Origin of the sequence: Acinetobacter sp. YZS-X1-1, assembly GCF_000804305.1 — a bacterium.
GTDB lineage: Bacteria > Pseudomonadota > Gammaproteobacteria > Pseudomonadales > Moraxellaceae > Acinetobacter > Acinetobacter variabilis.
Map to the genome: position 1 here is coordinate 173,015 of NZ_JWHB01000002.1, position 81,740 is coordinate 254,754.

The 81,740-nt window shown below is 42.8% G+C and carries 72 protein-coding genes, 6 tRNA genes, 2 pseudogenes and 1 riboswitch (1 of these 81 cut by a window edge); of the genes and pseudogenes, 57 read left to right on the forward strand and 23 right to left on the reverse strand.

Going from position 1 to position 81,740, the window contains the following annotated elements; all coding sequences use genetic code 11:
- From RJ01_RS02095 to der, 14 genes are all read left to right on the forward strand, one after another.
- On the forward strand, positions 1 to 1,122 hold the 3' portion of the coding sequence (locus RJ01_RS02095; RefSeq protein WP_034169906.1) for an acetolactate synthase 3 large subunit. Its footprint begins 606 nt before the window's first position; the window shows 1,122 of its 1,728 coding nt (coding positions 607–1,728); the start codon falls outside the window, past its left edge; it ends in the stop codon at positions 1,120 to 1,122.
- Positions 1,119 to 1,610 carry an acetolactate synthase small subunit gene (gene ilvN / locus RJ01_RS02100; protein WP_004782091.1) on the forward strand — a complete coding sequence of 164 codons (492 nt, stop codon included), beginning with the start codon at positions 1,119 to 1,121 and terminating at the stop codon, positions 1,608 to 1,610. The genes RJ01_RS02095 and ilvN overlap by 4 nt, the downstream gene beginning before the upstream one ends.
- 107 nt (positions 1,611 to 1,717) lie before the next feature.
- Positions 1,718 to 2,734: a ketol-acid reductoisomerase gene (ilvC, locus tag RJ01_RS02105; RefSeq protein ID WP_005232140.1), complete on the forward strand. Its 1,017-nt coding sequence runs from the start codon at positions 1,718 to 1,720 to the stop codon at positions 2,732 to 2,734.
- Between the two features lie 1,418 nt (positions 2,735 to 4,152).
- Positions 4,153 to 4,704, forward strand: coding sequence for a phosphatase PAP2 family protein (locus RJ01_RS02110; RefSeq protein WP_004782094.1), 552 nt, complete (start codon positions 4,153 to 4,155; stop codon positions 4,702 to 4,704).
- An 88-nt stretch (positions 4,705 to 4,792) separates the two neighbouring features.
- Positions 4,793 to 4,993: a Fe-S cluster assembly protein IscX gene (gene iscX / locus RJ01_RS02115; protein WP_005232138.1), complete on the forward strand. Its 201-nt coding sequence runs from the start codon at positions 4,793 to 4,795 to the stop codon at positions 4,991 to 4,993.
- A 109-nt stretch (positions 4,994 to 5,102) separates the two neighbouring features.
- The gene (gene ndk / locus RJ01_RS02120; protein WP_004782097.1) at positions 5,103 to 5,534 is read left to right on the forward strand and encodes a nucleoside-diphosphate kinase; all 432 of its coding nucleotides are present in this window, start codon (positions 5,103 to 5,105) and stop codon (positions 5,532 to 5,534) included.
- Positions 5,535 to 5,655: 121 nt separating this feature from the next.
- Complete coding sequence (gene rlmN / locus RJ01_RS02125; protein WP_034169907.1) at positions 5,656 to 6,891, forward strand: 23S rRNA (adenine(2503)-C(2))-methyltransferase RlmN; 1,236 nt, start codon at positions 5,656 to 5,658, stop codon at positions 6,889 to 6,891.
- A gap of 14 nt (positions 6,892 to 6,905) precedes the next feature.
- Positions 6,906 to 7,706 carry a type IV pilus biogenesis/stability protein PilW gene (pilW, locus tag RJ01_RS02130; RefSeq protein WP_005232134.1) on the forward strand — a complete coding sequence of 267 codons (801 nt, stop codon included), beginning with the start codon at positions 6,906 to 6,908 and terminating at the stop codon, positions 7,704 to 7,706.
- Positions 7,697 to 8,482 carry a helix-turn-helix domain-containing protein gene (locus RJ01_RS02135; protein WP_034169908.1) on the forward strand — a complete coding sequence of 262 codons (786 nt, stop codon included), beginning with the start codon at positions 7,697 to 7,699 and terminating at the stop codon, positions 8,480 to 8,482. Before pilW ends, RJ01_RS02135 begins: the two co-directional genes overlap by 10 nt.
- 23 nt (positions 8,483 to 8,505) lie before the next feature.
- Positions 8,506 to 9,627, forward strand: a complete 1,122-nt coding sequence (ispG, locus tag RJ01_RS02140; RefSeq protein ID WP_005232130.1) for a flavodoxin-dependent (E)-4-hydroxy-3-methylbut-2-enyl-diphosphate synthase — start codon at positions 8,506 to 8,508, stop codon at positions 9,625 to 9,627.
- A gap of 3 nt (positions 9,628 to 9,630) precedes the next feature.
- Entirely contained in the window at positions 9,631 to 10,926 is a 1,296-nt protein-coding gene (gene hisS, locus RJ01_RS02145) for a histidine--tRNA ligase (protein ID WP_034169909.1), read from the forward strand.
- A 30-nt stretch (positions 10,927 to 10,956) separates the two neighbouring features.
- The gene (locus tag RJ01_RS02150; RefSeq protein ID WP_005232125.1) at positions 10,957 to 11,655 is read left to right on the forward strand and encodes a tetratricopeptide repeat protein; all 699 of its coding nucleotides are present in this window, start codon (positions 10,957 to 10,959) and stop codon (positions 11,653 to 11,655) included.
- Positions 11,652 to 12,800, forward strand: coding sequence for an outer membrane protein assembly factor BamB (bamB, locus tag RJ01_RS02155; RefSeq protein WP_005232124.1), 1,149 nt, complete (start codon positions 11,652 to 11,654; stop codon positions 12,798 to 12,800). Before RJ01_RS02150 ends, bamB begins: the two co-directional genes overlap by 4 nt.
- A gap of 176 nt (positions 12,801 to 12,976) precedes the next feature.
- Positions 12,977 to 14,389, forward strand: coding sequence for a ribosome biogenesis GTPase Der (gene der, locus RJ01_RS02160; protein ID WP_004782108.1), 1,413 nt, complete (start codon positions 12,977 to 12,979; stop codon positions 14,387 to 14,389).
- 56 nt (positions 14,390 to 14,445) lie between these two features.
- Here the strand turns inward: der and RJ01_RS02165 are convergent, their stop codons facing one another.
- Entirely contained in the window at positions 14,446 to 14,901 is a 456-nt protein-coding gene (locus RJ01_RS02165) for a hypothetical protein (protein ID WP_227504395.1), read from the reverse strand.
- 377 nt (positions 14,902 to 15,278) lie between these two features.
- On the opposite strand from RJ01_RS02165, the gene RJ01_RS02170 reads away from it, so the two are divergent.
- Positions 15,279 to 15,899, forward strand: coding sequence for a 4'-phosphopantetheinyl transferase superfamily protein (locus tag RJ01_RS02170; protein WP_051069686.1), 621 nt, complete (start codon positions 15,279 to 15,281; stop codon positions 15,897 to 15,899).
- A 25-nt stretch (positions 15,900 to 15,924) separates the two neighbouring features.
- Here the strand turns inward: RJ01_RS02170 and RJ01_RS02175 are convergent.
- Positions 15,925 to 16,700 (reverse strand): annotated as a pseudogene (locus tag RJ01_RS02175) (SDR family oxidoreductase).
- Positions 16,701 to 16,789: 89 nt separating this feature from the next.
- Here RJ01_RS02175 and mazG point away from each other — a divergent pair.
- The 16 genes from mazG to RJ01_RS02255 all read left to right on the forward strand — a co-directional run bounded on the left by mazG (position 16,790) and on the right by RJ01_RS02255 (position 33,098).
- Entirely contained in the window at positions 16,790 to 17,602 is an 813-nt protein-coding gene (gene mazG / locus RJ01_RS02180) for a nucleoside triphosphate pyrophosphohydrolase (protein WP_034169911.1), read from the forward strand.
- Entirely contained in the window at positions 17,562 to 17,990 is a 429-nt protein-coding gene (locus RJ01_RS02185; protein WP_005232111.1) for a ComEA family DNA-binding protein, read from the forward strand. The genes mazG and RJ01_RS02185 overlap by 41 nt, the downstream gene beginning before the upstream one ends.
- 136 nt (positions 17,991 to 18,126) lie before the next feature.
- Entirely contained in the window at positions 18,127 to 19,602 is a 1,476-nt protein-coding gene (gene pcnB, locus RJ01_RS02190; RefSeq protein WP_005232109.1) for a polynucleotide adenylyltransferase PcnB, read from the forward strand.
- Positions 19,599 to 20,084 (forward strand): 2-amino-4-hydroxy-6-hydroxymethyldihydropteridine diphosphokinase, encoded by a 486-nt coding sequence (gene folK / locus RJ01_RS02195; RefSeq protein WP_005232107.1) that lies wholly within the window; start codon positions 19,599 to 19,601, stop codon positions 20,082 to 20,084. Before pcnB ends, folK begins: the two co-directional genes overlap by 4 nt.
- A 52-nt stretch (positions 20,085 to 20,136) precedes the next feature.
- On the forward strand, positions 20,137 to 20,946 hold the full coding sequence (panB, locus tag RJ01_RS02200; protein WP_034169912.1) for a 3-methyl-2-oxobutanoate hydroxymethyltransferase: 810 nt from the start codon (positions 20,137 to 20,139) through the stop codon (positions 20,944 to 20,946).
- Between the two features lies 1 nt (position 20,947).
- Entirely contained in the window at positions 20,948 to 21,796 is an 849-nt protein-coding gene (panC, locus tag RJ01_RS02205; protein WP_005232104.1) for a pantoate--beta-alanine ligase, read from the forward strand.
- Between the two features lie 18 nt (positions 21,797 to 21,814).
- On the forward strand, positions 21,815 to 22,666 hold the full coding sequence (rapZ, locus tag RJ01_RS02210; protein ID WP_034169913.1) for an RNase adapter RapZ: 852 nt from the start codon (positions 21,815 to 21,817) through the stop codon (positions 22,664 to 22,666).
- A complete protein-coding gene (locus tag RJ01_RS02215; RefSeq protein WP_034169914.1) occupies positions 22,663 to 22,932 on the forward strand; it encodes an HPr family phosphocarrier protein in 270 nt (89 codons plus the stop codon). The genes rapZ and RJ01_RS02215 overlap by 4 nt, the downstream gene beginning before the upstream one ends.
- Positions 22,933 to 22,934: 2 nt before the next feature.
- Positions 22,935 to 23,468: a ribosome biogenesis factor YjgA gene (gene yjgA / locus RJ01_RS02220; RefSeq protein ID WP_034169915.1), complete on the forward strand. Its 534-nt coding sequence runs from the start codon at positions 22,935 to 22,937 to the stop codon at positions 23,466 to 23,468.
- Positions 23,469 to 24,130: 662 nt separating this feature from the next.
- Positions 24,131 to 25,399 (forward strand): sensor histidine kinase KdpD, encoded by a 1,269-nt coding sequence (locus tag RJ01_RS02225; RefSeq protein ID WP_034169916.1) that lies wholly within the window; start codon positions 24,131 to 24,133, stop codon positions 25,397 to 25,399.
- A gap of 86 nt (positions 25,400 to 25,485) precedes the next feature.
- Positions 25,486 to 28,236 carry a bifunctional [glutamate--ammonia ligase]-adenylyl-L-tyrosine phosphorylase/[glutamate--ammonia-ligase] adenylyltransferase gene (gene glnE / locus RJ01_RS02230; protein ID WP_034169917.1) on the forward strand — a complete coding sequence of 917 codons (2,751 nt, stop codon included), beginning with the start codon at positions 25,486 to 25,488 and terminating at the stop codon, positions 28,234 to 28,236.
- Positions 28,237 to 28,260: 24 nt separating this feature from the next.
- Positions 28,261 to 29,187, forward strand: coding sequence for a branched-chain amino acid transaminase (locus RJ01_RS02235; protein WP_005232095.1), 927 nt, complete (start codon positions 28,261 to 28,263; stop codon positions 29,185 to 29,187).
- A 501-nt stretch (positions 29,188 to 29,688) separates the two neighbouring features.
- Positions 29,689 to 30,459: a hypothetical protein gene (locus RJ01_RS02240; RefSeq protein WP_005232093.1), complete on the forward strand. Its 771-nt coding sequence runs from the start codon at positions 29,689 to 29,691 to the stop codon at positions 30,457 to 30,459.
- 21 nt (positions 30,460 to 30,480) lie between these two features.
- The gene (locus RJ01_RS02245; protein ID WP_034169918.1) at positions 30,481 to 31,224 is read left to right on the forward strand and encodes a hypothetical protein; all 744 of its coding nucleotides are present in this window, start codon (positions 30,481 to 30,483) and stop codon (positions 31,222 to 31,224) included.
- 2 nt (positions 31,225 to 31,226) lie between these two features.
- Positions 31,227 to 32,039, forward strand: coding sequence for a glycosyltransferase family 25 protein (locus tag RJ01_RS02250; RefSeq protein ID WP_227504396.1), 813 nt, complete (start codon positions 31,227 to 31,229; stop codon positions 32,037 to 32,039).
- A gap of 6 nt (positions 32,040 to 32,045) precedes the next feature.
- A complete protein-coding gene (locus RJ01_RS02255) occupies positions 32,046 to 33,098 on the forward strand; it encodes a glycosyltransferase (RefSeq protein WP_034169920.1) in 1,053 nt (350 codons plus the stop codon).
- Here the strand turns inward: RJ01_RS02255 and RJ01_RS02260 are convergent.
- From RJ01_RS02260 to RJ01_RS02280, 5 genes are all read right to left on the reverse strand, one after another.
- Entirely contained in the window at positions 33,087 to 34,187 is a 1,101-nt protein-coding gene (locus tag RJ01_RS02260) for a glycosyltransferase (protein WP_034169921.1), read from the reverse strand. The two genes, RJ01_RS02255 and RJ01_RS02260, sit on opposite strands and share 12 nt — an antisense overlap.
- 44 nt (positions 34,188 to 34,231) lie before the next feature.
- A complete protein-coding gene (locus tag RJ01_RS02265; protein WP_005232084.1) occupies positions 34,232 to 35,098 on the reverse strand; it encodes a lysophospholipid acyltransferase family protein in 867 nt (288 codons plus the stop codon).
- An 18-nt stretch (positions 35,099 to 35,116) separates the two neighbouring features.
- Complete coding sequence (locus RJ01_RS02270; RefSeq protein WP_005232078.1) at positions 35,117 to 35,338, reverse strand: hypothetical protein; 222 nt, start codon at positions 35,336 to 35,338, stop codon at positions 35,117 to 35,119.
- A 115-nt stretch (positions 35,339 to 35,453) separates the two neighbouring features.
- The gene (gene aspS, locus RJ01_RS02275) at positions 35,454 to 37,238 is read right to left on the reverse strand and encodes an aspartate--tRNA ligase (RefSeq protein WP_005232075.1); all 1,785 of its coding nucleotides are present in this window, start codon (positions 37,236 to 37,238) and stop codon (positions 35,454 to 35,456) included.
- A 161-nt stretch (positions 37,239 to 37,399) separates the two neighbouring features.
- Positions 37,400 to 38,164 carry a DUF4184 family protein gene (locus RJ01_RS02280; protein WP_005232074.1) on the reverse strand — a complete coding sequence of 255 codons (765 nt, stop codon included), beginning with the start codon at positions 38,162 to 38,164 and terminating at the stop codon, positions 37,400 to 37,402.
- Between the two features lie 140 nt (positions 38,165 to 38,304).
- Between RJ01_RS02280 and znuD the strand changes: the two genes are divergently transcribed.
- Complete coding sequence (znuD, locus tag RJ01_RS02285) at positions 38,305 to 40,431, forward strand: zinc piracy TonB-dependent receptor ZnuD (RefSeq protein WP_034169922.1); 2,127 nt, start codon at positions 38,305 to 38,307, stop codon at positions 40,429 to 40,431.
- A gap of 105 nt (positions 40,432 to 40,536) precedes the next feature.
- Complete coding sequence (locus RJ01_RS02290; RefSeq protein ID WP_034169923.1) at positions 40,537 to 42,000, forward strand: phospholipase D family protein; 1,464 nt, start codon at positions 40,537 to 40,539, stop codon at positions 41,998 to 42,000.
- An 82-nt stretch (positions 42,001 to 42,082) separates the two neighbouring features.
- Here the strand turns inward: RJ01_RS02290 and RJ01_RS02295 are convergent, their stop codons facing one another.
- Positions 42,083 to 42,541 (reverse strand): hypothetical protein, encoded by a 459-nt coding sequence (locus tag RJ01_RS02295; RefSeq protein WP_034169924.1) that lies wholly within the window; start codon positions 42,539 to 42,541, stop codon positions 42,083 to 42,085.
- A gap of 178 nt (positions 42,542 to 42,719) precedes the next feature.
- Here RJ01_RS02295 and RJ01_RS02300 point away from each other — a divergent pair, with 178 nt between their 5' ends.
- On the forward strand, positions 42,720 to 43,160 hold the full coding sequence (locus tag RJ01_RS02300; protein WP_005232066.1) for an RcnB family protein: 441 nt from the start codon (positions 42,720 to 42,722) through the stop codon (positions 43,158 to 43,160).
- 91 nt (positions 43,161 to 43,251) lie between these two features.
- Here RJ01_RS02300 and RJ01_RS02305 read toward each other — a convergent pair whose 3' ends face one another.
- Positions 43,252 to 43,749, reverse strand: coding sequence for a phosphate-starvation-inducible protein PsiE (locus RJ01_RS02305; RefSeq protein ID WP_005232065.1), 498 nt, complete (start codon positions 43,747 to 43,749; stop codon positions 43,252 to 43,254).
- Positions 43,750 to 43,921: 172 nt separating this feature from the next.
- On the opposite strand from RJ01_RS02305, the gene RJ01_RS02310 reads away from it, so the two are divergent.
- Positions 43,922 to 44,128 carry a hypothetical protein gene (locus RJ01_RS02310; protein ID WP_004782155.1) on the forward strand — a complete coding sequence of 69 codons (207 nt, stop codon included), beginning with the start codon at positions 43,922 to 43,924 and terminating at the stop codon, positions 44,126 to 44,128.
- Between the two features lie 52 nt (positions 44,129 to 44,180).
- On the opposite strand, the gene RJ01_RS02315 is transcribed toward RJ01_RS02310, so the two are convergent.
- The 3 genes from RJ01_RS02315 to RJ01_RS02325 form a co-directional block, all read right to left on the reverse strand.
- Positions 44,181 to 45,962 (reverse strand): acyl-CoA dehydrogenase C-terminal domain-containing protein, encoded by a 1,782-nt coding sequence (locus tag RJ01_RS02315; protein WP_034169925.1) that lies wholly within the window; start codon positions 45,960 to 45,962, stop codon positions 44,181 to 44,183.
- Between the two features lie 169 nt (positions 45,963 to 46,131).
- Positions 46,132 to 47,934 (reverse strand): acyl-CoA dehydrogenase C-terminal domain-containing protein, encoded by a 1,803-nt coding sequence (locus tag RJ01_RS02320; protein WP_034169926.1) that lies wholly within the window; start codon positions 47,932 to 47,934, stop codon positions 46,132 to 46,134.
- 309 nt (positions 47,935 to 48,243) lie between these two features.
- Positions 48,244 to 48,873 (reverse strand): hypothetical protein, encoded by a 630-nt coding sequence (locus tag RJ01_RS02325; RefSeq protein WP_034169927.1) that lies wholly within the window; start codon positions 48,871 to 48,873, stop codon positions 48,244 to 48,246.
- Positions 48,874 to 49,010: 137 nt separating this feature from the next.
- Between RJ01_RS02325 and baeS the strand changes: the two genes are divergently transcribed.
- From baeS to RJ01_RS02345, 4 genes are all read left to right on the forward strand, one after another.
- Positions 49,011 to 50,675 (forward strand): sensor histidine kinase efflux regulator BaeS, encoded by a 1,665-nt coding sequence (baeS, locus tag RJ01_RS02330; protein WP_034169928.1) that lies wholly within the window; start codon positions 49,011 to 49,013, stop codon positions 50,673 to 50,675.
- Between the two features lie 14 nt (positions 50,676 to 50,689).
- The gene (locus tag RJ01_RS02335; RefSeq protein ID WP_034169929.1) at positions 50,690 to 51,376 is read left to right on the forward strand and encodes a response regulator; all 687 of its coding nucleotides are present in this window, start codon (positions 50,690 to 50,692) and stop codon (positions 51,374 to 51,376) included.
- Between the two features lie 92 nt (positions 51,377 to 51,468).
- The gene (locus RJ01_RS02340) at positions 51,469 to 51,975 is read left to right on the forward strand and encodes a GNAT family N-acetyltransferase (protein WP_034169930.1); all 507 of its coding nucleotides are present in this window, start codon (positions 51,469 to 51,471) and stop codon (positions 51,973 to 51,975) included.
- A gap of 223 nt (positions 51,976 to 52,198) precedes the next feature.
- Positions 52,199 to 53,554, forward strand: a complete 1,356-nt coding sequence (locus RJ01_RS02345; RefSeq protein ID WP_034169931.1) for an amino acid permease — start codon at positions 52,199 to 52,201, stop codon at positions 53,552 to 53,554.
- 93 nt (positions 53,555 to 53,647) lie between these two features.
- Here RJ01_RS02345 and RJ01_RS15585 read toward each other — a convergent pair.
- The 7 genes and pseudogenes from RJ01_RS15585 to RJ01_RS02380 all read right to left on the reverse strand — a co-directional run.
- Positions 53,648 to 54,034: pseudogene (locus tag RJ01_RS15585) on the reverse strand (GNAT family N-acetyltransferase); the annotation flags it as partial.
- A gap of 183 nt (positions 54,035 to 54,217) precedes the next feature.
- On the reverse strand, positions 54,218 to 54,592 hold the full coding sequence (locus tag RJ01_RS02355; RefSeq protein WP_034169932.1) for an MmcQ/YjbR family DNA-binding protein: 375 nt from the start codon (positions 54,590 to 54,592) through the stop codon (positions 54,218 to 54,220).
- A 76-nt stretch (positions 54,593 to 54,668) separates the two neighbouring features.
- A complete protein-coding gene (locus RJ01_RS02360) occupies positions 54,669 to 56,114 on the reverse strand; it encodes a YdiU family protein (RefSeq protein ID WP_034169933.1) in 1,446 nt (481 codons plus the stop codon).
- A 142-nt stretch (positions 56,115 to 56,256) separates the two neighbouring features.
- Entirely contained in the window at positions 56,257 to 57,420 is a 1,164-nt protein-coding gene (locus RJ01_RS02365) for an acyl-CoA desaturase (protein WP_034169934.1), read from the reverse strand.
- A gap of 424 nt (positions 57,421 to 57,844) precedes the next feature.
- Entirely contained in the window at positions 57,845 to 58,558 is a 714-nt protein-coding gene (locus RJ01_RS02370; RefSeq protein ID WP_034169935.1) for a glycerophosphodiester phosphodiesterase, read from the reverse strand.
- A gap of 145 nt (positions 58,559 to 58,703) precedes the next feature.
- Positions 58,704 to 59,288: a cob(I)yrinic acid a,c-diamide adenosyltransferase gene (locus tag RJ01_RS02375; protein ID WP_034169936.1), complete on the reverse strand. Its 585-nt coding sequence runs from the start codon at positions 59,286 to 59,288 to the stop codon at positions 58,704 to 58,706.
- Between the two features lie 103 nt (positions 59,289 to 59,391).
- Complete coding sequence (locus tag RJ01_RS02380) at positions 59,392 to 61,215, reverse strand: TonB-dependent siderophore receptor (protein WP_034169937.1); 1,824 nt, start codon at positions 61,213 to 61,215, stop codon at positions 59,392 to 59,394.
- 37 nt (positions 61,216 to 61,252) lie between these two features.
- Positions 61,253 to 61,465, reverse strand: a riboswitch (cobalamin riboswitch).
- A gap of 143 nt (positions 61,466 to 61,608) precedes the next feature.
- On the opposite strand from RJ01_RS02380, the gene RJ01_RS02385 reads away from it, so the two are divergent.
- From RJ01_RS02385 to RJ01_RS02395, 3 genes are all read left to right on the forward strand, one after another.
- Complete coding sequence (locus RJ01_RS02385) at positions 61,609 to 62,253, forward strand: phosphoribosylanthranilate isomerase (protein WP_034169938.1); 645 nt, start codon at positions 61,609 to 61,611, stop codon at positions 62,251 to 62,253.
- Positions 62,234 to 63,478, forward strand: a complete 1,245-nt coding sequence (gene trpB / locus RJ01_RS02390) for a tryptophan synthase subunit beta (RefSeq protein ID WP_004782182.1) — start codon at positions 62,234 to 62,236, stop codon at positions 63,476 to 63,478. The genes RJ01_RS02385 and trpB overlap by 20 nt, the downstream gene beginning before the upstream one ends.
- A gap of 361 nt (positions 63,479 to 63,839) precedes the next feature.
- Positions 63,840 to 64,832: a DUF2804 domain-containing protein gene (locus RJ01_RS02395; protein WP_005232041.1), complete on the forward strand. Its 993-nt coding sequence runs from the start codon at positions 63,840 to 63,842 to the stop codon at positions 64,830 to 64,832.
- A gap of 64 nt (positions 64,833 to 64,896) precedes the next feature.
- Here the strand turns inward: RJ01_RS02395 and RJ01_RS02400 are convergent, their stop codons facing one another.
- Positions 64,897 to 65,775 carry a metal-dependent hydrolase gene (locus tag RJ01_RS02400; protein WP_034169939.1) on the reverse strand — a complete coding sequence of 293 codons (879 nt, stop codon included), beginning with the start codon at positions 65,773 to 65,775 and terminating at the stop codon, positions 64,897 to 64,899.
- A gap of 140 nt (positions 65,776 to 65,915) precedes the next feature.
- Between RJ01_RS02400 and RJ01_RS02405 the strand changes: the two genes are divergently transcribed.
- Entirely contained in the window at positions 65,916 to 66,941 is a 1,026-nt protein-coding gene (locus RJ01_RS02405) for an AraC family transcriptional regulator (protein WP_034169940.1), read from the forward strand.
- Positions 66,942 to 66,993: 52 nt separating this feature from the next.
- Here RJ01_RS02405 and RJ01_RS02410 read toward each other — a convergent pair whose 3' ends face one another.
- Complete coding sequence (locus tag RJ01_RS02410) at positions 66,994 to 68,325, reverse strand: Na+/H+ antiporter NhaC family protein (protein ID WP_034169941.1); 1,332 nt, start codon at positions 68,323 to 68,325, stop codon at positions 66,994 to 66,996.
- A 365-nt stretch (positions 68,326 to 68,690) separates the two neighbouring features.
- On the opposite strand from RJ01_RS02410, the gene trpA reads away from it, so the two are divergent.
- From trpA to RJ01_RS02430, 4 genes are read left to right on the forward strand one after another with little or no spacing between them, the layout of a single operon-like run.
- Entirely contained in the window at positions 68,691 to 69,491 is an 801-nt protein-coding gene (gene trpA / locus RJ01_RS02415; protein ID WP_004782187.1) for a tryptophan synthase subunit alpha, read from the forward strand.
- Position 69,492: 1 nt separating this feature from the next.
- Positions 69,493 to 70,389: an acetyl-CoA carboxylase, carboxyltransferase subunit beta gene (gene accD / locus RJ01_RS02420; protein ID WP_034169942.1), complete on the forward strand. Its 897-nt coding sequence runs from the start codon at positions 69,493 to 69,495 to the stop codon at positions 70,387 to 70,389.
- Positions 70,386 to 71,669 (forward strand): bifunctional tetrahydrofolate synthase/dihydrofolate synthase, encoded by a 1,284-nt coding sequence (gene folC / locus RJ01_RS02425; RefSeq protein WP_034169943.1) that lies wholly within the window; start codon positions 70,386 to 70,388, stop codon positions 71,667 to 71,669. Before accD ends, folC begins: the two co-directional genes overlap by 4 nt.
- Positions 71,660 to 72,688: an SPOR domain-containing protein gene (locus RJ01_RS02430; RefSeq protein WP_375726203.1), complete on the forward strand. Its 1,029-nt coding sequence runs from the start codon at positions 71,660 to 71,662 to the stop codon at positions 72,686 to 72,688. Before folC ends, RJ01_RS02430 begins: the two co-directional genes overlap by 10 nt.
- A gap of 5 nt (positions 72,689 to 72,693) precedes the next feature.
- Here RJ01_RS02430 and RJ01_RS02435 read toward each other — a convergent pair whose 3' ends face one another.
- Both RJ01_RS02435 and RJ01_RS02440 read right to left on the reverse strand, forming a co-directional pair.
- Entirely contained in the window at positions 72,694 to 73,284 is a 591-nt protein-coding gene (locus RJ01_RS02435; RefSeq protein WP_034169945.1) for a dual specificity protein phosphatase family protein, read from the reverse strand.
- Positions 73,285 to 73,688: 404 nt separating this feature from the next.
- Positions 73,689 to 74,330, reverse strand: coding sequence for a peroxiredoxin (locus RJ01_RS02440; protein ID WP_005232029.1), 642 nt, complete (start codon positions 74,328 to 74,330; stop codon positions 73,689 to 73,691).
- A 331-nt stretch (positions 74,331 to 74,661) separates the two neighbouring features.
- Here RJ01_RS02440 and secA point away from each other — a divergent pair, with 331 nt between their 5' ends.
- From secA to RJ01_RS02490, 10 genes are all read left to right on the forward strand, one after another.
- Positions 74,662 to 77,388: a preprotein translocase subunit SecA gene (gene secA / locus RJ01_RS02445; RefSeq protein WP_034169946.1), complete on the forward strand. Its 2,727-nt coding sequence runs from the start codon at positions 74,662 to 74,664 to the stop codon at positions 77,386 to 77,388.
- A gap of 153 nt (positions 77,389 to 77,541) precedes the next feature.
- The gene (locus RJ01_RS02450) at positions 77,542 to 77,895 is read left to right on the forward strand and encodes a hypothetical protein (RefSeq protein WP_004782196.1); all 354 of its coding nucleotides are present in this window, start codon (positions 77,542 to 77,544) and stop codon (positions 77,893 to 77,895) included.
- A gap of 154 nt (positions 77,896 to 78,049) precedes the next feature.
- Complete coding sequence (argJ, locus tag RJ01_RS02455) at positions 78,050 to 79,270, forward strand: bifunctional glutamate N-acetyltransferase/amino-acid acetyltransferase ArgJ (RefSeq protein ID WP_034169947.1); 1,221 nt, start codon at positions 78,050 to 78,052, stop codon at positions 79,268 to 79,270.
- Between the two features lie 152 nt (positions 79,271 to 79,422).
- On the forward strand, positions 79,423 to 80,490 hold the full coding sequence (nadA, locus tag RJ01_RS02460) for a quinolinate synthase NadA (RefSeq protein ID WP_004782199.1): 1,068 nt from the start codon (positions 79,423 to 79,425) through the stop codon (positions 80,488 to 80,490).
- Between the two features lie 154 nt (positions 80,491 to 80,644).
- A tRNA-Pro gene (locus RJ01_RS02465) sits at positions 80,645 to 80,721 on the forward strand.
- A gap of 35 nt (positions 80,722 to 80,756) precedes the next feature.
- A tRNA-Arg gene (locus RJ01_RS02470) sits at positions 80,757 to 80,833 on the forward strand.
- Between the two features lie 36 nt (positions 80,834 to 80,869).
- Positions 80,870 to 80,945 (forward strand) — tRNA-His (locus tag RJ01_RS02475).
- Between the two features lie 19 nt (positions 80,946 to 80,964).
- Positions 80,965 to 81,041: transfer RNA gene (locus RJ01_RS02480), tRNA-Pro, on the forward strand.
- 78 nt (positions 81,042 to 81,119) lie between these two features.
- Positions 81,120 to 81,195 (forward strand) — tRNA-His (locus RJ01_RS02485).
- A gap of 19 nt (positions 81,196 to 81,214) precedes the next feature.
- Positions 81,215 to 81,291, forward strand: a tRNA-Pro gene (locus RJ01_RS02490).
- Positions 81,292 to 81,740 lie beyond the last annotated feature (449 nt).

Consider the following 81,740-nt stretch of genomic DNA (forward strand, 5'->3'; position numbering starts at 1 on the left):
CTGATTCATGCGAAACGCCCAGTGATTTACTCAGGCGGCGGCGTGGTTCAGGGCAATGCTTCAGCACAATTAACTGAGCTTGCGCATCTATTGGGTTACCCGGTTACCAATACCCTGATGGGCCTTGGTGCATTCCCGGGCGATGATCCACAGTTCATCGGCATGTTGGGTATGCACGGTACTTACGAAGCCAACATGACCATGCACAATGCAGACGTGATTCTGTGTGTAGGCGCGCGTTTCGATGACCGTGTAACCAATAACCCTGCGAAATTCTGCCCGAATGCCAAAGTCATTCACATTGACATCGATCCGGCGACCATTTCTAAAACCATCATGGCGCACATTCCAATCGTGGGTGCAGTAGAACCTGTGCTGAACGAAATGCTGAACCAGTTGAAGCAAATGAATGTGTCCAAGCCAAATCCTGAAGCGATTGCGGCATGGTGGAAACAGATTGATGAATGGCGTCAGGTTCATGGCTTGAAGTTCGATGTACCGACTGATGGTTCGATGAAGCCTCAGCAAGTGGTTCGTGCTCTAGACAAAGTCACCAATGGCGAAGCGATCATTACCTCTGACGTTGGTCAGCATCAGATGTTCGGTGCATTGCATTATCGCTACAAGCGTCCTCGTCAATGGATCAACTCTGGTGGTCTAGGTACCATGGGTGTGGGTCTGCCATATGCAATGGCGGCTAAGCTTGCATTCCCAGATCAGCAAGTGGTTTGTATTACTGGTGAAGCGTCTATTCAGATGTGTATCCAGGAACTTTCTACCTGTAAGCAATATGGCTTGAACGTTAAAATTCTATGCCTGAACAACCGTGCCCTGGGTATGGTGAAACAGTGGCAAGACATGAACTACGAAGGCCGTCACTCTAGCTCTTATGTAGAGTCTTTACCTGACTTTGCAAAATTGATGGAAGCTTATGGTCATGTAGGTATTCAGATTGACCATGCAGACGAGCTTGAGTCTAAGCTTGAAGAAGCGATGGCGATCAATGACAAGTGCGTATTTATTAACGTAATGGTTGACCGTACAGAACACGTATATCCAATGCTGGTTGCGGGTCAATCGATGCAGGATATGTGGTTAGCAAAAGGGGAGCGCACGAAATGAGACATATTATCTCTGTACTCGTAGAAAACGAAGCAGGCGCGCTTTCTCGCTTGGTAGGTTTATTCTCACAACGCGGCTACAACATTGAAACATTGAACGTTGCGCCAACTGAAGACCCAACACTTTCACGTCTGACTTTGACGACTTATGGTGATGATCACAAGATCGAACAGATCACTAAGCAGCTGAACAAGCTGGTAGAAGTGGTTAAAGTGGTGGATCTGTCTGAAGGTGCGCATATTGAACGTGAATTGATGTTGATCAAAGTGAAAGCTTTAGGCGCAACCCGTGATGAAATCAAACGTACGACCGATATTTTCCGTGGTCAGGTGGTTGACGTAACGCCAACAACTTACACGATTCAAATCGCGGGTACGACTGAGAAAATCGACGGTTTTATTGATGCATTAGCAGAAAACACGATTCTGGAAGTGGTGCGTTCAGGCGTATCAGGTATCGCACGCGGCGAAAAAGTACTAACCATCTAAATTTTCTAAATTATTTCCTCATTCTAATAAGAAGGGGGCTTCAGGCAATGTGATCAAGGATCATTGCCTGATGAAACGGACACACAAGCATTTAAGCGGAGACAGCAATGCAAATTTTTTACGATAAAGACTGCGACTTATCTATTATCCAATCTAAGAAAGTAGCAATCATTGGTTACGGTTCACAAGGTCACGCACACGCGCTTAACCTTAAAGATTCTGGCGTTGACGTAACTGTTGGTCTACGCGCGAATTCTACTTCTTGGAAAAAAGCTGAAAACGCTGGTCTTAAAGTTGCTGAAGTTCCTGCTGCTGTAGCTCAAGCTGACGTAGTAATGATCTTGACTCCAGATGAGTTCCAAGCTCAACTTTACCGCGACGTGATCGAGCCAAACATCAAAGAAGGCGCGACTCTTGCATTCGCTCACGGTTTCTCTGTTCTTTATAACCAAGTTGTTCCACGTAAAGACCTAGACGTAATCATGGTTGCGCCTAAAGCTCCTGGCCATACTGTACGTTCTGAATACCAACGTGGTTCAGGTGTTCCTGACTTAATCGCGATCCACCAAGATGCTTCTGGTAATGCTCGTAATGTTGCGCTTTCTTACGCTTCAGGTGTAGGTGGCGGCCGTACTGGTATCATCGAAACTTCTTTCCGTGAAGAAACTGAAACTGACCTGTTCGGTGAGCAAGCGGTTCTTTGTGGTGGTGCTGTTGAACTGGTTAAAATGGGCTTCGAAACTCTGGTTGAAGCTGGTTATGCGCCTGAAATGGCGTACTTCGAATGTCTACACGAACTTAAATTGATCGTTGACTTGATGTTCGAAGGCGGTATCGCGGACATGAACTACTCAGTATCTAACAATGCTGAATACGGCGAATACGTAACTGGCGTTGAAGTAATCAACGAACAGTCTCGTGAAGCAATGCGTAATGCGCTTAAACGTATTCAATCTGGTGAATATGCGAAGATGTTCATCCAAGAAGGTGCGTTGAACTACCCATCTATGACTGCTCGCCGTCGTCAAAACGCTGCTCACGGTATCGAACAAACTGGTGCTAAACTGCGTGCGATGATGCCTTGGATCCAAGCAAACAAAATTGTTGATAAAGAAAAGAACTAAGTTCTAATTTCTGAGTCACAAAGCCCTTGTTTTATAACAGGGGCTTTTTTATATCTTGTAAAAATGACTAACATCATTGGTTAAAATTGTGTGCCTCAAAGAAAGGAAAGCAGTGGTTTTCATTCCTTGCGCTTCATTCAAAGCAATGCTTTGCTTCCTTGCACTTCGTACAAAACAGTGTTTTGTACTCGTTCATACCTTGGATTCAAGCAAACAAAATCATAGATAAAGAGAAAAACTAATTTCTTGAATCATTTGATTTGAATGCGAAAACCCACTCACTAGAGTGGGTTTTTTATATAGTCAAATAATAATTTAAATAAATATAAAAAGATAAGATGAAAGATCGAACTGAATTTTTAATATGGAAAATCATATCTATGCTTGGACTGAAGTGGGAGTAGGTGATTAAGAGCTTGAGCAATGTGGAGTCGAATTTAAAAATACCGAAACTTTATAGCAACAAATCCAAACGATTATTTATCGTGATGTATTGGGGATTTAGCTGGTTTTCATTAAGTTTATTGTTAGCTGTCTTAATTCCAATTTTATGTTTATTGTTTGGAGTAGCTTTGTTGCCTGACTGGGAATTTGAGGATAAAAGGTGATCTCAAAAAATAAATCATATCCCAAAATGGCAATTATTTTATAAGTTGAATCCATCGGCATGAATCAGGTATTTAATCGGTTATTAGTTGAGCAGAAGTATAGTAAAGAAATTGAAAAGGCAGATAGAACAGGCGTAAAGCATCAGCAAGTTTAATAATGTAAGAAATATTCAGCTCCCATAAATCAATTCATAAAACAGTCACACCTTAATTTCATACTTGATCAAAAGTATGGATAGTTATATCTCTTTAACTTTTAAATGCTTTGAAATAACCAAATTTTGAGTAAGAGCAAGGCAAGAAGCGGCTTCCAGATACATTTTCACCAAAGTCTTGGGCGCTATAACTGCACTATACTCGAAGCACATTCGATCCTTCTCAGGTTTTGTTAAAGGCTAGATAATTATTCTCAAAGAATGAATTGAATGTGGTAATTCAGACTTATTTCACTGAATACCAGTATAAATAAATTATCTATTAACAGTTCAGGGATAGGTCGGATTGAAAGCTTAGAAAATATAGTGCAGGAGGCGATGGCCAGCGGTGGAGCAATGATCGCTAATGATCATGGATGTACTTGTTTACAGCTGCAACATGATCGGAAAAGTTGGCTGAGTAGGTTGGGATAGTAGTAAGAATTCATCTGTTAGATGTTTGAATTAGGCGATTTATAACGATTACAGAAGGATGCAGGTATTAAGAAACTAAAAAAGGTGAATAGCGATTATCTCATGCGTCAATTTGAACAAGCTCTATTTTTCAGTCGTACAAAACCTGAAATGCAGGGCATAAAACAATAAGAGCTCTACAATGAAATTTCAGAATGCAAAATTAAAGTTTTTAGAAATTGATTTAAAAGGCTGTATTTATCTTAATCATTTTTCACATTCAGAACGCATTGCGGCTTTTTTTAAAATCATTAGCCGGTTGGGCAATGGCGTATTCTGGTATTTGATGCTCATTGCCGTCTGGCTGATTCAGGGTCTGATGTATACCTTACAGATTGTTTATCTGGTGTTTGGCAGTATGGTTGGGACCCTGATTTATAAACTCTTAAAAACCAAAACAGTACGGCCACGTCCTTACCAGGTGCATCAGGTGATTCGGCTTTGTGAGCATCCGCTGGACCATTTTAGTTTTCCTTCGGGACATACCTTGCATGCGGTGATGGTCACAATCGTACTGGGTTATATCGTACCTTTCTTGCTGTTTTTAATGTTGCCATTTGCCATTCTGGTGGCGATCTCTCGAATGGTTTTAGGCTTGCATTATCCGAGTGATGTGGCGGTAGGAGCCATATTGGGCGCACTGGTAGCCACCATGATTGTATTTACGGCACCTTTTTTTAATATCATGTTGTAAAAAATTACGAGATGATCTGGCAAAGGCTCGCAGAAATTTGCAGATTTGCTAAAGTACTACATCACAGTAAATAGGCTTAGGAATAGACATGGGTTTACGTTGGACTGATACCCTCGATATCGCGATTGAATTGTATGAAGCGCATCCAGACGTGGATCCGCAATGGGTTCGCTTTACTGACCTGCATGCCTGGGTATGTGCACTTCCTGATTTTGAAGATGATCCAACCAAATCAACCGAAGGGCTTCTGGAAGCCATTCAAATGGCATGGATTGACGAAGCACGTTAATTGCCAATTGAAAAAAGCAATTTTTTTACAGTTTAAAGGCAGAAAAAAGTCCATTATTCGGTATAATGCGGCAAATTTTCATGTCAACAATTGACTTAAGGAGCCAATCATGGCTATTGAACGTACATTATCTATCGTAAAACCAGACGCAGTTGCTAAAAACCACATCGGTGACATCTTTGCTCGTTTCGAAAAAGCAGGTCTTAAAATCGTTGCGACTAAAATGAAACACCTGACTCAAGCTGAAGCTGAAGGCTTCTACGCTGAACACAAAGAACGTGGTTTCTTCGGTGACCTAGTTGCATTCATGACTTCTGGTCCAGTTGTTGTTTCAGTTCTTGAAGGCGAAAACGCTGTTCTTGCTCACCGTGACATCCTTGGCGCGACTAACCCTAAAGAAGCTGCTCCTGGTACAATCCGTGCAGACTTCGCTGTAAGCATCGACGAAAACGCTGCTCACGGTTCTGACTCTGTAGCATCTGCTGACCGCGAAATTAACTACTTCTTCGCGCAAACTGAGATTGCTCCACGTACTCGTTAATACGCAGTATTCAAACCAGATAAGTGTTATTATACTTATCTGGTTTTTTTATTCTCTGAATAATTCTTTGCTCAGATATTGAGCTTCTCCTTTCATCTTTAGACATGGTTTAGGTATACACATGAGTACTGAAGTGGTCGCTACATCAGCAGTTTCTGATGCACAGCAACAATCTCCGTCCACTCCTGCACAGCGAAATTCTGTGGAAAAAGTGAACTTACTAGGCATGTCACGTCCGCAAATGGAAAAATTCTTCGAAGATATGGGCGAGAAGAAGTTCCGTGCCGGTCAGGTGATGAAATGGATTCATCAGTATTTCGTGACTGATTTTGCCGAGATGACCAATATCTCAGGCAAGCTGCGTGAAAAACTGGAAAAGATTTGTGAAATTAAAGCGCCAGAAGTGGTGCATAAAAACTATTCCAAAGACGGTACCCGTAAATGGGTGTTCCGTGTCGGTGATGGTGACGGCTCTCTGGTTGAAACTGTCCTGATTCCCGCAGAAGACAAAACTGGCTCACGTAAGACCCTGTGTATTTCTTCACAAGTGGGCTGTGCTCTGGACTGTTCATTCTGTTCAACCGGTAAGCAAGGTTTCCAGCGTGACCTGACTCAAGCTGAAATCATCGGTCAGTTGTGGATGGCCAACTATTCCTATATGGAAGAAGTGCCTGTGGCTGAGCGTGAGCGTTCAGTGACCAACGTGGTGATGATGGGTATGGGCGAGCCATTGCTAAACTATGACGCTGTATTAAATTCTATGCGCATTATGCTGGACGATTTTGCTTATGGCATGTCTAAACGCCGCGTGACGCTTTCAACGTCTGGTGTCGTGCCGAAAATTGACCAGTTGGCACAAGATATTGATGTGGCTTTGGCGATCTCATTACACGCAACCAATGATGAACTGCGTAATGAACTGGTGCCAATCAACAAAAAATATCCGCTAGAGCAGCTTATTGCCGCTTGTCAACGTTATATCACTAAAGATGGTAATGAAAGTGCGCGTAAGCACGTAACCATCGAATACGTAATGCTGGATGGCGTAAATGACAAGCCTGAACATGCCCAGCAGATGATCAAGCTGCTCAAAGATCTGCCAAGCAAGATTAACCTGATTCCATTTAACCCGTTCCCGCATGCGCCATATGACCGTTCAAGCCGTAACCGGATTATTTCTTTCCAAAAAACTTTGTCTGATGCCGGTTTTGTGTGTACGATTCGTCAGACACGTGGTGATGATATCGACGCTGCGTGTGGACAACTGGTAGGACAAGTCGCTGACCGTACCCGTCGTGCGGAACAGTGGAAAAAGAAAATTGCGCAGTCCAACGAGATTATGCGCTCACAAGGATAACAAGAGGTCGCCAATTGAGTAATCTGACATCTAAACTTGCTTTGGTTTCAGTAGTATGTGGGTCTTTGGTTTTAACTGCGTGTCAAACGCCAGATCTGGGTCAGAAGGACCCGGAAAAAGCCACCAAGGTTCGTACTCAGTTGGCGGTTGAATATCTTAAAAACGGTGATCTGGATTCAGCTAAACGTGCGCTGGATCAGGCACTGGAAACTAATCCGCGTGATTCGCAAGCCAATATGATGATGGGCGTGCTGCTTCAGCAGGAAGGCAGCAAACCTAATCTTGAAAAGGCCGAAGGTTATTTCAAGCGTGCAATTTCGGCAGATCCCAAAAATGCCCAGGCACGAAATAACTACGGCACCTATTTATATCAGCTTGAGCGCTATAAAGATGCGATCGAGCAGTTTGAAATTGCCGGCGCAACTTTAGGTTATGACCAGCGATTTCGTGCCCTTGAAAATATGGGACGGATTTACCTGAAACAGGGTGATTTGGTGAATGCTGAAAAATCATTCAAACAGGCACTACAGGCTAATCGCGCTTCGTATATATCAATGTTAGAGTTGGCAGAAATTTTTTATCTGAACCAGCAGTTCCCGGCCGCGACTCAAATGTATGAACAGTTTGTACGTGGCGTGGGGCAGAAAAACCAGAGTGCCCGTGCGCTCTGGATTGGCATTCGCACTGCGCGTGCCAGTGGCGATCAGTTAGGCATGCAGGTATTGGTCAATCAATTACGTGCATTGTTCCCTGAAAGCCCGGAATATCAACGTTATTTGCAATTACAGTACAGTACTGAGGCCGTATGGAAGTAAATCCTAATTCAGATTCGAATAATTCGAGCGTAGCTCCAAACGCGTTAGGAAATGTTCAGCGTCCAGGTGAGTACTTACGCAAGATTCGTATTAATCAGCAACGTGAGCTTGAAGACGTTGCCAAAGAACTCAATATTCCGGTAAAGACCCTGAGTGCCTTGGAAAAGGATGATTATAAATCTTTGCCTGAAGCGACCTTTATCAAGGGCTATTACCGCACCTATGCCAAATATCTCGGTGTCGATGCTTCTAACCTGATTCAGCGTTTTGATGAAATTTATGCCAATGATACCGGTATGGTTGCAACGCACGCCCTGAAAGATTCTCCAATCAAGATCATGGGTAAATTGCCAGGTTCAAAGCGTGATCGTAACCGTAAATGGTTAAAGCGTGGCCTGATTGCACTGGTTGTAGTACTGATCTTGGGTGCACTGGTCGCCATGATCCAGAACTGGTCAGAGAGCAGCGAGAATAGTGCCGAAGTTGCGGACACCTCTTCTGATGTCGAAATTTTAAATCTGGATGCCGGTGCTGCCATGTCCGGTGATCAGCTTAAGCTTGATTTTAGCCGTCCGACCTCTGTGCATATTGTAGATGCAGGCGGTAACGTACTGGCCACTGGTCGTCAGGCGTCTACTATAGAGCTGAACGGTGAAGCGCCATTCCAGATCCGACTGGATGATGCGACAGCAGTATCACTCAGTTTAAATAATGAAAGTATTGCATTGTCACCTTATACGGTTAACGGAAAAGCAGATTTCCGTTTATCACGTTAATGGTGAGCAGATAGGGCGAAATCATGATCGTAAATCCAATTCAGCGCCGTCCAACACGTAAAATCCGTGTCGGTTCTGTCTATGTCGGTGGTGATGCACCGATCACTGTTCAGTCAATGACCAATACTGAAACCTGCAATGTCGCAGCAACTGTTGCTCAAATTCAGCGTTGTGTGGATGCGGGCGCAGACATCATGCGTGTCTCTGTTCCAAGTATGGAAGCAGCGGCCGCATTTGGTGAAATTCGTAAGCAAGTTGACGTACCACTGGTCGCAGATATTCACTTCGACTATAAAATTGCGCTGGCTGTTGCTGATCTGGGTGCAGACTGTCTGCGTATTAACCCGGGGAATATCGGTTCGGAAGCCAAGATTCGTGAAGTCGTGGCAGCAGCACGTCATAACGACATTTCTATGCGGATTGGTGTGAATGCCGGTTCACTGGAAAAAGATATCCAGAAAAAATATGGCGAGCCAACAGGTGAAGCACTGCTGGAATCTGCGATGCGTCATATCGACATTCTAGATCGTCTGAATTTCCATGAATTTAAAGTATCGGTTAAAGCTTCAAATGTGTTTTTGACTATGGATGCTTATCGTCTGCTGTCTAAACAGATTGATAATCCACTGCACTTGGGTGTGACTGAAGCGGGTGTGTATCGTACCGGTTCAGTAAAATCAGCGATTGCTCTTGGCGGTCTACTGATGGAAGGCATTGGCGATACCATGCGTATTTCTCTGGCAGCCGAGCCTGAAGAAGAAATCAAGATTGGTTTTGATATCCTGAAATCGCTGGGTCTTCGTTCTAATGGAATTAACTTCATTGCCTGCCCAAGCTGTTCACGTCAGGAATTTAACGTGATTAAAGTGATGCAGACCCTTGAAGAACGTCTGGAAGATGTCCGTGTTCCGATGGATGTGTCTGTGATTGGCTGTAAAGTGAATGGTCCGGGCGAGGCCAAAGAAGCCGATATTGGTGTAGTAGGTGCAAGTCCGCGCTCACTGGTGTATCGTAATGGTGAAAAGAGCCATTTAATCGATACCAATCAACTGGTTGATGAAATCGAATCAATGGTTCGTCAACGTGTTTCCGAGCTTGAAGAAGCCAAATCAAAAGAAATTATTCGCACAAGTTTTTCTGAGTAGATCATGAGTTCAATCGTCGCAATCAAAGGTTTTAATGACATTCTCCCAACGCAAACCCCAGCTTGGAGACGTCTTGAACAGCATCTGTCAGGTCTGATGGATGCCTATGGCTATCAACAGATCCGTTTGCCGATGGTTGAACAGACCAATCTGTTCAAACGTTCAATCGGTGATGCCACAGATATCGTTGAAAAAGAAATGTACACCTTCCTGGACAAAGGTAATCCGCCTGAGTCTCTGACTTTACGTCCTGAAGGAACAGCGGGCTGTGTACGTGCGATGCTGGAACATAACCTGCTTCGTGGTGCAACACCGAAAGTGTGGTATATCGGACCGATGTTCCGTTATGAAAAACCGCAAAAAGGCCGTTATCGTCAGTTCCACCAGTTTGGTGTGGAAACCTTTGGTGTGGCAACACCTGATCAAGATGCAGAGCTGATTCTGATGACTGCGCGCCTTTGGAAACGTATGAGCGTTGCTGACAAAGTTCAACTTGAACTGAATACACTGGGCGAGTCTGATGAACGTGCAGCGTATCGTGCGGCACTGGTAGAGTTCCTGCAAGCGCATAAAACGGATCTGGATGAAGATTCTCAACGTCGTCTGACGACTAATCCGCTGCGTATTCTGGATTCCAAAGATGCCAAAACTCAAAGCATCCTAGAAAATGCGCCAAAACTTCACGACTTTATGGGTGAAGAAACACTGGCACACTTTAACCAGTTACAACAGTATTTGTCAGATGCCGGTATTAGCTTCGTCATCAATCAGAAACTGGTACGTGGTCTGGACTACTATAACAAAACCGTATTTGAATGGACCACTACTCACTTAGGTTCGCAAGGTACTGTGTGTGCTGGTGGTCGTTATGATGGCTTGGTCGGTCAATTGAAAGGCAAAGCGGATCAATCTGTGCCTGCAGTTGGTTTCGCGATGGGGATGGAGCGATTATTGCTTCTCCTGGAACAGGTGGAAGACAATACGCCAGTACGTGATTGCGAAGTATTCCTGGTTGCCGATCCTGCTTCTCAAGGTAAAGCACTGGTATTGGCTGAACAGATTCGTGATCAATTGGAAGCTGCAGGCAGTAATATTCGTCTGAAAGTCGGCTCTCAGGGTTCAATGAAATCGCAAATGAAAAAAGCCGATCAGGCCGGTGCTTTATATGCAGCCATTATCGGTGAGCGTGAACTTGAAACACAAAGCTTTACGGTGAAAGAGCTGGCGACTGCAGAGCAATCTACTGTGCCATTTGCTGACTTTGTCGCATTTTTCAGTACTAAAATTTCTTCAAAATAATCGATAAAACATTAGGAAAAAGGTAATCGCATGAGCGCAATGACTGATGATGAACAACTTGAAAGTTTGAAATCCTTCACGAAGAAGTATGGTTCTTCGATCATTATCGGGATTCTGGTTGCGCTGATTGCCTTTTTCGGATGGGAATATTGGCAGAAGAAAAACTTGGCAGAATCGCAAATGCAGACTGCCAAGGTTCAGCAATTGATGGATGAAGCACAGGCTGCAGATGGTGATGCTTTTGCCAAGCTGTCTGAAACTGCAGACAAGATTGTTAAAGAAGCACCGGATTCGGCCCAAGCGATTCAAACCCAGCTGGTCATGGCGAAACTGGCTTATGACAAGCAAGATTATGCTGCCGCTGAGAAAGCATTGCAAAAAGTTGAAAACTCTAAAGTTGACGATAAAGGCCTAGTTCAGGTTGTTAAATTGCGTCTGGCTTATGCACAATTAGCACAGAAAAAATATGATGCAGCCCTGAAAACTTTAGATGCAGTCACTGAACCTGCATTTAAAGCAACCGCTGATGAAGCTCGTGGCGATATCTATGTTGCCAAAAATGATATTGAAAATGCCAAAAAAGTATATCAAAGTGCATGGGATGCTTTGATTGAACGTAAAGAAGAACGTCAAATTTTACAAATTAAGCTCGAAAGCGTAGGCGTGTTGGTCGATGACCCGGAAATCGAACGCCCAATTATAGAAACACAAGTGGAAGAAGCTGAATGAACAGAACATATAAAATCACCTGTGCTTTAACTGTTTTAACTCTTGCACTCGCTGGCTGTGCGGGTAAGACCAATAAAGTACCAGAAGTAAAACCGAATCCACTTCCAAAAATCAGTCAGACTAAAACACTTGTTCCTGTATTTTCGACCAGTGTTTCTTCAACAGAGAAGGCTGATCCGCTACGTTTACGTCTGGATGCGGATAACGGAGTCGTATTTGCGATCGACCCTAAGGGTGAAGTCACTGCTTTTAATGGCAAGCAGCGCCTGTGGCAGAAAAAAGTCAGCAAAGATACTTTAAGCTCTGGCGTTGAAGCCGCTGATGGGATCGTGGTGGTTGGCAGTAATAAAGGCCAACTGATCGCACTAGATCAGCAGACTGGTGAACAACGCTGGACTGCACAATTGACTGGTGCCATTTTGGCGCCTTCACTGGTTCATGCAGGTCGCGTAATTACTGTTACTAATGATGGTACTGTATATGCCCACGAAGTGGCTTCAGGCGCTCAGGTATGGACCTACGATTTACCGAATGTCCAGTTTAGCCTGCGTGGCATGGCGGCTCCAGTGCCTTTAGATGCACGTAATGTATTGATTGCGACTTCAAATGCTTATATTTATGCAATCGATGCCCTAAGTGGTGTGCCTAAATTGCAGCGCCGTGTTGCGATTTCTGATGGTCGTTCGGACATTCAGCGTTTGATCGATATTGACGGTGATCCTGTCGTAGCAGGTCAGTTTATTGTGACCACTAGCTATCAAGGTCAGGTGACTGTATTTGATCTGGCTTCACAACAGGTAATCTGGAGTGAAGATGCTAGTAGTATCCAGCGACCGGAAGTGGTTGGTAATGGCGTGTTTGTTGCCCAAACCGATGGTAAAATCAGCGCTTATGAAATTACCACTGGCCAGCCTTTATGGGAAAATGACCAGTTGTTGAATCGTCAGCTGAGCAATCCGGTAATGCTTGGAACTGAACTTGTCGTAGGTGATCTGGACGGAGTACTGCACCTGTTAGATCCATCAACAGGACAGATTATTGGCCGTGCTAAAACTTCTGGTGAAGTGCGTCATTTACGCGTAATTGACAACCAGCTCTATGTTTCGACTCGCAAGGGTGCATTAAGCATCTGGCAGAATCGTTAATTTTTGTTTGGCTTATGCTAAAATAAGCCAACCGTATTTTTTACGCGGGGTGATTGAATATTCAATGCCCCGTGTTTTTATTTATTTTAGGCTTTAATCCTATTCCCTTTTTCTTCCAAAACTTTCTGATGTTCAGGCCATTTTTAGACAGCCTGATATTGAATAAAGGTTAATCTATGAAACCCGTAATTGCGCTCATTGGTCGTCCGAACGTCGGAAAATCAACTCTGTTTAACCAGATAACCAAGAGCCGTGACGCATTGGTGGCAGACTTTGCAGGTCTGACACGCGACCGTAAATATGGTGATGCGATCTATCAAAACAAATCTTTCATTGTCGTAGATACCGGTGGTATCGGTGAAAATGAAGGTGGTATTGACTCCTACATGGCTGAGCAGTCTAAAACCGCGATCCATGAAGCTGACATGATCATTTTTGTGGTCGATGCACGTGCCGGATTACTGGCATCTGATGAACAGATCGCTCGTGAACTGCGTACTTTGGGCAAGAAAGTTTTCCTTGTAGCTAACAAAGTTGATGGTGTACATGCTGAAGCTGCTCTGGTTGAGTTCTATAAACTCGGTATGGGTGAGCCTATGCAGGTTGCTGCCAGCCATGGCCGTGGCGTACAGCAAATGCTGGAAGAAGTACTTGAAGATGTGCCTGAAGATGAAAGTCCGGAAGAACATGACAAGAATACTGGTCTACGTCTTGCAATTATTGGTCGTCCAAACGTAGGTAAATCGACACTGGTAAACCGTCTATTGGGTGAAGAGCGTGTTGTAGCGTTTGACCAGCCAGGAACGACGCGTGACTCGATCTATATTCCTTTTGAGCGTGATGGTCGTCAATACACCCTGATTGATACCGCTGGGGTACGCCGTAAAGGTAAGGTTGATGAAATGATTGAGAAATTCTCAATCGTGAAAACCTTGCAGGCGATGAAAGACGCGCACGTAGTGGTGATCGTGGTGGATGCCCGTGAAGGCATTGTAGAGCAGGACTTGCACCTGATCGGTTATGCGCTTGAAGCTGGCCGTGCCATGGTGATTGCGATCAATAAATGGGACAACATGTCTGAATATGATCGTAAACAATGTAAGCTCGATGTAGAGCGTCGTTTTGACTTTATTCCTTGGGCTAAAATCCACCTGATTTCTGCGTTACATGGTACAGGGGTCGGGGAGATGTATCCATCGATTCACCGTGCTTATGATTCTTCACATCTGAAAGTATCACCAGCGAAGTTGACCCAGATCCTGAATGATGCCACTGAAGCGCACCAACCACCTACTGTACAAGGTCGTCGTATCAAGATGCGTTATGCGCATATGGGCGGACAGAATCCACCGACCATCGTGGTTCACGGTAATAAGGTAGATAAGACACCTGCGGACTATCGCCGCTACCTAGAAAACGTATTCCGTAAAGTGTACAAACTTGAAGGTACACCGGTAAAAATTGAATTTAAAACCTCAGAGAACCCGTTTGAAGGCCGTAAGTCACAATTGGATGAACGTACTGCTGCGCGTCGCCGTCGTTATGTACAAAAATTCAAGAAAGCCGAGAAAAAATTTAAACGTGGTTAATTGCCATATTTAAATAAAAAAGCCTGCAAAAGCAGGCTTTTTTATTTATTCATATTTTAGATTGAGCATTTTTTTGCTTTTTGATAAATACGGATATTTTCAAGATTAGCTAAAGCTACGTCAGCATCGGCTTGAGAAGCAGCAATATTATTTTGATTGTTATTGCCAGTAAAAGCATTGGTAATTTCAGTTGCGCGCGCAACTGTTTGTGATTGACCTGCAAAAGCAGATAATGCACCACTTGCAATACCTGCCAATTTAGAAACAGGATTATTGGCTTGAGCATTCGCCTGGTTGAGTGCATTTTGACTTGCTTCTAAGGTGCGTTCAAAGCTGCGCGCTTCTACTGCCAAATCTGTACAATCTAATCCTTTTAAGTATGTTGTTGAGTAGACACCGTTATTTTGATTTGAAGCATTATTATAATTGGAAGCATAAGCACGGTCTGCACGTGCAACAGCAGCATTCGCCTGTGCGCGGCTACGCTCCATATTTGCTTCAGCCTGATCCATGATTGCGCCGTTTCTAGCTCCCATAACTGCAGTAGCAGCTTCTAGCCAAGAGCCAGCTTGTGTTGAAAATGATAGTGCAGCAATTGCAGTACTGAGTATGATTTGCTTAAAGATATGACCCTCTGTTTTTTCTATGTATAAAATTGTAGTTGGATTGTAACTATTTTTTATTCAATTAAAAATAGCTTGAAAGCTCAATTATTTATTTTGATTTACAGTATATTTTATTGTTTTATTTAAGTTTTATTAAAATATATTTTAAGATATTAGCTATAGTTTGTCAGAGAGGCAATCAGGTTGATTTATACTGAAAGCCCTAAAAGTAACATTTTTTATAAGGGCGACTATTTTTGAAGTTTATTATTCATATTGATTGGATTGCGCTGGCACCACGATTTAGACATTTACAAGACTTAGATCGGAAAACCTATATTCAGCAGCGTAAACAATTAATTTATAACTATCGTAATCAGTTACTTTCAAAACAACTCAATCGACCGGTCCAGTCTTCAGATTTTGCTGCCACCGAATACGGCAAACCCTATCTTCCGGCCTATCCAGACTTTGGCTTTAATCATACTCATAGCCAAAACTTCTATGCATTAGCAACAAGCAAAAGTATTCAGAATTTGGGGATCGATATCGAAGAACTTAATCGAAATGTACGTTTTGAAGCCTTAGCCCAACATGCTTTTCATCCTGAAGAGCTGAAACAGTGGCAGGCATTACATTATGATCCTGAATACTGGTTTAAAGTCTGGACCACCAAGGAGGCAGTCCTAAAAGCGTCAGGACTTGGAATCCGGATAAACCTGAATGAGCTGAATACCCAGATTCATCCACATCAGGATGGAGGACGTTGTGAACATCCAGAAATTGGAATTTATGCCTATCAAAACTATATCTTAGCGGGTTGCATGCTCACTGTGGCCTGGCAAAGCGAGCATTCCTGTAAAGGCCTAAGATTTCCAGCGATTCAGATTCATCAAGCTGTTTAAAAGTAGAGTAAGCCCAAAATATTTCTTATTGTTTGGCAATCATTAAATTACTCAGCCGGTTAACGAACTGTGGACTCATTCGAGATAAGTGAAATAAAAACTTACTCTTGAATCCGACCGGATGATGCGTCACTTGCCAAATTGAATCTTTTAGCTGTGCCAGTTTGAAAATATCCTGCACTACATCCTCAGCTTTTAGATGCACGCCCATTTTTTTGATACTTTCAGCCTGCATATCTTTCACCATTGCAGTGCTAACAAAAAGCGGCATCACATCGAATACCCGAATGCTATATTTTTGCCATTCAATATCCAAGCCTTCAGTCAAACCACGAACCGCAAATTTGCTGGTTGCATAGGAAGCCAGATCCGCTTGGCCATAAATCGCTGATGCTGAAGATAGGTTAATGACCCGAGCAAAGGAAGCCTGCTTTAAATAGGGCAAAGCAGCATAGCATGACAGCTATTCAGGACGCCTTTGATATTCACGTCAAGGGTACGATGGTGATCTGTAATATTGGTTTCTTCAAAAGGACCGGAATATAAAATTCCGGCGTTATTTACCAGAATATTGATTTCACCGGCCCAGGATGCGAATTCAGATAAGGCTCTTTCCCATGAAGTATAATCGGTTACATCCAGAAAGCCGGCTTTGGCATGTTCACCGAGTTGCTGGGCCAATTGTTCTGCCTGTTCATGATTAATATCATAAATTCCGACTTTATAACCTTGCTGGTAAAATAGCTTAGCTGTCGCGGCACCAATTCCTTGTGCTGCACCACTAATCAATATACTGTGCATGTGCTTGATCTCCTTATTGTCTTTTTTTCTTGAACATAGCAAGAAACAGGCAAAATAATGCGGCTATTTGGTAAAGAAGAGGTTTTACAGTGGAACAATTACTCCAAGTCATGCGTGAGTTACGTGAAAAATGTCCATGGGCTCGGCAGCAAACTCCCGAATCTCTGACCAAATATGCGATTGAGGAAGCCTATGAAGTTGAAGCAGCGGTGCGTTCTGGCCAAGCTGATGAGGTGCGGGATGAACTGGGTGATTTGCTCTTACAGGTCGTATTTCAGTCACAAATGTATAGCGAGCAGGGCGCTTTTGATTTTCAGGATGTGGTGCAGGCGATTACCGATAAACTGATCCGTCGTCATCCGCATGTGTTTCAGGCGGAACAGTTTGCACAGCTGAGCCCTGAAGATGTCTCGGTGCTCTGGAAAGAAATCAAGCAGAAAGAAAAACAGGGTAAGCCACGTTCACGTTTGGATGAGGTTAAGCATGCACCCGCACTGCAACAGGCGGATGAGATCCAGAAAAATGTCGCCAAAATCGGCTTTGATTTTCCAGATGTCGCGGGTGCCTATGGCAAGCTGGAAGAAGAACTGGATGAGCTAAAAGAAGCCGTTGCTGGACAAAATTCCGATGAAATACTCGAAGAATTTGGCGACTGCTTATTTTCACTGGTGCATGTTGGTCGTAAACTTGGTGTCTCAAGCGAGATGGCATTATTGGGCACAATCCATAAATTCCGGACCCGCTTTGCCCTGATGGAAGATCAGGCAGAACAACAGCAACTCAACCTGGAAAGCCTGTCATTGGCTGAATTGGATCAGCTCTGGGAACAGGCCAAATTAGAATTAAAACAAAGAGCCGCTCATGAACAAAGTACAACATCGCATAGGTCCGGCATGGATTAATACTGTCCTGCTAGGCATTTGGCTGGCCTATACTTCAATTGAAACAGTACATGCAACTGCAACCGATTATGCAGAATGGAAAGTACGTCAGCAGCAGCATGATGCACGCCTGAAGAAGAAAATTGCTGCTGCTACCCCCGTTTCTGAAAACAATCATTATCTGGCTAAACCTGCATTATCCGCCTCTTCAGCTACTGATAAAATTAGCTTGAATCAGGCCAGTATCGAGCAGTTACAGCAGTTAAATGGCATCGGGCAGAAGAAAGCGGAAGCGATCATTGAATACCGGCAGAAAAACGGTAAATTTAAAACAATTGAAGATATTCAACAGGTCAAAGGAATCGGGCCGGCCTTATTTGCCAAAAACAAGGATAGACTGGCTTTGTAACCCTGCTGAATTTAGCGTAAATAAGCCATCCATCTGAACCATGAGAATGACATAATCAAATTGCCCTTTAGCGGTGTAAGCGATATGATTAGCGTCATCTTAGAATTTTACGTTCAGACGTAGGAGACAGCGTCTTTTGCAAACTTTGCGCGCGTCAAAATGTGGTTTATCAACCGCTCAATTACCTTCTTATATTCTCGATGTGATTGATGCCTTAACTAAGGCAGGCTATGAAGCTTATATCGTAGGTGGTGGTGTCCGGGATCTGATGCTGGGTTTAAATCCCAAAGATTTCGATGCAGTGACCAATGCTACACCAGCTCAGGTTAAAGAAGTGTTCGGACGGCGTTGTCGGATTATCGGACGACGTTTCGAGCTGGCGCATGTCTATTCGGGCCGTGAACTGGTTGAAGTGGCAACTTTCCGTGCGCCTCCTAAAAAAGCGGTGACCTCTGCAGCAGGGATGATCCTGCGCGATAATAACTGGGGCACCATTGAGCAGGATTTTGCTCGTCGAGATTTTTCAATCAATGCCATGTATTATCAGCCACGCAAAGGTATCGTGCTGGATTTTTGCAATGCAGTAGATGATATTAAACATAAAACACTGCGTTTATTGGGTGATCCGACTTTAAGATTTGAGGAAGATCCGGTTCGGATGCTGCGAACTTTACGTTTTGCAGCCAAACTCAATTTCAGTATTGATGAAGCCATTCTGGATATTTTCACTCCGGAAATGACCCAGCTTCTACGTGATGTGTCTCCACACCGTCTCTATGATGAATCGCAAAAGCTATTCACTATGGGACATCTGAATCGTGTGATGCCAATGCTGATCGATTTTGGCATCTGGCGTCAGCTGTTTGCGGATATCAAACCAAACATTACTGCATTTATTGAACTGGCAGCGAAAAATACCGATCAGCGTATTTCAATTGGCAAGACCATCAACCCGGCTTTCTTCTATGCGGTATTGTTGTGGCAACCGTTCCTGGAGCGCTGTGATTTCTATCTGTCCAAAGGTGTAGTGCCGGCGGAAGCACGTGCGCAGGCAGGACTGGATGTACTGAAACGTCAGGCCACTCGTACCGTGATTCCACGCTTTGCGGAAACTTTCATTCGTGAAGTCTGGGAAATGCAAACCCGCTTGCTCAATCCAAAACCACAGCAAATTGAAGCATTATCAGGTCATGCACGTTTCCGTGCCGGCTTTGACTTTTTGTTGCTGCGTGAAAAATCAGGCGATGAAACTGCACAGGGCATGGGAAGTTGGTGGGAAGCCTATCAGCAAATGAGCAGCGATGAAAAAGAGCGTGCCATTGCCCAATATAATCGTCAGCGTGCCAAGAGCCGTCGCAAGGCTTCTCAGGAAGAACATCTGGAACAGCGTCTGGCTGCACAAGATGTAGTAACCGAGATTGAACCTCTGGTGAATGAGCCGGAACCACGTAGCCGTCGTGCGCGTAAAGCCAAATTTGAGAATGAGCGTAGCAAACCGGTTTCTCATGTGGCGGCCGGTGCCAGCGGTGACATTGGTGCAGACCATCCAATTACCAAGCGTAAACGGGTGCAGCGTGATTTAAGCCAGGTTATTTTTGGGCCTACACAATGACAGTGACCTATATCGGTTTAGGAAGTAACCTGGGCGATTCACGCCAGATTCTGGCTGAAGCCGTGCAAAAGCTGGCAAGTCTGGGACAGGTCAAAACCTCGCATCTATATCAAAGCCCACCTATGGGGCCACAAGATCAGCCCAATTATTTTAATGCTGTCGTACAGTTAATTACGGATCTAGCACCGCTGGATCTGCTGGATCGTTTGCAAACCTTCGAACAGGAGGCTGGGCGTGTACGTCTACGCCATTGGGGTGAGCGTACCTTGGATCTGGATCTGCTCATTTACGGTGATGAGCAGATTCAAAATGAACGGTTAACCGTACCGCATGTGGGCGTGCTGGAACGTGATTTTGTATTGGTGCCATTACTGGATATTGATGCCAACTTGCAGCTCAATGGAAATACATTAAAAGACCTGGACATCGTCAAGCAATCAACCTTAAGGGTTTTTGATCGCACGAATTGGGCAAATATTTAATTTTTAATTATTGGCATGTTCGAGAGAACTTCAATAATAGAGGAACATCTTCATGATCAGTCTCAGTGATTTAAGACGATATAAAGCGGAAGGACGCAAATTTTCTTGCCTGACTTGCTATGATGCCAGTATGGCCAAAGCCATGGAAATTGCTGAAGTTGACAGTATTCTGATTGGCGACTCTTTGGGTATGTCGATTCAGGGTCGTGATTCAACCTTGCCTGTGACTGTAGAAGATATGGCTTACCATACCGCAGCGGTTCGCCGTGGCAATCAGCATGCACTGATTATGACTGATCTGCCATTTATGAGTTATGCCACTCTGAATGATGCGTTACAAAGCTCAAAAACGGTGATGCAAGCCGGTGCACAAATGGTCAAGATGGAAGGTGGTACCTGGTTGGCGGAAACCGTTCAGGTTCTAACCCGTAATGGGATTCCAGTCTGTGTTCACTTGGGTCTCACTCCACAGTCGGTGCATGTCTTTGGTGGCTATAAGCTACAGGCTCGTACCCGTGAAGCGGCCGATCAACTGATTGCTGACTGTAAGGCGGTGGTTGAAGCCGGTGCAGCAGTGTTGTTACTGGAATGTGTGCCTGCACAATTGGGTCAGGAAATTACTGAACTATTCCCGCATATTCCGGTGATTGGCATTGGAGCAGGGGCAGCCACTGATGGTCAGGTACTGGTCGTTCAGGACATGCTCGGTCTGACCTTTGGCCACACCGCAAAATTTGTACGTAACTTTATGAAAGAACAGTCTGGTGCGACTGCAATTCTGGATGCATTTAAGGCCTATCATGCGGCTGTGTTAGATGGTTCATTCCCAGCACCTGAACAAACATTCCAAGTCGAGTTGTAACATGAAAACAGAAACAACCATCCAAGGATTATCTGCTTCGCTCAATCCTGCACGTTCTGCGCGTAAAATTATTGGTTTTGTCCCGACCATGGGTAACCTGCATCAGGGGCATCTGAATCTGGTGCGTGAGGCGCGTAAACTGTGTGATGTCGTTGTTGTGAGTATTTTCGTTAATCCGATCCAGTTTGGACCAAATGAAGATTTTGATAATTATCCACGTACTTTAGAACAGGATCAGCAGTTACTGGCAGATGTAGGTTGTGACATTGTCTTTGCCCCAACGGTAGAGCAGATGTATGGTAACAAGCCACGTCTAACCAATATCAGTGTGTCTGGTATCACCAATGACCTGTGCGGCTTACAGCGTCCAGGTCATTTTGATGGTGTAGCGGTCGTGGTGACTAAATTATTTAATATTGTTCAGCCCAACTATGCCTTCTTTGGTCAGAAAGACTATCAGCAACTGGCTGTGATTCGTCAGTTTGTTCAAGACCTCAATATTCCGCTGGAAGTGATTGGTGTACCAATTGCCCGTGCTGAAGATGGTCTGGCACTCAGTTCACGCAATGGCTATCTAAGCGAGCAGGAACGTGCGACAGCACCGGTTATTTTTCAAAGTCTGAAAACTGCTGAGCAGCAGTTACATGCAGGTAAAACTTTGGAGGAAGCACTGGCAGGTATCCGCCAAACTTTGACAGATGCAGGTCTGGTAGTGGACTATGTAGAAGCCCGTACACCGGAATTACAGAAAATTGATGAGTTTAATCAGGATGTCGTGATTCTGATCGCGGCAAAATTAGGAAAAACTCGTCTGATTGATAATCTGCAGATCAAATACGCAGCTGGATAAGTAAAAGGATCGTAAGGCATGAAGCGCATTTTAATTATGACAGGACAATCTGGCTCAGGTAAATCTTCTGCATTGCAGGTACTTGAAGACTTGGGTTATTACTGTATTGATAATCTGCCTTTGGCCTTACTTCCTGAAATTGTGGCGAAGCTGGATTGTGAAAATAATCTGGAACAGTTAGCGCTTGGGGTGGATGTACGTAGTACCCGTGCAGATTTGCAGGAATTCGACCATGTATTTGAACAGTTGCAACAGCATGGTACGGTAGATGTCATCTATCTGACCACGCAGGATCAGGAGCTGATTGCCCGTTTCAGTGCATCACGCCGTCCGCATCCTTTGGCTGCTCGTTTTAAGAGCCTGCATCAGTGTATTCAGGAAGAAAAAGTCCTGCTAATGCCGATCCAACTCCGTTCCACAGTGCATATCGATACCACCGATAAAAGCGTGCATGATCTGAAACATACCTTGCTGTACAAGCTGGGGCAGACCGATAACCTGATTGTGATTCTGCAATCTTTTGGCTATAAGCATGGCATTCCTTTGGATGCTGATTATGTTTTTGATGTCCGTCATTTGCCGAATCCGCATTGGGAACTCGAACTGCGCAAATACTCAGGCCTCGATCAACCAGTACAGGAATTCCTGGAGAAAAGTGATCAGGTCGAAGACATGTTTCAGGATATTTATCACTTTTTAGACAAATGGCTGCCGACCTTTGCTGAGGGTCATCGTCATTATATGACCATCTCTATTGGTTGTACTGGCGGCCAGCATCGTTCTGTTTATATTGTGGATAGACTAAAAAAAGCGCTTGAGGCAAAATGGTCTATTCAAGTCCTCCACCGAGAAATGAAGCACTGGTCATGATTGATACGACTGTTGACGTAATTAATAAACTAGGTTTACATGCGCGTGCATCAGGTAAACTCATTGAAGTTACCACCAAATTTCGTTCCAGTATCCAGATTGGCAAGTCGGACAAATTGGTTGATGCCAAAAATATTATGTCCTTGCTGATGCTTGGTGCGGGCAAAGGAACAACTTTACGCTTAGTGATTGAAGGTGCAGATGAGGAAAAGGCCTTATCTGAAATTCAGGCACTGTTTGCGGCAAAATTTTATGAGGCAGATTAATCGTGGCACGTCGACCGAGCAGTTTAACTGAAGAAGACTTTGAATCTTTAGAGGGACGCGCAAGTAAAACCGAACAGAAAAAAGCAGTTCAGCGTATGGCTGCTTTAGGCGCACAGTTGGCAGAACTGAGTGCAAAACAAATTAAAAATTTACCCGTTGAAGAGCGTCTGATTGAAGCTTTGCTGGATGTCCAGCAAATCAGTTCACATGAAGCACGCCGTCGTCAATTTTCACGTATTGGTAAATTACTCCGTAATGAAAATGAAACCGTGATTCTGTCTTATCTGACTCCGAAACAGGGTTTGAAAAAGACAGCACAATTGCAGCGTTGGGTTGACCGTATCGTGAAAGATGGTGATCCTGCGATTAACGAATTTACCAAAACCTATAATGCGACAGAGCGTCATACCTTACGTCAGCATTATTTACGTGTGCATCGTGATCTAAAAAATCAGGCACCGGAAGAAGAAGTGGCAGCCTCAAAGCAAAAGCTGTTTAACTATGTGCAGCAAGTTGCCCTGATTTCAAATAACTGATTATAATCTGAATTTCTGAATTAAAGAAAAGCGACACTTTGTCGCTTTTTTATTCACTCTAATTAAGTTTAATTTTTTATAAGAATTCAAGAATGTTCCTATAAGTCATTGTTAACTGTAAAAAAATGTAAACTTTTAATATTTTTGATTACTTAAGAAATAGGTTTTAGTGCATAAATAAACTATTTAAATCTCTCAGTATTTTATGATTATTAAGAATATTTAAAAGATAGAAATAGATTTAGGTCAAAGTTAATATTATCAGCGCTCTACTTTTCTAGAAAGTGACAATAGGTATTTTCTATATATTTGAAAATTCAAAGGCTTTTATTTACCTGAAGATCAGAAGAAAAGTGAGCTGTTTTTATCTTCGTATAATTTGGATATTAAGGTGATATCGAAACAATTTGAAATGAATTTAGGAATTTCAAATAATTATATGTAATTTTTCATAAGAGGAATATTTTTTCAAGTAATTCTTAATATTTAAATATCAAGGTATTGAAGCTATCAATGTATCTTTAGAGAAATAAGTTAACAAATCCTTTGGTCGGTAAATGAGATTTTAACGTTGAGTAAATATAGAATCTTTGTTATTGATTGTATCAATTTAGTCGGTTGTAATTTTTACTCTATATTCCATAACATCCAGAGAGGCAGACATGGAACTAAAACTGCTAGAGATCGGTCAGAATACGGAGCAGTTAAGCTCGTGCCGTATATCTCTCATTTTAGGTGTCTATACCTCTGACAATTTATTAGACACCTTCTGTAAAGTCGCGCGTAAAGTACTCGGCGCCAAGACCTGTATCATCGGATTCCATACGGAACCCTATATCTGGTACAGCTGTCCGCTCGGTTTTCGCGGTTTACACGTACCACAGAATGTGGACATACCTAAATATCTACAAGAAATGGATGTGATCGATCAAAATCATCCTGCATATGCAGAATTATCAGATCACGTAAAAAGCCTTGGTGTAGCTCATCAGCGGCTGGTGGCATTTAATTTAAAATCAGCTCAAGGGCAGTCTTTAGGGCAGGTGGTTTTCTTTGATGATCAGACTGAAGTGTTTGATCAGGAAGATATTATTATTGTTCAGCAATTTGCTGAAACTTTAGTCAAGCGAGTTAAACTGAATGAAGAGCATACTGAACTAAAAGAGTTATACGAACAACAATGTGCACAAAACTTCAGTAAAACCAAATTCTTCCAGATTATTGCTCATGACCTGCGTGCACCTTTCCATGGCCTGTTAGGCTTCTCGGAAGTATTGGCGCAGGAACGTGACACTCTGGATGAATCCAGTATCCAGAGTATTTCTGATTATTTATATGATACGGCTCAATCGACGTATAACTTGTTAGAAAGTCTGTTGACCTGGGCGATGGCAGAGGGTGGACGTTTTGTTTATCATCCGATTAATTATGAATTAAAACAGTCTACTAAAATTGTCTGTGATGTACTGAAAAGTCTGGCGCTGAAAAAGAATATTGAGCTGATTGACCAGGTTCCTGAAGATATCAAGGTACATGCTGATATCAACATGATTACTTCGGTCTTGCAGAACCTGGTATCGAATGCACTGAAATTTACTCCAGTGGATCAGGGTGGACAGGTGATCCTGGCTGCTGAAATGGAAGGTGAGCAAGTCAAGATCACTGTTCAGGATACTGGTCTCGGTGTGACTGAAGAACAGATGGAAAATCTATTTAGACCAAATCTCACGGTGAGCTTAAAAGGCACGGACAATGAGAAAGGCGCAGGTCTGGGTCTGGTACTGTGTAAGCGTTTTGTGGACCTGAACCATGGACAGATTGCCGTAGATTCTAAAGAAGGCGCTGGAACCACCTTTACTGTGTATTTACCTAAAGTGACCAATGATCATCAGGCATTGGTACTTGAAGATCTACATACTGAAAAGTCCTGAAAATCATAAATTTCTTTTAAAACCGTTCCCACTCGGCCTGAACTCCTGCTATAACTAAATAAAAGTTTTGAGGGAATCACCGAGTGATGGACGCGGTACAATTGCAGAAAACCTTAAGAGCCAGTCAGTATGCAGAACAGGTATTGGCCAATCATCAAGATCTATTGAATCAGGATTATGCAATTGATCAGTTTCAGGGATCACTCGGCACTGAACAGATTCAAAACTTAATTAAGGCCAATTTATTAAATATCAGTGATGAAACCATGTGGATGTGTAGTTTACGTATTCTACGTGCTCGTCTGATGTTTCGCTGGATCTGGCAGGATGCCAATCAACTTACCAATGTCATCACGCTGACTCGCGAGCTGTCTGATTTCGCCGATGCCTGCATTTGTGCTGCCAAAGAGTTTGCCCGTATTCCTCTAGTCGCCAAATATGGTCAGCCAGTTGGTTATAACGGTAAAGTTCAAGATCTTATTATTATTGCGATGGGCAAACTGGGCGCTCAGGAACTCAACCTTTCCAGTGATATCGACCTGATTTTTGCCTTTGATGAACAGGGTGAAACGGATGGGCGTAAATGCATTGACGTTCAGCAGTTCTGTATCCTATGGGGACAAAAGTTAATCTATCTGCTAGACCATATCACCGCTGAAGGTTTTGTATTTCGTGTCGATATGCGCTTGCGCCCTTGGGGTGATGGTTCTGCTTTAGCCATCAGTCATGCCGCACTAGAAAAATATCTCAGTCAGCATGGGCGTGAATGGGAACGCTATGCCTGGATCAAGGCCCGTATTGTCAATCCAAGTCCAGAAGGTGATGAACTGCTGGACATGACCCGCCCTTTCGTCTTCCGTAAATATGTCGATTACAGCGCTTTCGAAGCGATGCGCGAAATGAAGGCAATGATTGAGCGTGAAGTACAGCGCCGCAATATTGAAGACGATATCAAGCTTGGGGCTGGCGGGATCCGTGAGGTTGAATTTATCGTGCAGGTTTTTCAGCTGATTTATGGCGGAGCCAAGTTAGAGCTGCAAGATCGGCAATGTCTGGTCAGCCTGAATCATCTGGATGAGGCTGAACTGCTGGATGAGCAGGCGGTGACTGACCTCGAAGATGCCTATTTATTCCTTCGTCGGGTAGAGCATGCTATTCAGGCGCTGCATGATCAACAAACCCAATGTTTGCCGACTGAGCCAGATTTACGTCAACGTATTGTGGATACTTTGGGCTTTTCAGACTGGTCCGCCTTTATGGAAGTGCTGGATCAAAAACGCGCTAAAGTGATTTACCAGTTTGAGCACTTGATCAAGGAAAATGGACCAGAGCCTCAAGGCAAAAGTTTTTCTCAGTTGGAACAACAGCTGAATGAGGTCTTGGATGATCATGCAAAAAATCTGGTGCATGAATTCTGGCATGGACATGCCTTAAAAAAATTGCCAGCCAAAGCCATTCAACGTTTAAAAACATTTTGGCCTTATCTGATAGAGGCGATTCTAGAATCAGATAAACCACAAGTTGCACTGGTCCGCCTGATGCCATTGGTTGAATCAGTCATGCGTCGTACGGTGTATCTGGTGATGCTGATTGAAAGTAAAGGCGCTTTACAGCGTTTGGTCAAGATGGCGACTGTCAGCCCCTGGATCTGTGAGGAGCTTACTCATTATCCGGTATTGCTGGATGAGTTCCTGTCGATGGATTTTGAATTGCCTAAGCGGCAGGATCTGGAAGATAGCCTGCGTCAGCAATTGCTCAGAATCGAAATTGATCAGGTTGAAGATCAGATGCGGGTGCTGCGCCTGTTTAAAAAATCCAATGTCCTTGCGGTAGCTGCCAGTGATGTGTTGGCAGAAAGTCCTTTAATGAAAGTCTCGGATGCCTTAACGGATATTGCAGAAGTCTCAGTGAATGCTGCGCTGCATCTGGCTTATAAGATTGTGGCTAAACGACATGGTTTTCCGTTGGATGCAGAAGGGCAGCGCTGCTCAATAGAACATACGGCTTTTGCCGTCATTGGCTATGGCAAAGTCGGTGGCATTGAGTTGGGTTATGGTTCGGATCTGGATCTGGTCTTCATTCACTTTATGAATGAGCAGGCAGATACGGACGGTCTCAAGCCGATTAGCGGTTTTGAGTTTGCCATGCGTGTGGCACAGAAGTTTATGTCGCTCATGACCACACAAACACTGGATGGACGTGTCTATGAAGTCGATACTCGTCTACGTCCTTCTGGAGAAGCAGGGCTGCTGGTCACTAGCCTGAAAGCATTTGAGCAATATCAGTTGAAAAATGCATGGCTATGGGAACATCAGGCCTTGGTACGCGCACGTTCCATTGCCGGAGAAGATAGCCTGAGAGAGACATTTGAAGCACTACGCTGTAAAATTCTTACCCAGAAACGCGATATCTGTCATGTACGTAGTGAAGTTCTGAAAATGCGTCAGAAAATGAAAGATCATCTGGGTTCTTCCAAAGAGCAAAAAAAAGATGGGATTTTTCATTTAAAACAAGATGCAGGTGGTATCGTTGATATCGAATTTATGGCACAGTATGCGGTGTTAGCTTGGAGTGGGACGAATAAAGATCTCGCCCATTACTCCGACAATGTAAGAATCCTTGAGGATGCCGCAAAATCAGGTTGCTTATCCAGCGACGATGCGACTGCTCTGATTCAAGCTTATCTCCGTGAACGCGCCGAGAGCCACCGCTTAGCCCTTGCAAATCAATCCATGCAAGTGTCTGCAAGCGACTGGCACGATACCCGAAAGACCGTTTGCAAGTTATGGCAAAGACTGATTGATCCAAGTGCATTATTTGCACTGGATAGTGAATAATTGTGAAAAATTGGAGTTTGTGGCATGAATTTGGCTGATCGTGATGGTTTTATTTGGCAAGATGGACAACTAGTAGACTGGCGTGAGGCGAAAACTCACGTATTAACACATACTTTGCATTACAGCATGGGTGTGTTTGAAGGTGTCCGTGCTTATGAAACCCCGAATGGAACGGCTATTTTCCGTCTGAAAGAACACACCAAACGTTTGCTCAATTCTGCAAAAATTTATCAAATGAAAGTTCCATTTGATCACGCAGCTTTAGAACAAGCGCAAATTGATGTGGTTCGTGAAAATAAATTGGCATCTTGCTATTTACGTCCAATTATTTTTATTGGCTCTGAAAAATTGGGTATTGCCGCAACTGACAATACTATTCATGCTGTAGTTGCAGCATGGAGCTGGGGTGCTTACCTTGGTGATGATGCGATGGCGAAAGGTATTCGCGTAAAAACTTCATCATTCACACACCATCATCCAAACGTGACGATGTGTAAAGCAAAAGCATCTGGTAATTACACATTGTCGATTCTTGCTCACCAAGAAGTGGCACATTCAGGTTATGACGAAGCAATGCTGCTTGATCCGCAAGGCTATGTATGCCAAGGTTCAGGCGAGAACGTATTCCTGGTACGTGATGGCGTAATTCACACTCCAGACATCGCTGGTGGCGCGCTAGACGGTATCACTCGTCAATCGATTATTACCATTGCTAAAGATCTTGGCTATGAAGTGGTAGAACGCCGTATTACCCGTGACGAATTCTATATTGCAGATGAGGCTTTCTTCACTGGTACTGCTGCTGAAGTCACACCAATCCGTGAATATGATGACCGTCAAATTGGTGAAGGCGTACGTGGTCCAATCACAACTCAAATCCAGAAAGCTTATTTTGATGCGGTTCAGGGTAAAGACCCTAAATATGCACACTGGTTAACTTATGTAAAATAAGTGAATTAGTAGACTTCTTGCGTTAGTCAAAATTTAAACAGCCTAAAGCTACATTTTATAAGGTTTTAGCCAATTCAAAAATTAGGTAAAACGATACTTTCGCAAGAGGTTTAGTAAATAAAAAAGGACTCGTTTGAGTCCTTTTTTATTTTTATTGAATCTTAGGAAAAATACTAAAACTATTAAGTTGTTAGGTAGAGAAGTCAATAAATTGCAGAAAAATGACGAGTTTCATATTTTGGAAAGTTATATATTTACTGTAAAAATAAACTAATAAGCGTAATGAACGACTAAAATTAGTGTTGTTCTATATTTATCATTCAAATATGAACTTTATTTCGATCTAAGCTGCTGGAAAAATATTCAATTCTTGTGATGAAAAAATGAAGATTATATTTTTTCATAAGATTTACGGTAAACTGTGCGGAAATGAAAAGCAATAGGTTCAGTCAGTACCAGTAATGGTATGATACTGATATTGCATAGGTGGATGATGGGTGCATGAACGCAAAGCAAAATGACCTTAAGACTCAGGGTAAACAATCACCTGAGCAAAATATTGTGATCTGTATGAAATGGGGCACAAAATATGGGTCTGAATATGTCAATCGCCTTTACAATATGGTGAAGCGACACACTACCGTTGATTTTCAAATGGTGTGTTTAACTGACCGTACTGAAGGGATTGATCCAAATGTGCAATGCTTTCCTATTCCACCTTTGGCATTGCCTGAAGGTGCGCCTGAGCGTGGCTGGAACAAGCTATCTACCTTTGAACCTGATCTCTATGGTTTGAAAGGCAATGCTTTATTTTTAGATCTGGATGTTGTCATTGTCGATAATATTGATGAATTCTTTACGCATCCGGGTGACTTTCTGATTATCCATGACTGGAAACGACCATGGCGTATTACTGGGAATAGTTCAGTTTATCGCTTTAAGCTCGGAGCTTTTCCAGGTCTGTTGGCCTATTTCCGCGAACACTTTGATGAAATCCGTCAAAAATTCCGTAATGAGCAGGCTTATCTGTCTTGGTATGTAGACCAGAAGAGGAAACTTAGCTATTGGCCGGATAGCTGGTGCAAAAGTTATAAATACCATTGCCTACAAAAAATTCCAATGGCTTATTTCAAGCCGCCAGTAAAGCCTGAGGGCGTAAAAATTATTATTTTCCATGGGGAGATTAACCCACCTGATGCCATTAATGGTGGTGGGGGTAAATGGTATCGCTATGTGTTGCCATCCCAGTGGATCAAGGATGCTTGGCAGTAATTCAAATTAAATGGTTTAAACATGCCTGTAAGAAAGAAAAGTAAGTTTGAACAATGGTTTTCATTTAGCCGACATCAGCGTCGCTTTGGTGCTGACAAGGTTTATGCCCAATTCGATGATATTGATATTGAGCAATTAAAAACTGAAATGATCGCGGGCGATACTCCGAATTATACGCATGGTTCAGCCAAAGATCTCAATGAACATATCGAACAGCTGCAATCAGAATTTATTGGGCAGCCTAAATTAAATTATTACCATGCCAGTCTGATTGTCTTGATTCGCCGTGAGGTTGATACTCAAAATAATTATGCGAAATTTAAAGCATTATGGATGACTGAACGGGATTTTCTTATACAGTCGCTAAATATCCGCTGGCTAATTTCAGCATGTGATACTTTTATTGATTTTGATGAAGATATTACTTTAAAAGCGATTCTTATGAATGCTGTGGTTCTTATTAATACTTTAAAACTACAGGAAACTGAGCGTTTTTTATGTGATCAGTCTTTAGTAGTAAATCAGCAACATCAGTATTTATTACAAAACCAGCGTTATGCACTATTTGACGGTACATCTGCATTTTCGGTAGGCACAGATGATACTTTACGGAATATGCGCTGGCGTTTGGAACAGATCTGCGATATTCATCCACTTGGGCAAATTGTACTGGAAATTTTTGATCGACTTCAGCTTGAGCAAAATAATAATGTCTATTCCCGTTTTAAGCAGCGTCATACGCGTGAAAAAACCAGGTGGTGGTAATTGTGAATACTTTAATTATCAATTTAAAAAGTTCACAGGATCGTCGTGATTTTCAAAAAAGACAATTTGGGAAATTAGGACTGGATTTTGAAATATTAGAAGCATTTTCAGTTGCTGATCTGAGTGAAGAACAATACCAAAAATTTGGTTTTGGCTGGCAAAGGCCTTTGCGTAAAGTTGAGGTAGCGTGCTTTCTCAGTCACCAAAAAGCCTGGGAAGAAGTAATAAAAAGGAATCAGCCCTGTTTAATTCTTGAAGATGATGCCGTATTGGCTTCCAATACAAAAGAAATTTTAAACGAAATTGAACAGCATCAATTTTCAGATGTGGACTTAATTAATCTAGAAGTAAGAAGTCGTAAAAAAATTATTGGTCGGACACCCGTGTGTATCTTAGGTTCTACTCAGGCCAAATTATATGAATTATATCAAGATCGTACTGGAGCAGCAGGTTATATCCTCTACCCGAGTGGCGCGCAAAAATTATTAAATCGTTTGGCGCAAACAGCACCAGCAATTGCAGATGGATTTATATTTTCGGCTTATGAGTTACAGTGTTTGCAAGTTGAACCTGCAGTGATTATTCAAGAAGACCAGCTTGGCGCTTATGGTCTCTTACAACAAGAGAGTTTTGATTCGACCATTGGGCGCTCTGAACACTTTAAACCTGAATTCATCTCTATCAAAGAAAAATACAAGTTTAAAAAAAGGCGGTTAGCGGGACAAATAACTATGGCTATACGATATTTGCAGGTCATGGGAAAGGCAGAAAAAAGATTGATCAATCTAGATCAAGAAAAATTTATTCAGGATTAGTGCTTCATGAAAAAAACAATCGTATTAGCCATTTTTACTTTACAGGGAAATGGCGCTGAACGTTTTGCTTTAACCTTGGCAAAGGGCCTAATTGATGCAGGTCATGAAGCACATATTGTTTATTTTAAAAATATTATTGATTTACCGATTCCTGAGGGCGTAAAACTTCACTTTTTTGATTATCAAAAGTATCGTGCAATTCCTAAATTTATGCGTGCCAGTTTTGCAGCAAAAGCATTTGATCGGTTTGTTATTAAAAATATTGGGATCCCTGATCTTGTCCTATCAAACTTATTTCCTGTTGATTTTATATTATCAAAAAGTCAGTTACCGAATGTTCATTTAGTCATTCATAACACGACGAGTTTAGAATATGGTGAAAGATTAGAGGGAATGAAAAAACAGTTGGATAAAGTTTATTTAGCCAAGCCTTGTGTAGCAGTAAGTAAGGGTGTCGAAAAAGACTTTATTAAAGTATTTGGCTCAAAAAGTCGGATTACTACAATTTATAATCCGATTGATGTGGAACAAGTGGTTTCAACAGCAAATGAATATATTCCTGATATTGAAAAACCATATATTGTAAATGTTGGAAAGTTTAAGCAACAGAAACGACATGATATTTTAATTAAAGCTTATGCAAAAGCCAATGTTCAAGAAAAGCTGGTTTTGGTCGGGACTGGTGAACTATTAGAAACTTCTAAAAAATTGGTTAAAGATTTAGGGATAGAAGGCAAGGTTATTTTTACAGGCTTCAAAAAAAATCCCTATCCATATATTAAGCATGCAAAATTTATGGTTTTGTCGTCTGATTTTGAAGGGTTGGGTTTAGTAATTTTAGAAGCTTTAGCTTTGGGTATTCCCGTTATAAGTACTGATTGCCCTTCAGGTCCCAATGAAATTTTACAAGCTAATAATCTCGTTGCTGTAGGCAATATTTTTGAACTTTCGCTTAAAATCAATCAAGCATTAAAAGAGGTAGATAATTATTCAACAAATTTGAATCCATCTTTTACCCAAAATTATGCTGTTGCGGAATATATACGGTTAATCGATTAACTTAATAAATTTATCAGCCATCTCTTTAATATCGTAACGTTTTGATAAGTTTGGGGGAATTTGATATGGATTTTCTAATATATCTTCGATAGAATTTTTTAATTCTGCACGATTATTTGGTTGTACTAGACCGCGTTGCATATCAGGGGTAAAAAATTGATGTGATACTCCTTCGCTGCAATTATATGCAACGACATGAGTGCCATTTAATAGAGCTTCTCCAATAACAAGACCGAAGCCTTCTGTCTGAGAAGGGAGAACTAATATTTTACTCTTTTTAATATACTCGATAGGCTCATCCACCCAGCCAGTAAAATGAACACGATCGCTAATATTTAGTTGATTGACTAATTTTAAAAGTTTGTCTTTTCTTGCTCCATCACCAATAATAATCATATTTTTAATAATATGAGAATTTTTTAGAGCAAATAAAGCATGTTCAATTTGTTTGGAAGGTGATAAACGACCAACATAGCAAATATCCCATACTTTTTCTTTCTTTTCAGATTGTATTGTATCTTTTAAATTTAATCCATTATAAATAACATTTATATTAGAATTCTCTAAAATTTGAGAATATTTCAATTTTAAATCTTTATTAAGTACGATAAAATTTTTGTTTGAAAACACTTCCTTAAATTTATTAATAAATTTTCTCTTCTTATATATATTTCTTAATATTTTAATCGGGTTTAAAGTTTTATTAAATTCAGGAAGAATGTCTGCTTGTGACCATATCCATATATTTGGATGATTAATAAATGATATGCTTAAATATGCATACCAAATAGTTAATATAACAGCTTCAGGTTTTATTTCATCAATAAGAGACTGGAGTTGTTCTTTCTTACTAGATTCTAATTTTTTGTCTATTAATAACTTTCCACTAACAAATTTAATAGGAAAATCAATAGATTGAATATTGAAACTCATAGTCTTTTCTTTATAATTATTTATATTAATTAAGGTTATGATGTTTATTTCATAGCCTCTCTCTTGCAGTTTTTTTGCAAGATTAAGAGTCATAATTTCTGCACCACCACCTTTAAGATGATCAATAATAAAAAGAATTTTTTTCTGATCTTTCATTTTAAACCTAATTTTTAAGTTTTAATTTAAGTAGCTAATTTTTACTATGAGTAATATAAACTTTTGTCATTTTCCAACTTCCTAAACCGTTTATATCCCCACAAATACTGCTCTGGAGCAATGTTAATCATTCGCTCCATTTCCTTGTTTAAGGTATCTACAGAAAGCTGTAAGTCTTTAGAGAGAATATCAATTGATAACTCAGTTACATGAATATCAAAGCCGTTTAGATCATCATGACGTAAACAACTTAGACCAATCACAGAGCATTGGGTTTTTGCAGCCAATTTAGAGAGCAGGGTAGAAGATAGAGCATTCTGTCCATAAAAAGGTGAGTAAATACCACCACTTTCTTTGGGCACATGGTCAGGAAGAATGGCAGCGAATCCACCTTGTTTTAGATGCTTGAATAAAGCCCGTACTCCCGTTTCATCAGTTGGAACAAGGGTAGCATTTAAACGCTGCCGTGCTTCCAGCATAAACCGATCAATATCAGGATTTTTACTTGGCTTATACATGATGAATGGACTAGTGTGTTGATTCACCCAGGCATTAAGCAGCTCCCAAGTGCCAAAATGAGGAACGACTGCCAAAGTTCCATTCGGATTTTTCAGTGCATCAATAAAAATCTCTGGATGATGAATATTCCGGATTTGTTTTAATGCAAACTCAGGTTCAGAACCCCAAATTTTAACTGACTCGGCATAGGTCATGCATTGGCTTTGGACACTTTGTTTTGCCAGTCGTGTGCGTTCCAATGCTGACAGTTCAGGATAGGCAATTCCTAAATTAATTTCTGTAGTACGGCGAATCGATGAATTCGTGATATAGAGAAGTGATCCAACACTTTTCGCCAAATTTTGAATGAATCTTAACGGGAGTTTGGAGAAATTCTTGAGTAATGCGTACATAATATGCAGCTTGCCTGATTAAGATTCTTGATCAGGATTGCCTTTAAGCACCATATAAATCAGGCCTACAAAAATGACAAGTGCACCTAAAATACTGCTCAGACAGAAGTACACAATACGGTCATTGGTGTCCAGGTTAAACAGGTTGTTTGCAAGGATATAGCGCATGAACAGCCATTGTACGACTGAAAACACGATCAGCATGATGCCACGGTTACGAACAGCAGGACGCATCGCCATTGCCAAATTACCTAAAAATAGAAACTGAAGCTATTATGCCACTGTCGTGCAGGCTTCTCAATGCAATAAAAAAGCCCTGTTCTAGCAGGGCTTTTTTATTTAAATCATCAAGAAATTATTCTTGAGATTCAGCTTTTGGTTTTTCACGTAAGCGAATACCCAAATCACGTAGTTGAGTAGGTTCAACTGGTGCAGGTGCTTGAGTCAATGGACATTCAGCAGTTTTGGTTTTCGGGAATGCAATCACGTCACGGATTGAAGATGCCCCAGTCATCAACATCACTAGGCGATCCAGACCGAACGCCAAACCACCGTGAGGAGGCGCACCGAATTTCAATGCATTTAACAAGAAGCTGAATTTTTCTTCTGCTTCTTCTTCAGAAATACCCAGCGCTTCAAAGATCGCTTTTTGCATTTCTAAAGTATAAATACGCAGTGAACCACCACCGATTTCAGTACCATTCAATACCATATCATAAGCAACAGACAATGCTTCGCCTGGATTATTCTTCACATCTTCAACGCTTGATTTAGGAAGCGTGAACGGATGGTGAACAGAAGTCCATTTGCCATCATCAGTTTCTTCGAACATCGGGAAGTCAACCACCCAAAGCGGAGCCCATTCGCAAGTTGCAAGGTTCATGTCATGACCAATTTTCACACGAAGTGCACCCATTGCATCATTCACAACTTTGGCTTTGTCTGCACCGAAGAATACGATGTCGCCATTTTCAGCACCAACACGTTTCAATAGATCCAGCACGATAGGCTCGATGAATTTAACGATTGGAGATTGAAGACCTTCGATGCCTTTTTCAAGTTCATTAACTTTGATGTAAGCCAGACCTTTCGCACCGTAGATACCAACGAATTTAGTATATTCGTCGATTGCACTACGTGGCAGTGAGCCCGCACCTGGTACGCGAAGCGCAACAATACGGCCTTTAGGATCTTTTGCAGGACCTGCGAATACTTTGAACTCGACGTCTTGCATCAAGTCTGCAACGTCAACAAGTTTCAAAGGAATACGTAAGTCTGGTTTGTCAGAAGCGTAGTCACGCATTGCTTCTGAATAAGGCATGCGTTGGAATTTGTCGAATTTGATGCCAAGAAGTTCGTCGAACATCTTAACAGTCATGCCTTCCATCAAATCCATAATATCGTCATCGCTCATGAACGATGTTTCGATGTCGATTTGAGTGAATTCAGGTTGACGATCTGCACGCAAGTCTTCGTCACGGAAACATTTAGCGATCTGGTAGTAACGATCTACACCACCTACCATCAGCAACTGTTTGAACAGCTGTGGTGATTGTGGAAGAGCATAGAAGCTACCATTAGATACACGGCTTGGAACTAAGTAGTCACGCGCACCTTCAGGAGTCGCACGAGTCAAGATCGGAGTTTCAACGTCCAGGAAACCGTGATCGTCTAAATAGTTACGGATCAGGTTGGTCACTTTAGAACGGAAACGTAACCGATCGATCATTTCAGGACGACGGATGTCCAGGAAACGATATTTCAAACGAATTTCTTCAGAAATGCTTGTATTTTCGTCATTTAATGGGAATGGAGGAGTTTCAGACTGAGCAAGAACTTCGATTTCTTTACCCAATACTTCGATTTGACCACTCACCATGTTGGCATTTTCAGTACCCGCATAACGGCGACGTACACGGCCTGTAATTTTTAATACGTATTCAGAACGTGCTTTGTCTGCTGTTGCAAACGCTTCAGGTGTATCTGGGTCGATAACCACTTGAACAAGACCGTCACGGTCACGCATGTCAAGGAAGATGACACCACCGTGGTCACGGCGACGGTGTACCCAACCGCATAATGTTACGGTCTGGTCAATTTGAGCTTCGGTTAAAGAACCGCAGTAATGAGTTCGCATCATAGCGTTAAAAATCCAACTATATGGGTTAAGGAAGCGTATACGTAAACAGCGTACCGCCTTTAGCAAAGGTAGGATTATGCCTCTTTGGGAATGTTGTCACAAGAACTTGAGGCAAAAACAGTATCATTTTAAAGTGAATAAGCAGGAAGTAGGAGGTTTTGCTAGCCCATACGCCGATCACGATCCAGAAATAAAAATAGCAGACAGCCCAGACTAAAGGTGATTAAAAAGCCCTGGCTAAATTCATTGATAGAGCGGCCGGTAAAATAATACAGATCAGACCGCCAGACCTCATCCGGAATGTAGCGCATATAGTCCCATGTCGAAAATAAACCTGTGAGCGTAGAGAGGCCTAATAGACCCCAGCAAAAGATGAGGATCTTGTGACTGACGCTTAGATATTGCCGATGAGTTTTATAGTAATGCAGACTCATCCACAGAATAAAAGGTAGCGCAAGAGCAGAAGTACCAATCTGCAAAATCCGGTGTAGTGGATAAGTTCGTCCTAAAATTTGATACTGCTGGCTGAGAATGTCATAAAAGGCAAAGGTTCGAAAATCTGCATGGGTCAGACCATCCCAAATAATATGAGTGGCTGTCCCAATCACCACTGCAATACACATAGCGCAAATAAATCTGAACGCTGAAAATAAGTTATGAATATTTAAATCATGCTGTATGCCAATGAAACGATAAATCACTGGGCGATAAATCAAATACCAGACCGCACAAAAAATAAGACCAATCCATAAATCAGGGTGAATCAGCGAAGACCATAAATGAGTAATATTAGAATTTTTATGGGTAAAAAGACGGTACAGGTCTGGGACCATACTACCAATCGCCAACGCAGCAACAGGGAGTCGGTTGCCGGTCAAATATGAAATAGGCGGAGCGAGTACAGCATGAGATAAAGTAAAAGGCATAAAAATAAAATTTTACTGCAACAAAAAATATTCAAACGACATTCTAATAAAATATCTCATTGATTACCGTAAAGGATTGCAAAAGCAATGAAATGTTATATTATAACAATATTCGAAATTGCTGAATTTGAGCTTGGGTCATGTCCTTTTCTAAGAATCTAATAACACTCTCAATTTTTGCTGTAGTTGCGCCTACAGTATTTGCTGAACAGCCATCTTCTTCTATTCCTGTACAAACCATGGATACCATTCAGGTACAAGCTCATCCATTGGTACAAACTGCGGCAGATTTTGCAGTTGCTGATCTAATGGTGGATCAGAAAACTTTATCTGAACGTGCGACGACTATTGGTGATGCGCTGGCAGATGAACTTGGGGTGTATTCAAATCAGTATGGAACCGGAGCGAGCCGTCCGGTAATTCGAGGACAAGATGGTCCACGTGTCAAAGTTTTGCAGCATGCTTCAGAAACGGCTGATGTATCGACCTTATCTCCTGACCATGCGGTGACCGTTGATCCGATTCTGGCCAAACAGGTCGAAGTGATTCGTGGCCCATCAACTTTACTCTATAGCGCGGGAACAGTCGGTGGTCTGGTTAATGTCACTGATCAGAAGATTCCAACCCAAATGCCGGAAGATGGTCTGGAAGGGACTGTTGGACTACGTTACAACTCGGGCAGTGATGAAAAACTGGCAAGTGCAGGCGTGACTGCTGCAGTCGGTGAAAATTTTGCCCTGCGTGTCGAAGGTACCAAACATAAGGCCAATGACTATATTGCGCCTGATTATGTAGTAGAAGAACCTCATGGCGATCATTCACATTTTCACAAAGAACGTCGTGTAGGTAATACCTTTGCTGAAGGCCAGACCGTGAATATTGGTGGATCATGGATTCATGATCGTGGTTTCGTTGGCCTGTCTTATAGCAACCGTCAGGATGAATATGGCTTGCCGGGCCATAGTCATGAATATCATGGCTGTGTATTGCATGGTGATCATTTCCATGGCTGTCCAAAGCCGGGTGCTACCGCAGAACATGAAGAAGAGCATGGCGGACCATGGGTAGATCTGAAATCTGAACGTTATGAAGTACGTACTGAGCTGGAACAGCCTTTTGCCGGTTTTGACAAGTTACGTGCCCATGCCAGCTTTACTGATTATGAGCATGATGAGCTGGAAGAAAATGAAGTTATTAGTAATTTCAAAAGCAAAGGCTACGATGGCCGTCTAGAACTAGTCCATGTTCCGGTTGCTGGTTGGGAGGGCGTAATTGGCACCCAATATAGCCAGCAGAAAATCAATCTGGCTGCTACAGAACATGATCATCATGAAGATGGTGACGAGGATGATGAAGAACATCATATTCATGGTTCAAGTGTGGTCATGCCAGATACCAAAACTGAAAAATACAGTCTATTTGCCTTAGAGCATAAACAACTCGGTGATGTGCATGTCGAACTGGGTGCACGTGTCGATCATCAAAAAGTACAAGTTGAATCTGAACAGAAAAATTATTCAGGCACAGGCATCTCTGCTTCAGCAGCGGCGAATTGGGAATTTGCCCCGAACTATAAGTTATCCATTGTAGGTTCACATCAGCAACGTTTACCACTGGCGCAAGAGTTGTATGCCAATGGCCTGCATTTTGCCACCAATACCTATGAAGTTGGTAATCCTGATCTGGATAAAGAAAGCTCGAATAACATAGAGCTGGGTTTTGAATATGAAGGTGACAAGCTGGACTATCATGTGCATATTTACCATAACTGGTTTGATGACTATATCTACGGTGCGACAACCGCCAGAAATGGAAATTTGCGTGGGGTAGAATATACCCAAGATAAGGCCCGTTTCTATGGGGCTGAAGCAGAAGCTACTTATGCATTAAATAATACATTTAAGCTAGGCGTGTTCGGTGATTACGTACGGGGTAAAATTGAGGGTGAAAATGCACCCCGTATTCCAGCAGGACGCTTAGGAACCAAGGTTGAAGCAGACTTTGCCGATGGCTGGTCAGGAATGGCAGAGTATTATCATGTCTTCAATCAGGACAAAACGGCCAGTTATGAAGATGAAACCCAAGGCTATAACATGGTCAATGTCGGCCTAAGCTATGCCAATACTATTGCCGATAAAAATGTCTATCGGGTTTATTTTAAAGCCAATAACCTGCTCGATGATCAGGTCTATTCACATAGCTCATTCCTGTCGAATATTCCGCAAGTCGGACGTAATTTCACAGTCGGCGTACAATATGATTTCTAGGATTCAGTTGAAATAAATGACTGAATCCAAGTCCTGTCACTGAAATAGACTTGAAAAATCATCAGATTAAACCTAGCCTGAGCATATTGGGTTAGGTTTTTTCTTATGCGTATCTTTCAACGAATTCACAATAAACTGAACTGGTCAAACCGCCGTTATGCGGCCTTGATCATTAGTGTGCTGATGGCCAGTTATCTGGCTTCAGCAATTTATCATACTTATAAACCGTTACCTGAAGGGCTGAATTACACAGGTAAGCTGCGCCATGCACAGGTGAAATTTCTGGTCGATCAGACTTATCTGGATGCACAGGGCAAGCAACAACTGGATCATCAGATTTTTAATGAAATGCTGAAGATGGTTGAGGAAGCAAAATCCCTGATCGTGCTGGATATGTTCCTGTTTAATCAGCAAACCGGTGCCTCTAAACAGGAACATCAGGCACTCAGCAAACAGCTCACAGAGGCCTTACTTAACAAGCGATTAATGCAGCCTGAAGTCGAAATTAAATTTATTACCGATCCGATTAATTCTGTCTACGGTGGAATTACAGCACAGCATTATCGTGAACTGCGTCAGGCGGGAGTAGATGTAATCGAAACCAATCTGACACCGCTGCGTGCTTCTAATCCAAGCTGGTCAGGTTTCTGGTATCTGTGCTGTCAGGGGATTGGCAATAATCCGGAAAAAGGCTGGTTGCCGAATCCATTTGGTCCAGAAAAAGTGACCTTACGCAGTTATTTCGACTTGTTTAATTTCAAGGCCAATCATCGTAAAACACTGGTCGTGGATACAGATCAGGGCTGGAAAGCACTGGTTACCTCAATGAACCCACATGATGGCAGTTCACGGCACTCCAATATTGGTCTACTGGTCTGGGGCAGAACAGCGATTGATATTCTTGCGACAGAACAGGCGGTCGGGATCATGTCTCAAGCCAATATGCCGGCTGTGATTGCAGGTGAGTTTGAAGCGGAAAAAACCCAGCCTCAAGTTCAGGTGTTGACTGAAAAAGCCATTTATGAGGGAGTTCTAAAGCTGCTTGAAACGGCGAAAGCAGATGAGCAGATTGATCTGGCCATGTTCTATCTGTCAGAACGTAAGATTGTGAAAGGGTTGATTGCAGCGCATGAGCGCGGTGTAAAACTTCGGGTTTTACTTGATCCAAATAAAGATGCATTTGGTCGTGAAAAAAATGGCATTCCTAACCGGCAGGTAGCTTCAGAACTGCATAAAGCTGGTATTCCGGTACGCTGGTGTAATACTCAAGGCGAGCAATGTCACAACAAAATTCTGATGAAATCCGGTGCCCAGCAAGCTGAAATGATTTTAGGTTCTGCCAATTTCACGGCACGTAACCTGAAAAATTATAATCTGGAAACCAATCTGCGTGTGGTGGGTCAGCCTCAGGCGGAAGTCTTTAGCGATGCGCAGCAGTATTTCAATACGGCCTGGTCTAATTTGAATGGCCGTTCCATGAGCGTGGACTATGCTCAATATGCTGAAGAGTCATTCTGGAAATACTGGCTCTATCGTTTTATGGAATGGAGTGGCTGGTCGACGTTTTGATTTTAAATCCCTCCTAACCTCCCTTTAAAAAAGAGAGGAAAGTCCCTCTTTATCAAAGAGGGATTTAGGGAGATTTCTAGTATTAGCTTTTTGATTCCGGATTCGGCGGAACCAGTTGATCCAGTTCTTTATCTGTCAGCTCATTCAGTTCAGAAATATCCGTCTTGATTTTCCATTGTGCTTCATCATCCACCGGATTTGGTAAACGTGCTTCTAACCAGTCACATACCACATCTGGTGGGAAGTCAGCATGATTGCACTGGATCACCCAAGACAGGAAATCTTTGGCTACACCATTCATATACGGCGGTGGAGAAACTGGAAGAAACTGAGTCGGCAGGCGCTCATTCTTAGAAATATAGTTCAGGACATGACCCAGTTCCTGCACAGTTTGCCATGCTAAAGGATGATCAACGTTGATCTGAAATTTAAACCACCAGGCCTGTTTCCCATCCGAGCCATAGCTATCAATCAGTCCTTTTTGAACACTGGGTACCTTGCAAAAATATTCATATAAACGATCGAAATTTAAATCAGACACAGTATGCAACTCAAAGCATTAAAAAAGTGATATTAGCATACGCACTTCAGCGCTCATCACGCAAGCCTATTAAAGTCATGGAATCAATTACAAAACTATGCAGCAGCAGGAGATTTATCCATATTTTCTGCATGGGTTTTGGTTAAAATATAGGCAGAAATCTTTGGAGGACGCACTTATGAAAAAATTAGCTTCAGGTGCATTGCTGGCTTCATTTCTGTTCGGTATTGCAGTGCCCGCTTGGGCGGATAATGCCTGGGTAGGCTATACCGGTGTTGATCGTTCTAAACCCCAGCATCGTCCTCCATCGCGTCCTCATTATGCACCACAACCGCCTCATTCGCAGCGGCCTTATTATCCGCAACGTCCATCCCATGGCGGATATTATCCTCCTGCCCAAAGCCAAAGCGGGTTCAATATCCAGTATCAGGCACCGACCACGATTTACCAGAATTCCAATAGCTATAGCTGGGTGAATGGTGATCCAAATGTGGCTCGCATTGAAAGTTCGCGATATACAGTGATTAGTGACTGGCAGCGTTTGGGATTACCGGCCCCACCACGCGGAAGTTACTGGATTTATGAAAATGGACGTTATGTGTTGATGAATAATCGTTAAAAGAAACTCCCTCTCTTGTTAGGAGAGGTGATTAATTACCCTCTTGCGAAGCAGTGCTTCTCACCTTTTGCAAAGGGGGACTTTTCTATGACTATGCCAACTCATCATCCTCAGGTCGTGGAGTTTTACCTTCTGGCAATGGCTTTTCGCTATGCTTGTCGCGAATGACGGATGGATAGGTCCAGGATGCATAACGAACCACTAGGATGGCAAAAGCCAGAATCAGAATCGAACCGGTAATAATGACCTGATCCATGCTGGCTTTGTGCGTATGTTGAATATCGGAAATCAGTAAACGGGTCAGGGCAGTAATTGCAATATAAATCAGGAACCGAACCGGCATATGATTGGTCTTGAAATAGATGCCGACCATGGCACCAAGTTCCAGATAGATAAACAGCAAAAGAATATCGTCAATGGTGGCAAACTGTTTGACGGTTAAAATGTCAAATACGGTATGACCTGCGGACCAGATCACCATACAGCCAATAATGAACAGCGCAAGATAATGGAAACTTTCAACAGCAAGGTTGCCAAAACGGTCGAGGAGAGTTTCTATTCTTTTTACTTTAGATTCAGATTTACTCATGTTCTCCTCCTGATTTTTCATGTGAAATAATATATGAACAGGAAAGAACTAGCAAAGATCATGCACAAAAAGAGAAAAATAAAATACAAGTGAAATTATTTGAACTTTTGCACTTTTTTGTACTAACTTGTTATATTGTATGAGAACTACATTGAATAAATAGGAGAAAAAAATGTTGGACAAAATTCAAACAAAAATTAGTCAATTAGAAGCAGGAAAAAAATTAATCTTGGGCGCGGGGATCAAGGCTGAAGAGATGCAGAAGGTACTTGAACTGTGTGAATCTCTAGAGTCGCAAGGGGGAATTAAAATAGTAAATAAGCATTTCAATCCTAAAATAACGACGCAACCAGATACGATCTTGATTGAAAAAGTATAGTGTATAAAAAGCCCTGCAGATGCAGGGCTTTTTATATGGATTCACGTCAAGATTAAGCTTGAGTCGTGAAGTAATCTTCAGAGAAATTCATCACTACTTCGCAACCAGCTTTCACTTTAGTGATACGCAGTGCTAGTTCAGGCAAGATGCGTTGCGTGAAGTAACGCGCCAGTGCCAGTTTGTTTTGGTAGAAATCGCCATCTTTGTCTTTGGCTGCATTGGCAATGCGCGCAAACATATAAGAGAAGCTCAATAGGCCTACTGCATGTAGATAGTCGACTGCTGCAGCATTCGGGAATTCTGCATTTTCGCCAGCAGCTTCAAGTACAAACTGAGTCAATGATTCGACTTCAGTAGCTGCATCTAAAGTTGCATCTTTAATGAAGTTCAGGTCTGCATCCAACTGGTTCGCAAAGTCGCGAATTTCTTCGATGTATTCGCCGATGTACGCACCGCCACATTTAATGGTTTTACGGCCGATTAAATCTTGAGACTGAACGCCGTTGGTTCCTTCGTAGATCTGTGAGATACGCAGGTCACGGATACATTGTTCCATACCCCATTCACGGATATAACCATGTCCACCAAAGACCATTTGTGCATCTAGGGTTGCCTGGAATGCAGTATCCGTCAGGTAAGCTTTTGCAATTGGTGTCAACAGCGCAACACGGTCATTGGCTTTTTTCACGGCTTCAGGATCAGTCGAGAACTTGGTGATATCCAGTTGCTGACCGACATACACCGCAAAAGCACGAGATGCTTCGTTATTCGCACGAACATTCAACAACATACGACGTACATCACCATGTACTAAAATGCTGTCTGCCGGTTTAGCCGGTGATTGAGCACCAACTGCACTACGACCCTGTAAACGATCTGTCGCGTATTGTGCAGCATTTTGATAAGCAAATTCTGAGGCGCCTAGACCCTGGATGCCCATAGACAGGCGTTCGTAGTTCATCATCACGAACATGGCTGCCAGACCTTCGTTTTCTTTACCAACTAGATAACCTTTGGCACCGTCAAAGTTCATTACGCAAGTTGCAGATGCCTTGATCCCCATTTTGTGTTCGATTGAACCTGGACCTACCGGGTTACGTTCGCCAATTGAACCATCTTCATTGACCAGGAACTTCGGTACGATGAACAGGGAAATACCACGAGAGCCGGCAGGCGCATCAGGTGTTTTTGCCAGTACCAAGTGAATGATATTTTCAGCAAGATCGTGATCACCACCAGTGATAAAGATTTTGGTACCGGTAATGCTATAGGTACCATCTTCATTACGTTCAGCTTTGGTTTTGATAATACCCAGATCAGTACCGGCATGTGGCTCAGTTAAGCACATGGTGCCTGACCATTCGCCAGAGTAAATTTTAGGAAGATAGGTTTCTTTTTGCTCTTGAGATGCATAGCTGTTTAAAGCCATACCTGCACCCACAGAAAGAAGCGGGTAGAGCATGAAAGATGGGTTGGTTGCAAACAGCATTTCATCAGAAAGTACGGTGAGCATTTTCGGCATTTCCTGGCCGCCCCATTCTGCATCGGCACCCAGACCGATCCAGCCGCCTTCAGCATGTTGTTTGAATGCTTCTTTAAAGCCAGCAGGTGTGGTGACATTGCCATTTTCATATTTTGCGCCTTCTTCATCGCCGGTACGGTTCAGAGGAAGCATGACGTTTTGCGCAAACTTTGCCATTTCTTCAAGAATGGCTTCTGCTGTGGCAGTATCCAAGTGGGCAAGATTTTCATTCGCCTGCCAGAACTGTTCTGCATTGAAAACATCATTCAGGATGAATTTCATGTCAGCAAGTGGCGCGTTATAAATTGGCATAGTATGTCACCTGTTTTATTGTTTAATTGGATTGTTTTGGCTCAGTCTAAAGCATTAAAAATCTGAATGTTAGACGACTAAAGGTTAATTCTGTAACTCTTTATAAAGAAAAAGGACTGCCTGAAAATGACCGTCCTTTTTCTTATTATGCATTTAAAACTGCATCAGCTTAGAATGCGAAATGTTCAGCATCTAAAGACATAAGCGGTTCTACACCAGTTGCAATCACGTCAACGTGTGAACGAACACGTGGCAGGATTTTCTTGAAGTAGAAACGAGCAGTCGTCAATTTAGCATTGTAGAAGTCAGCATCAGTGGTACCTGCAGCAAGAGTCTCTTGAGCAACCAGTGCCATACGAGCCCACAGGTAAGCCAGTGTTACATAACCAGAGAAGTACAGGTAATCTACTGCAGCTGCACCCACTTCTTCAGGATTTTGCATCGCACGCATACCAATCTGCATGGTCAGGTCGCCCCATTCTTTGTTCAATGCCGCAAGCGGTTCAACAAATTCTTTCATTGCAGAATTGTCTTTGTTCGCTTCTGCAAATTTGTGGATGATCTTGGTGAAGTCTTTCAACATTGCACCTTGAGTACCCAGTACTTTACGACCTAACAGGTCAAGTGCTTGAATTTCAGTGGTACCTTCGTACAGGCAGGCAATACGTGTATCACGTACGATTTGTTCCATGCCATGCTCAGAGATAAAGCCGTGACCACCGAAGACTTGAACACCATGTTTCGCAGCTTCTGAACCGGTTTCAGTCAGGAATGCTTTCGCGATTGGAGTTAATAGTGACAGGATATTGTCAGCGAACTTGCGTTCTTCTTCAGAAGTACCTTGTTCAACCACATCAGCATATTGAGCCAACAGGTAAACCAGTGCACGACCACCTTCAGCAAATGCTTTTTGAGTTAAAAGCATGTTACGTACAGCTGGGTGAACGATAATTGGATCTGCTTCTTTTTCAGGTGCCTTAGGACCAGAAAGAGAGCGCATTGCCAGACGGTCTTTGGCATAAGTTAAAGCGCCTTGGAACGCTGCCTCAGATGCAGACAGACCTTGTACAGCAGTACCGATACGTGCAGTGTTCATGAACGTGAACATGCAGTTCAGACCACGGTTTTCAGGACCGATCAGGAAGCCTTTTGCGTTATCGAAGTTGATGACACAAGTTGCGTTACCATGGATCCCCATTTTGTGTTCGATTGAACCACAACGTACGCCATTACGCTCGCCGATTGAACCGTCAGCATTCAGGTTGAATTTTGGTACGATGAACAGAGAAATACCTTTAGTACCTTTAGGCGCGCCAGGCAGACGAGCAAGTACGATGTGGATGATGTTCTCTGCCATGTCATGTTCACCAGCAGAGATAAAGATTTTCTCGCCAGAGATTGCATAGCTACCATCAGCTTGTGGCTCAGCTTTAGTACGGATGATGCCGAGGTCAGAACCTGCATGAGATTCAGTCAGACACATGGTACCTGTCCATTCACCTGAAACCAGTTTAGGCAGATAAGCGTCTTTTTGTTCTTGAGAACCGTGGTGTTCTAAAGTACGAACTGCACCATGAGACAGACCAGGGTACATACCCCAAGCCCAGTTCGCAGTACCCACCATTTCAGAAATAGTGATACCTAAAGAATTTGGTAAGCCTTGACCGCCGTATTGCTCTTCCGCAGAAAGAGAAGGGAAGCCTAGCTCGATGTATTTCTGGTACGCTTCTTTAAAGCCAGTCGGTGTTGTTACAACGCCGTCATTCCAGGTACAGCCTTCACGGTCGCCCACTTGATTTAGAGGAGATAATTCATTTTCACAGAAGTCAGCTGCAGCTTCTAGATACTGATCAACCAACTCACGGCTTACGTTTTCTTGAAACGCAGGAAGTTTTGCGTAATGTTCTTCAGCATTTAATAATTCGTGTAGAACGAATTGCATGTCACGTAAGGGCGCTTTGTATTGTGGCATATCGGTTTCCTCAATACTGGTTTAGACCAGCGTTATCATCCTAAATTAATTGAAACGTGCCTTCAGTGACACGTATTGCTATGAATCTAATCGTGCAACATCTTGCCCGGCCATACAAGCTTTCAGGCGGCTTTCTTGGTGACTATAAAGTCAAAGATTAATCTGCACAGAACAGTAAACATATTGACTGCAAAGACTTTTGTAGGAATTAGCAGAACATGAATGGTCAAAAGAGGACTGAGGAGTCAGATATAAAAAAAGGCACCCGAAGGTGCCTGAATTTGAAGGAATAAGAAACGTAGAAGAAGATCAAGATGCAGCTTTATTCATCTTGATGGGTGCATTCGGCTGGAAGTGCACGATACATTGACCATCAATGGTTTGAGTACCCGCTTTCACTTGAACTGTCTTGCCATGGGTTTGACCTTTACAAGCGTTGGCAAACGCAGTTTGTAGAGCCTGACGTTCTGATAAACGCTGATCATACTGTTTAACCATTTCTGCACGTTGACTATCCGTTAATGCTTCTCCACGGTTCATACCACCTCGGAATTCGCCACGCATTGGACGGTGTTCACCGCGCATGCCACGGAATTCACCACGTTGACCTTTCATGCCTTTATGGTCAGGTTTGAAAGAAATCTTGCATTGACCATCAATGGTTCTATCGCCAGCCTTGATTTGAACTGCACTGCCTACAGCTTTGCCGTCACAGGCCTGTTGAATCTGTTTATGCAATTGCATGCGTTCTGCACGAGCGGCTTTGAACTGTTCGCGTTGCTCTGGAGTGAGACGATGCTGTTTTTGACCTTCATGATGTTTCATCATGCGAGAATGATCTTTCTGCTCATTCACGTTGCTCGTAGATTGACAGGCAGTCAATGCACCCATCGATAAAACACTGGCACTGATTAAGGCGATTTTTGTCATTGCTTTCATGTTTTTACCCCATTCAAGAGCTGATTCTTTTTGATGAGTAAAGATTAAATAATAAAGATGAAGAAACAATGAAGAGTTTTTTAAGTCTGTGTTCGCTACAATAATGAATATAGAGAAGAAAAACTGAGATTTTTACTTTGAAGGTTCGCCGTATTCCGATTGCATTACGTCTGTTTTTGACTGTTTTATTGACTACCCTGGTAATTACCACGGTGAGTCTGGGCGTATTGCATCTGAATATGCAGCGCAACTTTACCCGCTATGTGGCGGATGTAGAAATGCAGAAGCTGGATCATGTGATCGAGAATCTGGCTGATGTCTATACGGTATATGAAGACTGGGGTAACGCCATTCAGGCGCAGATTCTGCAAATTGAAGGTGAAGCTGCACCGGATGATTATGACCGTTTATCGCGCTGGTGGTTGCGCCGTCAATATGATATTGCCTTGCAGCAGCGTTATTTTCAGGAGCAGACCTTAGCCACTGTAGCCCCTTCAAGTATGGTCGAGCCAAATCTGACACCTCGTTCAGTCAATGAAGAAGAATTGCGTATTCTGGCGTCTAACTTGCCATCACAATTCCAGCCTTTTGAAGGTTTAAGATTTCCACTTAGCTCCAATCAGAACCTGTTTAGAACTGACCGTAAAGACAATAATAGCGGTCAACAGCCAGTTCAGCAACCTACTGGCAAGAAGCAGTTCATCCAGATGCCAGACCGTCTGGGTCTGAGTTCACGCCTGTCACTCTATGACGCCAAACGTCGTTTTGTAGTAGGCGAAGCATCAGATGAGCAGGTTTCCTATCGTCCGATTATGGTTGAAAATCAGGTGGTCGGTTATTTGGGTTTGAAACCGGTTTTAGACCAAGATGATGCTTTAAGTATTAATTTCTTTAGTAATCAGAAACGTTACCTATTTTTAGTTTATGGTTTAAGTATTCTAGCCAGTCTAATTGCTGCATTATTACTGGCAACTTATTTTAAAAAACCGATTCAACGTTTGTTGAACGGAACACGTGAATTGACTCGCGGTAATTATCAGCATCAAGTGAAAGTGAAACGTAATGATGAGCTGGGTGATCTGTCTAATGAGCTAAATCAACTGGCAGTGATTCTGGATCAGCATGAAACTTCACGCCGTCAATGGGTGGCCGATACTTCACATGAGCTGAAAACTCCGCTGGCAGTTTTGCAGGCACAGATTGAAGCGATGCAGGATGGAATCCGTAAACCGACACCAGAGCATTTTGCATCGATGTTGGCACAGGTAACCAGCCTGAAAAAACTGACTCAGGATCTGGCAGCTCTAGCACAAGCGGATGCCCAGCAATTACAGTTCTATTATGCAACCGTTAATCCGTGGGATGTGGTGCAGCAGGAATTAATGAACTTTCAGCCTAAATTTGAACAGGCTGACCTGAAAGTGACTGTTGAAGGTGACGGTGCTGAAGTTGATCTGGATCTGGACCGTTTCAAGCAGATCGTAGCCAACCTGCTCAGCAACAGTATTCGTTATACAGAAGCCGGTGGCCAGGTACATATTCATACCGAACAGAATGAGAAAGAATGGACCTTATATGTCGATGACAGTCCATTCGGTCTGACTGATGAGCAGTTGACTCGCATTGGTGAACGTTTCTATCGTGTCGATGATTCGCGTACTCGTGCCACCGGTGGGACAGGCTTAGGTCTGGCCTTATCTTGTAAAATTACTCAGGCTATGGGTGGTAGCTTAAGCTTTGCACATTCACCATTAGGTGGTTTACGATGCAAACTAAGTTTTCCTAAACAATTGAAAACATAAAGGAAAATATATTTATGAAACATATCATGCTGGTTGAAGACGAAGTCGAACTTGCCCTGTTGGTGCGAGATTATCTAGAGGCTGCTGGTTTTGAAGTCAGCATGTTTCATGATGGGCAAGAAGCATATAATAGTTTTACCCAGCGTAAACCGAGCCTGATGATCTTGGACTTGATGGTGCCGCGTATGGATGGTCTGACCATTTGCCGTAAAGTGCGTGAACAGTCAGACTTGCCGATCATTATGGTGACTGCGCGTACCGAAGAAATTGACCGTGTACTGGGCCTGAATATGGGCGCGGATGACTATATCTGTAAGCCATTTAGTCCAAAAGAACTGGTTGCCCGTGTACAGGCCGTATTACGCCGTTTAGACCGTAAAGCTGAGCCGGAAAGCAATGATTTATTCCGTATGGATAAATCACAACAGCGTATCTGGTATCAGCAAAAAGCCTTGAACTTGACCCCGACTGAATTCCGTTTGCTGGAGCTGTTCCTGGAGCATGTCGGCCAAGTGTATTCACGAGCACAATTACTAGATCATATCAATCCGGACAGTTTTGACGTGGCAGACCGTGTGATTGATAGTCATATCAAAAACCTGCGTCGTAAAATTTCAGATGCGGCAGAAACCGGAAACCGTCATGAATGGATTCAAGCTGTTTACGGTGTAGGTTATCGTTTTGAATATCCTGAAGACTGATATTCGAATTAATTAGAGAAAAGCGGATAGACTTCTTGGTTTGTTCGCTTTTTTTTGTTTCTGAAAATGATCAATATAAGAGAGCCAAAATAATGAAAATCATCATTCGGGATGAACAGCTAGAAGATATTCCAGCCATTGCTGAATTGACCCGAGCGGCTTTTCAAAATGCTGACCATTCAAGTCATACTGAACAATTTATTGTCAATGCTTTACGTAAGCATGGGCAGTTAACGATTTCTCTAGTTGCACTTGAAAATAATCAGCTGGTAGGCCATGTGGCTATTTCACCTGTTAGTATCTCTTCAGGTGAAACTGGCTGGTACGGTCTTGGCCCAATTTCGGTATTACCTGCAAAGCAAGGACAGGGAATTGGAGCTCTACTTATGCAGGCAGTTTTAGATCGCTTGCAAAATTTGGGTGCTGAAGGATGTGTAGTGCTCGGTGATCCTCAATATTATGGTCGTTTCGGGTTTAAGGCTTTTTCAGAACTTTACCTCAAGGATGTTCCACCAGAATATTTTCAAGTCATTGCATTTAATGGATCTATTCCACATGGAGAAGTGGTCTACCATGAGGCGTTTAATGCAACGCAATAATTCATCAAAAAAGAGCCATTTCTATTTATGAAGGTATGGAGTTTTAAAATATAAAATAGCTTTTAACTAGCATCTATTATGAAATCGATTATTTATATTTCTTTTCATCTTAGTAGATACGAAAAAATAAAAGTTTAATAATTAATAACTTAAATTTATGTATTGGTTGATTAGTTGGATACCCGCTACAATTTCGGTTTTTTATTCATCATGAGAGCGTGTCTTGGAGAGTGAAACACCGCAACTACAGCGTCGTTTGAAGAATCGTCATATCCAGCTGATCGCTATGGGCGGGGCCATTGGAACCGGATTATTCTTGGGGTCCGCACAGATTATTCAGTCCGCAGGACCTTCCATTATTCTGGGCTATTTGATTGGCGGTTTGATTGCATTCCTGATTATGCGCCAGTTAGGCGAGATGATTGTGCATGAGCCTGTGACTGGTTCATTCAGTTATTTTGCATTTAAATACTGGGGTAAATTTCCAGGCTTTTTAACCGGCTGGAATTACTGGATTTTATATATTCTGGTCGCAATGACAGAGCTGACCGCCATTGGTAAATATATCAATTACTGGTGGCCACATATTCCAGCCTGGGTATCTGTACTCATTTTCTTTTTGGCGGTAACCCTTGCCAATCTGGCCAATGTCAAAATTTATGGTGAGTCTGAATTCTGGCTATCGATGATTAAAGTCTTTGCTATCATTGCAATGATTATCTTTGGCATATATTTACTCCTCACTGCCGATGCAACTTCAACCGCTTCGATCAGCAATTTATGGATTCATGGTGGATTTTTTCCGAATGGCTTTGATGGGCTGTTTTATATGCTCGCCTTTATGATGTTTGCTTTTGGCGGCATTGAGCTGATTAGTATGGCAGCGGCAGAAACCGAAAATCCTGACAAGAACATTCCACGTGCCGTGAATCAAACTGTGATTCGGGTATTTTTATTTTATATTTGCTCGCTTGCCGTATTACTTTCACTCGTACCATGGAATCAGCTGAATTTAGGCGATTTAGATCATAGTCCATTTGTAATGATTTTCAGCCAGATGGGGATTGAATGGGCTGCACATTTACTGAATTTTATTATTTTAACTGCCTCACTTTCAGTCTGTAATAGTGGCATGTATGCCAATAGCCGTATGTTGATGGGGCTGGCTCAACAAGGGAATGCACCACGATTATTTAAGAGCGTAAATAAACATGGTGTGCCTGTGGCTGCGGTATTGTTCTCAGCATTTTTGATCTTTGGCTGTGTGATCCTGAATTACTTTGTGCCTGAAAAAGCTTTGAGTTACCTGATTTATATTGTAGTAGCAGCTGCGGTATTGAACTGGATGATGATCAGTTTGATTCATTTGAAATTTAGACAAACCATCAAACGAAAGGGGATTCAAACCAGATTCCCAGCGATCTTTGCGCCGTTTAGTAACTATTTTGTTTTAGCTTTTATGCTGATGATTTTATACATCATGTGGACGCAAGGCTTTATGTTGTCAGTGTTGATGTTGCCGGTGTGGATTGCGGTGTTGTTTGGCGTGTTTAAGTTTCTGAATAAAAGGAATGCTTAAGCTTAAAATCTCCAATCAGAAGAAGCCCGACCAGAAGTGATTGGGCTTTTTTCATATTGTCGCAATATCTAAAGCTTTTAGATGAGTTAAGGTTTATTTTGATCTTAGTGGCAGAATATACTGAATACAGTCTTTAAGGTCATTTCCCAATAAAGGTAAGATGGTCCAAGCATGAAGCAGTGGCTGTTTATGAAAACCTGTTTTTTCTAATACTTGTCTTGACGCTAAATGTTCAGTAGCGCAAAAGGTTTCAATTTTCGTCAGTTTTTGGCTTTGTTTTAGAAATTGGATTACCGAAGTCATCGCTTCACACATAAAACTTTGTCCCTGATAAGGAGTTCCAAGCCCGAAGTGAATTTCTCCGATGTCATGCCTTTGTATAAAGATCAAAATACCTATGGGTTGCTGAGTTAAATGATCGGTAATAATCCACATAAACTCAGGGTCTGAGTTTTCCCACTTTTGCCTTGCCCAGTTTTCTAAAGTTTGTCGAGTTTAAATTTCGTTCTGATGTGGATGTCTTTGCAAATATTTTGAAGCTGCTAGATCGCTGAAATAGTTATGAAATAAATTGATTTCATCACCACAGTGGTAGGAGCGGAGAATTAAACGCTTTGTCCTTAATGTTATTGGTTTGATCTTAGTGATCGGTGGTATCTGCACTTATTTTTCTAATGTTCGTAATAATTTAATTCGTACTTTTTCTACTTTCTTTAATTTCGATATTACTAATTCATAAGAATTCTGTACTAGGTCCTCAACCAGAGATTCATCCAGTTGATTATCTTCATACACCGAGATCCAGTGCCGTTTATTCATATGCCAGCCAGCATGGATATAAGAATAAATATCTCTCAGCATAGCACCATGATCAGGCACTACTTTTAAATTAATGACAGCTTTGCCTTGAAGATAGAACTGAAGCATAAAGACTTTATCTAGCACCTTGAATACATCACAACCTTCACCGAAAGACTGAGTCACAGTGACTTCAGGTAAACTTAGCGCTATCTGTGCTGAGATTTGATGTAAGGTCATAAGTTACGAATAAATCAAAATAAAACTGTGGATAATGCTTAAATTATCCCCAGTTTTTGGTCGTCTTGTGAATAAATTAAGATGAACAACTCACCATGACTTCAGGCACATCACTCGGCAATGGCCCTAAATCTTCAGAATTTTCCAGATTTCGCTGTTTTAAATAAGGCTGACTCAATAATTTAAACAGGCGATCGACTTCGGAAAAGTCATCCCGCTCAGCCAGTTCAATTGCTTTCTGTGCCATGTGATTGCGCAGGATATAGTGTGGATTGACGAGCTGCATGGCGGCATCTAATTCTTCAATATCCTGATGGTCACGGATCGCTTCATATTGAGTCAGGAATGCTTCAAACTGACGGCGATCCAAACACTCATCCTTGATTGCTTCATATTCATGATTCTGCAGGCGAATAAAGTTTTGCGTATAGTCGAGTTGCTCACTTTGCAAGATTCTGAGAAAAGCCATGGCGCAGTCAAAACTGTCTTTGTGAAAACTCGGTAAGCCCATTTTCTGGTTTAGGCCATGCTTATAATGTTCCAGGAAGGTCGGTTCATAATGTTCCAGACATTGGGCCAGATCCTGTTTCCATTGTTCTTCATCATAGTTTTCAGGACATAATGGAATCAGGTTATTCAGCCACATCCACAAGTTCCAGTGGCCGATGCTTGGTTGCTGCTGATAAGTATAACGACCTTGATAATCCGAGTGGTTATTAATCCAGTTGGGACGGAACCGCTCCATAAAGCCATAAGGGCCAAAGTCTAGCGTTGAACCAGTAATATTCAGGTTGTCGGTGTTCATGACACCATGCGCAAATCCAACCAGTTGCCATTTGGCGATCATGACTGCAGTACGCTGAATGACTTGAGTAGCAAATGCCAGAATAGGCTGTTCTGCTTGTAGACATTGCGGGTAATGCCATTCCATACATTTTTGTGTGAATACAGGCAGCAAGTCTGGCTGATACTGATTGATCCATTCAAAATGTCCTAAACGGATATGACAGTCAGACGTACGTAATAGCATTGCACCCGGTTCCAGTTTTTCACGCTGTACGCCTTGAGCGGAAGAGGTAAAGCCAACCGCATTACTAGATTCTACACCTAGCGCATTTAAGGCGTGTCCGGCCAGATATTCCCGAATTACCGAGCGTAAGACTGCACGACCATCTCCCATACGTGAATAAGGCGTTGCACCAGCACCTTTTAAATGCAGGTCAATGGTCTGATGATCTTTATCCAGAATCTGAGCGATTAATAAACCGCGTCCATCACCCAATTGACCTGCCCATTGACCAAACTGATGGCCGGCATACACCATGGCCAAAGGTTCAAATTCGGCAAAGGTTTTTTGACCACTACAGATTTCGACCCATTGTGCTTTATCTTCCTCAGACCATTGCAAATGATCAGCAAGCGCAGCATTAAAATGTCCCGCTTTAGCACCTTTTAAAGGTAGCGGAGGCTGATGATGGTAAAGGCGAGGAGGGAGAGTCTGATATCGAGAATTAAAATACATAGCAGTCAAAATATTTAGGCAATAAAAGCAATATAACAAAGATCTCTGTTTAAAACTGTTGTAAAAGGGAAGTATAGATAAGACAGGCAGAAATAAAAAAAAGCCCCTGATTTCAGGAGCTTTTTTGAGAATTCAAGTCTTATTAAGAGACAGGCGCTTTTTTCAAATTACGCACTAACAGATTCAGTGTTTCACGATGATGAGAAAGACGCTGTTCAACCAGTTGGAATTCAACTTTAAGCTTGTCATCCATCTGGTGAATCTTTTCTGCCACAGCAGCCTTTTTCACCTGAATTTCCTGTTCTTTAAGTTTGGCCCAGTCATTCAATGTCTGAGTAAAGGCTTCATATTCTTGAGCAATCTTACTTTTCACATTGATAATGTCTTCATTGACATTATGACCATATACCGCCAGATCCTGCTCGGCATATTTAAACTTCATTGCCAGTTCAGCTTTTTTAATATTAAAGCTTGGAATACGGCGTAAATTTTTCGCAAGGCACAGTTTAGAACAAGTCCAGATTAACCATTTGGTTGGGTCATATTGCCACCATTTCACGCCATTACGGTAATCGTACTGGAAAATGTGATGATAGTTATGATAACCCTCACCCCAAGTTGCAATCGCTAACCAGAAGTTGTCACGTGCAGTGTTTTCATCCGTATAAGGACGTGAACCCCACATATGGCAGAGTGAGTTGATGAAGAAGGTCACGTGATGGCTCAGGATTAAACGAACCAGACCACCCAATAACAATACACCCCAGACATCGCCTACAGCCCAGCCGATTGGCAACAGGATTGCAGCATGTACTGCAATTACTAGAGGCACATAGTATTTGTGCTGGAACATAACGACTTTGTCGTTTTGCAGGTCTGGTGCATTCTTATAGTTTGGCTCTGCAGCAGGATAGTCACGCAGCATCCAGCCCAGGTGTGCATACCAGAAGCCGTTATTAATTGAATATGGGTCTTTTTCCACGTCATCGACATGACGGTGATGGGTACGGTGACCTGAACCCCAGTACAGAATACTGTTCTGCACCGCAAAGGTACCCATGATCATTAAAATGATTTTTAAAGGTAAAGTTGCTTCATAAGCACGATGTGCCCAAAGACGATGATAGCCCGCTGTAATCCCCAGGCTGCTAACGCCGAGCAAAACAAACATACTGATCCAAGCGGCAAGGCTAAAATCATGGTGATACGCATATAACGGAATCGCGATAACAGCTACAATGGGTAAAACTACCAGAGCAAACACAGCGACCCAGTTAATTGGGGCTTGAGGTAGGGGAGCATTCATCTCCAACAGCACTCCTGGAACCTGGGAAGGTATAACAAAAAGCAGAGGCCGCTATTGTTTATTTTAACAGCGGTTAATTCACTCATATTAGCATGCCCCCTAGGGCATCACTAGCATTATTGTACGGTTGTAATGTACTTATCGGTAACAGAATAAGTAGGAGGGAAACTACCATTTTCGCGGGCTAGACAGGCTCTGATTTCCGAGTAAATCACTGAGGTTTTTGAAGCTTTTAATCAAATTTATTTTCTGAAAATGAGTCAAATGAATGTTCATTTTTTCTACTAGATTGCAGGGAAATAAATTTGTAAACAATCCCGTCATTTAAAGTTAAACAAGATTACAGTCATGGATTTTTCTTTAAATGGTTTTTCAAGGTTTAAAGAAAAATGATCTATGTATAGAATCTTGCATTTTGGGTTATTTAAAGATGTTGCATCATTAACTTCGGATAATCGGTAATGAGACCCTGAATACCCCAGTCGCGTAATTCTCTGGCACGATTAACATCATTTACGGTCCAGACGCTGATGGTGAGTTCGGCAGCTTGTGTGGCTTGAATAATATCTTTGCTAGCCAGTTCATTCATCCAGCCAATCTGACAACAGCCAAGTTCTAAAGCTTGATCAATCGCCTGATATTTCACATCTGTTTCAATTAGAAGGCCGCGTTTTAAACTGGAATTTTGCTGTTGCAAAGCCTGATGAATTTTTGGATCAAAACTGGTAATCACGACTGAATGCTCATAACCCTGTAACTGCTGTTCAAGCTCAAGCGTAATTTTTTCAGCATCTGCCTGGCTCGCTACACTTTTGACTTCAACTTCAATATGATCAAAGTTATGAATCACGGTTAGGGTTTGATCCAGCATGGGAGTGGCTTCGACCTTGTTCCATTCTGACCATTTCACTGCGTGGTTATATTGACTGAGATCCTGACGGCTACATTCGTAGAGGGGTTTTTGCAAACCGGTAGTGCGTACAAAGTTATCATCATGCATGATGATCAGGGCATTATCTTTAAGCTGGCGTACGTCAAATTCGACTGCGCGAATCCCGATATCCTGAATATATTGAAAACCGCCTAGTGTATTTTCAGGCGCTTCCCCACGCGCACCGCGATGTCCGATTATGCGCATGCTGCGATAACCTGAAAAAGTGAAGATGAAAACATAATGATGAAGAGTTGTGACAGGAGTATTGCAATATTCTGCACCTGAAACACTTTGTTGCAAATACCGTTGGCGCAGAATTTTCCGTGCAATTTAATACATTTTAGTGGATTTATTGATCAATGGTCTCGTTGATATTTTTTTGCCATAACACCTCAGAACCGCCTTCAGTACGTTGCAAGCTGCGAGATGCCACAAATAACCAGTCAGACAGTCGGTTCAGTAATTGCAAAGACGGTGCCTGAATATTTTGATCACGGTTGTGTACGGTCATTAAGCTGCGTTCTGCACGACGGCATACGGCACGAGCTTGATGTGCATAACTGCATGCCAATGTACCTGCAGGTAAAATAAATTCTTTGAGCATTGGCAGGCTTTCATTCATACGGTCAATGTCTTGTTCTAGGTACTCAATTGCAAGCGGTTGTACGAGGTGGTAATTGGGGATACAGACTTCACCGCCTAAATCGAATAGCCAGTGCTGGATCAGGCTTAAAGATTTATCCCAAGCGGCTTGATCTTCAATGTTACTTGCTGAAATTTGTGCACGTAATACGCCAATCACGGCATTCAGTTCATCGACATCACCCAGCGCGGTAATACGCAAGTCATCTTTGGCAACGCGTGAGCCATCACCAAGCCCTGTAGTACCCGAATCGCCTGTACGCGTGTAGATTTTACTTAAACGGTGGCCCATATGTGTTCCTTGAATTTTTAATGAAGATAATAAAAAAGGATAATGTCGGTCATAACATTATCCATAAACTGCGCTGTTTTAAAGTTTTTTTGCTGTTTAGAGCTTAGTATTTAAAAGTCACACCGGCAGAAGCGAGTCGGCCTTCATCAACATAATAATTATTCCAGTTGTATTCGATCTTATGACGAACATCACCGACATTTTCTATGTTGGTAAATACTTTGACATGTGGATTGATATTCCAGTAAGCATTTAAATCGACGGTCGCATAGCCTGGATTATGGTCTGAATCACTCCAACTTTTTGACTTGGAACGGGCAATAAGAGAAGCACTCATCCCATAAATTTCATTTTCCAAGCCTGTGGTCAGAGTGAGGGTTTGACGTGGTCGTTTAGCCAACTCAATATCCGTTTTGCTATCTTTAGCTTGTACATACGCAAAAGCAGTATCAATGAACCAATCGTCTTGTTTCCAGTTCCATGCCAGCTCGCCACCACGAAGCGTTGCTTCGCTGATGTTATTTAACTTGCCATCAACTTTTTGGATCATGTTATCCACTTCGTTTTGATACACGGAAAATGAAATAGATGAGTTTTGAGTGAGGGCCTGGTCGAAGCCAATTTCATAAGACAGACTTTCTTCGGCTTTTAAATTTGGATTTGCAGATTCACCACTGTACAGCTCATTTAAGTTTGGTGAACGAAAAGCTGAACCAATATTCGTATAGACGCTGAGTTGAGGTGATATTGCATAACGTGCAGCAGCTTGCCCTACAGTATGAGAGCCATATTTCTCGTTATCTTCAACACGGATACCGAGTTGAGTATTGAGTTTATCTGATTGATATTGATGCTGTGTGTAATATCCTTGAGAGGAAACATCGCCTTTATAGGCAACTCCATAAGAAAGAACATCACCATCAAGGTTGCTATGCGTTGTCCCTAGTAAAATATGATGCTGATCATTTAAATTGAGTTTGGCATACAATTCTGCTTCTTGAGTGGTACTATATGAATAATCGACCTGACCTAGATAATTCGCAGCATTTTGATCTAATTGATCGTCAAACTGCGATAAGCGGGCATTGAGTTCTAATTGTGAACCTAGGTTAATTCGTCCTCTCAGGTTAACCATTTCATTTTCAAAATCTTGTGAAGTCAGGCTACCTGCATTGTAATCACTTGTGCCTTTATTTTGGCTGTAATCAAGAGATAAACCATATTGGTCTTTGTTGACGCCAAATTTTGTGCTGAAACCTTTTTGATCAAAGGGATAATTTTCATCTTCATCATCTAGAACAGATTTTCCGTCAGTTTCCAGGCGTTGACCACGGATTTGGGCATAAAAACCATCTTCCGCTAAATCGGCACCTACGAGTGATTTGTAAGTTTTATTCTCGCCAATTTCACCTGTAATAAACGCACCTGATTGCTCAGGTGTTTTAGAAATCATATGAATGACGCCGCCAATGGCATCTGTACCATATAAAACTGATGCTGGACCCTTCAGAATTTCAATTTGCTTGATGTCAGTCGTATCAATAAAAGGTAAGGAGGCTGAACTGCTTAAAGCGGTATTCAATCGCATGCCATCACGCAGAACGAGTGTATGTGAAGAACTTGTACCTCGCATAAAAATAGAGGATTGTTGTCCATAACCGCCTAGCTGAGCAACGTTTAAAGCAGCCTCTTTTTTCAATAAATTTGGTAATGAGGCAATAGGGGATTGCTCAAGAGTCGCAGGTTCAATCACTGAAATTCGCGCTGGCACATTTTCAATTTTTTCTTCAGATCGGGTAGCGGTCACCACAATGGTATCTAAAGCTGCTTGTGCAACTTTTTGCTCGGCAGCATGAACTGATGAGGAAAAACCCAAAGCAAACGCGATAGAACCTGCTAAGGCAGCAGGCTGAAATGGAATAGACATAAGATGTGCTCCATACATTCACTCCCCGTGAATGATTGAGTTAAAGAACACAACAAGCAGGTATCCGGACTTAAATGTAGTATTGAAACTCATACTTATTTATCCACCTTCCCACATATTGATGCAGTGGTGTAAATCCTGAAGATTTATAAAGACAAGCTTTTCATTTTTTACCGTTGCGGGGGCAGTGTTGGATTTGCACCAACTTCCCTAAAGCCTTAAGGCCTTGACTCGTTGCAAATTGTGGCAAGTATAAAGTTTGCTTAGGATTTAAACAATCAAGAACAAGAATAATCCGTATGAACTTTACGCAAGATCGATGATTTGCATTACAATGATTCACCCCAATCTTATAGATTACTTGATATCTTGGTAAATCAGAGCCAACATTATATGCGAACCCGTGCCAAAATCTGTGGAATTACCCGAGTTGAAGACGTCCAGGCTGTTGCTGATGCCGGCTGTGATGCCATTGGATTCGTGTTCTATCCACCGAGTCCACGTAGCGTGACTCAGGCACAGGCTGAAGCGCTGGTCAAAGCAGTGCCAGCTTATATTCAAGTGGTTGGCTTATTTGTTAATAGTACGGCATATGAAATCCAGGATATTTTAAAAACTGTTCCGCTGGATATTCTACAGTTTCATGGTGATGAAAGCCCTGAACAATGTCAGGCCATTGCCCAGCAAGTTGGACGTCGCTGGTACAAAGCGATTCAGGTCAAACCTGATCTGGACGTAGTCGCTGAAATTCAACGTTATCAGGCAGCAGGAGCCAGCGCAGTACTGTTAGACGCTTGGCATCCTGATTTAAAAGGTGGCACCGGACACAGCTTTGACTGGAGCACTTTTCCTCAATTAGATATTCCCTTGATCCTGGCTGGGGGCTTAAACCCGCACAATATCGAGGAGGCAATTCACACCACACAGGCTTATGCTGTTGATGTTAGTGGTGGTGTCGAATCCGCAAAAGGTATAAAAGACCAACAACTCATAGAACGCTTTATGCAAGGAGTCCATCGTGGATCAGCAAAGTACTAATCACAACAAGCCCGTGATTGACTATACCCAATTCCCGGATGAGCGTGGACATTTCGGTATCCATGGCGGGCGTTTTGTGTCAGAAACTCTGATGGCGGCTTTACAAGATCTGGAAAAGCTTTATTTCCGCATGAAAGATGATGAACAGTTTCTGGCAGAATTCGACCGTGATCTAGCCTACTACGTAGGTCGTCCTAGTCCTTTATATCATGCTGAGCGATGGTCAAAAGAGTTGGGTGGTGCGCAAATTTACTTAAAGCGTGAAGATCTGAACCATACCGGCTCGCATAAAGTAAACAACACGATTGGTCAGGCTTTACTGGCTAAGCTTTCAGGCAAAAAACGCATTATTGCGGAAACAGGTGCCGGTCAGCATGGAGTAGCAACTGCAACCATCGCAGCGCGTTTAGGTCTTGAATGTGTGGTGTTCATGGGTGCTGAAGACGTGAAACGTCAGGCGATGAACGTTTACCGTATGCGTTTGCTAGGTGCAACAGTTGTCCCTGTAGAAAGTGGCTCTAAAACATTAAAAGATGCCATGAACGAAGCGATGCGTGACTGGGTTACCAACGTTGACTCAACTTATTATGTGATTGGTACGGTGGCAGGTCCGCACCCATATCCACAATTGGTTCGTGACTTCCAGTCCATTATTGGCCGTGAAGCACGCCGTCAGATTCAGGAACAGGCAGGTCGCCTTCCAGATGCATTGGTTGCTTGTGTCGGTGGTGGTTCAAATGCAATGGGCTTGTTCTATCCATTCCTGAACGATCAGGATGTGAAAATGTATGGTGTTGAAGCCGCAGGTTTAGGGATCGAAACTGGCAAGCACTCTGCACCACTGAATGCGGGTCACGTCGGTGTACTGCATGGTAACCGTACGTATCTGATGTCTGATAAAGAAGGTCAGATCATTGAAACGCATTCAATTTCTGCTGGTCTGGATTATCCGGGTGTAGGTCCGGAACACAGCTTCCTGAAAGATATGGAACGCGTGAACTACGTGCCGATTAATGATCAGGAAGCGTTACAAGGTTTCCGTGATCTAACCAAGATCGAAGGGATTATTCCTGCGCTTGAAAGTTCACATGCGATGGCTTATGTCACTAAACTTGCACCAACCATGGACAAGGATCAAATCATTATTGCGACTGTTTCAGGCCGTGGTGATAAAGACTTGATGACCGTTGCCCGTATTGATGGCGTGGAAATGGTTGAGATGTAAAATCTCCCCCAGCCCCTCTTTTTCAAAGAGGGAGAAAACCCTTCTTTCTAAAAGGAGGGCAGGGTGGATTAAGAAAAATCGTGTTGAAGCCATTCAGCACGATTTTTTTATTTTTATAGATAAGAAAATTTTTAGAGAGTAAGAGGAAGAAGCAATCTGGTTCAAAATAGGATAAAAATTATTCAAGTTTTGGATAAAACAGCAAAAAATCAGTTTCTCATTTAGAAAATTAAAATGGTTATTTTAAGCAGAATTGGCCGGAAGAGCTGACGAACGGTTTTAAAAAATTCTTTATCAAATCTCAATAATCGGCATAATAGCTTCAAGCAAAAATAGTTTTTGATTGAGATGGAATGTCTTAATGGATTTAATTCAGGAAAATGGACAACCACGTTACGGACGTTTCAAAGAAATTCCAAAAAGTATTGATTACAATGCGTACCAGTACAAAAATCCCTATGGTGATGTACTCAAGGGATGGCGTAAGCAACTAAAATATAAAAAATTTAAATTCTGTAGTATTCAACACGAACATTATACGATTGGCCTTGCGATTGCTGATATCGCTTGGGCTGGGCACAGTTTTTTCTACATCTATAACCATAGTACCAACGAAGTGCAGGAATGGAATGCGATCAATTTCTTCTCGCGCAATACGGTGCTAGACGAACAGCCATTATTTAATCATAGTTATTTTCACAAATCTCCCTTTCAGATTGATATCCAGCATGCCAATGGGGTGCGTTATATCCATGTGACCAAATATGGTGAAATCAAGCTTAGTGCCCGAATTTTCTGTGCAGGTACAGATCCGCTGAGTATGTGCAGTCCGACCGGAATCAATGGCTGGACCTATACCCAGAAATTGACCACTTTGGGTTGTGAAGGTTATTTCGTAAATAAGCAGGGTGAAACCATCCAGTTTAATGAGCGCACCTTCGCCTCTCTGGATGATACCTGTGGCTTTTTGCGTCCTGAAACTGCCTGGTTCTGGCTATCTTGTAATTTCTGGGATGCCAATCATAACCGTATCGGGATCAATCTCGCTTCCGGTGTTAATGAAAGCTTTGGTAATGAAAACTGTTTGTGGGTAAATGGCAAAATTTATCCTGTGGCGGATGTGTTGTTTCAGCAGGAATCTGACGAACGCTGGAACATCCAGTCATTAGATGGCTGCTTGAACCTGAATGTACACACAGGCTGGCGCCGTTATGAAAATCTGAATCTGCGTCTGGTCGGCAGCCAGTTTAGCCAGTGGCAGGCAAAAGTATCAGGGACTATCCGGCAGGATGGCCAAGATATTGTACTGGTCAATGAATATGGACTTTTAGAACAGCACTATGCCAAATGGTAATTCATTTTTCCAACTTCTAAATCTAAAAAAGCCTTCGATTTTGAAGGCTTTTTGATTTCTAGGTTTAATCTTCTGCAGCTTGCCAGAAGGCTTCTCCTGCCTGAATCGGGTCACCGGTTTCTGCCAGCGTTTTTACCCAAACATCATATTGAGCAATCACTGGGTGCTGGGATGGATGGAAATCCTTTTTAAACCAGTCACGATACTGTTTACCTATACGAGTCAAAGTGCCTTTTTTACCAAAGAACCAAGGTAAGCCACGGATATTCATTTGCAAGCGTTGCAGCGGGCTAAAGCCATCATGTTTGAGCATGACATTGGCACGGTAAATGGTAAAACCAAACATCAGAAAAGTCGTGATGAGCAGGGTATATTGACGCAGCCATTCTGGCGTTTTTGCCACATCTTTCATGACATCAAAAGCAACATCACGATGTTCCATTTCCTCAATCGCATGCCAGGCAAACATGGCACGAACAAAAGGATGGGCATTTCTTAAAGTATCTTTTTGCCCATAAAAAGTTTCAGCCATGAGCGCGGTCAAATGTTCCGCTGCTGCAGTGACTGCAATATTGTACTCAGGCGAACGGTTCTTCAAGTCATAGTTCATCATGTAGTTCAGACGCTGAATAAACTGATCGACCGGCATGCCTTGTTCCCGCATCAGGTTATTCATCTTGTCATGGGCAATACCATGTTGTGCTTCCTGACGGATAAAATCAGCTACCCGTTTTTGCAGATCTGGATCTTTAATCTGGTCGCGGAACAGACGCACACTCTGAATGAAATAACGCTCACCATCAGGAAAGGTCAGACTCAGTGCATCAAACATACGGGTCAGGAATGGATCGCCACCAAACCAGTAACGCGGAATTTCACTCAGCTTAAAATCAAGATTGCTGCGTACCACAGGCTGTATGGAAGATTTTAAAGGTGCGTTCATCTGCTTTCATTCTTTTTCTGGAGATGCTGACAGTATGTTCAGAATTGCACAAATTGTTTTGACAGATATGGCCAATTTTTATACATTTTACGCCAGAGAAAAATAAAATATACATTCGCAGCGGAGACAGGGACGCGCTCATGCAGGACATCAAAATCTCCAATGGTTATATCCAGCTATGGGCCACCTATTTGCGTAGCTTAAATATAGAACCTTTAACTGCAAAGTTTCTTGCAGATCTACGACCTCAGCTCATTGGACTGATTGATCAGCCTTTTGATGCGCAAGTTCCGCTGGATTTTCTCAATAGCATCCTGTTAAGAACCCAAAAACAGCTAGCGTGTCCACAGTTAATTTTTGAAATTGTGCAATGTATTCGGCCAGAACATTTTGGTGTGCTGGGCTATATGGTATCTAAAAGCAGCAGTATTCCTGAGATCATCGGCTATATCATGCGTTTTCAGCGACTGGTCATTGATGGGAGTGAATTTGTCCCATTGCAACTAAGACAGCATGCGCAGAGTATTGAATTGTATTGGATCTATCAGGATGAGCGTTATAACCTGCTGAATGAGCTGACCATCGCAGCCATGGTACAATTGGGACGTTTTATTTTGCAGGATCATCCTTTGCTCTTGCGTCGGGTGCGCTTTGCCCATGCGCCAGGAATTGCTCGAATTAACTATCAAAAATTCTATGCTGCGGAAGTGCAGTTTTCACAGCAGGATTATGGCTTTGAACTGGGTATACAGGGACTGAACCTGAAATCGGAACAGGCCGATCCAATGCTATTACAGTTATTGATTCGTCAGGCTGAAGAAGCGATTGCAGCCAAACCGCCTGTAGAAAGTATTTTAACTCAGGCCCAAAAAGTGGTCGCGGAGCATCTAAGAAGCAGACAGCAGGCCATTAAAATTGAACAGCTGGCCGAGCAACTGTTTGTATCAACCCGCACTTTGCAACGCCAGCTAAATGAACAGGGCATATCTTTTAAAAAACTGTTGGAACAGGAAAGGATCAAGCGCTGTGAAAGTTTATTGCATCAGCCCCTAAGCCTGACCGAGATTGCCCAGCAACTGGATTATTCTGACCAGTCGGCTTTGGCGCGTGCTTATAAAGCGGCAACAGGCAGGACGTTATTGCAATATAGAAAACAGTTAAAATAGGATCAGGCATAAAAAAACGGCCATCATTGGCCGCTTTATCTCATGACTTAATTTAAGCTGTTTTTAATTTAGGGTACCGGAAAGCAATTGCAATCACCGCAAATATTGCCAGAATCCAGCAATAATACACGCCTCCGATTAGCTCGACTGGAGAAAGTTTGGCAATTGAACAGGCAAGTAATAATTGTGCGCCATAAGGAATCAGACCTTGTACCACACAGGAGAAAATATCCATCAGGGCTGCAGCACGTTTTGGATCAACCCCGTATTCTTTCGCCACTTCACGGGCCATATCACCAGCCAGAATAATCGCGACAGTGTTATTTGCCACAAACAGGTTGGAAAATACCACCAAGAAACTGATCCCGATTTCACCAGCACGTTGACGGCCTACTTTAAATAAGCGAGTCAGCGCGTAGATGCGTTCGATCAGCCAGCGTAAACCACCTTCACGTTGCATGATCGCAGACAGGCCACCCAGGAACATGGATAACAGTGCCACTTCAAACATGCCGACAAAGCCATCATAAATGGAAGTGTTCAGCTTGAGGATATTGAAATCTGGCGTAGCAAATAGCCCGAATAAACCCGATAACACGACACCGATGATTAAAACCGCCAGAACATGCAGACGGCTAAAAGCCAGTAAAAAGACCGCAATATAAGGCAGGACTAGAGTCCAGTTAAAGTCCTTATATTCTACGGGGCTGGAACTGCCAGCATTGAAGATATAGATCAAAATCGTGACGATGGAAGCCGGTACAGCAATCCAGACATTGACTCTGAATTTGTCACGTAACTGAACTTTCTGGCTGCTGGTTGCAGCGATGGTAGTATCCGAAATCATCGACAGGTTATCACCGAACATTGCTCCACCGACCACGGCGCCAATTGCATAAACCACTGGAATCCCGGTTACTTGTGCAAAGCCAAAGGCAATCGGTGCACAGGCGGCAATGGTGCCCATAGAGGTACCCATCGCCGTCGCAATAAATGCCGAAATCACAAAAAGCATCGGTAAGACAAAACTTGGAGGAATAACAGACAGGCCCATCTGTACGGTGGCATCAACACTGCCAATCGCACTGCTGACACTGGCAAAAGCACCGGCCAGCATAAACACCATGAACATCAGAATCAGGTTGGGATGGCTGGCACCTTTAAGAAATTCTTCAATACCCTGGTTGAGTTTGCCACGATACACTAATGCAGCCAAGATAATCGCGGGCAGGGCGGCAACAGGCGCTTTAATCTGATAGAACGCAAATTCAGTTCCGATCAAAGAATGATAGATCCCGCTACCTAAAAAGATGGTTAAAAATACAATAAGCGGCAACAGTGCAATGGCGCGTGCCTGCACTGTACCTTCAGAGTCAGTCTGCATAGGAGATAAAAAAATAAGAGAATGGGGCTAGTATAAAACAGGTTTTGCAATTTCAGAAAACTTTAAATGAATGCGCTAACATCTGCATTTTTATTAATTTTTCTATAATAAAAATAAGTTTATCTAAATATTCAACATTTTAGGGAATGCCAAAATTAGGCATCTTTGATCATTGAGAAAAAAATCAAAATAATCGTAAATAGATCCCTTCGGGTTGTTCTGAAATCCTCGCACAGGAAATGAAATGCCAGAGGTCGATGTTGCACACTGTTCAATGTACAAAAAATAGCGTTACAATGCGATGTCTTGTATTTCTACATAGTCAATGTCTCAAGTTTGAAACACCTTAAGGAAAGCTCAGCCCTATGTCACGTTTAGCCACACGATTTGGACAACTTAAATCTCAACAGCGTAAAGCTTTAGTTTCTTATGTTATGGCTGGTGACCCGCATCCAGAGGTAACCGTACCTTTGCTGCACCAGATGGTGGACGCTGGCGTCGACGTGATTGAACTGGGTCTTCCTTTTTCAGATCCAATGGCAGATGGTCCGGTGATTGCTCTGGCCGCTGAACGCGCGCTGGCCGGTGGCACCAATACCCTAGATGCACTGCACATGGTGAAAGAATTTCGCTTGAAAGACCGCGAGACACCAGTGGTACTCATGGGTTATCTCAATCCGGTTGAAGTCATTGGCTATGAAAAGTTTGTGGCTTATGCCTATGAATGCGGTGTCGACGGCGTGCTTCTGGTCGATCTTCCTCCTGAAGAAGCTCAAGATCTGGGTCAAGTGCTGGAAAAATATGAAATGGATCAGATTTTCCTGTTGGCTCCGACCTCAACTGATGAGCGTATTCAGCATGTAGTAAAACAGGCCAGTGGCTTTATTTACTACGTGTCGCTGAAAGGCGTAACGGGTGCTGCGACATTGGATGTATCTGAAGCAGCTGCACGTATTCAGAAAATTAAGGCAGAGACAGATGTTCCTGTAGGCGTTGGTTTTGGTATTAGTGATGCTGCATCTGCGAAAGCGATGGGTGTTGCTGCCGATGCAGTTATTGTGGGAAGTGCGTTTGTAAAACAGTTTGCAACCCTCGCGCCAGAACAAGCCGTTATTGCGACGGTGAATAAAGTCAAGGAGCTTCGAGCAGCGCTCGATGAGTTATAGTATGAGTCAACAAGTGAAATCAGGCAAAATTCTGAGCCCATCGACCCCATGGACGGAGCGTATTGTTCCGGGCATTCATGTACCTGATGAGCAAACCACCCTAAAAGCGACATTCACAGAGCCAACAATTGAGTGCCCTGAATGTCATGCTTTGGTGACACGTACTGCAATGTCATTTAATGCTTATGTTTGCCCACAATGCGATGAACATCTGAAAATGAAAGCACGTGACCGTCTGAACTGGTTCTTTGATCAGGTACAGACTGAAATGGGTCAGGAATTTACTGCCAAAGATCCACTGAAATTTGTCGACAGCAAAGCTTATCCAGAGCGTATGTCGGAAGCACAAAAGAAAACAGGTGAAACTGAAGCATTGATCGTGATGCAAGGTCTGCTGAAAGGCGTGCCAATGATTGCAACCGCATTTGAATTCGACTTCATGGGCGGCTCTATGGGTACCGTAGTGGGTGACCGTTTTGTGCAGGCAGCAGAGCGTGCGATTGAAACACATCAGCCTTTGATCTGTTTTGCAGCTTCTGGTGGCGCGCGTATGCAGGAAGGCATGCTGTCTTTGATGCAAATGGCACGTACTTCAGCAGCGATTCAGCGTTTGAAAGAAGCAGGTCTGCCTTATGTGGTGGTATTGACCCATCCAGTCTACGGCGGTGTAACTGCATCTTTAGCCATGCTGGGTGATGTGCATCTGGCTGAACCGAAAGCGATGATTGGTTTTGCGGGTAAACGTGTGATCGAGCAGACCGTGCGTGAAAAACTGGACGAACCGTTCCAGCGCGCTGAATATTTGCTTGATCATGGTGTAATCGATCAGATTGTTCACCGTCATGCATTACGTGATACAGTTTATCGTATTATCACGAAATTGATGAACCTGCCTTGAATACAGCACCATTAGCAACTGATTCACTTGATACATGGCTCGATTATTGGAGCCATGTTCACGTTACGGGAATTGATTTAGGTCTGGAACGTGTCATTCCTGTGGCTGAAAAGCTGGGGGTGATCAATCCGGAGGCTAAAGTCCTGACGGTTGCCGGAACCAATGGTAAAGGTTCAACGACCACGACTCTGGCTGCCATTCTTAATGCTCAGGGTTTTAAGGTCGGACTGTATCAGTCTCCTCACGTATATCGCTTCAATGAACGGGTGAAATTACGCGGGGTTGAAGTCGAAGACCAGTTGCTGATTGATGCTTTTGTTGAAGTCGATCGGGCACGTCGCGAATGCGATTTAAGCCTGTCATTCTTTGAAGCAACCACACTTGCTGCATTTGTGATTTTTAAAAATGAACTGTGTGATGTGTGGGTGCTGGAAGTCGGACTAGGCGGTCGTCTGGATGTGGTCAATGTGGTTAATCCGGATGTTGCGGTCATCACCAATATCGGACTGGATCATACCGACTGGCTCGGTGATACCATCGAAAAAATTGCCTTTGAAAAAGCTGGCATTATCCGTCCGAGTATTCCCGTGATTTTTGGCGGTCAGCAAGATATTCCACAAGCCATTCTGGATAAAACTGCTGAATGCAATGCGCCGTTGTATGCTATCAACCGTGATTATTTCTATGAAGCCTTTGAAGATGGCAAAACCTGGGCATTTGCATCATCAGGTACGACTTTAAAATTACCGACAGGTTCACTGGCGCTGGATAATATTTCGACAGCGGTTGCAGCGATCTTGCTGAGTAGTCTGGAAGTCAACCAGACAGCGATTGCGGAAGGAATTCAGGCAGCTAAATTGCCGGGACGTTTTGAAGTTCGAGAAATTCAGAATAAGACTGTAATTTTTGATGCCGGGCATAACCCGCATGGGGTAGAGTTCCTATTAAAACAATTGCGCAATTATTTAAATTACAAAAAGAAATATAAAGAAGTCATTTGTGTATTTTCCATGTTGGCAGATAAAGATATAAATTCTGTCGTCAAGTTGTTGAAAGACACTGTTCATTTGTGGAAAATTGCACCATTATCTGTGCCACGTGCGGCAGAGGTCACACTCTTGACTGATGCATTGCAAGGTGAATTGATAGAACAATTTGACAATGTAAAATTAGCTTTTAAATCAGCGCTGGATGAAACAGAGAATAATCAGCTGATTTTGGTATGTGGATCATTTCATACCTTAGAAGCGGTATGGGAGTATTTGGAAGAATGTCAATGAATAACAAACAACGCTGGATGGGTGGCGTTGTTTTACTAGGTGGTGGTGTTTTATTGGCAGCATTACTCCTGAAAGGCCAAAATGAAATTCATCAGGATCGTCAGCAAAACCCGGCACTGGCTGCAGAAGTAGAATCAAAAGATACAGTCAACAATTCATTAGGTTCTTTAACAGTCGATGTGGAAACAGAAAAACGTCTGCTGGAACAGCAGCGTCGTGACCGCGAAAAAGCAGTAGCTGAACAGGAAGCTCGTGCAGCTGAATTTTTAGCCATGCAACAGCAGGCTGAGGCAGATGCAGCACGTCGTGCGGCAGAAGAATATGCCGCTTTGAATGCCCATCGTATGGGACAGCAAAGTTCAGACAATATTCCGCCTGAGCTGGCAGAAGATGAACAGACAAAGCAAAAACGTCTGGCTGAAGACAAGGCTGCTGCACAAAAAAAGTTAGAACAGCAGAAGCTTGAGCAGCAAAAAGCCCAAACTTCAGCTGATACTGCCAAGAAACAGGCAGAGCAGAAGGCTGCAGAAGAAAAACGTAAGCTAGAAGAGAAACGTAAAGCTGAAGAAGCGCATAAGGCAGCTGAAGCAAAACGTAAGGCCGAGGAAGAGCACAAAGCGGCTGAGAAGAAAAAAGAAGCTGAGCATAAAGCTGCTGAGGAAAAACGTAAGGCAGAAGAAAAGCGTAAAGCTGAAGAGAAACATAAAGCAGAAGAGGCCAAGAAAAAGGCTGAAGCTGAAAAAGCCCGTAAACTCCTTGAAGGTGAAAGTGATAAGCAGTGGATGGTGCAGGTGGCCCTGGCTGCCAATGAAGCCAATGCTGATGCCATTGCGGCCAAACTGCGAGCCAAAGGCTACAAGGTCACTAAGAGCCAGACATCTAAAGGTATGCGTATCATGGTCGGTCCATCTAAAGACCGTGAAACAGCAGACGCACTGCGTAAGAAAATCGCGTCTGATGCCAGCCTGAATATGAAATCAGCTTGGGTGAATGATTGGGTGCCGCTAGATAAGCGTTAACTCTCTTACTTAACCGAAGTTTCTGTAGATGGATTCGCGAGTTGCTCGCGAATCCATTTTACATTTTCAGGGGTAAATAATTTTTCAATATTGCGCCAAATGGAATGAAAGTCATAACCGCCATGCTTCATTTCCCGTACTGCGTCTTCAATACTCCAGTTCTGAAAAATAATCCGGTACATGGCCACACTGGCACCGGTACGGTCTGAACCGTGATAACAGTGTAAAAGTATTTTTTCATTATTTTGTCGCGCCTGCTGGATTAACTGCATCACATTCAGCAAATCCTCGCGATTCATAGCCCAGGTATGAATGGGAACATGTTTAAGCTTGAGGTCTTCATTTGACAAAATATCCGTATCTTTATCGCGTGAACGCAGGTTGATCACCACATTAATGGCATATTGTTTTAATAAGGGCATCAGTTCATCGCTTGGCTGTTCACTTCGGTAAAGTTCATTGCTAATCTGATAAAAATTATGTTCTTCATGCAGTTCCTGTCCCCAATGCATTGGGCGTTCCTGTTCAGGCAGCGCTGGAGTACAGCCAGATAAAACAAGCGTAGAAACCAGAAGAAGTACATAATTATTTTTCATTGCAACCTAACTCACCTTTTTAATCATTTTCTTCAATAGCATATCGGCTTTTTCAAAAAAAAACCTGTCCGAAGACAGGCTTGATGGGAAAAGTTCGAAAACCCGGCTCGTCGGTAGGTATCAAACTAAACATGAAAATGATGATTGATGCATGACGACTATCATTTTCATTGTGGGGAGTTGATTGCGGTTTTTAATATTTAAAAAGGATAGAACAGCATTTAGCTTATCCTCTTGTACTCACGGCATAGCCATGGGTCTTCTTGCGAAATATATTCCTCAGGGCGGAGCAGTGCTCCGCTTTATCTTGAATTACGCGCTGCGCTTGTCTTGCGACAAATTAAGGCAGCGTTTCAAATACTGCGCACTTCGTTTGCCTTGCGCAAAATTAAAAAGGAGTCCTTTTAATTTTGCTCAGGCTGTGGTGTCAGACGTAGGTATGGAGTTACAGCTTTATAACCTTTCGGAAAACGTTGTTTGATTTCTTCCTCATCTTTCAGTGAAGGTACAATCACCACATCATCGCCATGTTGCCAGTTAGCCGGGGTTGCGACTTTATGGTTGTCAGTTAATTGTAGAGAGTCGACTACACGTAGTACTTCATGGAAGTTGCGGCCTGTTGATGCAGGGTAGGTAATAATCAGACGCACTTTCTTATTTGGATCAATGATTACCAGAGAGCGTACAGTTAAAGTTTCGCTGGCATTTGGGTGAATGAAATCATACAGCGTAGAGACTTTACGGTCCTGATCTGCAATGATCGGGAAGTTAACGGTGGTATCTTGAGTTTCATTAATGTCTTTGATCCAGCCATGATGCGATTCAACATCATCTACAGAAAGGGCAATTGCTTTCACGCCGCGTTTTGTAAACTCATCTTTCAGCTTTGCGGTAAATCCAAGTTCAGTGGTGCATACTGGCGTGTAGTCCGCTGGATGGGAGAACAGAATGCCCCAGCTATCGCCTAGAAAGTCATAAAAGTTAATTAAGCCTTCGCTAGATTGCTGTTCAAAATTCGGTGCGGTATCGCCTAAACGTAAACTCATTTTCTTGCCTCAATTGATCTTGTAATGTGTCGATGAGAATAAATATGAACCAATTTTTTTATGATTAAAAATAGTGTTTTTAGAATTTCTTATGAATAAACCAAATAAAGAAATAGGCTGTTAATTCAGAATCAGACAAATCAGTCGTCTAATTAACTATGTTGCATGGGTAAAATTTGCTACATTACTTTGCCTTAGGTCTCAGGGCTAGAACGAAGGATGAGTTTTTTTCATTGGTTTTCTGGCAAAACCCTTGTAGTTCAAATTTCTAGCACCATAATAACGACTAAGAACATATTTATTTGACAAGCAAGATTTAGAGAGTCTATTCATGTTGGCAAGTCTGATCGGAGGAATCTTCGGTACCAAAAATGAGCGCGAACTCAAACGCATGCGTAAAATCGTAGACAAGATTAATGCGCTCGAGCCGACGATATCAGCCTTAAGCGATGCAGACTTATCTGCAAAAACTGAAGAATTCAAACAACGATATAATAAGGGTGAAAGCCTAGATAAGTTACTTCCTGAAGCATTCGCAGTCTGTCGTGAAGCTGCAAAACGTGTCATGGGAATGCGTCACTATGACGTACAGTTGATTGGTGGTATTACCCTGCATGAAGGCAAGATTGCTGAGATGCGTACCGGTGAAGGTAAAACCTTGATGGGGACATTGGCCTGTTACCTCAATGCATTGAGCGGGCAGGGTGTCCATGTCATCACGGTGAACGACTATTTGGCACAACGTGATGCCGAGTTAAACCGTCCATTGTTCGAATTCTTGGGTTTAAGCATTGGGATTATCTATTCCATGCAGAATCCGATAGAAAAATCTGAAGCCTACAAAGCAGATATCACTTACGGTACCAATAACGAATTCGGTTTCGATTATCTTCGTGACAACATGGTGTTCTCGCTGGCTGAGAAAAAACAGCGTGGTCTGACCTATGCCATTATCGATGAGGTTGATTCGATCCTGATTGATGAAGCGCGTACACCACTGATTATCTCTGGCCAAAGTGAAGACTCTTCCCAACTTTATGCAGCAATCAATAACATTCCACCGAAGTTAAAAACACAGAAAGAAGAAAAAGTACCGGATGGCGGTCATTTCTGGATTGATGAAAAACAGCGTTCCGTAGAAATTACAGAAACCGGTTTTGAAACCATTGAAAGTGAATTGATTGCAATGGGCTTATTGGCTGAAGGGGAAAGCCTGTATTCAGCCTCTAATCTGAATTTGCTGCATCATGTGACTGCTGCGATTCGTGCGCACTATCTGTATCAACGTAACGTGCATTACATCATCCATGAAGGTGAAGTGATCATTGTTGATGAAAATACCGGTCGTACCATGCCGGGCCGTCGCTGGTCTGAAGGTCTGCACCAAGCGGTTGAAGCAAAAGAAGGTCTGGAAATCCAGCCGGAAAACCAAACCCTTGCAACCACCACATTCCAGAACTATTTCCGTCTGTATAAAAAATTATCCGGTATGACCGGTACAGCAGATACTGAAGCTGCGGAAATGAAAGAAATCTACGGTCTGGATGTGGTGATTATTCCAACTCACCGTCCAATGATCCGTAATGACCAGAACGATTTGATCTACCTGAATCGTGAAGGTAAGTACAACGCGATTATTCAGGAAATTCAACGTGTTCACGAAGCTGGTGTTGCGCCAATCCTGATTGGTACGGCCACTATTGAAGCGTCGGAAATTCTTTCTGACAAGCTTAAAGAAGCTGGTATTGAACATGAAGTCCTGAATGCCAAACAGCATGAACGTGAAGCGGATATTATTGCCCAAGCAGGTGCACCGCGTGCAGTAACCATTGCGACCAACATGGCAGGTCGTGGTACCGATATTTTGCTGGGTGGTAACTGGAAAGCGCTACTGGCCAAAATTGAAAACCCAACCCCTGAAGATGAAGCACGTCTGAAAGCAGAATGGGAGGCGAATCATGAAGCAGTTCTCGCTTCTGGTGGTTTGCATATTATCGGTTCTGAGCGTCATGAATCTCGCCGTATCGATAACCAGTTGCGTGGTCGTGCGGGCCGTCAGGGTGACCCGGGTGTATCGCGTTTCTACCTGTCTCTTGAAGATGACTTGATGCGTATCTTTGCGGGTGACCGTGTGGTTGCCATGATGCGTGCGATGGGCTTAAAAGAAGATGAAGCGATTGAACACAAAATGGTGTCACGCTCAATCGAAAATGCGCAACGCAAAGTAGAAGCACGTAACTTCGACATTCGTAAGAACCTGTTGAAATACGATGACGTGAATAACGAACAGCGTAAAATCATCTATAGTCAGCGTGATGAGATTCTGGCTGAAAGCTCATTGCAAGATTATATCGAAGAGATGATCCGTGAAGTGATGCAGGGCATGATCGCCAACTATATTCCGCCTGAATCGATTCACGATCAGTGGGATATTGAAGGTCTGGAACTTGCACTACGTGAAGACTTATCGATTGATCTGCCAGTCGCACAATGGTTAGAGCAAGATCGTCGTTTAGACGAAGAAGCACTGGTTGAACGAATTACTGAAGAAGTGGTAAATCGTTACCGTTCACGTCGTGAACAAATGGGCGCTGAATCTGCAGCATCACTCGAACGTCATTTCATGTTGAACTCTCTGGACCGTCACTGGAAAGAACATCTGGCTGCGATGGATTACCTGCGTCAAGGAATTCATTTACGCGGTTATGCACAGAAAAACCCAGAGCAGGAATACAAAAAAGAAGCCTACAACCTGTTTGTAAACATGCTGGGGGTGATTAAATCTGACGTCATTACTGATCTGTCACGCATCCATGTGCCAACACCTGAAGAACTGGCTGAAATGGAAGCACAGCAGCAGGCACAGGCTGAAGCGATGCGTTTGCAGTTATCTCATCAGGAATTTGATGGATTACTGGCTGAAGAAGATGAAATCACCACTGAACGAAGTGCGCAGACTAATCCTGTTGCACCAGTCTTTGAAGCACCGGCAAGCCGTAATGCACCTTGTCCATGTGGTTCAGGTCTAAAATACAAACAGTGTCATGGCAAGATCTAATTTCTGCTAAGTTTCTAAACTATAAAAAGATCAGGGCTATTTAGTCCTGATCTTTTTATGTATATGGACTTTTCAGCTGGTGAATACAGTTTGCACTGTGCGGGATTAAATGGTATTTAATGGCAGATTGAACACCGCAAAGTGGAAGAAACAATGACAAAAGTATTAAAAACGATGATGGTTGCTGCTTTGGCAATCCCGGCTTTAAGTTTTGCAGAAACAGCAACAACGACACCTGCTAAAGTTCAGCAGGCCATTGGTCCAACTACGGCTCAGGTTCAGACGGGTGCAGATGGTCAGGTAACCATTGCAAGTCCGCGTACTGGCATTCGCTATACCTTTAATAATTCAAACCGTCCAATCGTTTTGCAGACTGCAGCGATTGCAGCAGCCAATGCAGCCAATGCTGACCGTATTGTTGCTTCTAACCCTGCGCTTTCTGTGGCAAGTCAGCAACAGGCGAAACAGGCTTTATTGAATGAATCAACCCAGTTGGCTAAAAACTAAGTTTGATCTAGTTTAATAAAACCAGTCACTATGACTGGTTTTTTATTGTGAAAAACCATAAGAAAAGTGAGTGTTCATCTGGCTTTGGCTCGATTTTTTAATGAAGATCAACTAAGCTGTATTTTTCTGAAACTTCAATATTGGACATTTAAAAATGGCAGTTGGTGACGTATCTATGCCACAGATGCATGTGGTAAAAGGGGTGAGAATTGGTTCGGCAGAAGCGTATGTGCGCTATCAGAACCGACGTGACCTGGTGATATTTGAACTGGCTGAAGGCTCCAATGTTGCAGGCGTATTTACCCAGAATGCTTTTTGTGCTGCCCCTGTACATGTTTCTAAAGCACATCTGGCGGTAGGTAATCCACGTTATTTAGTGATAAATACCGGAAATGCCAATGCGGGTACAGGTGCTACAGGTATGGCGAATGCTGAAGCCACTTGTGCCAAACTGGCTGAACTTGCAGGCGTGAAAGCTGAAGAAGTATTGCCATTTTCAACAGGGGTAATTGGTGAACAATTACCAATGGAGCGTCTGCTCAGTGGCTTGCAGCCTGCATTAGACTCATTGCGTGATGATGCCTGGATCGATGCTGCAACGGGTATTATGACCACAGATACTATGCCGAAAGGTGCATCTGAACAGTTCGAGCTGGATGGTATTACTTATACCATGACCGGGATTTCCAAAGGTGCCGGCATGATTCGCCCAAATATGGCGACTATGTTGGGTTATATGGCGACTGATGTACCAATCAGCCGTGAACTGGTTCAACAGCTTTTATCTGAGACAGTGAATCAGTCATTCAACCGCATTACCATTGATGGTGATACCTCTACCAATGACTCTTGTATTTTTATTGCCACAGGTCAGGCCGGTGGAACAGAAATTTCATCAGTTGAAGATCCGCGTTATGCTGCTGTACTTGAAGTATTGATGCGTACCATGAAGCGTCTTGCACAACTGATTGTGCGTGATGGTGAAGGCGCAACCAAATTCATTACTGTGGCCGTAGAAGGCGGTGCCAATACTCAGGAGTGCTGTGACGTGGCCTATAGTATCGCGCATTCTCCATTGGTGAAAACTGCAATCTTTGCTTCTGATCCAAACTGGGGACGTATTTTGGCTGCAATCGGTTATGCAGGTGTGGCGAATTTAGACGTTGCAAAAATTCAGGTTTGGTTAGATGATGTACAAATCTGCAAGGATGGTGGTGCAGCAGCAGACTATACTGAAGAAGCAGGTGCACGTGTGATGGCACAAGCTGAAATGACGATTCGTGTTGATCTTGGACGTGGTGAAGCAAAAGATACGGTCTATACCTGTGACCTGTCCTATGATTATGTGAAAATCAATGCTGATTATCGTTCATAATTCAGATTGTTTCTAAAGCCTCCGTTGTGGGGCTTTTTTTATATCTTATGATTTTTAATGACTGGTCAAAAAAGCATTTCGCCAGAGATGACCGGGATGTAGAGTAAAAGGTTCATTGAATAATGAACTATGAGGGTAGAGTAAGAGTTATTATGAATGATGCGACCAAATTAATAGCCAATGAAGCCAAATCGATTGTGCAGGCGCATTTAGATCGTTTAGGAGAACCCAAAGAGCATCAGATCAGTGCACAGGCCAAACAGGAAAAATTTACACAGATTCAAGCCGAACTAGAAAAGCAGAATGCAGTGCTAGTTGCACACTATTATTGTGATCCTGAAGTACAGGAACTGGCAGAATTGACTGGTGGCTGTGTGTCCGATTCATTGGAAATGGCGCGTTTTGGACGTGACCATCCTGCGTCGACCTTAGTGGTAGCTGGGGTTAAGTTCATGGGTGAAACTTCAAAAATACTTTCACCAGAAAAAACTGTCCTGATGCCAACTCTTGAAGCGACCTGTTCACTGGATTTGGGCTGCCCGGTAGAGGAATTTACCAAATTCTGTGATGCGCATCCTGATCATACTGTAGTCGTTTACGCCAATACTTCGGCTGCAGTTAAAGCCCGCGCTGACTGGGTCGTGACTTCAAGTTGTGCAGTGGAGATTATTGAACACCTCGATAGTTTGGGCGAGAAAATTATCTGGGCACCGGATCAGCATTTGGGGCGCTATATCCAGAATAAAACTGGCGCTGACATGTTACTGTGGGATGGCGCGTGTATCGTCCACGAAGAATTCCGTTCGCGCGGAATTGCTAATATGAAAGCCTTGTATCCAGATGCGGCAGTGCTGGTCCATCCAGAATCACCGATGTCTGTGGTAGAAATTGCTGATGCAGTCGGAAGTACTTCTCAGTTAATCAAGGCAGCTCAAACCTTGCCAAATCAGCGTTTGATCGTGGCAACAGATCGCGGTATTTTCTATAAAATGCAGCAGGCTGTGCCAGATAAGATTCTGATTGAAGCTCCAACCGCTGGAGAAGGAGCAACCTGCCGTTCATGTGCACACTGTCCTTGGATGGCCATGAACGAGCTAGATGGAATCTTGCATGTTCTACAACATCGTGATCAGGAGATTCATGTTGAACCCGCATTAGCTCAGCGAGCCAAACTGCCTCTGGATCGTATGCTGGATTTTAGTGCCAGCTTGAAACGCTAGAATTTTGTATAAAAAATGTCTAAAATGCTTGATAAATAAACGCTTGAAGTGTTTTTTTGATTTTTTTTAAATATAGGTGTTGACGTCTTATGGCGTCACGCCTAGAATGCACACCGTACCAAGCGATAAGCTTGATACGAAAGCTGAGATGAATCGGAGCATAGCACAGCCTGGTAGTGCACCTGGTTTGGGACCAGGGGGTCGTAGGTTCGAATCCTACTGCTCCGACCAATTCTTCAAGGCGGATGGTGAAAATCATCAGTAAAGCGCTTGTAGCTCAGTTGGATAGAGCATCCGCCTTCTAAGCGGATGGTCACAGGTTCGAATCCTGTCAGGCGCGCCATTTTTGGTGGCTTGATATTTAAGAACCAAGGCAATGGTGGATGTAGCTCAGTTGGTAGAGCCCCGGATTGTGATTCCGGTTGTCGTGGGTTCGAATCCCATCATTCACCCCAACTCTTTTGAGTTGAATATCGGAGCATAGCACAGCCTGGTAGTGCACCTGGTTTGGGACCAGGGGGTCGTAGGTTCGAATCCTACTGCTCCGACCATCTTCTTCATGGTGGTTAGGATTAATGATACCGCGTCAAGCGGTTTTTTTATGTCTAAATAATGAAGACACCGTGATGGTGGATGTAGCTCAGTTGGTAGAGCCCCGGATTGTGATTCCGGTTGTCGTGGGTTCGAATCCCATCATTCACCCCAACTCTTTTGAGTTGAATATCGGAGCATAGCACAGCCTGGTAGTGCACCTGGTTTGGGACCAGGGGGTCGTAGGTTCGAATCCTACTGCTCCGACCATCTATAAAAATGATTAATTATATGGATACCGCATTAGGCGGTTTTTTTATGTCTAAAATTTAAGTACAAACTAAATTTATCAATCAAAATAAAAATAGATTGGAAACTGGTTATTGATTAAGTTCATTCTTCATTCCAGAATTATGTTTTTAATAAGTCGAGCTAAATGTACCTAGATCTTTTTATGAGTGAGTCGCATTTATTGGTAGGTCCATAGGGATTGTGAAAATAAGAAAAGTATTTATTCGAGTGAGTTGGAAGAATATTTTAAGCAAGAGTAGTTATAGGAATAAAAGACTAAATTGCACTTTATTAAGCTGAAACGAAATAGCCCCTGTTTTTTAAATTAAAAAATGGAAATAGTAAAAAGATATCTAAAAATAGGGTTTTTAGATTAAAGAATATGCATATGGGGCTATTTTGTAGAAATAATAATCAACTGAAGTATT

Excerpts from the sequence above, each read along its gene's own strand:
- RJ01_RS02265 (WP_005232084.1), bottom strand. The coding sequence starts at position 35,098 with ATGTACGCATTACTCAAGAATTTCTCCAAACTCCCGTTAAGATTCATT.
- RJ01_RS02400 (WP_034169939.1), bottom strand. The coding sequence starts at position 65,775 with ATGAACGCACCTTTAAAATCTTCCATACAGCCTGTGGTACGCAGCAAT.
- RJ01_RS02405 (WP_034169940.1), top strand. The coding sequence starts at position 65,916 with ATGCAGGACATCAAAATCTCCAATGGTTATATCCAGCTATGGGCCACC.
- secA (WP_034169946.1), top strand. The coding sequence starts at position 74,662 with ATGTTGGCAAGTCTGATCGGAGGAATCTTCGGTACCAAAAATGAGCGC.
- RJ01_RS02150 (WP_005232125.1), top strand. The coding sequence starts at position 10,957 with ATGAGCGCAATGACTGATGATGAACAACTTGAAAGTTTGAAATCCTTC.
- ilvN (WP_004782091.1), top strand. The coding sequence starts at position 1,119 with ATGAGACATATTATCTCTGTACTCGTAGAAAACGAAGCAGGCGCGCTT.
- RJ01_RS02365 (WP_034169934.1), bottom strand. The coding sequence starts at position 57,420 with ATGAATGCTCCCCTACCTCAAGCCCCAATTAACTGGGTCGCTGTGTTT.
- RJ01_RS02300 (WP_005232066.1), top strand. The coding sequence starts at position 42,720 with ATGAAAAAATTAGCTTCAGGTGCATTGCTGGCTTCATTTCTGTTCGGT.
- der (WP_004782108.1), top strand. The coding sequence starts at position 12,977 with ATGAAACCCGTAATTGCGCTCATTGGTCGTCCGAACGTCGGAAAATCA.
- hisS (WP_034169909.1), top strand. The coding sequence starts at position 9,631 with ATGAGTTCAATCGTCGCAATCAAAGGTTTTAATGACATTCTCCCAACG.
- accD (WP_034169942.1), top strand. The coding sequence starts at position 69,493 with ATGAGTCAACAAGTGAAATCAGGCAAAATTCTGAGCCCATCGACCCCA.
- RJ01_RS02430 (WP_375726203.1), top strand. The coding sequence starts at position 71,660 with ATGTCAATGAATAACAAACAACGCTGGATGGGTGGCGTTGTTTTACTA.
- RJ01_RS02385 (WP_034169938.1), top strand. The coding sequence starts at position 61,609 with ATGCGAACCCGTGCCAAAATCTGTGGAATTACCCGAGTTGAAGACGTC.
- folK (WP_005232107.1), top strand. The coding sequence starts at position 19,599 with ATGACAGTGACCTATATCGGTTTAGGAAGTAACCTGGGCGATTCACGC.
- glnE (WP_034169917.1), top strand. The coding sequence starts at position 25,486 with ATGGACGCGGTACAATTGCAGAAAACCTTAAGAGCCAGTCAGTATGCA.
- panC (WP_005232104.1), top strand. The coding sequence starts at position 20,948 with ATGAAAACAGAAACAACCATCCAAGGATTATCTGCTTCGCTCAATCCT.
- RJ01_RS02335 (WP_034169929.1), top strand. The coding sequence starts at position 50,690 with ATGAAACATATCATGCTGGTTGAAGACGAAGTCGAACTTGCCCTGTTG.
- RJ01_RS02395 (WP_005232041.1), top strand. The coding sequence starts at position 63,840 with ATGGATTTAATTCAGGAAAATGGACAACCACGTTACGGACGTTTCAAA.
- ilvC (WP_005232140.1), top strand. The coding sequence starts at position 1,718 with ATGCAAATTTTTTACGATAAAGACTGCGACTTATCTATTATCCAATCT.
- ispG (WP_005232130.1), top strand. The coding sequence starts at position 8,506 with ATGATCGTAAATCCAATTCAGCGCCGTCCAACACGTAAAATCCGTGTC.
- RJ01_RS02320 (WP_034169926.1), bottom strand. The coding sequence starts at position 47,934 with ATGCCACAATACAAAGCGCCCTTACGTGACATGCAATTCGTTCTACAC.
- RJ01_RS02440 (WP_005232029.1), bottom strand. The coding sequence starts at position 74,330 with ATGAGTTTACGTTTAGGCGATACCGCACCGAATTTTGAACAGCAATCT.
- RJ01_RS02325 (WP_034169927.1), bottom strand. The coding sequence starts at position 48,873 with ATGAAAGCAATGACAAAAATCGCCTTAATCAGTGCCAGTGTTTTATCG.
- panB (WP_034169912.1), top strand. The coding sequence starts at position 20,137 with ATGATCAGTCTCAGTGATTTAAGACGATATAAAGCGGAAGGACGCAAA.
- bamB (WP_005232124.1), top strand. The coding sequence starts at position 11,652 with ATGAACAGAACATATAAAATCACCTGTGCTTTAACTGTTTTAACTCTT.
- RJ01_RS02185 (WP_005232111.1), top strand. The coding sequence starts at position 17,562 with ATGAACAAAGTACAACATCGCATAGGTCCGGCATGGATTAATACTGTC.
- RJ01_RS02245 (WP_034169918.1), top strand. The coding sequence starts at position 30,481 with ATGCCTGTAAGAAAGAAAAGTAAGTTTGAACAATGGTTTTCATTTAGC.
- RJ01_RS02450 (WP_004782196.1), top strand. The coding sequence starts at position 77,542 with ATGACAAAAGTATTAAAAACGATGATGGTTGCTGCTTTGGCAATCCCG.
- RJ01_RS02435 (WP_034169945.1), bottom strand. The coding sequence starts at position 73,284 with ATGAAAAATAATTATGTACTTCTTCTGGTTTCTACGCTTGTTTTATCT.
- RJ01_RS02215 (WP_034169914.1), top strand. The coding sequence starts at position 22,663 with ATGATTGATACGACTGTTGACGTAATTAATAAACTAGGTTTACATGCG.
- RJ01_RS02280 (WP_005232074.1), bottom strand. The coding sequence starts at position 38,164 with ATGCCTTTTACTTTATCTCATGCTGTACTCGCTCCGCCTATTTCATAT.
- RJ01_RS02135 (WP_034169908.1), top strand. The coding sequence starts at position 7,697 with ATGGAAGTAAATCCTAATTCAGATTCGAATAATTCGAGCGTAGCTCCA.
- RJ01_RS02110 (WP_004782094.1), top strand. The coding sequence starts at position 4,153 with ATGAAATTTCAGAATGCAAAATTAAAGTTTTTAGAAATTGATTTAAAA.
- aspS (WP_005232075.1), bottom strand. The coding sequence starts at position 37,238 with ATGATGCGAACTCATTACTGCGGTTCTTTAACCGAAGCTCAAATTGAC.
- rlmN (WP_034169907.1), top strand. The coding sequence starts at position 5,656 with ATGAGTACTGAAGTGGTCGCTACATCAGCAGTTTCTGATGCACAGCAA.
- RJ01_RS02315 (WP_034169925.1), bottom strand. The coding sequence starts at position 45,962 with ATGCCAATTTATAACGCGCCACTTGCTGACATGAAATTCATCCTGAAT.
- argJ (WP_034169947.1), top strand. The coding sequence starts at position 78,050 with ATGGCAGTTGGTGACGTATCTATGCCACAGATGCATGTGGTAAAAGGG.
- trpA (WP_004782187.1), top strand. The coding sequence starts at position 68,691 with ATGTCACGTTTAGCCACACGATTTGGACAACTTAAATCTCAACAGCGT.
- RJ01_RS02410 (WP_034169941.1), bottom strand. The coding sequence starts at position 68,325 with ATGCAGACTGACTCTGAAGGTACAGTGCAGGCACGCGCCATTGCACTG.
- RJ01_RS02260 (WP_034169921.1), bottom strand. The coding sequence starts at position 34,187 with ATGAAAGATCAGAAAAAAATTCTTTTTATTATTGATCATCTTAAAGGT.
- RJ01_RS02305 (WP_005232065.1), bottom strand. The coding sequence starts at position 43,749 with ATGAGTAAATCTGAATCTAAAGTAAAAAGAATAGAAACTCTCCTCGAC.
- nadA (WP_004782199.1), top strand. The coding sequence starts at position 79,423 with ATGAATGATGCGACCAAATTAATAGCCAATGAAGCCAAATCGATTGTG.
- iscX (WP_005232138.1), top strand. The coding sequence starts at position 4,793 with ATGGGTTTACGTTGGACTGATACCCTCGATATCGCGATTGAATTGTAT.
- RJ01_RS02255 (WP_034169920.1), top strand. The coding sequence starts at position 32,046 with ATGAAAAAAACAATCGTATTAGCCATTTTTACTTTACAGGGAAATGGC.
- RJ01_RS02225 (WP_034169916.1), top strand. The coding sequence starts at position 24,131 with ATGGAACTAAAACTGCTAGAGATCGGTCAGAATACGGAGCAGTTAAGC.
- RJ01_RS02290 (WP_034169923.1), top strand. The coding sequence starts at position 40,537 with ATGCGTATCTTTCAACGAATTCACAATAAACTGAACTGGTCAAACCGC.
- RJ01_RS02270 (WP_005232078.1), bottom strand. The coding sequence starts at position 35,338 with ATGGCGATGCGTCCTGCTGTTCGTAACCGTGGCATCATGCTGATCGTG.
- RJ01_RS02370 (WP_034169935.1), bottom strand. The coding sequence starts at position 58,558 with ATGCGCATAATCGGACATCGCGGTGCGCGTGGGGAAGCGCCTGAAAAT.
- RJ01_RS02355 (WP_034169932.1), bottom strand. The coding sequence starts at position 54,592 with ATGACCTTACATCAAATCTCAGCACAGATAGCGCTAAGTTTACCTGAA.
- RJ01_RS02375 (WP_034169936.1), bottom strand. The coding sequence starts at position 59,288 with ATGGGCCACCGTTTAAGTAAAATCTACACGCGTACAGGCGATTCGGGT.
- RJ01_RS02165 (WP_227504395.1), bottom strand. The coding sequence starts at position 14,901 with ATGGATCAGGCTGAAGCAAATATGGAGCGTAGCCGCGCACAGGCGAAT.
- RJ01_RS02235 (WP_005232095.1), top strand. The coding sequence starts at position 28,261 with ATGAATTTGGCTGATCGTGATGGTTTTATTTGGCAAGATGGACAACTA.
- RJ01_RS02340 (WP_034169930.1), top strand. The coding sequence starts at position 51,469 with ATGAAAATCATCATTCGGGATGAACAGCTAGAAGATATTCCAGCCATT.
- ndk (WP_004782097.1), top strand. The coding sequence starts at position 5,103 with ATGGCTATTGAACGTACATTATCTATCGTAAAACCAGACGCAGTTGCT.
- rapZ (WP_034169913.1), top strand. The coding sequence starts at position 21,815 with ATGAAGCGCATTTTAATTATGACAGGACAATCTGGCTCAGGTAAATCT.
- RJ01_RS02310 (WP_004782155.1), top strand. The coding sequence starts at position 43,922 with ATGTTGGACAAAATTCAAACAAAAATTAGTCAATTAGAAGCAGGAAAA.
- RJ01_RS02380 (WP_034169937.1), bottom strand. The coding sequence starts at position 61,215 with ATGTCTATTCCATTTCAGCCTGCTGCCTTAGCAGGTTCTATCGCGTTT.
- RJ01_RS02360 (WP_034169933.1), bottom strand. The coding sequence starts at position 56,114 with ATGTATTTTAATTCTCGATATCAGACTCTCCCTCCTCGCCTTTACCAT.
- RJ01_RS02240 (WP_005232093.1), top strand. The coding sequence starts at position 29,689 with ATGAACGCAAAGCAAAATGACCTTAAGACTCAGGGTAAACAATCACCT.
- znuD (WP_034169922.1), top strand. The coding sequence starts at position 38,305 with ATGTCCTTTTCTAAGAATCTAATAACACTCTCAATTTTTGCTGTAGTT.